Source organism: Pseudomonas sp. EA_65y_Pfl2_P74 (assembly GCF_963970575.1).
Lineage (GTDB): Bacteria > Pseudomonadota > Gammaproteobacteria > Pseudomonadales > Pseudomonadaceae > Aquipseudomonas > Aquipseudomonas baetica_A.
Genome location: NZ_CAXAOQ010000021.1, coordinates 1 through 111,270 on the forward strand (window position 1 = coordinate 1; position 111,270 = coordinate 111,270).

Annotated in this window: 92 protein-coding genes, 10 tRNA genes and 4 pseudogenes; 32 read left to right on the forward strand and 74 right to left on the reverse strand. The window is 59.0% G+C overall.

The annotated features are described in order from the left end of the window. Positions 1 to 701: 701 nt before the first annotated feature. A tRNA-Val gene (locus AACY18_RS17520) sits at positions 702 to 778 on the reverse strand. 183 nt (positions 779 to 961) lie between these two features. On the opposite strand from AACY18_RS17520, the gene AACY18_RS17525 reads away from it, so the two are divergent. Next, positions 962 to 2,245, forward strand: a complete 1,284-nt coding sequence (locus AACY18_RS17525; protein ID WP_339433409.1) for an NAD(P)/FAD-dependent oxidoreductase — start codon at positions 962 to 964, stop codon at positions 2,243 to 2,245. 45 nt (positions 2,246 to 2,290) lie between these two features. Here the strand turns inward: AACY18_RS17525 and AACY18_RS17530 are convergent, their stop codons facing one another. The 25 genes from AACY18_RS17530 to leuC form a co-directional block, all read right to left on the reverse strand. Next, positions 2,291 to 3,262, reverse strand: a complete 972-nt coding sequence (locus AACY18_RS17530) for an XdhC family protein (RefSeq protein ID WP_339433410.1) — start codon at positions 3,260 to 3,262, stop codon at positions 2,291 to 2,293. 1 nt (position 3,263) lies between these two features. Then, positions 3,264 to 4,499: a c-type cytochrome gene (locus tag AACY18_RS17535; protein WP_339465516.1), complete on the reverse strand. Its 1,236-nt coding sequence runs from the start codon at positions 4,497 to 4,499 to the stop codon at positions 3,264 to 3,266. Between the two features lie 2 nt (positions 4,500 to 4,501). After that, positions 4,502 to 5,041, reverse strand: coding sequence for a (2Fe-2S)-binding protein (locus AACY18_RS17540; protein WP_339433412.1), 540 nt, complete (start codon positions 5,039 to 5,041; stop codon positions 4,502 to 4,504). Then, on the reverse strand, positions 5,034 to 7,865 hold the full coding sequence (locus AACY18_RS17545) for a xanthine dehydrogenase family protein molybdopterin-binding subunit (RefSeq protein ID WP_339465517.1): 2,832 nt from the start codon (positions 7,863 to 7,865) through the stop codon (positions 5,034 to 5,036). Before AACY18_RS17545 ends, AACY18_RS17540 begins: the two co-directional genes overlap by 8 nt. Positions 7,866 to 8,199: 334 nt before the next feature. Further along, a complete protein-coding gene (locus tag AACY18_RS17550; protein WP_339465519.1) occupies positions 8,200 to 9,168 on the reverse strand; it encodes a DMT family transporter in 969 nt (322 codons plus the stop codon). Then, positions 9,165 to 9,737, reverse strand: coding sequence for a TetR/AcrR family transcriptional regulator (locus AACY18_RS17555; protein WP_339433415.1), 573 nt, complete (start codon positions 9,735 to 9,737; stop codon positions 9,165 to 9,167). Before AACY18_RS17555 ends, AACY18_RS17550 begins: the two co-directional genes overlap by 4 nt. 521 nt (positions 9,738 to 10,258) lie before the next feature. Beyond that, positions 10,259 to 10,335, reverse strand: a tRNA-Asp gene (locus AACY18_RS17560). Positions 10,336 to 10,429: 94 nt separating this feature from the next. Further along, positions 10,430 to 10,506 (reverse strand) — tRNA-Asp (locus tag AACY18_RS17565). 56 nt (positions 10,507 to 10,562) lie between these two features. Further along, a tRNA-Val gene (locus AACY18_RS17570) sits at positions 10,563 to 10,638 on the reverse strand. Positions 10,639 to 10,814: 176 nt separating this feature from the next. Next, a complete protein-coding gene (locus AACY18_RS17575) occupies positions 10,815 to 11,591 on the reverse strand; it encodes an SDR family oxidoreductase (protein ID WP_339433416.1) in 777 nt (258 codons plus the stop codon). Continuing rightward, positions 11,588 to 12,799, reverse strand: coding sequence for an O-succinylhomoserine sulfhydrylase (locus tag AACY18_RS17580; protein WP_339433417.1), 1,212 nt, complete (start codon positions 12,797 to 12,799; stop codon positions 11,588 to 11,590). The genes AACY18_RS17575 and AACY18_RS17580 overlap by 4 nt, the downstream gene beginning before the upstream one ends. 80 nt (positions 12,800 to 12,879) lie before the next feature. Beyond that, positions 12,880 to 14,385, reverse strand: a complete 1,506-nt coding sequence (gene purF, locus AACY18_RS17585; protein ID WP_339433418.1) for an amidophosphoribosyltransferase — start codon at positions 14,383 to 14,385, stop codon at positions 12,880 to 12,882. Between the two features lie 41 nt (positions 14,386 to 14,426). Then, positions 14,427 to 14,987, reverse strand: a complete 561-nt coding sequence (locus AACY18_RS17590) for a CvpA family protein (RefSeq protein ID WP_039771589.1) — start codon at positions 14,985 to 14,987, stop codon at positions 14,427 to 14,429. 98 nt (positions 14,988 to 15,085) lie between these two features. Then, positions 15,086 to 15,733 (reverse strand): SPOR domain-containing protein, encoded by a 648-nt coding sequence (locus AACY18_RS17595; RefSeq protein ID WP_339465522.1) that lies wholly within the window; start codon positions 15,731 to 15,733, stop codon positions 15,086 to 15,088. Beyond that, entirely contained in the window at positions 15,717 to 17,024 is a 1,308-nt protein-coding gene (folC, locus tag AACY18_RS17600; RefSeq protein WP_339465524.1) for a bifunctional tetrahydrofolate synthase/dihydrofolate synthase, read from the reverse strand. The genes AACY18_RS17595 and folC overlap by 17 nt, the downstream gene beginning before the upstream one ends. Continuing rightward, positions 17,021 to 17,941, reverse strand: coding sequence for an acetyl-CoA carboxylase, carboxyltransferase subunit beta (gene accD / locus AACY18_RS17605; protein ID WP_339433421.1), 921 nt, complete (start codon positions 17,939 to 17,941; stop codon positions 17,021 to 17,023). The genes folC and accD overlap by 4 nt, the downstream gene beginning before the upstream one ends. Positions 17,942 to 18,141: 200 nt before the next feature. After that, positions 18,142 to 18,768, reverse strand: a complete 627-nt coding sequence (locus AACY18_RS17610; RefSeq protein WP_339433422.1) for a phosphoribosylanthranilate isomerase — start codon at positions 18,766 to 18,768, stop codon at positions 18,142 to 18,144. A gap of 64 nt (positions 18,769 to 18,832) precedes the next feature. After that, complete coding sequence (gene truA / locus AACY18_RS17615; protein ID WP_339433468.1) at positions 18,833 to 19,657, reverse strand: tRNA pseudouridine(38-40) synthase TruA; 825 nt, start codon at positions 19,655 to 19,657, stop codon at positions 18,833 to 18,835. Between the two features lie 272 nt (positions 19,658 to 19,929). Beyond that, a complete protein-coding gene (locus AACY18_RS17620) occupies positions 19,930 to 22,569 on the reverse strand; it encodes a FimV/HubP family polar landmark protein (protein WP_339465525.1) in 2,640 nt (879 codons plus the stop codon). Positions 22,570 to 22,777: 208 nt separating this feature from the next. Further along, the gene (locus AACY18_RS17625) at positions 22,778 to 23,788 is read right to left on the reverse strand and encodes an aspartate-semialdehyde dehydrogenase (RefSeq protein WP_339433424.1); all 1,011 of its coding nucleotides are present in this window, start codon (positions 23,786 to 23,788) and stop codon (positions 22,778 to 22,780) included. A 239-nt stretch (positions 23,789 to 24,027) separates the two neighbouring features. After that, on the reverse strand, positions 24,028 to 25,140 hold the full coding sequence (asd, locus tag AACY18_RS17630; RefSeq protein ID WP_339433425.1) for an aspartate-semialdehyde dehydrogenase: 1,113 nt from the start codon (positions 25,138 to 25,140) through the stop codon (positions 24,028 to 24,030). A gap of 66 nt (positions 25,141 to 25,206) precedes the next feature. Then, positions 25,207 to 26,289, reverse strand: a complete 1,083-nt coding sequence (gene leuB / locus AACY18_RS17635; protein ID WP_064588354.1) for a 3-isopropylmalate dehydrogenase — start codon at positions 26,287 to 26,289, stop codon at positions 25,207 to 25,209. A gap of 54 nt (positions 26,290 to 26,343) precedes the next feature. Then, the gene (locus tag AACY18_RS17640; RefSeq protein WP_339465528.1) at positions 26,344 to 27,111 is read right to left on the reverse strand and encodes a class I SAM-dependent methyltransferase; all 768 of its coding nucleotides are present in this window, start codon (positions 27,109 to 27,111) and stop codon (positions 26,344 to 26,346) included. 155 nt (positions 27,112 to 27,266) lie between these two features. Beyond that, positions 27,267 to 27,911, reverse strand: coding sequence for a 3-isopropylmalate dehydratase small subunit (gene leuD / locus AACY18_RS17645; RefSeq protein ID WP_339433427.1), 645 nt, complete (start codon positions 27,909 to 27,911; stop codon positions 27,267 to 27,269). 10 nt (positions 27,912 to 27,921) lie between these two features. Beyond that, positions 27,922 to 29,340: a 3-isopropylmalate dehydratase large subunit gene (gene leuC / locus AACY18_RS17650; RefSeq protein ID WP_339465531.1), complete on the reverse strand. Its 1,419-nt coding sequence runs from the start codon at positions 29,338 to 29,340 to the stop codon at positions 27,922 to 27,924. A gap of 141 nt (positions 29,341 to 29,481) precedes the next feature. On the opposite strand from leuC, the gene AACY18_RS17655 reads away from it, so the two are divergent. The 3 genes and pseudogenes from AACY18_RS17655 to AACY18_RS17665 all read left to right on the forward strand — a co-directional run. Then, positions 29,482 to 30,372, forward strand: coding sequence for a LysR family transcriptional regulator (locus tag AACY18_RS17655; protein WP_339433429.1), 891 nt, complete (start codon positions 29,482 to 29,484; stop codon positions 30,370 to 30,372). A 68-nt stretch (positions 30,373 to 30,440) separates the two neighbouring features. After that, complete coding sequence (locus AACY18_RS17660; protein ID WP_339433430.1) at positions 30,441 to 33,719, forward strand: PAS domain S-box protein; 3,279 nt, start codon at positions 30,441 to 30,443, stop codon at positions 33,717 to 33,719. Between the two features lie 94 nt (positions 33,720 to 33,813). After that, a pseudogene (locus AACY18_RS17665) lies at positions 33,814 to 34,149 on the forward strand (Hsp70 family protein); the annotation flags it as partial. Positions 34,150 to 34,226: 77 nt separating this feature from the next. On the opposite strand, the gene AACY18_RS17670 reads toward AACY18_RS17665, so the two are convergent. The 10 genes from AACY18_RS17670 to gltX all read right to left on the reverse strand — a co-directional run bounded on the left by AACY18_RS17670 (position 34,227) and on the right by gltX (position 40,123). Then, a complete protein-coding gene (locus AACY18_RS17670) occupies positions 34,227 to 34,673 on the reverse strand; it encodes an Hsp20 family protein (RefSeq protein ID WP_339433431.1) in 447 nt (148 codons plus the stop codon). Positions 34,674 to 34,794: 121 nt separating this feature from the next. Next, positions 34,795 to 35,754 carry a tRNA dihydrouridine synthase gene (locus AACY18_RS17675; protein ID WP_339465534.1) on the reverse strand — a complete coding sequence of 320 codons (960 nt, stop codon included), beginning with the start codon at positions 35,752 to 35,754 and terminating at the stop codon, positions 34,795 to 34,797. Positions 35,755 to 35,842: 88 nt separating this feature from the next. After that, the gene (locus tag AACY18_RS17680; protein WP_339465537.1) at positions 35,843 to 36,292 is read right to left on the reverse strand and encodes an acyl-CoA thioesterase; all 450 of its coding nucleotides are present in this window, start codon (positions 36,290 to 36,292) and stop codon (positions 35,843 to 35,845) included. 47 nt (positions 36,293 to 36,339) lie between these two features. Continuing rightward, complete coding sequence (locus AACY18_RS17685) at positions 36,340 to 37,173, reverse strand: alpha/beta fold hydrolase (protein ID WP_339433434.1); 834 nt, start codon at positions 37,171 to 37,173, stop codon at positions 36,340 to 36,342. Positions 37,174 to 37,203: 30 nt separating this feature from the next. Continuing rightward, positions 37,204 to 37,743 (reverse strand): TetR/AcrR family transcriptional regulator, encoded by a 540-nt coding sequence (locus AACY18_RS17690; protein ID WP_077571915.1) that lies wholly within the window; start codon positions 37,741 to 37,743, stop codon positions 37,204 to 37,206. 181 nt (positions 37,744 to 37,924) lie between these two features. Further along, a tRNA-Glu gene (locus AACY18_RS17695) sits at positions 37,925 to 38,000 on the reverse strand. 80 nt (positions 38,001 to 38,080) lie between these two features. Next, positions 38,081 to 38,156, reverse strand: a tRNA-Ala gene (locus AACY18_RS17700). Positions 38,157 to 38,209: 53 nt separating this feature from the next. Then, a tRNA-Glu gene (locus tag AACY18_RS17705) sits at positions 38,210 to 38,285 on the reverse strand. A 79-nt stretch (positions 38,286 to 38,364) separates the two neighbouring features. After that, positions 38,365 to 38,440 (reverse strand) — tRNA-Ala (locus AACY18_RS17710). A 201-nt stretch (positions 38,441 to 38,641) separates the two neighbouring features. Continuing rightward, on the reverse strand, positions 38,642 to 40,123 hold the full coding sequence (gltX, locus tag AACY18_RS17715) for a glutamate--tRNA ligase (protein WP_339465542.1): 1,482 nt from the start codon (positions 40,121 to 40,123) through the stop codon (positions 38,642 to 38,644). Positions 40,124 to 40,353: 230 nt separating this feature from the next. On the opposite strand from gltX, the gene AACY18_RS17720 reads away from it, so the two are divergent. Beyond that, on the forward strand, positions 40,354 to 41,403 hold the full coding sequence (locus tag AACY18_RS17720; protein WP_339433437.1) for an HlyD family secretion protein: 1,050 nt from the start codon (positions 40,354 to 40,356) through the stop codon (positions 41,401 to 41,403). A gap of 49 nt (positions 41,404 to 41,452) precedes the next feature. Continuing rightward, positions 41,453 to 42,943, forward strand: a complete 1,491-nt coding sequence (locus AACY18_RS17725) for an MDR family MFS transporter (RefSeq protein WP_339433469.1) — start codon at positions 41,453 to 41,455, stop codon at positions 42,941 to 42,943. A 115-nt stretch (positions 42,944 to 43,058) separates the two neighbouring features. Here AACY18_RS17725 and uvrB read toward each other — a convergent pair whose 3' ends face one another. Beyond that, positions 43,059 to 45,074 carry an excinuclease ABC subunit UvrB gene (gene uvrB / locus AACY18_RS17730; protein WP_339433438.1) on the reverse strand — a complete coding sequence of 672 codons (2,016 nt, stop codon included), beginning with the start codon at positions 45,072 to 45,074 and terminating at the stop codon, positions 43,059 to 43,061. A gap of 337 nt (positions 45,075 to 45,411) precedes the next feature. Between uvrB and AACY18_RS17735 the strand changes: the two genes are divergently transcribed. Both AACY18_RS17735 and AACY18_RS17740 read left to right on the forward strand, forming a co-directional pair. Next, on the forward strand, positions 45,412 to 46,608 hold the full coding sequence (locus AACY18_RS17735; protein ID WP_339465544.1) for an amino acid aminotransferase: 1,197 nt from the start codon (positions 45,412 to 45,414) through the stop codon (positions 46,606 to 46,608). A gap of 131 nt (positions 46,609 to 46,739) precedes the next feature. Beyond that, positions 46,740 to 46,940, forward strand: coding sequence for a hypothetical protein (locus AACY18_RS17740; RefSeq protein WP_339433440.1), 201 nt, complete (start codon positions 46,740 to 46,742; stop codon positions 46,938 to 46,940). Here AACY18_RS17740 and AACY18_RS17745 read toward each other — a convergent pair. Then, entirely contained in the window at positions 46,937 to 47,167 is a 231-nt protein-coding gene (locus AACY18_RS17745; RefSeq protein WP_339433441.1) for a hypothetical protein, read from the reverse strand. The genes AACY18_RS17740 and AACY18_RS17745 overlap by 4 nt on opposite strands. A 228-nt stretch (positions 47,168 to 47,395) precedes the next feature. Between AACY18_RS17745 and AACY18_RS17750 the strand changes: the two genes are divergently transcribed. Next, positions 47,396 to 47,471, forward strand: a tRNA-Asn gene (locus tag AACY18_RS17750). 123 nt (positions 47,472 to 47,594) lie between these two features. Here the strand turns inward: AACY18_RS17750 and AACY18_RS17755 are convergent. Continuing rightward, positions 47,595 to 49,121, reverse strand: a complete 1,527-nt coding sequence (locus AACY18_RS17755) for a nucleobase:cation symporter-2 family protein (RefSeq protein ID WP_339433442.1) — start codon at positions 49,119 to 49,121, stop codon at positions 47,595 to 47,597. 254 nt (positions 49,122 to 49,375) lie between these two features. Between AACY18_RS17755 and AACY18_RS17760 the strand changes: the two genes are divergently transcribed. Continuing rightward, positions 49,376 to 49,660, forward strand: coding sequence for a BrnT family toxin (locus AACY18_RS17760; protein ID WP_221732919.1), 285 nt, complete (start codon positions 49,376 to 49,378; stop codon positions 49,658 to 49,660). A 3-nt stretch (positions 49,661 to 49,663) separates the two neighbouring features. Next, complete coding sequence (locus AACY18_RS17765; protein WP_221732920.1) at positions 49,664 to 49,996, forward strand: BrnA antitoxin family protein; 333 nt, start codon at positions 49,664 to 49,666, stop codon at positions 49,994 to 49,996. A 3-nt stretch (positions 49,997 to 49,999) separates the two neighbouring features. Here AACY18_RS17765 and AACY18_RS17770 read toward each other — a convergent pair whose 3' ends face one another. The 3 genes from AACY18_RS17770 to AACY18_RS17780 all read right to left on the reverse strand — a co-directional run bounded on the left by AACY18_RS17770 (position 50,000) and on the right by AACY18_RS17780 (position 53,416). Beyond that, complete coding sequence (locus tag AACY18_RS17770; RefSeq protein ID WP_339433443.1) at positions 50,000 to 50,827, reverse strand: arylamine N-acetyltransferase family protein; 828 nt, start codon at positions 50,825 to 50,827, stop codon at positions 50,000 to 50,002. Positions 50,828 to 50,951: 124 nt separating this feature from the next. Then, the gene (locus tag AACY18_RS17775; protein WP_339433444.1) at positions 50,952 to 52,394 is read right to left on the reverse strand and encodes a mechanosensitive ion channel family protein; all 1,443 of its coding nucleotides are present in this window, start codon (positions 52,392 to 52,394) and stop codon (positions 50,952 to 50,954) included. 155 nt (positions 52,395 to 52,549) lie between these two features. Continuing rightward, a complete protein-coding gene (locus tag AACY18_RS17780; protein ID WP_339465546.1) occupies positions 52,550 to 53,416 on the reverse strand; it encodes a pirin family protein in 867 nt (288 codons plus the stop codon). A 250-nt stretch (positions 53,417 to 53,666) separates the two neighbouring features. On the opposite strand from AACY18_RS17780, the gene dkgB reads away from it, so the two are divergent. Beyond that, entirely contained in the window at positions 53,667 to 54,470 is an 804-nt protein-coding gene (gene dkgB, locus AACY18_RS17785; protein ID WP_339465548.1) for a 2,5-didehydrogluconate reductase DkgB, read from the forward strand. 5 nt (positions 54,471 to 54,475) lie between these two features. Here dkgB and AACY18_RS17790 read toward each other — a convergent pair whose 3' ends face one another. The 7 genes from AACY18_RS17790 to AACY18_RS17820 form a co-directional block, all read right to left on the reverse strand. Beyond that, entirely contained in the window at positions 54,476 to 57,694 is a 3,219-nt protein-coding gene (locus AACY18_RS17790) for a transporter substrate-binding domain-containing protein (protein WP_339465551.1), read from the reverse strand. 10 nt (positions 57,695 to 57,704) lie between these two features. Next, on the reverse strand, positions 57,705 to 58,331 hold the full coding sequence (locus AACY18_RS17795) for a response regulator transcription factor (RefSeq protein ID WP_339433448.1): 627 nt from the start codon (positions 58,329 to 58,331) through the stop codon (positions 57,705 to 57,707). A 135-nt stretch (positions 58,332 to 58,466) separates the two neighbouring features. Beyond that, a complete protein-coding gene (locus AACY18_RS17800) occupies positions 58,467 to 58,907 on the reverse strand; it encodes a chemotaxis protein CheY (RefSeq protein ID WP_339465554.1) in 441 nt (146 codons plus the stop codon). A 191-nt stretch (positions 58,908 to 59,098) separates the two neighbouring features. Continuing rightward, the gene (locus tag AACY18_RS17805) at positions 59,099 to 59,815 is read right to left on the reverse strand and encodes an MgtC/SapB family protein (protein WP_123533034.1); all 717 of its coding nucleotides are present in this window, start codon (positions 59,813 to 59,815) and stop codon (positions 59,099 to 59,101) included. Positions 59,816 to 59,882: 67 nt separating this feature from the next. After that, positions 59,883 to 62,582 carry a magnesium-translocating P-type ATPase gene (gene mgtA / locus AACY18_RS17810; RefSeq protein WP_339465555.1) on the reverse strand — a complete coding sequence of 900 codons (2,700 nt, stop codon included), beginning with the start codon at positions 62,580 to 62,582 and terminating at the stop codon, positions 59,883 to 59,885. Between the two features lie 573 nt (positions 62,583 to 63,155). After that, positions 63,156 to 64,490, reverse strand: a complete 1,335-nt coding sequence (locus AACY18_RS17815; RefSeq protein WP_339465557.1) for a lysine N(6)-hydroxylase/L-ornithine N(5)-oxygenase family protein — start codon at positions 64,488 to 64,490, stop codon at positions 63,156 to 63,158. A 135-nt stretch (positions 64,491 to 64,625) separates the two neighbouring features. After that, positions 64,626 to 65,108 carry a sigma-70 family RNA polymerase sigma factor gene (locus tag AACY18_RS17820; protein WP_339433452.1) on the reverse strand — a complete coding sequence of 161 codons (483 nt, stop codon included), beginning with the start codon at positions 65,106 to 65,108 and terminating at the stop codon, positions 64,626 to 64,628. A 323-nt stretch (positions 65,109 to 65,431) separates the two neighbouring features. Between AACY18_RS17820 and AACY18_RS17825 the strand changes: the two genes are divergently transcribed. The 3 genes from AACY18_RS17825 to AACY18_RS17835 are packed head-to-tail and all read left to right on the forward strand — an operon-like array spanning position 65,432 to position 69,974. Further along, positions 65,432 to 66,601 (forward strand): efflux RND transporter periplasmic adaptor subunit, encoded by a 1,170-nt coding sequence (locus tag AACY18_RS17825; protein ID WP_339465559.1) that lies wholly within the window; start codon positions 65,432 to 65,434, stop codon positions 66,599 to 66,601. Continuing rightward, positions 66,602 to 68,575 (forward strand): MacB family efflux pump subunit, encoded by a 1,974-nt coding sequence (locus AACY18_RS17830; RefSeq protein WP_339465561.1) that lies wholly within the window; start codon positions 66,602 to 66,604, stop codon positions 68,573 to 68,575. It begins immediately after the preceding gene. A gap of 7 nt (positions 68,576 to 68,582) precedes the next feature. After that, positions 68,583 to 69,974, forward strand: coding sequence for an efflux transporter outer membrane subunit (locus tag AACY18_RS17835; protein WP_339433455.1), 1,392 nt, complete (start codon positions 68,583 to 68,585; stop codon positions 69,972 to 69,974). Between the two features lie 42 nt (positions 69,975 to 70,016). On the opposite strand, the gene pvdP is transcribed toward AACY18_RS17835, so the two are convergent. Beyond that, on the reverse strand, positions 70,017 to 71,636 hold the full coding sequence (gene pvdP / locus AACY18_RS17840; protein ID WP_339465563.1) for a pyoverdine maturation tyrosinase PvdP: 1,620 nt from the start codon (positions 71,634 to 71,636) through the stop codon (positions 70,017 to 70,019). A 186-nt stretch (positions 71,637 to 71,822) separates the two neighbouring features. Between pvdP and pvdM the strand changes: the two genes are divergently transcribed. From pvdM to AACY18_RS17865, 5 genes are all read left to right on the forward strand, one after another. Continuing rightward, positions 71,823 to 73,193 carry a pyoverdine-tailoring dipeptidase-like protein PvdM gene (gene pvdM, locus AACY18_RS17845; RefSeq protein WP_339465565.1) on the forward strand — a complete coding sequence of 457 codons (1,371 nt, stop codon included), beginning with the start codon at positions 71,823 to 71,825 and terminating at the stop codon, positions 73,191 to 73,193. Beyond that, a complete protein-coding gene (gene pvdN, locus AACY18_RS17850) occupies positions 73,190 to 74,470 on the forward strand; it encodes a pyoverdine-tailoring periplasmic protein PvdN (protein ID WP_339433458.1) in 1,281 nt (426 codons plus the stop codon). Before pvdM ends, pvdN begins: the two co-directional genes overlap by 4 nt. A 42-nt stretch (positions 74,471 to 74,512) precedes the next feature. Further along, on the forward strand, positions 74,513 to 75,421 hold the full coding sequence (gene pvdO, locus AACY18_RS17855; protein WP_339465567.1) for a dihydropyoverdine dehydrogenase: 909 nt from the start codon (positions 74,513 to 74,515) through the stop codon (positions 75,419 to 75,421). 147 nt (positions 75,422 to 75,568) lie between these two features. After that, on the forward strand, positions 75,569 to 77,218 hold the full coding sequence (locus AACY18_RS17860) for a cyclic peptide export ABC transporter (protein WP_339433460.1): 1,650 nt from the start codon (positions 75,569 to 75,571) through the stop codon (positions 77,216 to 77,218). 117 nt (positions 77,219 to 77,335) lie between these two features. Next, on the forward strand, positions 77,336 to 79,798 hold the full coding sequence (locus AACY18_RS17865) for a TonB-dependent siderophore receptor (protein WP_339465569.1): 2,463 nt from the start codon (positions 77,336 to 77,338) through the stop codon (positions 79,796 to 79,798). 568 nt (positions 79,799 to 80,366) lie between these two features. Here AACY18_RS17865 and AACY18_RS17870 read toward each other — a convergent pair. Continuing rightward, positions 80,367 to 81,032 (reverse strand): ribonuclease T2, encoded by a 666-nt coding sequence (locus AACY18_RS17870; protein WP_339433462.1) that lies wholly within the window; start codon positions 81,030 to 81,032, stop codon positions 80,367 to 80,369. Between the two features lie 165 nt (positions 81,033 to 81,197). On the opposite strand from AACY18_RS17870, the gene AACY18_RS17875 reads away from it, so the two are divergent. Continuing rightward, positions 81,198 to 81,680 carry a hypothetical protein gene (locus AACY18_RS17875; protein ID WP_339433463.1) on the forward strand — a complete coding sequence of 161 codons (483 nt, stop codon included), beginning with the start codon at positions 81,198 to 81,200 and terminating at the stop codon, positions 81,678 to 81,680. Between the two features lie 76 nt (positions 81,681 to 81,756). Then, positions 81,757 to 82,548: a transporter substrate-binding domain-containing protein gene (locus tag AACY18_RS17880; RefSeq protein WP_339433464.1), complete on the forward strand. Its 792-nt coding sequence runs from the start codon at positions 81,757 to 81,759 to the stop codon at positions 82,546 to 82,548. A gap of 3 nt (positions 82,549 to 82,551) precedes the next feature. On the opposite strand, the gene AACY18_RS17885 is transcribed toward AACY18_RS17880, so the two are convergent. Further along, positions 82,552 to 82,761 carry a hypothetical protein gene (locus AACY18_RS17885; protein ID WP_339433465.1) on the reverse strand — a complete coding sequence of 70 codons (210 nt, stop codon included), beginning with the start codon at positions 82,759 to 82,761 and terminating at the stop codon, positions 82,552 to 82,554. A 133-nt stretch (positions 82,762 to 82,894) separates the two neighbouring features. On the opposite strand from AACY18_RS17885, the gene pseH reads away from it, so the two are divergent. Then, a complete protein-coding gene (gene pseH, locus AACY18_RS17890; protein WP_339433466.1) occupies positions 82,895 to 83,446 on the forward strand; it encodes a UDP-4-amino-4,6-dideoxy-N-acetyl-beta-L-altrosamine N-acetyltransferase in 552 nt (183 codons plus the stop codon). Between the two features lie 6 nt (positions 83,447 to 83,452). Here the strand turns inward: pseH and rimA are convergent, their stop codons facing one another. The 3 genes and pseudogenes from rimA to AACY18_RS28150 form a co-directional block, all read right to left on the reverse strand. Then, complete coding sequence (gene rimA, locus AACY18_RS17895; RefSeq protein WP_339433467.1) at positions 83,453 to 84,232, reverse strand: S6 modification regulatory phosphodiesterase RimA; 780 nt, start codon at positions 84,230 to 84,232, stop codon at positions 83,453 to 83,455. A 145-nt stretch (positions 84,233 to 84,377) separates the two neighbouring features. Beyond that, positions 84,378 to 85,250, reverse strand: coding sequence for a methyl-accepting chemotaxis protein (locus AACY18_RS28145; protein WP_445261963.1), 873 nt, complete (start codon positions 85,248 to 85,250; stop codon positions 84,378 to 84,380). After that, positions 85,236 to 86,312: pseudogene (locus AACY18_RS28150) on the reverse strand (methyl-accepting chemotaxis protein); the annotation flags it as partial. The gene AACY18_RS28145 and the pseudogene AACY18_RS28150, both read right to left, overlap by 15 nt. 598 nt (positions 86,313 to 86,910) lie before the next feature. Here AACY18_RS28150 and AACY18_RS17905 point away from each other — a divergent pair. Next, a pseudogene (locus tag AACY18_RS17905) lies at positions 86,911 to 87,312 on the forward strand (phage tail protein). Further along, entirely contained in the window at positions 87,309 to 87,608 is a 300-nt protein-coding gene (locus AACY18_RS17910; protein WP_445261962.1) for a hypothetical protein, read from the forward strand. Before AACY18_RS17905 ends, AACY18_RS17910 begins: the two are co-directional and overlap by 4 nt. Here AACY18_RS17910 and AACY18_RS17915 read toward each other — a convergent pair. The 3 genes from AACY18_RS17915 to AACY18_RS17925 all read right to left on the reverse strand — a co-directional run bounded on the left by AACY18_RS17915 (position 87,595) and on the right by AACY18_RS17925 (position 88,681). Continuing rightward, positions 87,595 to 87,870 (reverse strand): hypothetical protein, encoded by a 276-nt coding sequence (locus AACY18_RS17915; RefSeq protein ID WP_339465574.1) that lies wholly within the window; start codon positions 87,868 to 87,870, stop codon positions 87,595 to 87,597. The genes AACY18_RS17910 and AACY18_RS17915 overlap by 14 nt on opposite strands. A gap of 477 nt (positions 87,871 to 88,347) precedes the next feature. Next, positions 88,348 to 88,437, reverse strand: a tRNA-Ser gene (locus tag AACY18_RS17920). Further along, complete coding sequence (locus AACY18_RS17925; protein WP_339433880.1) at positions 88,433 to 88,681, reverse strand: hypothetical protein; 249 nt, start codon at positions 88,679 to 88,681, stop codon at positions 88,433 to 88,435. The genes AACY18_RS17920 and AACY18_RS17925 overlap by 5 nt, the downstream gene beginning before the upstream one ends. Positions 88,682 to 88,745: 64 nt before the next feature. Here AACY18_RS17925 and AACY18_RS17930 point away from each other — a divergent pair, with 64 nt between their 5' ends. The 3 genes from AACY18_RS17930 (at position 88,746) to AACY18_RS17940 (ending at position 91,482) form a co-directional block, all read left to right on the forward strand. Then, complete coding sequence (locus tag AACY18_RS17930) at positions 88,746 to 89,435, forward strand: crotonase/enoyl-CoA hydratase family protein (RefSeq protein WP_221733898.1); 690 nt, start codon at positions 88,746 to 88,748, stop codon at positions 89,433 to 89,435. A gap of 217 nt (positions 89,436 to 89,652) precedes the next feature. Continuing rightward, positions 89,653 to 90,375 carry a 1-acylglycerol-3-phosphate O-acyltransferase gene (locus AACY18_RS17935; RefSeq protein WP_339465576.1) on the forward strand — a complete coding sequence of 241 codons (723 nt, stop codon included), beginning with the start codon at positions 89,653 to 89,655 and terminating at the stop codon, positions 90,373 to 90,375. A gap of 135 nt (positions 90,376 to 90,510) precedes the next feature. After that, positions 90,511 to 91,482 (forward strand): magnesium and cobalt transport protein CorA, encoded by a 972-nt coding sequence (locus AACY18_RS17940; protein WP_339465578.1) that lies wholly within the window; start codon positions 90,511 to 90,513, stop codon positions 91,480 to 91,482. Between the two features lie 47 nt (positions 91,483 to 91,529). Here the strand turns inward: AACY18_RS17940 and AACY18_RS17945 are convergent, their stop codons facing one another. The 3 genes from AACY18_RS17945 to AACY18_RS17955 form a co-directional block, all read right to left on the reverse strand. Then, complete coding sequence (locus AACY18_RS17945) at positions 91,530 to 92,258, reverse strand: amidotransferase (RefSeq protein ID WP_339433877.1); 729 nt, start codon at positions 92,256 to 92,258, stop codon at positions 91,530 to 91,532. Positions 92,259 to 92,352: 94 nt separating this feature from the next. Continuing rightward, positions 92,353 to 94,497: a 3-hydroxyacyl-CoA dehydrogenase NAD-binding domain-containing protein gene (locus AACY18_RS17950; RefSeq protein ID WP_339465580.1), complete on the reverse strand. Its 2,145-nt coding sequence runs from the start codon at positions 94,495 to 94,497 to the stop codon at positions 92,353 to 92,355. 23 nt (positions 94,498 to 94,520) lie between these two features. Beyond that, positions 94,521 to 95,726 (reverse strand): acetyl-CoA C-acetyltransferase, encoded by a 1,206-nt coding sequence (locus AACY18_RS17955; RefSeq protein ID WP_339433875.1) that lies wholly within the window; start codon positions 95,724 to 95,726, stop codon positions 94,521 to 94,523. A gap of 640 nt (positions 95,727 to 96,366) precedes the next feature. Here AACY18_RS17955 and AACY18_RS17960 point away from each other — a divergent pair. After that, a complete protein-coding gene (locus tag AACY18_RS17960; RefSeq protein ID WP_339433882.1) occupies positions 96,367 to 97,134 on the forward strand; it encodes a c-type cytochrome in 768 nt (255 codons plus the stop codon). 122 nt (positions 97,135 to 97,256) lie between these two features. Here AACY18_RS17960 and AACY18_RS17965 read toward each other — a convergent pair whose 3' ends face one another. From AACY18_RS17965 to AACY18_RS18005, 9 genes are all read right to left on the reverse strand, one after another. Next, complete coding sequence (locus AACY18_RS17965) at positions 97,257 to 98,066, reverse strand: transglutaminase family protein (RefSeq protein ID WP_339465582.1); 810 nt, start codon at positions 98,064 to 98,066, stop codon at positions 97,257 to 97,259. Then, the gene (locus AACY18_RS17970; protein ID WP_007914063.1) at positions 98,063 to 99,013 is read right to left on the reverse strand and encodes an alpha-E domain-containing protein; all 951 of its coding nucleotides are present in this window, start codon (positions 99,011 to 99,013) and stop codon (positions 98,063 to 98,065) included. The genes AACY18_RS17965 and AACY18_RS17970 overlap by 4 nt, the downstream gene beginning before the upstream one ends. 12 nt (positions 99,014 to 99,025) lie before the next feature. Next, positions 99,026 to 100,435 carry a circularly permuted type 2 ATP-grasp protein gene (locus tag AACY18_RS17975; protein ID WP_339433874.1) on the reverse strand — a complete coding sequence of 470 codons (1,410 nt, stop codon included), beginning with the start codon at positions 100,433 to 100,435 and terminating at the stop codon, positions 99,026 to 99,028. 465 nt (positions 100,436 to 100,900) lie between these two features. Then, positions 100,901 to 101,248 (reverse strand): ribonuclease E inhibitor RraB, encoded by a 348-nt coding sequence (locus AACY18_RS17980; RefSeq protein ID WP_003223226.1) that lies wholly within the window; start codon positions 101,246 to 101,248, stop codon positions 100,901 to 100,903. A gap of 207 nt (positions 101,249 to 101,455) precedes the next feature. After that, a complete protein-coding gene (locus AACY18_RS17985; protein ID WP_221733906.1) occupies positions 101,456 to 101,689 on the reverse strand; it encodes a hypothetical protein in 234 nt (77 codons plus the stop codon). A gap of 276 nt (positions 101,690 to 101,965) precedes the next feature. Then, complete coding sequence (locus AACY18_RS17990) at positions 101,966 to 102,157, reverse strand: PLDc N-terminal domain-containing protein (protein WP_221733907.1); 192 nt, start codon at positions 102,155 to 102,157, stop codon at positions 101,966 to 101,968. A 71-nt stretch (positions 102,158 to 102,228) separates the two neighbouring features. Continuing rightward, positions 102,229 to 102,759 carry a hypothetical protein gene (locus AACY18_RS17995; RefSeq protein WP_221733908.1) on the reverse strand — a complete coding sequence of 177 codons (531 nt, stop codon included), beginning with the start codon at positions 102,757 to 102,759 and terminating at the stop codon, positions 102,229 to 102,231. Between the two features lie 86 nt (positions 102,760 to 102,845). After that, positions 102,846 to 103,364, reverse strand: a complete 519-nt coding sequence (locus tag AACY18_RS18000) for an ankyrin repeat domain-containing protein (protein ID WP_339465584.1) — start codon at positions 103,362 to 103,364, stop codon at positions 102,846 to 102,848. Between the two features lie 97 nt (positions 103,365 to 103,461). Then, positions 103,462 to 105,300: a long-chain-acyl-CoA synthetase gene (locus AACY18_RS18005; RefSeq protein ID WP_339433872.1), complete on the reverse strand. Its 1,839-nt coding sequence runs from the start codon at positions 105,298 to 105,300 to the stop codon at positions 103,462 to 103,464. A gap of 389 nt (positions 105,301 to 105,689) precedes the next feature. Between AACY18_RS18005 and AACY18_RS18010 the strand changes: the two genes are divergently transcribed. Next, complete coding sequence (locus tag AACY18_RS18010; protein WP_339433871.1) at positions 105,690 to 105,968, forward strand: DUF3509 domain-containing protein; 279 nt, start codon at positions 105,690 to 105,692, stop codon at positions 105,966 to 105,968. A gap of 86 nt (positions 105,969 to 106,054) precedes the next feature. Here the strand turns inward: AACY18_RS18010 and AACY18_RS18015 are convergent, their stop codons facing one another. The 4 genes and pseudogenes from AACY18_RS18015 to aroC form a co-directional block, all read right to left on the reverse strand. After that, entirely contained in the window at positions 106,055 to 106,600 is a 546-nt protein-coding gene (locus AACY18_RS18015) for a 1,2-dihydroxy-3-keto-5-methylthiopentene dioxygenase (RefSeq protein WP_339433870.1), read from the reverse strand. Between the two features lie 162 nt (positions 106,601 to 106,762). Continuing rightward, positions 106,763 to 106,837, reverse strand: a pseudogene (locus AACY18_RS18020) (methylthioribulose 1-phosphate dehydratase); the annotation flags it as partial. Beyond that, entirely contained in the window at positions 106,834 to 107,979 is a 1,146-nt protein-coding gene (locus AACY18_RS18025) for an MFS transporter (protein ID WP_339433869.1), read from the reverse strand. The pseudogene AACY18_RS18020 and the gene AACY18_RS18025, both read right to left, overlap by 4 nt. Positions 107,980 to 108,010: 31 nt before the next feature. After that, on the reverse strand, positions 108,011 to 109,102 hold the full coding sequence (gene aroC, locus AACY18_RS18030) for a chorismate synthase (RefSeq protein ID WP_339465585.1): 1,092 nt from the start codon (positions 109,100 to 109,102) through the stop codon (positions 108,011 to 108,013). A gap of 130 nt (positions 109,103 to 109,232) precedes the next feature. Between aroC and AACY18_RS18035 the strand changes: the two genes are divergently transcribed. Together AACY18_RS18035 and AACY18_RS18040 are read left to right on the forward strand one after the other, a co-directional pair. After that, positions 109,233 to 110,186, forward strand: a complete 954-nt coding sequence (locus tag AACY18_RS18035) for an alpha/beta hydrolase (RefSeq protein WP_339433867.1) — start codon at positions 109,233 to 109,235, stop codon at positions 110,184 to 110,186. 99 nt (positions 110,187 to 110,285) lie between these two features. Continuing rightward, positions 110,286 to 111,077, forward strand: coding sequence for a hypothetical protein (locus AACY18_RS18040; RefSeq protein WP_339433866.1), 792 nt, complete (start codon positions 110,286 to 110,288; stop codon positions 111,075 to 111,077). Positions 111,078 to 111,270 lie beyond the last annotated feature (193 nt).

Consider the following 111,270-nt stretch of genomic DNA (forward strand, 5'->3'; position numbering starts at 1 on the left):
AAGCAGCATCTTAAGTAATGCGGCTCTGCGTTCAGGTGAATAGTACGGCACGACCAGTCTCTTTCCGCCCCCGATATGCTTTTTTTGGAAAAACCGGAGAGGCGACAACTATCCTGACACCGGGGGACAGCCGCTAGAACCCATTGAACCAGCATCGCCAGACTCCTTCTGTAAAGAGATGGAAATCGCCAGTCAGTAGTAGTCGAAAAATAAAGGACATGCTCGCGCAACATCGCCGGTCATGTATCGAGCGATTGAAACAAGGAGAGAGAACCCGAAAAAGCCAAATTACAGGCAAAAAAAATCCCAAGCAGCTGATGGAAGCTCGGGATTTAAAAATGCATAAACCGTGGTGGTGAACGCGGGACAAATGTTACTGAAACTCCCACCCTGCTACAAGGTATTTTTCATAACCGGTTGGTTAAATAAAATCGTAAGCTATTAAATATCCACACATTTTAAAAGACTGCTGGCGACAAAAGGCGATCCACTCAGCCAATCTCAAACTCGACATCACAAAAATCAGCCTGACCGGACACCCCTTCAGCACACTCCCCATGTGCGCCCGAGAAGGATTAAAGCCCCCCCTCTGGATGCGCCGAATTGGCGACTCAAGGCTGGGCCTTGCAAACCCCAGACAACAAAAAAGGGCCCACCTTTCGGTGAGCCCTTCTAGACCGCCCAGCAGAGCGGATTTTGTTTGGTAGGCGCGATTGGACTCGAACCAACGACCCCCACCATGTCAAGGTGGTGCTCTAACCAACTGAGCTACGTGCCTGCTGTGAGGCGGCATTCTACGGAATTCCGAAGGGGTGTCAACACCTTTTTTTCACCTAACCCTATGAATATGCAAAATATTTAATTTGCGGCCAATGAAGAAGATTTTCCGGTGGCTGGCGGAGGTTTTTCAACTCCGGTAGGATCGACGCACTCGTAAAATATATTAAACAGAGGCGACAGAATGGCGAACACCCTTTACCCAGAGTCTTATTACGCTGCGTCGGCCAATGCCGTACCGCCACGTCCAGCCTTGCAGGATGATGTGGAGACGGATGTCTGTGTAATCGGTGCCGGGTATACCGGGCTGTCCTCGGCCCTGTTCCTTCTGGAGAACGGTTTTCGCGTGACAGTGCTGGAGGCCGCCAAAGTCGGCTTCGGCGCTTCAGGACGCAATGGCGGGCAAATCGTTAACAGCTATAGCCGCGACATTGATGTGATCGAGCGTACTGTTGGCCCGAAACAGGCGCAGTTGCTCGGCGAGATGGCCTTCGAAGGCGGCCGGATCATTCGCGAGCGCGTGGCCAGGTACAACATCCAGTGCGACCTGAAGGACGGCGGCGTATTCGCCGCCCTTACGGCCAAGCAGATGGGTCATCTTGAATCGCAGAAGCGTCTATGGGAGCGCTTCGGGCACTCACAACTCGAACTACTCGATCAACGCCGCATCCACGAAGTCGTCGCGTGTGATCAGTACATTGGCGGCATGCTCGACATGAGCGGCGGCCACATTCATCCGTTGAACCTTGCGCTGGGCGAAGCGGCTGCCGTGGAGTCCCTTGGCGGCGTCATCTATGAACAGTCGCCAGCCGTGCGCATCGAACGCGGCGCCAATCCGGTCGTGCACACGCCGCAAGGCAAGGTCAGGGCCAAATTCATCATCGTTGCCGGCAATGCCTACCTCGGCAATCTGGTGCCGGAACTGGCAGCCAAATCGATGCCGTGCGGCACGCAAGTGATCACCACAGAACCGCTGGGTGAAGAACTGGCGAAAGCGCTATTGCCGCAGGACTACTGCGTCGAAGACTGTAACTACCTGCTCGATTACTACCGCCTGACTGGCGACAAACGCCTGATTTTCGGCGGCGGCGTGGTGTACGGCGCGCGGGATCCGTCGAACATCGAAGCAATCATCCGCCCGAAAATGCTCAAGGCTTTCCCGCAGCTCAAGGACGTGAAGATCGACTACGCCTGGACCGGCAACTTTCTGCTGACGCTGTCGCGTTTGCCGCAAGTTGGACGTCTGGGCGACAACATCTATTACTCGCAAGGTTGCAGCGGCCATGGCGTGACCTACACACATCTGGCAGGCAAGGTATTGGCAGAGGCACTGCGTGGTCAGGCTGAGCGTTTTGATGCGTTTGCCGACTTGCCGCACTACCCGTTCCCGGGTGGGCAAATGCTGCGTACGCCGTTTGCTGCGCTGGGTGCCTGGTATTACGGCTTGCGTGACAAATTCGGAATGTAAAAAAGGGCCGCTGAACAGCGGCCCTTTTTATTGAACGCAAGGCGTTTAGAGGTGATCCCGAGCAATCCCGCTACGGATCCGCAAGATATCCGCCAACACCGCCAAGGCGATTTCCGCAGGTGTCTTGCTGCCCAGGTTCAGGCCGATCGGCGCGTGAATCCGCGCCAACTCGCCCTCCCCCAATCCGCCAATCCTGCGAAGGCGCTCAAAGCGTTTCTGCGACGTCTGCTGTGAACCCATCACGCCAATGTAAAAGGCCTCGGTGCGCACCGCCTCCATCATTGCCAGATCATCGATACGCGGATCATGCGTCAGCGCCACCACCGCCGTGTCGCGATGGCAGCCACCGTCGGCAATGAACACCGACGGCAATTGCCGACGAATCTCTACGCCACTGAGTACCACGCCTTCGAGCACCTCATCACGCGGATCGCAGAGAATCACTTCGAAACCCAAGCCAACCGCAAACTCGGCACACGCCTGCGCCACGCTGGAATACCCGGCAAGCAAAAGACGCTGAGCCGCACCAACGCGGATTCGTACCCGATCGATCTCACGCTCGATCCGCGCACCCTGTTCGCGATCTGCAAAAAGGCTGCGCGCACCACTGGCCAGATCGACTTCACGAATCAGCCGACGCTGACCAAGCAGCGCCGATTCCAGTTCACGCAGATGCGCCTGCACGTCACAGCCAGCGTCAAATTTCTCTACCAGCACATCGAGAATACCGCCACAGGGCAGACTGACCCGCGAACGCGGATCGTCGCCTTCGCCGTAACGCACGACGTTGACCGCATCGAAAAACGCACCCTCGGCGAGGCGCTCGAGAAAATCCTCCTCGACACAGCCGCCGGACAGCGACCCGATCCACTGCCCGCCGTCATTCACTGCCAGCAGCGAACCCGGCGCACGCGGCGCCGAGCCGTAGGTGGTCAACACGGTGCAGAGCCAGATGCACTGCCCCGCTACCGACCACTCCAATGCACGCCGCACCACTTGCAGATCGAGATGCTGCATGTCAGTGCGCCTTGTGCTCGATGGGCGGCGCGTCAGCTTGCAGCTTCTGAACTTCGCTTACCGCCAACTCTCCGGACTGGCCGCCCCACCCTTGACGCAGGTAGTTGAGCAGATCGGTCAGTTGCTCAGGACTGAGCTTGTCGGCAAAACCCGGCATCGGTTGCATGTGTTCGAACCCGGAGAATTTCTGCTCGCCGATACCGTCCTCGATGACCCGCAACAGATTGCGTGGATCTTCCAGACGCAGCGTGGTGTTGCCGCGCATGGCAACAGCGATGTGCGGCTTGCCTTCACCACCCGCCGCGTGACAACCGGCGCAGACATTCAAATATTCCTGACGGCCCCGTTGGGCACTCGCGCCAAGCTTGTCGACCGGCACGGCGACGAGCTCTTTGGCTGCCGGCGGTTGATCGCCGAGCAGGAAGGTCGCCATGGCTGCCAGATCGGTATCATTCAAGCCCTGAGTGCTGTTGTGGAACACCGGGAACATCTCGTTGAACATCGTGCCCTGCGCGCTCATGCCATGCTTGAGGAATGTGCTCAGGTCCTGATGATTCCAGCCGCGAGCGGCCAGATCAGTGGCCAGCAGGCTCGGCGCCAGATAGCCATTGAGGATGCCACCAGTGAGACGCTTGTCCATTTGCATTGCGCCCGACAGCCCGCGTGGCGTATGGCACTCGCCGCAGTGGCCGAGGACGTCGACCATGTACTGGCCACGCTTCCAGGCGTCGCTTTTGCCGTCGGCAGATTCCAGCTTCACGTCTTTGCCGTACATCATGTTCCAGCCCATCAGGCCCAGACGCACATTGAACGGAAAGCTCAGGCTGGTGACCGGCGCTGCCCGCTCGATCGGCTCAACGGTTTTGAGGTACGCATGAATCGCATCCGAATCTTCGCGCGGCATCAGGTGATACGAGGTGTACGGCATCGCCGGATACAGGTTTGCGCCGTCACGACGCCTGCCCTCGGTCAACGCAGCGTAGAACTCGTCATCACTGTACAAACCGATGCCATGCTCTTTGCTCGGGGTGATGTTGGTGCCGTAGATCGTGCCGAACGGCGAGACGATTGGCAGCCCGCCGGCAAATGGCGCGCCACCCGGTGCAGTGTGGCAAGCCATGCAGTCGGCGGCGCGGGCGAGGTATTGGCCGCGCTTGACCTGATCATCGGCGTGGACAAACAACACTGGCGCAGCCAGCCCGACCGCCAGGGTCAGGCGGGTCAGTAATAGCTTCATGCTTAACCCTCCTTGACCAGGCCGAGATCGGTCAGCACGTTGCGGGTCGCGTTGTAATAACGCACGTACCCGGTGCAACGGCATATGTGATGACCGAGGCTGTCCTCGATGACTTGTTCGAGTTTGCTTTGGACGATTGGCTGGCGTTGCAGCTTTTCCACCAACACGGTCGCGGCGTTGACGAAGCCCGGCGCGCAGTAGCTGCACTGGAAGGCGAACTCATCAACAAAGCGCTGCTGGATCGGATTCAGCTCGGTGACCTGCCCGCTCTCGTCACGCTTGGCGTGCGATTCGATGGTGCGGACTTTCTTGCCTTCGAAGTAATGCGCGCCGGTAATGCAGGTGCGCACTTCTTCGCTGGTGCCGTCCGGGTTATCGACGATCACCACGCAAGCGTGGCAAATACCCTGGCCGCAGCCCAGACGCGAGCCAGTCAGGTTTTTGTATTCGTGCAGGTAGTCGATCATCGGCAGGTCATCAGGGATGTCCACCGGGCCGACGGATTGACCATTGAGGGTCAGTTGAAGCGGACGGTTAGCCATTGAGGGCCTCCTTGATGCGCGCAGCAGTGATAGGCAGATCGCGAACACGTTTACCGATGGCGTGCGCCACGGCATTACCAATGGCGCCGACCACCGGAATCATCACCACTTCAGCGATACCTTTGGACGGATCGCTGGGTGACAGCGGTGGCAGAATCTCTGCCGTCTGCTTCCACACCGCGACATGCCGGGCCATTGGCAGGCGATAACGGTTGAAGTTCCAGTCACCCTCCCCCGGCCCGCCCTCGTACAGCGGCATCTCTTCCATCAGCGCATGACCAATACCCATGGCGACCCCACCTTCGAGCTGCCCCTTGACCAGTTCTTCAACCAACACCCGACCGCATTCGACCCAAGAATGATGGTTGAGCACTTCGACTTGCGCCGAGCCTTTGTTGACCTTCAACTCGACCAGGGTGGCGACCGGGCTGTAGTAAGTCACCGCCGCGTTGTTCAACTGAACAACCGGGTAGTTGATGTTCTGGCGATCCAACAGGTGGAAACCCGCCGTGCTCATCAGCGCTTTCTTCGCCTTCGGCGCACCATCGCCGTACTTCACCGCCAGACCGTCAAGCGGCAAACACTCGCGCACGCCGTCGATGCTGTATTCGGCCTCGGCCCAACTCCAGCGGTTGAACGCATGAACAGTGGCGCCGGTCACCAGACCGCGCTCATGAGCGTGCTTGGCCAACTCTTCGAAACTCAACGGCTGCATGCCGTTGGCCGTGAGTTTGCCGTCGACCCAATGCGCGTCTTCACGACGCACGACGTAAGGGTTGGCTTGACCGCCGTAAGGCCCCTGACGCCAGATTTCCATGGCCGCCGGCCACAAACCGTTGTTGAACAGCACGCGCGCTGCCTCACGGGTTGCGTGGCTGAAGTAGTAAGCCGAGTTGGTCGCCGAGGAAGCCGAAGCCAGCTTGCCGACCCAACGCGGGTTGCGCAGCAGATTGTCCTGCTCGGCCTGGCTCATGATGTAAGGGTTGCCGCTGGTAATCAGCTGCATTTCCTTCCATTCGGTTTCGCCGGTCTTCACTTCATGGGCAGGGCTACCGAGGAAATCAGCGACGACCAGGGCTTGCGAAGTCGACATGCCGGTGCCGATTTCAATGCCGATATGACGCAGGGTGATGCGCCCCTCGGCAGTGAATTCGATACTGGCCATCGGTGCTTCGGAGCCGGTGCCGAAGTCTTTCTGACAAATGGCGAAACCGACGCCGTACCAGTTGTCCGGATCGGCTGCTTCGCGCTGCTTCTTGATGGCGTCACGGTTTTTCCAGACTTCGTGCACTGCGGCCTTGTCGAGAATCTCGTGCAGGCGCAGAGCACCGGCCGGGATCGCGCCCTGAGTGTTCTTCATACCCGAACGCAACGCGTTCTTGCGGCGCAAATCGATCGCATCGACGCCGAGCCGATTGGCAATTTCATCAACCATCATTTCGGTCGACGCCATGCTTTGCAGCGTGCCGTAACCGCGCATCGAGCCCGCCTCAACAGCGCGTGAGTGATAAGCGGTGACCTGCAGATCGTTCTGCGGCATGTAATAGATCGACTGCGCCGCCGTGGCGCCAACTGCCGCAACCGAGGGGCTGTAGTTGACCCGCCCGCCACCGTCGACACTCATTTCGGCGCGGAAAATCTTGAAGGTGTAATCGTTCTTGTCCACGGCCAATTGGTAGCGGATGTCGAACGGGTGGCGCTTGATGCCGCTCTGGAATTGCTCGTAGCGATCGTTGGCCAGGCGCACCGGCACACCGGCACCGTAAAGCGCAGCGAGTGCTGCGTAGTAAACGAAGATGTTGTGGTCTTTGGAACCGTAACCGACGGTGTAACCGGGGTGCATGTTCAGGTTCGCCAGACCGAAGCGCGAGGGCGCGATCATTTTCGCGGTCTCGGTCGCAGCTTCCAGTGGGCACTGGGTCGCCACCACGAAGTGCAGCGTCTTGGTGGCCGGGTCGTACCAACCGTTCCCGTTGTCCGGCTCCATGGCGGCAGGTTCGATCGATGGGGTCTTGTAACGCTCGTCGAACACCAGCCAGTTATCCGGCGGCGTATCGATCTCTTTCTTCATGCGGTCGGCGTAGAACAAACCGCGTTCGGTCAGGTTGCCGTGCAGGTTCGGCAGGGAATTCCACACCGGACGACGGTTTTTCAGCATCGGGAACAGGATCGAGTCCTTGAGGCTGGCGAATTCATCTTCGTCTGCCGACGTCGGGCCACCCACACGTACGTAGCGGAAACTGCCGTAGGGGTCGCCTTCGTAGTAAGGCACCTTGGCGCCGTAACGAATCGCTTTGTCATTGAATTTGAGCTTGTTCTTGGCCTGACGAAAACGCTCGAAGTCGTTCCAGATCAGGATAGCGACCGGGTGGCCGATGAACATCGGCACCTTGCCCTCAGGCAAAAGTGGATCTGGCGCGTGCTCTTCCGGGAAAACGATACCGTCCTTGTCCAGATCGGCTGCGGTGACGATGCGGTCAGGCTGCAAATCGGCGCCCAGCCACGACAGGTCGTAACCGTTATAGATATGGTCAGCCTTGATGGTTTTGAGCAGCATGGCGTGGCCTTGCTGCTCAGGCCAACCCGGCATGTCCCTGGAGCGGATGTCGCGAGCAAACACCTTGCTGCCGCAGACCTTGGACAGGGCGTCGTTACGCTGGCGCGCCTTGCCGTTGTTGCCGAGCCACTTTTCGGACGGCACGGTGACGCTGTTTTCCATCAAGGCAGCCAGCGCCTGACTGCTGAGCGGCGTGAGCGTAACGCTCACTCCCGCCACCAGCCCACCCTGAAGGAACGAGCGCCGGGATATTTCACGGTTGGACATGGATCATCCTCTGGGCGGTTATGAGTCCACCCTTCTGGTTATCTACTGGGAATCTCGAGTCTTGCAGAAGCCCTTTCTGGCGAGGCCAAGAGCCGTGTTGACAGTGCAAAGCTGACCGAAAGGTTAACTTTAAAGGTTTCTGCGGCTGCGGCAAACAAGCAGTTACAAAAATCTGACTAAAGAATCAGAATTACTGCAACCTTGCGCCGCAGCAAGTCACTGGACAAAACGCTGTCCAGCTTCTGCAGGAGTGAGCCTGCTGTCTGCGTCCGCCCAGTACAAATCAATCCAAAGCAGGTACCTGAAATGCCCCGTACCGACACATTCACATTAGTCAAAGGCCAGTTTTTAAACGATGCATCTCGCTATGTGCTCTTCTGCGATAAAAGGCGTGAATAGCCCACACCACCCCAACGAATAGCAACCCTGTCCCAAGCGCTTCCATAGGAGAGGGCCAGCGCTGGTTGATGAGCAAACCCATCGCAGTTGCATAAATAGTCCCACTGGCGATCAATTGCCCGCTCAGCGCCAGAGGTAGGCGCCGGGTTGCGATTGACCATGCCCAGGCACCTGCAAGGGTGGCTCCCACGCCCTGAATTAATCCACAGACTATTAGCGCCTGAGTACCTGCCAACCCGCCCGAATGGCTAGCGAAGTGGGACAACTTCAAGTAAAGCCCAGCCGGGATGAAAGCCAGCATTTCGACGCTGCACATGAAGATCAGCATGGCGGACCACAACATGGGCGACATACTTGGGCGTCGAGCCAAAGCACTTTCATTTATCAGGCCAAAACCCGTCCAGAATCCGATTGCAAGCAACGATGCCAGGAGCCCAAACATTATCGAGGTTGTCGGTAGCACCACCGTGGCGCTACCAAAATCAAACACGCTCAAGTTGACCAGACTGATGCCTAAAGCCGCCACCAACAACGGCCCGGAAATGGCGCGCCAAGGCACGCTGGAGCTGCGCATGTTGCCGGCAATCGCAAGCACGATAGGCACTGACCCCATCATCACCGGAGGGATCACCGGCCCGGCTGCCAAGACCGCAGTGGTAATCAGAAAGAAGTAACCGATGTATCCCAGGAAGCCCAACAGTGCGGCGCAAGCCCAGTCGCCCAGCCTCAACTGCCGCACTTCGCCACGGTAAACAAACAGCACTAACAGACTACCCAAACCGGCAAAGGCATAGCTCACCACAGCCAGATCAAAAAGACTGTAATCGCCGACAAGCCCCGGAAAGATGTAAAGCAGCGACCAAGAAAAAGTGGCAGCAATGGCCGCTAACAAGCCAAGGGTCATACGCTTTGCTCCTGCCCAGCCTGCTTGCGGATCCAGCAATGAGCCATTTGCCGCGCAGTGTCGAATACCTGCGCGTCCTGGCCCATGGCGCCGGTGACAAAACTACCCTCCAGCAAGATAAACAACCCCTCAGCAACTACGTGAGGGTCGCTCAGACCGGCACTCACGGCCAATGCAGTAAGGTTTTCGCGCACCCCTTGCTTATGCCTGCTTACAGCCAAATGCACTGGGTGGCTAAATTGTGGGAATTCAGCCGCACTGTTGACGAACAGACATCCGCGCCCGCTATCTTTCAAAAGAAAGCGTTGATACAGATCGAAAAAAGCGAGCATTCCACTGACAGGGTCAGGTTGTCTTGCCAAAGTGCGCGCGACCTCTTCGCGCCAGCGCAGATCACGCTTCTCGAGGCAAGCCACGATCAGCGCATCCTTTGAGGGGAAATGGCTGTAGAGCGTCATCTTGGTAACACCCGCCATCGCGGCGATGGCCATCACACCAGTAATGTATATACCTTCCGACAGAAACAGCTTCAGCGCTGAGTCAATCAATCGCTCACGGGTATTGTCCAATTTCAGGCACTCCGGCATCGGGACGGAGTTGACTATACTGACCGGTAAGCTGGAGACACATCCAGATACGACCTTAATCATGGCCGTCACGACACAGACCGCAGCATGCCAACGCAGCAGTAAATCGCAAGATTTGGTCTGTCCTGAATTTCGCTACGCTGTATAAGCGCTCAAAGGCCTCGCGTGGTTATACGGACGCCCGCTTTGCGGCAGCGACTCAGTGATTTCATTTGCACACTGCGAATACTGGAGTTCGGAAGGTGAGCTGGCCGCGCGCTTACAGCCTGCTCACGATGGTGATGTGCATCTTCCAAAGATATTGGCTGCACTGGCGCTATCGCCAGCAGGCTCCCACAGGGATTTGTGCTCAATATCGGTCGACTGAAAGAAGCCAAACGGGAAAGGTCAAATTTCAGACACAAAAAACCCCGGTCTTTCGACCAGGGTTTTTGCTATCGCTTCCGAATCAGCCAACGGCTTTTTCGGTGCTTCAAGGCGTTCAGTGGTCCTTGAAACAGATATGGCGCAGCGGACGGGACTCGAACCCGCGACCCCCGGCGTGACAGGCCGGTATTCTAACCGACTGAACTACCGCTGCGTATCGCTTTGAGCTTGCGCTCAAGTAACTCGTTTTGACTGAAAGCTTCGGTGCTTTGCAATCGCGAACCAGACAATGCCTGACTCGTAAAATATGGCGCAGCGGACGGGACTCGAACCCGCGACCCCCGGCGTGACAGGCCGGTATTCTAACCGACTGAACTACCGCTGCGCGTCGGTGCAGGCACTTTCAGCCTACGCTCTTGCTTACGCAAGTCTCTCGGGGAGTGGTGGGTGATGACGGGATCGAACCGCCGACATTCTGCTTGTAAGGCAGACGCTCTCCCAGCTGAGCTAATCACCCGTTTGCATCTCCGAGGCCGCGAAATTTACGCAGGTAGTGAACCTAAGTCAATAGCAGGATTGAAGTTTTTTTCAAAAACAGCTTTCAGCGATAAGTGTCGAGCAACAAGCAAAAGCAAGAACACATACACCAGGCGCCTCACTGCCGTGCTTTGACTTACAGCTTGAAGCTGGCTTTCACTGCGCGTAAATCATCTTCTTGGTCATACCGCCATCGACCACGAACTCCTGCCCGGTGACAAATCCGGCATTGCGCGACAGCAGCCACGCCACCATCGCCGCCACATCCTCGACCGTCCCTACCCTGCCCGCCGGATGTTGGGCATGATCGGTATCGGCCAGCGGTTCGGCGCGACGCGCGCAAGGATCGCGCGCATCGATCCAGCCCGGACTGACTGCATTGACGCGAATCTCTGGCCCGAGGCTGATAGCCAGCGCATGCGTCAACGCCAACAGACCGCCCTTGCTCGCCGCATATGCCTCGGTATCCGGCTCGGACTGCCCGGCACGGGTCGACGCCAGATTGACGATCGAGCCGTTGTGCGCTCGCAGATAAGGAGCACAATGCTTGGCCAGCAACATCGGCCCACTGAGATTCACCGCCAGCACCCTATTCCAGTAAGCCAGATCCAGGCTTTCCAGGGTGATGTTGTGCGGATCAGCGACCGCCGCATTGCACACCAGCGCATCGAGACGCCCAAACTGCCCCAACACCTCAGCCACGCCCAGCGCGACCTGGCTTTCCTGCGCCACGTCCATGGCGATGAACCAGGCGTTCTCGCCCAGCACTTTCGCCACTTTCGACCCACGCGACCGATCAAGATCCGTCAGCACGACCTGCCAGCCTTCGCTGATCAGCCAGGCAGCGATGCCCAGGCCGATTCCGCGCGCGGCACCCGTGACCAGCGCAACACGGCCATGGGTCCCCGCTTTCAGAGTGGACAACTCGATCACAACGCCGCCAGACCGCGCGCCAGGTCGGCTTGCAGGTCGACCACGTCTTCCAGCCCTACGGCGATGCGGATGAGACTGTCGCGGATGCCTGCTGCTTCACGCTCCTGCGGCGCGAGTCGGCCGTGAGAGGTGGTGCTCGGGTGCGTGATGGTGGTTTTGCTGTCGCCGAGGTTGGCGGTAATCGAGATCAACCGGGTTGCATCAATAAAACGCCAGGCGCCCTCTTTGCCACCCTTGACCTCGAAACTCACCACGGCACCGAACCCCTTCTGCTGGCGCTGGGCCAACTCGTGCTGCGGATGGCTCTTGAGACCGGCGTAATGGACTTTTTCGATGCCCTCCTGCTGCTCCAGCCATTCAGCCAGTTGTTGCGCGTTGGCACAGTGGGCCTTCATCCGCAGGTTCAGGGTTTCCAGACCTTTGAGGAAGATCCACGCGTTGAACGGGCTCAGCGTTGGCCCGGCGGTACGCAGGAAACCGACGACCTCTTTCATCTGCTCGCTACGACCAGCCACCACGCCGCCCATGCAACGGCCCTGGCCGTCGATGAATTTGGTCGCCGAGTGCACGACGATGTCCGCACCGAGCTTCAATGGCTGCTGCAACGCAGGCGTGCAGAAGCAGTTATCGACCACCAGCATAGCGCCCTTGGCGTGAGCGATTTGCGCCAGCGCGGTGATATCCACCAACTCAGCCAGCGGATTGGAGGGCGACTCGACGAACAGTAATTTGGTATTGGGCTTGATCGCCGCCTCCCAAGCCGAAAGTTCGGCCAAGGGTACGTAATCGACTTCAACGCCGAAACGCTTGAAGTACTTCTCGAACAGGCTGATGGTCGAACCGAACACACTGCGCGATACCAGAACATGATCGCCGGCACTGCACAGACTCATCACCACCGCCATGATCGCGGCCATACCCGTGGCGGTCGCAACAGCCTGCTCGGCGCTTTCCAGCGCCGCAATGCGCTCTTCAAACGCGCGCACCGTGGGGTTGGTGTAACGCGAGTAGACGTTGCCCGGCACTTCACCAGCAAACCGCGCAGCCGCGTCGGCAGCGGTGCGGAACACGTAGCTGGACGTAAAAAACATCGGATCACCGTGCTCACCTTCCGGCGTACGGTGCTGACCGGCACGTACGGCCAGGGTATCGAACGCTACGCCTTCGAGGTCGCTATCAAGCCGACCGGCATCCCATTCCTGACTCATGCTGTCACTCCTTGCCCTGCGCTGAATAAATGGAAGTCTTTTGCCAGATACAAAACCGGCCCCTCAGGGCCGGTAGAAACTCAGTTGTTGTACAGATCGATGATCGCACTGACCGCTTGGGTCTTGACCTTCGAGGCATCGTTGCGTGCCTGTTCGATCTTGTCCAGATAAGCCTCGTCGACGTCGCCAGTGACGTACTTGCCGTCGAACACCGCGCAATCGAAGTTTTCGATCTTGATCTTGCCGCCGCCGACCGCTTCGATCAAGTCAGGCAAGTCCTGATAGATCAGCCAGTCAGCACCGATCAGATCAGCCACATCCTGAGTCGAACGGTTGTGAGCGATCAATTCATGAGCACTTGGCATGTCGATGCCGTACACGTTCGGGAATCGCACTGCTGGAGCGGCCGAGCAGAAGTAGACGTTTTTCGCGCCGGCTTCGCGGGCCATCTGGATGATCTGCTTGCAAGTGGTGCCACGAACAATCGAGTCGTCGACCAGCATCACGTTCTTGCCGCGGAATTCCAGCTCAATGGCATTGAGCTTCTGGCGTACCGACTTCTTGCGGGCAGCCTGACCCGGCATGATGAAAGTACGACCGATGTAACGGTTCTTGACGAAACCTTCGCGGAACTTCACGCCCAGATGGTTAGCCAGCTCAAGCGCTGCAGTGCGACTGGTGTCGGGGATCGGGATAACCACATCGATGTCGTGCTCTGGACGCTCGCGCAGGATCTTCTCGGCGAGCTTCTCACCCATGCGCAGACGGGCCTTGTAAACCGACACACCATCAATGATCGAGTCCGGACGCGCCAGGTAGACGTGTTCGAAGATGCACGGAGTCAGGGACGGGTTGGTCGCGCACTGACGGGTGTGCAGCTTGCCGTCTTCAGTGATGTAGACCGCTTCGCCCGGTGCCAGATCGCGAATCAGAGTGAATCCGAGCACGTCCAGGGAAACGCTTTCCGAGGCGATCATGTATTCGACGCCTTCGTCGGTGTGACGCTGGCCGAATACGATCGGGCGAATACCATGCGGGTCACGGAAACCGACAATGCCGTAACCGGTCACCATCGCCACGACGGCGTAACCGCCAACGCAACGGTTGTGCACGTCGGTGACAGCGGCAAACACGTCTTCTTCGGTCGGCTGAAGCTTGCCGCGCTGGGCCAGCTCGTGAGCGAAAACGTTCAACAGCACTTCCGAGTCGGAACTGGTGTTGACGTGACGCAGATCGGATTCGTAGATCTCTTTGGCCAACTGCTCAACGTTGGTCAGGTTGCCGTTATGCGCCAAGGTGATGCCGTAAGGCGAGTTGACGTAAAACGGCTGAGCTTCGGCCGAAGTCGAGCTGCCCGCAGTCGGGTAGCGAACATGACCGATACCCATATGGCCGACCAGGCGCTGCATGTGACGCTGATGAAACACGTCACGCACCAGACCATTATCCTTGCGCAAGAACAACCGGCCATCATGGCTGGTCACGATACCGGCAGCGTCCTGGCCGCGGTGCTGGAGCACGGTTAGCGCGTCATACAGCGCCTGATTGACGTTCGACTTACCGACGATACCGACGATGCCACACATGCGACGCAACCCCTACTTTATGGATCTGAACTGAACAACACTCACTGCGGCGTTTTGGCCGACGGCAAGAGCTGCTCCTTGAACGGAATATCAGCGGGTACGCTGATTCCGCTGGCAAGCCACTGACTGCTCCACCCGAGAATCAGGTTTTTGGACCAGTCGGCGACCAATAGAAACTTTGGCACGAGCTGTGATTCTTTCCACCACCCGTCCTGCTGTACCGGCCCCAGGCTTAACAGCCCGACCGCCACGACCACCAGCAACACGCCACGCGCAGCGCCGAAGGCCATGCCGAGGAATCGATCGGTCCCGGATAACCCGGTGACGCGAACCAACTCGCCGATAAGATAATTGATCATTGCGCCCACGATGAGTGTGGCGACAAACATGATGGCACAGCCCGCGATCACGCGGGCCGATGGGGTTTCGATGTATCCGGCGAGGTACTCGGACAGTGAGCCACCGAACATCCAGGCGACAGCTCCTGCGATGATCCAGGTCACCAGCGATAATGCTTCCTTGACGAAGCCGCGGCTCAAACTGATCAAAGCGGAGATGGCGATGATTGCAACGATCGCCCAGTCAACCCAGGTAAATGGCACAGTGCAGCCTACAGACGGATAAGGCGGCGCATTTTAGCAGAGCGCATGGCTGTCGGTAAGCTGCGATTGTCAGTGCTTTTCAATCAGCGTGATAGTTTTTAACCGCGCTCAGGCTGGAAGCGCACGACAAAACCCTTGAGGTTCTGCTGGCGACTCAACAAATCACGCAGACGATCGGCCTCAGCGCGCTCGATCAGAGGCCCGACGAACACCCGATTCTTGCCATCAGCAGAACGGATGTAGGCGTTGTACCCTTGGCTGCGCAGGGTTTTCTGCAGGCTTTCGGCATTGGCACGGCTCGACAGGCTAGCCAGTTGCACCGACCAGCTCACCGACAGACCATTGGCATCGACACGACTCTGCGTGGTGTCAGGCTTGGTCGGCGCTGCAGCAATAGGCTGAGAAGGCGCAGGAATCGGCTTGGCCACGGGTGCCGGAGTCGGCTTGGTGACTGGCGCCGAAGCCACAGGTGCCGGTGAAATCGGCGCAGAAGGCGCCGATTGCTCGGCGACCTCTTCATCACTTGGCACAGGCTCTTGCGGCAAGTCTTGCGGCTCAGGCACGGCAACCGGCTCCAACTGCACTGGCGTCACGGCAGGCGCTTGCGGAGCAGCCGGCGCATCAACCGTGACCTGGCGCTGCTCATCCTGCCGGGAAAACAGCATCGGCAGGAAAATCACCGCCAGCGCCACCAACACCAGAGCGCCGACCATGCGCTGTTTGTACGCTTTATCCAGCAAAGCCATTTGCCGCTTCCTCCGTGGAGCGCCGGACCAGCCATTCAAGGGCCTCGGCGACACAATAAAATGATCCGAACAACAGAATCTCGTCGTCGCTTGTGGCCACAGCGCACTGCCCTTCCAGAGCGGCGGCGACACTATCGTATGACGTGACGGATGCGCCAAGGTTCTGCAATGCCGCATGTAATTCATTCACCGGGCGAGCACGTGGCGAATCGAGCGGCGCCACAGCCCAGTGCTCGACACTAGCATTCAATTCGCCGACAACACCCTCCAGATCCTTGTCCGCCAGCAAGCCGAATACCGCCAGACGTTTGCCAACCGGAGGCCGCGAAGCCAGGCGACGAGCCAGATACTCGGCCGCATGCGGATTGTGACCGACATCCAGCAACAGGTTCAGGCGCTTGCCGTTCCACTCGAACGGACGGCGATCCAGACGCCCAACCACACGCGTCGCCTGCAAGGCCGCCGCGATCTGCGGCGCATTCCACGGCAAACCGAGCAATAAATAAGCCTGCAACGCCAGCGCGGCGTTTTCCATCGGCAGATCGAGCAGTGGCAGATCGTGCAACTCGACAACACAGCCCTGCGCGTCAGTCCCGCGCCACTGCCAGTACCGATCAGTGATGCCCAGGTCGAAGTCACGCCCACGCAGGAAGAACGGGCACGCCAGTTCGCGAGCCTTGTCGAGTAGCGGTTGCGGAGGATTGAGGTCGCCACACAAGGCCGGTTTGCCCTGGCGGAAGATACCGGCCTTCTCGAAGGCCACAGACTCGCGTGTATCACCCAGATAGTCGGCGTGATCAACACCAATGCTGGTCACCAGTGCAATATCGGCGTCCACCACATTGACCGTATCCAGACGCCCGCCCAGACCGACCTCAAGCACCACAGCGTCAAGCCCGGCCCGCTGAAACAGCCAGAACGCCGCGAGGGTGCCCATTTCGAAGTAAGTCAGGGAAGTGTCGCCGCGCCCAGCCTCTACGGCAGCAAAAGCCTGGCACAACTGCGAATCAGTGGCTTCGACGCCATTGAGTTGCACCCGTTCGTTATAACGCAGCAGGTGCGGAGAATTGTAGACACCAACGCTCAGGCCCTGTGCCCGCAGCAAAGAAGCCACAAAAGCGCAGGTTGAACCCTTGCCGTTAGTGCCGGCAACCGTAATCACCCTGGGCGCCGGCTGGCCCAGCCCCATGCGGGACGCTACCTGTTGCGAACGCTCCAGCCCCATGTCGATGGCCGAGGGATGCAACTGCTCAAGGTAGGCGAGCCACTCGCCAAGGGTGCGCTCGGTCATAGGTTGGCAGGCACCGGCGGAACCACGATTGGCTCGATTGGCGCTGCGACGAACACCGGCGTCGGCTTGCCGGTCATTTGTGCCAGCAGGTTACCCAGACGTGGGCGCAGTTCCTGACGGTGGATGATCATGTCGATTGCACCGTGTTCCAGCAAGAACTCGCTACGCTGGAAGCCTTCCGGCAGTTTTTCGCGCACGGTCTGCTCGATAACGCGCGGGCCGGCGAAACCGATCAGGGCCTTCGGTTCGCCAACGATCACGTCGCCTAGCATGGCCAGACTGGCTGAAACGCCGCCGTAGACCGGATCGGTCAGCACGGAGATGAACGGGATGCCCTCTTCACGCAGACGCGCCAGCACAGCGGAAGTCTTGGCCATCTGCATCAGCGAGATCAGCGCTTCCTGCATACGCGCACCACCGGAGGCGGCGAAGCAGATCATCGGGCAACGATTTTCCAGCGCGTAGTTGGCAGCACGCACGAAACGCTCACCGACGATGGCGCCCATGGAACCGCCCATGAAGCTGAATTCAAACGCCGAAACCACCACCGGCATACCCAGCAGGGTGCCGCTTACGGAAATCAGTGCGTCTTTTTCACCGGTCTGCTTTTGAGCAGCGGTCAGGCGATCCTTGTACTTCTTGCCGTCGCGGAATTTAAGACGGTCAACCGGCTCCAGATCGGCGCCCAGTTCATTGCGACCTTCGGCATCGAGGAAGATGTCGATGCGCGCCCGTGCGCCGATGCGCATGTGGTGGTTGCACTTGGGGCAAACGTCCAGGGTCTTTTCCAGCTCCGGACGGTACAGCACAGCCTCGCAGGACGGGCATTTGTGCCACAGACCTTCAGGCACCGAGCTCTTCTTGACCTCCGAGCGCATGATCGAAGGGATCAGTTTGTCTACTAACCAGTTGCTCATGCTTTCTTTCTCCAGTACCGGCGGCCCGAACGCTCTGGTTCGCAGCCCCGCGTATGCCCTTCAGCTAAATTCATGTGTGTGGCGATGATTGGTGGGGCGCCGGGCCAGCAAAACTGACCTTCGTACAACCCAAAAACCCTCAGCCTCGCCTGCTTTGTGCAAGTGCATTGATGGACGGCGGCAGACTGCCAGCCGTCACATCAATATGGCGCTTTGCGTACAGCGTTGATGAACGCCCGAATCTTTGCATGATCCTTGATGCCTTTGCTCGCTTCTACCCCACCGCTGACATCCACCGCGTAAGGCCGAACCCGCGCCACGGCGTCTGCAATGTTCTCGGGGGTCAGCCCGCCCGCCAGAATCAGCGGCTTGCTCAACCCCCGAGGAATCAATGACCAGTCGAACGCCTCGCCGGTTCCGCCGGGCACCCCCTCGACATAGGTGTCGAGCAGCACGCCGCTGGCGGTCGGATAGGCGTTGCAGGCGCCAGCAATGTCGTCACCGGCCTTGACCCGCAATGCCTTGATGTAAGGACGATGCCAGCTTTCGCACTCATGCGCCGGTTCATCACCATGGAACTGCAACAGATCCAGCGGCACGGCATCGAGGATTTCCCCCAGCTCGCAGCGACTGGCGTTGACGAACAGGCCCACCGTGGTCACAAATGGCGGCAATGACTTGATGATCGCCCGCGCCTGCTGCACGGTCACCGCGCGCGGGCTCTTGGCGTAGAACACGAATCCGATCGCATCCGCCCCGGCCTCAACAGCAGCCAACGCGTCTTCCATGCGGGTAATCCCGCAAATCTTGCTGCGAACGGCTGACATGTCGATAAAAACTCCGAGGCAAATCCGGGAAAGTCCCGGATGGTAACAAAAGCGTTCGAGGGCGTCAGCCGTCAAGTTCCGAGAAACCCGTCAGGAAGTGTGGCCCGATAAAACGCTCGGGCAACGGGAACTCATCGTGGTACTCGACCTGCACCAGATACAGACCATACGGATGCGCCGTCACACCACCGGAACGACGTTCGCGGCTTTCCAGCACTTCCTTCATCCATTCAACCGGGCGCTCGCCCGCGCCGATGGTCATCAGCACGCCAGCGATGTTGCGCACCATGTGGTGCAGGAAAGCATTGGCGCGGATATCGAGCACGATCATCTTGCCGTGACGGGTCACGCGCAGGTGATGCATCTTCTTGATTGGCGACTTGGCCTGGCACTGACCGGCACGAAACGCGCTGAAATCATGGGTGCCGATCAGGTATTGCGCGGCCTCGGCCATGCGTTCGACATCCAGCGGACGGTGATTCCAGGTGATTTCTTCGTTGAGATGCGCCGGACGGATCTGATCGTTGTAGATCACATAGCGATAACGCCGGGCGATGGCTTTGAACCGCGCATGAAAGTGCGCCGGCATCACCTTGGCCCAACTGACACTGATGTCGTGGGGCAGGTTAATGTTGGCGCCCATCACCCAGGCTTTGAGCGAGCGATCGACTTGAGTGTCGAAATGCACCACCTGTCCACAGGCATGTACGCCCGCGTCGGTACGCCCGGCGCACTGTAGCGAAACCGGCGAGTTGGCGACTTTCGACAAAGCTTTTTCGAGGGCTTCCTGCACTGTAGCCACACCGGTGGACTGACGCTGCCAGCCACTGTAGCGCGAGCCTTTGTATTCAACGCCCAGCGCGATGCGGTAAAAGCCGTCGGGCGCCATTTCGGCGACCGGGTTATCTATGTTTGCCAAGGTGGGACAGCCTGCTGTTTTTGCAAAGGCGGGCATTATAAGGCTGTGAACCGGGGATGCCAGTGAGTTCTCTGCCGACCGGCCCAGCCTCTTCGCAAGCAAGCCCGCACACCATTGAAATGCATTCCAACGCTGGGAGCAGGCTCGCTCGCGAAGACGGCCAATCAAGCACCGCCGAATCCAACCCAAACAAAAACGGCAGCCTCAATGGGCTGCCGCTTTGTTTACCGCTAATGGCTGAATCAAACCAGGTTCGACAGCATTTCCCTGGCTTCGCCGCGCTGCTTCTCGTCACCCTCGGTCAACACCTCGTTGAGAATGTCACGGGCGCCGTCGCTGTCGCCCATATCGATGTAGGCCTGGGCCAGATCAAGCTTGGTCGCCGCCTCGTCGGTGCCGGCGAGGAAATCGAAATCGTCTTCGCCCAGATCCCCACCCAGCGCCGCATCAGCTTCGGTGAACGTTGGCTCGGCAATGCTCTGCGACAGACGATCCAGCTCGGCATTGACGTCATCGAGTTCGGCAGCGAACGCATCCGGTTCAGCGGCTGGATTGCTATCCATCTCGTCAGACAGCGACAGATCGAAATCGGCTGGCAGCTCCAGATCATCCTGCGGCACGTCAGCAACGACCGGCGGCTCGACCGGCGGCAGGTCCTTCACTCCTTCATCAAGATCCAGCAGGAAGTCGTCATCGGCCAATGCGGCCGTGGACGGGGCTGGCTCGGCACCAAGATCCAGATCCAGATCGAAATCCGACAGGTCATCCAGGTTCTCTTTGATGTCGGTCTGCTGTTGCAGCACCGATTCAAAACTCAGGTCGTCGTCTGACGGGAATTCGTCGAGTTCAACGGGCGCTTGCGGCTCAACGACGGGTGCAGGCTCCACCGGGGTAATGTTGTCGAGGTCATCCAGACTCAGGTCAAACGTGCTGTCCAGATCATCTTCCACAGATGCCGGTGCGGGCTCTTGCGGCTCATCCAGCAGCAAGTCCTTGACGTATTGTGCATCCAGTTCGGCGGCGACAGCGGCAGCCGCCAGACCAGCCGTAACCGCTACCGCCATGGCCGGGAAGCGACTTTTCAGTTCTTCGACCTTGGCGAAGTTGTCGCCATTGGCCACCAATTGACGCTCCTGCCCCACGAACGCATCGCGGTCGCCCTGCTGACCGTAGACTTCCATCAACTTCAGACGCAGGTCACTGCGCTGCGGCTCGAGGCTGACGCCCTCTTCCAGCAACGCAGCAGCCTGGTTCAGGCGACCGGCACTGATGTGCGACTGCGCCTTGTCCAACACATCGTCAGAACGCTCGGCTGCCGGCGCAACCAGTGGCGCGGCAATAGGTTCGGCCATCACGATAGGCGCCACTACTGGCGCTGGAGTTGGCGCTGGAGCCGGCGTATTGAGTTTGACGCTCGCAGCAGGCACTTCCAGACCTTCGAAGCTGCTTTCCGGCAGATCCTGCTCGGCGGAGAAGTCTTGTTCATCGGCCAGAGCGCGGGCCATGCGCACATGCTTATCAGCTTCTTGCTGGGCTTTGCGGCGACGGGCCAACAACAGCAGCAAGAGCAGCAGAACGACGGCACCACCACCAACCAGGCCCAGCAGGACCGGATTGGTCAGCAGTTCGTTGAATGTCTTCTCGTCATCGACAGCCGGTTTCGGCTCGACAATTGGAGTCTCAGCCGGCGTATCAACCGGCGGCGCAATAGCCGATTCCGGGGTCGGAGAGGCCGATGCAGCTTCTGCAGGCGTAGCAGCCAACTCGGCGGTGATGGCCGGCACCGGTGCAACAGCAGGATTCACGGCTGGCGCAGCGCCAGGCCCTTCGGCCTGCATTTTCGCCAGTTGATTGTTCTTCAGCTCGATCAGGCGTTGCAGCTTGTCCAGTTGGCTTTGCAGATCGGCCATGCGGCTTTTCAGTTCCTCATTGTCACGACGAGTCGTGTCGAGGCTTTCCTGAGTGACCGCAAGCTTATCGCTCAAGGCCTTGGCATCGCCTGCCGGGCCTTTACCGCGCGCCTTCGCGCTTTCGGCCGAAACCAGGCTCAGTTTGTCTTCGGCATTCGGCGCAACACCGGTATTGGCGCGACCACGCTTGGTCGCATCAAGCTGTTGCTGGCCGGTGCCAGGCTTGGCCACATAGCGACGCCCCTGACGCCAGGCTTCGTTCTGCGCTGCAACTTCAGCGATGGCCCTGGACTGCGGCAGCGCAGTGCTTTGCACCGAGTCCGGCAAGCGCAGCACCTGACCGGTTTTCAGCAGGTTGATGTTGCCGCCAATGAACGCGTCCGGGTTAAGCGCCTGAATCGCCAGCATGGTCTGCTGCACCGAACCACCGTTGCGCGCCTTTGCCGCGATTTCCCACAAGGTATCGCGTGGCGTCGTGGTGTACTGGGCAGGATGCGTTGCGCCAGTGGTCGGCGCGGTGATGGTTTGCGACGGCGCCGGTTGCGCGGCGGCGTCAGCGGTCTGCGGCGAGAACTTCGACGGATCGAGCAACACGCTGTAATCGCGCAGCAGACGGCCATTGGGCCACATCACCTGCACGAGGAATTTGACCATCGGCTCCGACAACGGCTTGCTCGACGTCACGCGCAGTACGCTTTTGCCGCTGGCGTTGAGCACCGGGGTGAAGGTCAGATCGTTTAGAAAGGCCTGACGATCGACGCCGGCCTTGGCGAAATCTTCAGGGGAAGCCAGGCTCGGCACCACTTCGGCCGCGGTGAGATCCTTGACGTCGAGCAACTCGATCTCGGCCATCAGCGGCTGGTTCAGGGTCGACTTCAGGGTCAGTTCCCCGAGCCCGAGGGCATGCGCCATACCGGAGGACAGCGCCGAGGCGGCCGCTATTGCTAACACCAGTTTGCGAACTTGAACCATAGCCTCATCCTTTGTTTGAACGTTCCTCGGCCAGCGAGAAGATGTTGATTGCCGCTGCCGTAAGGCATTGCGCGCGACGACGACAGATGCCGCGCGCGATCATTTCATTGATGCCCCGGAAGGTCCCGGAGGGTGACACGTCGTCAAGCGCTTCGGGCAAGCATAGCGCTCACCTAGAATCGGTCGACAAATTGTTGCCAAGTATCTTTTACAGCAGGTCTTTTATCAACAATTCAGCCACCTGCACAGCGTTAAGGGCTGCACCTTTGCGTACGTTATCTGACGTCAGCCACAGATTAAGTTCCGCCGGGTCGTCGACACCACTGCGCACGCGACCGACATAGACAACGTCCTGCCCTACCGCATCACCGACTGCTGTCGGGTAATCACCGGCTTCAACCAGCTCGATTCCCGGCGCATCTTCGAGTGCAGCGTTGATTTTTTCCAGGTCGACAGCCTTTGCTGACTGCAAGGTCACGCTAAGGCTATCGCCAAAAAACACCGGGGCTTGAACGCAAGTTGCGGAAATCTTTAATAAAGGCTGGGCCAGCACCTGACGCAACTCGCGCACCAGACGTTTTTCCAGCAGCGTATGGCCCGCTGCGTCAGGCGTGCCGACCTGAGCCAGCAGATTGAACGCCATCTGCCGGTCAAAGAACGTGGGCTCCAGCGGACGCATGTTCAGCAGTTCGGCAGTCTGTCGCGCCAACTCGCTGACCGCTTCGCGCCCCTGGGCGGAAACGGCCAGATTGGCGGTGACATTCACGTATTGCAGGTCGATCAGATCACGCAGCGGCGCCAGCACCACGGCGAGCGTGGTAGCCGACGGACTCGGGCTGCTGACCTGAAACGGCGCTTTCAAACCGGCAAGCACATCGGCGTTGGCTTCCGGCACCACTTGCGGCGCTTGCTCGGCCGACAAGGCGCCGGACAGGTCGATCAGCGAGCAACCGGCGGCATGGGCGCGAGCGGCGTAGCTCAGGGTGATGGCCGGGCCGGCGGCGAAGAACACCAGTTTGACCTTGCTGAAATCGAACTCATCGACTTCGCGCACGCGCACATTCTTGTTACGGAACAGCACAGAGCTGCCGGCAGACTCGCTGCTGGCCAGCAGGTGCAGGTTGCCGACCGGGAAGTCGCGCTCTTCGAGAATCTGTACGAGGGTTTCGCCGACAGTACCGGTGGCGCCGATCACGGCAATATCTAGGGTCTGGGTCATGGTGCGGCCTCTGGCGAAACGGGGGGAGCGGCACTTTACCGGGTGACCGCCATGCAGGCAATTTCTGCGGGATTTGTGGTGGCCGTCCGGACGCCTTCGCGAGCAAGCCCCCACACACTTGAAATGCATTCCCATGTGGGGCTTGCTCGCGAAAAGGCCGGCACAGTCACCCGAAAAAATTCAGGCATAAAAAACCCGCACCTCTCACAAGGGGCGGGCTCTTTCATGGCTTCAAGCGATCAACGCTCCAGCAGGATCCGCAGCATGCGACGCAGCGGCTCAGCCGCGCCCCACAGCAGTTGGTCGCCGACGGTGAAGGCGCCGAGGAACTGCGAACCCATGTTCAATTTGCGCAGACGACCGACCGGAACATTCAGGGTGCCAGTGACCTTGGTCGGGCTCAGCTCCTGCATGCTGATCTCGCGCTGGTTTGGTACCAGTTTGACCCAAGGGTTGTGCTGACTGATCAACCCTTCGATGTCGGCGATCGGCACATCTTTGTTCAGCTTGATGGTCAGCGCCTGGCTGTGGCAACGCATGGCGCCGATGCGCACGCAGATGCCATCGACCGGAATCGGGCTCTTGAAACGACCCAGAATCTTGTTGGTCTCGGCCTGGGCCTTCCATTCTTCACGGCTCTGGCCGTTCGGCAGTTCCTTGTCGATCCACGGGATCAGGCTGCCGGCCAGCGGTACGCCGAAGTTCTCGGTCGGGTACGCGTCGCTGCGCATGGCTTCGGCCACACGACGGTCGATGTCGAGAATCGCGCTCGCCGGGTCGGCCAGTTGATCGGCGACAGCGGCGTGGGTCGCGCCCATCTGCTTGATCAGCTCACGCATGTTCTGCGCACCGGCACCAGAAGCGGCCTGATAGGTCATGGCGCTCATCCACTCGACCAGACCCGCCTCAAACAGACCGCCCAGCCCCATGAGCATCAGGCTGACGGTGCAGTTGCCGCCGACGTAGTTCTTGGTGCCTGCATCCAGTTGCTGGTCGATGACCTTGCGGTTGACCGGATCGAGAATGATGACCGCGTCATCGTTCATGCGCAGGCTGGAAGCCGCGTCGATCCAGTAGCCCTGCCAGCCGGCTTCGCGCAGCTTCGGGAACACTTCGCTGGTGTAGTCGCCGCCCTGGCAGGTCAGAATCACGTCGAGGGTCTTCAGCTCATCAATGCTGTAAGCATCCTTGAGCGGAGCAATGTCCTTGCCCACAGACGGGCCTTGGCCACCGACATTGGACGTGGTGAAAAACACCGGCTCGATTAGATCGAAATCCTGCTCTTCCAGCATCCGCTGCATGAGCACGGAACCGACCATCCCGCGCCAACCGATCAGACCTACACGTTTCATCGCAACTACACCTTTTTGAAAAGTGGGCCGCTGCTTTGTATTGAATTTCGCAGCGGGCCCGAGAGATTACAGATTCCGCAGCGCGGCGACTACTGCGTCACCCATTTCCTGCGTACCGACTTTGGTGCAACCGGCCGAATAGATGTCACCGGTGCGAAGACCTTGATCCAGCACCACGCTGACGGCTTTTTCGATGGCATCGGCCGCGTCGTGCAGATTGAAGCTGTAACGCAGCATCATCGATACCGACAGAATGGTCGCCAAGGGGTTGGCGATGCCTTTGCCTGCGATGTCCGGCGCCGAGCCGTGGCAAGGCTCGTACATGCCCTTGTTGTTGGAGTCCAGCGAAGCGGACGGCAACATGCCGATGGAGCCGGTGAGCATCGACGCTTCGTCGGACAGAATGTCGCCAAACAGGTTGTCGGTCACGATCACGTCGAACTGCTTCGGTGCGCGCACCAGTTGCATGGCGGCGTTGTCGACGTACATGTGGCTCAGCTCGACCTCTGGGTAATCCTTGGCCACCTGCTCGACCACTTCACGCCACAGTTGGCTGGACGCCAGCACGTTGGCCTTGTCCACCGAGCACAGCTTCTTGCCGCGCACCATGGCCATGTCGAAACCGACACGGGCGATGCGGCGGATTTCGCTTTCGCTGTACGGCAGGGTGTCGTAGGCCTGACGCTCGCCGTTTTCAAGCGTGCGGGTGCCACGAGGCGCGCCGAAGTAGATGCCGCCGGTCAGCTCACGGACGATCAGGATGTCCAGACCGGCAACGATTTCCGGCTTCAGGCTCGACGCGTCGGCCAACTGCGGGTAGAGAATCGCCGGACGCAGGTTGCCGAACAGGCCCAGTTGCGCACGGATTTTCAGCAGGCCGCGCTCAGGGCGGATGTCGCGCTCGATGGTGTCCCATTTCGGGCCGCCCACGGCGCCCAGCAGCACGGCGTCGGCAGCACGGGCACGGTCGAGGGTTTCGTCGGCCAGCGGCACGCCGTGTTTGTCGATGGCGGCGCCACCGATCACGTCATGGCTCAGCTCGAAACCCAGGCTGTACTTGTCGTTGGCAAGCGTAAGAACCTTGACCGCTTCGGCCATGATTTCCGGACCAATACCATCACCTGGGAGAATCAGAATCTGCTTGCTCATGCTTTCCTCGTGTCTTCAATCGGTGCGCCATTACCGGCACGCCCGGATAAATTCTTATCGCTCGGCCATCAGCACGATGACATCTGTACTGAACGAACCATCGGCCGCAATCTCGAAATAGTCGCGCACTTCGTTACCCATCGACTGCTGCAACTGACGGATCGCCGCGCGCATCACTTCGGGTGTACGCATGCGCTCCACCCAACTGCTGTACTCCAGCCGCAAACGCTGCCGCGTGGTGCTGCGGGTATGCAGCCCGGCTTCGCTGACATGCCGCAACCACTGGCCGGCGCAATAATCGCGCACATGACTGGTGTCGCGCAGCACTTCGACGCTTTGCAGGTAAGTGTCGAACAACGGGCTACCCGGCGACAACACATCAACGAACGCCGCCACGCCGCCGGGCTTGAGCACCCGACGCACTTCGCGCAGAGCCACACCCAGATCGCTCCAGTGATGCGCCGAATAACGGCTGAACACAAAGTCGAACTCGCCATCGGCAAACGGCAATCGCTCGGCGGCGCCGTTGACGGTGGCAATGTTACTCAGGCCGCGATCAACGGCAGCGGCTGCGACCACGTCGAGCATTTGCTGCGACAGATCGTAAGCGACCACGTCCTTGACCCGCGGTGCGACGTGAAAACTCACATGACCGGCGCCACACCCCAAGTCCAGTACTCGGGCTTCGCCCTGCCCGACCAGTTCAGCCTGTAGCAGCGCAAATTCGGTGCCTTGCGCGTGAACGGCGCTGCTCAGGTAGGCGGCGGCCTGCTCACCGAATTGCTTTTGTACGACCTGAGTGTGCTGGGCAGTGCTGGTCATGGGGACTTCCTTTTGGTTTTAGCCTTGTATTGCCTGGACTGCCGCCTTCGGGAGCAAGCCCCCTCCCACCCTGGATTTGTGGCCTATACAACAACCCTGTGGGAGGGGGCTTGCTCCCGAAGAGGCTGGCCCTGACTGCATCAATCTCGAATCAATCACGCGTCGCGAAACAACCACGGCTGGCTGACCCGATGCTTGGCCTCAAACGTCGCAATCGCATCGCCGTCCTGCAAGGTCAGACCGATATCGTCCAGACCGTTCAACAGGCAGTGCTTGCGGAACGCATCGATTTCAAAGTTGTAAACCTTTCCATCCGGACGGGTCACGGTTTGCGCGTGCAGATCGACCTGCAATTGATAACCCGGCTCGGCCTCGACCTGTTTGAACAGTTCGTCGACTTCAGCGTCACTCAAGATGATCGGCAGCAAACCGTTCTTGAAGCTGTTGTTGAAGAAGATGTCGGCGTAACTCGGCGCGATGATGCTGCGAAAACCGTATTCTTCCAGCGCCCACGGCGCGTGCTCACGGCTGGAGCCGCAACCGAAGTTCTCGCGGGCCAGCAACACGCTGGCGCCTTGATAACGCTCGGCGTTGAGGACGAATTCCTTGTTCAGAGGGCGCTTGGAGTTGTCCTGATACGGTTGACCCACATCCAGGTAACGCCACTCGTCGAACAGGTTAGGGCCGAAACCGGTGCGTTTGATCGATTTCAAGAACTGCTTCGGAATGATCTGGTCGGTGTCGACGTTGGCACGATCCAAAGGCGCGACAAGACCTGTGTGCTGGGTGAAAGCTTTCATGCTGCGCTCCTTAAATCAATTCACGAACGTCGATGAAACGACCGTTCACCGCCGCCGCTGCGGCCATGGCCGGGCTGACGAGGTGGGTACGGCCACCGGCGCCTTGACGGCCCTCGAAGTTACGGTTGGACGTCGAGGCGCAATGTTCGCCGGACTCCAATCGGTCCGGGTTCATTGCCAGGCACATCGAGCAACCCGGCTCACGCCATTCAAAACCGGCGTCGAGGAAAATCTTGTCCAGACCTTCGGATTCAGCTTGCGCCTTCACCAGACCCGAGCCCGGCACCACAATCGCTTGCTTGATGGTCGAAGCGACTTTACGGCCCTTGGCGATGACTGCCGCAGCGCGCAAATCCTCGATCCGCGAGTTGGTGCAGGAACCAATGAACACGCGATCCAGTTGAATGTCGGTGATCGCCTGATTGGCGGTCAAGCCCATGTATTTCAAGGCGCGGACGATCGAGTCGCGCTTGACCAGATCCATCTCTTTGGCCGGGTCAGGGACGTTCTGATCAACGGCCAGGACCATTTCCGGCGAAGTGCCCCAACTGACTTGCGGCTTGATCTGCGCAGCGTCGAGTTCAACCACAGTGTCGAACCTGGCATCGACGTCGGAAACCAGATCCTTCCAGGCCTCGACGGCCATGTCCCATTCGGCGCCTTTCGGTGCAAAAGGACGGCCCTTCACGTAATCAACGGTCTTCTGGTCCGCTGCCACCAGACCCACGCGGGCGCCGGCTTCGATGGACATGTTGCAGATGGTCATGCGGCCTTCGACGGACAAGTCGCGGATCGCGCTGCCGGCAAATTCGATGGCATGGCCGTTACCGCCGGCGGTGCCGATCTTGCCGATCACGGCAAGGACGATGTCCTTGGCGGTCACGCCGAACGGCAATTGGCCTTCAACGCGCACCAGCATGTTTTTCATTTTCTTGGCGACCAGGCACTGGGTGGCGAGCACGTGCTCGACCTCGGAAGTGCCGATGCCGTGAGCCAATGCGCCAAATGCGCCATGGGTCGAGGTGTGCGAGTCACCGCACACAACCGTCATGCCCGGCAAGGTCGCGCCCTGCTCCGGGCTGATCACATGGACGATGCCCTGGCGGACGTCATTCATCTTGAACTCGACGATGCCGTACTCATCACAGTTGTCATCGAGGGTCTGAACCTGCAAACGCGAGACCTGGTCGGCGATGGCTTCGATGCCGCCCTTGCGCTCCGGAGTCGTCGGTACGTTGTGGTCCGGGGTGGCGATATTGGCATCGATACGCCATGGCTTGCGCCCAGCCAGACGCAGGCCTTCAAAGGCTTGCGGCGAGGTCACTTCGTGAATGATGTGACGATCGATGTAAATCAGCGCCGAGCCATCGTCGCGCTGCTTGACCAAATGCGAATCCCAGAGCTTGTCGTAGAGCGTTTTGCCGGCCATCAGACGGTTCCTCATCAGCTTGTTTCTATGCCTTGGGCTTATCAATAACCCTTTGGCTTGTGAGGCCGATCCTATGGGGTTACATTAAATAACTCAAATTCATATTTTTTATGCTTTGGATAACCAACTGGAATACAACCAATGGATCTGGCCAACCTCAACGCTTTTATCGCGATTGCCGAGACTGGCAGCTTCTCCGGCGCCGGTGAACGCCTGCACCTGACACAACCGGCCATCAGCAAGCGCATTGCCGGGCTGGAACAGCAATTGAAGGTGCGCCTGTTCGATCGACTGGGCCGTGAAGTCGGCCTGACCGAGGCCGGTCGCGCCCTGCTGCCACGGGCTTATCAGATCCTCAACGTGCTGGACGACACCCGCCGCGCCCTGACCAACCTGACCGGCGAAGTCAGCGGCCGCCTGACCCTGGCCACCAGTCACCACATCGGCCTGCACCGCCTGCCCCCCTTATTAAGAGAGTTCACCCGCCGCTACCCACAGGTCGCGCTGGATATTCAGTTCCTCGATTCGGAAGTGGCCTACGAGGAAATTCTCCATGGGCGTGCAGAACTGGCGGTCATCACCCTGGCGCCGGAGCCTCATTCGTTGGTCAAAGCCACACCTGTCTGGGACGATCCGCTGGATTTTGTCGTCGCTCCGGAACACTCGCTGATCAGTAATGGCCCCGTCAGCCTTGAGGACATCGCCCGTCATCCGGCCGTATTCCCCGGCGGAAATACCTTCACACACCATATTGTGCAGCGCTTATTCGAGGCCCAAGGGCTGGCGCCGAACATCGCCATGAGCACCAACTATCTGGAAACCATCAAGATGATGGTTTCCATCGGCCTTGCCTGGAGCGTTTTGCCGCGCACCATGCTCGATGAGCAGGTGGCAAGCATCGCATTGCCGGGCATACAACTCAGCCGCCAGCTAGGCTATATCGTGCACACCGAACGGACGCTATCGAATGCGGCAAGAGCATTTATGGCCTTATTGGACGCACAAATCGATCTGCCAGGGACTCTGGGCTAACTTGTGCTACTCCTATAGAGCCGCTGTCCCTGTGCCTAACGCCACCATCCGCTCAAGGCCTGTTAACGATGCCGAAGTCTGTTGACCGAATTCCGCCGATGCCGCGCATTCAAGCCATTGACCCGCGTTACTCCGAGCAGAGCTGGGAGAGCGCGCCGCAATTACTGGCCGCGCTCAATGGCGCAAGGCTCGGCGCCTGGTACTGGGACATCGAACGAGGGCAGATCAGCTGGTCGCGGGGGACTCAGGCGTTGTTCGGTTTCGATCCGCGCAAGCCACTGCCCGAAGACCTCGAATACCTTGACCTGTTGCCACCGGAAGACCGGGCAAAAACCGTTCGCGCCTTCCACGCAGTGATCGCCGGAGCGCCGCTGGAACAGGCGATGCATCACCGCATCCGCTGGCCCGATGGCAGCCTGCATTGGCTGGAGGTCAGCGGAAGTCTGCTCCCGGACAAAAACGGCCGCCCCCGAATGATCGGGGTGATTCGCGAAATCACCCACCAACGGCAACGCGAACAGGCCCTGAGCAGCTCGGAAAAACGTTTCGCCACGCTGTTTCACCTGTGTCCGAACATGGTTTTACTGACCCGCCAGGAAGACGGCCTGATCAGCGAAGCCAACCAGTATTTCGAAAGCCTGTTCGGCTGGCCGGTGCAGAGCGCGATTGGCCGCACCACGCTGGAACTGGGCCTGTGGGTGCATCCGGAGGAACGGGCCGAACTGGTGAAGAAAACCAAGGCCAAGGGCGAACTGATCAGCATGGAAGTGCAGTTTCGCGCCAGCAATGGTCAGGTTCATGACGGCATTCTCAGCGCGCAGAAAGTCGAACTCGAAGGCCAGCCGTATCTGCTGAGCACCTTCCTCGACACCACCGAACGCAAAGCCGCCGAACACGCGCTGAAGGACAGCCAGGAACGCCTCGACCTGGCGCTGGACTCGGCACAACTCGGCACCTGGGACTGGCACATCCCCAGCGGCATGCTCTACGGCTCGGCACGAGCCGCGCAATTGCACGGCCTGGAGCCGAAACCGTTTCATGAATCGTTCGACGAGTTTTTCGAAGGCGTGCCCGGCGAAGAACGCGACAGCATGCGCGATGCCTACCGCAGCCTGCGCGAAGGCCCGGCGGGCAATTATCAGCTGACTTATCGCGTACAGCTCCCGGACGGGAGTTCACGCTACCTGGAAAGCCGCGCCCGCCTCTATCGCGACGAAAACGGCGCCCCGCTGCGCATGGCCGGCACGTTGCTGGACATCACCGACCAGGTCGAGCGCGAGCAACGACTGGTCGCGTCGGAAGAGAAATTCGCCACGCTGTTTCAGGTCAGCCCCGATCCGATCTGCGTTACGCGCCAGGACAGCGGCGAGTTCATCGAGATCAATTCAAGTTTCAGCCAAACATTCGGCTGGAGCGCCGTTGATATCATTGGCCACACCGCCGAAGAAATCGGCCTGTGGGATGCCTCGGCGAAAAGCCTGCAACGTATCGAACGGGTGATCCGCGAACAAGGCCTGAGCAATGTGGCGATCATCGTCCAGCACAAGGATGGCCAATCGCTGACCTGCGTGATTTCCAGTCGCCAGATCAGCGTTGGCAATCAACCGTGCATCGTCACCACGCTGCGCGACATCACCCAGCAGCAACGTTCGGAAGCGGCGCTCAAAGCCAGCGAAGAGAAGTTTGCCAAGGCATTTCACTCCAGCCCCGACGCGATCACCATTACCGAGCGCGATACCGGGCGCTATCTGGAGGTCAACGACGGTTTCTGTCGCCTCACCGGTTATCGCGCCGATGAAGTCGTGGGCAAAACCGCCTATCAGGTGGGCATCTGGGCCGAAGAAAAACAGCGCTCGGCGTTGCTTGCCGAATTACAGATAAAGGGCCGCGTGCATCACCAGGAAATGCTCGGGCGCAACAAGCGCGGGGAATTGCTGACGGTAGAAGTCTCGGTCGAACCGATCACCCTGAATGAAACAGCGTGCCTGCTGCTCACCGCTCGGGACGTCAGCCTGCTGAAAAACGCTGAAGCACAAATCCGCCACCTGGCTTACCACGATCCGCTGACCAACCTGCCCAATCGTGCCCTGCTGATGGATCGCCTGAGCCAGCAGATCGCCCTGCTCAAACGCCATAATTTGCGTGGCGCATTGCTGTTTCTCGATCTGGATCACTTCAAGCACATCAACGATTCGCTCGGCCACCCGGTCGGCGACACGGTACTGAAAATCATCACCGCCCGCCTTGAAGCGAGCGTACGCATGGAAGACACGGTCGCCCGTCTGGGCGGCGATGAGTTCGTGGTATTGCTCAGCGGTTTGGAAGGCTCGCGCAATGAAGTCAGCACGCAAGTGCGCGAACTGGCCGACACGCTCCGTGAACTGCTATCGGAGCCCATGTTTCTCGACGGTCAGCGCTTGCAGGTCACGCCAAGCATTGGCGTGGCGCTGATTCCGGACCACGGCTCGACCCCGACCGACCTGCTCAAGCGCGCCGACATTGCCCTGTACCGGGCCAAGGATTCCGGGCGCAACACCACGCAGATGTATCACCACACCATGCAGAAAGCCGCCAGCGAACGACTGCGCATGGAGACCGACTTGCGCCTGGCCTTGTCTCGCGGCGAATTCAACGTGCATTTTCAGCCGCAGATCGACGCTCGGGACAACCGCATCATCGGCGCCGAAGCACTGGTACGCTGGAATCACCCGGCTCTCGGCGCACAGTCGCCCGCCGAGTTCATCAAAGTGCTGGAGGATAGCGGCCTGATTCTGGAAGTCGGGACGTGGATCCTCGACGAAGCCTGCGAGGCATTCAAAACGTTGATCGCCCTGAAACTGGTTGATCCGCTTAACTTCAGTCTGTGCGTCAACATCAGCCCCCGGCAGTTCCGGCAGAACGACTTCGTCGAGCGCATTGAACACAGCATGACCAGCCACAGCCTGCCCTGCTCGCTGCTGAAACTGGAAATCACCGAAGGCATCGTCATCCAGAACCTGGAAGACACCATCAACAAAATGCGCCGCTTGAAAAAACTCGGCGTGAGCTTCGCCATGGACGATTTCGGCACCGGTTACTCGTCGCTGACTTACCTCAAGCGTTTACCGGTGGATACGCTGAAAATTGACCAGTCGTTCATCCGCGATGCGACCACCGACCCAAACGACGCCGAGATCATCCGCGCCATCGTCGCCATGGCCCGCAGCCTGCAATTGGAAGTGATTGCCGAAGGCGTGGAAACCCCGGAACAATTGGCCTTTCTGCAAGGCCTGGGCTGTCACTTGTATCAGGGTTATTTACACAGTCGACCATTGCCGCTGGAAGAACTGAAAAAGCTGCTGTCCTGATGTTCGCAGACGCGCAGCTTGCAACAGAACGGCAATTGCCAGTGCTGACAGCAACCTGTAGGGTCGCGGTTTTTGCGCCGTTTCGAGATCTGTCATGCAGGATGCAACCCTCCCCCGCCCGGCCCTGCTGGGCATCGACCTTGGCACCACCAACAGCTTGATCGCCGTCTGGCAGGACGGTCAGGCCCGGTTGATTCCCAACGCTTTGGGTGATGTGCTGACGCCCTCGGTGGTCAGCCTCGATGAAGACGACACGATTCTGGTGGGCAAAGCCGCCCGCGCGCGCCTGACCACGCACCCTGATCGCACCGCCGCAGCATTCAAACGTTTCATGGGCAGCGATAAACAAGTCCAGCTCGGTGCTCGTCAGTTCAGCCCGGAAGAGTTGTCGGCGCTGGTACTCGGCTCACTCAAGCAGGACGCCGAAGCACAAAAAAGGCCCCGACGTATCGGGGCCTTCGTTCAACGGCTCAGCGCCTGTTCAGACAATGTGTGTGCGCAAGTGAATCAGTGCTGCAGAGCCGGCTTTTGCGTCCCGTTGATCGGGATGCGCTTGGCCTTCGCCTCTTCCGGAATCACCCGCAGCAGGTCGATGCTCAGCAGACCGTTACTCAGATCGGCAGCCTTGATCTCGATGTGATCGGCCAGGCGGAAGGACAGTTTGAAAGCACGCTGGGCAATGCCCTGATGCAGAAAGGTCACGCCTTCGTTGGCGTCACGTTTGCCGCCGCTGACGGTCAGCACACCCTTCTCGACTTGCAGTTCCAGGTCTTCTTCCTGGAAACCGGCTGCCGCTACGACGATGCGGTATTGGTCATCACCGTGTTTTTCCACGTTGTAAGGTGGATAGGTGCTGCCTGGCTCGTTGCGCAGGGCGGTTTCGAACAGGTCGTTGAAACGGTCGAAGCCTACCGAGGAACGGAACAGCGGTGCGAGGGAAAATGCAGTGCTCATGGTTCAAATCTCCTGAAAACAATCAGCAAGGTTTTATGTCTGCGCGACCCGAATTCGGCATCGCGTAACCCTTAGATAGGGACCACTGATTTGATTTCAAGAGATTATTTTCAGATTTTTTTCAGGCCACTTCAGCGACCGGCAGACCCAGCAAGCGCGAGACATGATCCGGTTCCGTCTCACGGCGCAGGACGGTGAACAGCTCAGTGGCTTCGGGATAATTGCGTGTCAGCATGGCCAGCCATTGCTTCAGACGGCCCGGGGATTGGCGCGCAGTCATCTGCGCTTTGGCTTGCAGCCAGAAATCCTGAATCAATGGCATCAGCTCGGCCCAGGTCATCTCGACCACTTCCTCACCAGCACGTGCAGCGGCGATCTGCCTGGCCAGATCCGGGCGCGAAACCAGGCCGCGACCGAGCATGATGTCTTCCACGCCGCTGATTTCACGGCAACGGCGCCAGTCTTCGACGCTCCAGATATCGCCGTTGGCGAATACCGGCACCTTGACCACGTCCTGCACGCGAGGAATCCACTCCCAATGCGCCGGCGGTTTGTAGCCATCCATTTTGGTTCGGGCGTGAACCACGATGTGTTCGGCGCCGCCTTCAGCCAACGCCGTGGCGCAGACCAGCGAGCCGTCCGGGCTGTCGAAGCCCAGACGCATTTTTGCGGTGACAGGGATGTGCGCAGGCACGGCGCGACGCACGTGCTCGACGATCTGGTTGAGCAGCTCAGGCTCCTTGAGCAGCACCGCCCCACCACGGGATTTGTTGACAGTCTTGGCCGGACAACCGAAGTTGAGGTCGATCACTTCGGAGCCGAGTTCGCAGGCCAGTACAGCGTTCTCCGCCAGGCACACCGGGTCGGAACCCAACAACTGGACGCGCAAAGGCACTCCGGACGCCGTGCGCGCACCGTTGAGCAGCTCCGGGCCGAACTTGTGGAAATAGGCCGGGGTGAGCAACTGATCGTTGACCCGAATGAATTCGGTCACGCACCAGTCGATGCCGCCAACGCGGGTCAGCACGTCACGAAGGATGTCGTCGACCAACCCCTCCATGGGCGCCAGAGCAATTTGCATGGAAAAAACACTACTCAGAGGAAAAACGTGCGGCAGTTTACTGGATTACGAGAAAAACCGCAGATCCCTTGTGGGAGCAAGCCCACATTTAGATTTTCGCTAACTCTGACGACTGGATCGCCGGGCCATACCCCTCGATGAACTCCGCCGGCATGCGCTTGGGTTTGCCGGTGGACAGTTCGATGCAGACGAACGTGGTTTGGGCGCGCAACAGAGTGGCGTTGTCGCTCGGGCGGATCAGCTGGAAATGCCGGGTCATTTTCAGGCGCTGATCCCAATCGACAATCCAGGTCGCCAATTGCAGTTCGTCGCCCTCATAGGCGGCTGCCAGATAATCGATCTCGTGACGCACCACCGCCATCGCCCGGTCGAGCCGCCGATACTCGACCAGATCCAGCCCCAGACGCTGCGAGTGGCGCCAGGCGCAGCGTTCGAGCCAGGTCACGTAGACCGCGTTGTTTGCGTGGCCCAGCCCGTCGATGTCCTCGGCGCCTACTTGCAGATCAATGGTAAACGGCGTTGCTCGATCCCAGCCCATGCCCCACTCCCGGTCAGATGATTCAACCGGGGCAGTGTAACGGATGCTCAGGCCGATTGCCGTGCCTGAAGGCTGCGGCCGGCCAACAGTGATAACACGCCATCAATCACCCGAGGGTCGGCCAGCACGCGCTGATGACCACCGCTTTCGAGGCGCAGAAGACGACTGTCAAACCAGGCTTCGTGGATCCATTGAGACTCTTTGACCGAGACAAAATTGTCATCTTCGGCATGCACGATCAGACCGGGCATATCCAACTGATAATGGGCGACATCCAGCGTGGCGGCGCGCATACCGACATCCTGCTCGACCTGGCGGATAAATGCCGAACGCGCTCTGGGCGGCATACCGACATAACGGGCGAACCCGCGCAGCACACCCAGGATTCGGGCGGGAGCAGCGATGCTGACAAGGGTTTCGGTGCGCAAGCCCAGTTGCACGGCAAGCATCGCGCTGGCGCCACCCATGGAGTGGCCAATAACGGCTTGCAGTGGCGGCAGTTCGGCAGCCGCTTCGAGCATGGCGCGAGCGAACAGCACGACATTGGCTTCACGCCCTGGCGATCTGCCGTGAGCCGGGCCATCGAGTGCGACGACCGTGTAACCGGCTTCGACCAGCGCGGTGATCAGCGCGGCGAATTGGGTTGGCCGCCCTTCCCAGCCATGCATCAGCAAAACGGTCGGGCCTTGGCCCCAGCGCAGGGCTGACAGACCGAAGCGCAACGTGATGCGTTCGGAATTGGCCAGCAGCGGCAACTCCCAATCCCGCAGGGGCAGCGACCGCGGCGTCATGAACGCCAGGCGCATTTTGCTCGCCACGCGTTTCGGTGCAATCCAGCCCAAGGTGCCATTAACGCCACGAACCCACTTCAACGTGTTCATCGCTCTCTCCTCAGGCGTGTTGCCTTCAGGTCAACGCACCGCCGACTTGGCGGCGCGCAGCAATCGATCGGATAAATCTCCCGGGCCGAGCGCTCTTGCGAGTGCCAGCCCACCCACCATCAAGGCCACGTCGGCCAGGGCTTTGTCGGTGTCCTCAGGGCTGGACGCCAACTGCGCAATCATCAATTCCAGGTGTTCGTTGAGCGCGATGCGGAACGACTCCGGCAAACGCCCCAGCTCACCGATCGAGGCCGGGATCGGACAGGCTGCATCGCTGGAGTCGCGGTGCTTGCGCGACAGGTAAAACGCAGCGACCAGTGCGCGACGTTCTTCACCGGTCAGCTCGGTGTCCATGTCGGCAATCAAGTCGCGGCGGCGACCGAGCAATTGCTTGAACGCCTCCAGCATCATCGCGTCCTTGCTTTCGAAGTGCGCATAGAAGCCGCCGACGGTCAGCCCGGCTGCGCCCATCACTTCGCCTACGCTTGGGTCCGCCGGGCCGCGCTGGATCAGCGCGGCACTGGCAGCCTTGAGGATGCGTTCGCGGGTCTGAGCTTTTTTATCGTTCATCGTTGCCTCCGAATATTACGACCAGAATATTATTCTCATAATAATATTCTGCAAGTCGAGGATATGACCGCTGGTCTGAAGCACAGTGTAAGGAAAAAGGAGAATTGGCCAAACGCCAGACAAACAAAAGGGCCATTCAATAATTGAATGACCCTTATAAATCCCGCAGAGCGGGTAATCGTGGCGTCCCCTAGGGGACTCGAACCCCTGTTACCGCCGTGAAAGGGCGGTGTCCTAGGCCACTAGACGAAGGGGACACAAACCCTTCTATACAACTGATCAGTGCTGAGAGCTGATCGACTCAAGGTCGGTGTGGCCAGACCATGAGCTGTAAAATTGGTGGAGCTAAGCGGGATCGAACCGCTGACCTCCTGCATGCCATGCAGGCGCTCTCCCAGCTGAGCTATAGCCCCGGATTTTTCGCCTCGCGGCGGAGCGATCTTTTGCAACATCGCTTCTGTAAAACTGGCGTCCCCTAGGGGACTCGAACCCCTGTTACCGCCGTGAAAGGGCGGTGTCCTAGGCCACTAGACGAAGGGGACGCAAACCCTTCTATACAACTGATCAACGCTGAGTGTTGATCGCTTCGGAGCCGGTGTGGCCAGGCTTCGAAGTGTAAATTGGTGGAGCTAGACGGGATCGAACCGTCGACCTCTTGCATGCCATGCAAGCGCTCTCCCAGCTGAGCTATAGCCCCTCATCGTTGATGTCATCGCTGAGGACGGGGCGAATCTTAATGGCGCATCGGAGGGCTGTCAAACTTATTTTTAAAATATTTCAAAGTTTTTTGCCGACATAACAACCACTTACCGCCCTCACCCCGTATATCTGGGGAAAACGCCGAAGGCCGGCATCAAACGATCCCGGCCTTCGGCGACTCCAGCAGCGTCAAACGCAATCAGGCGATAGCGCCCAACAGCTTTTCCCACTCTTTGTTTTCTTTCTTAGACACGCCGCCCAGCAGGTCAATCGCCTGACGCAGACGGAAACGGGCCAGGTCCGGCCCGAGGATTTCCATCGCGTCGAGCACCGACACCGAACTCGCTTGCCCGGTGATGGCCGCGAACATCAGCGGCATCGCGTCACGCAGTTTCAGCTCAAGGGATTCGACCACCGCCTGAATCGTCGCGGTGATGTTGTCCTTCTCCCACTGTCGCAGGCTTTCGAGCTTCCACAGGATCAACTGCATCAATTGGCGAACCTGATCGCCCGAGAGCTTTTTCGATTCGAACAGCTTGGCATCCGGATTGACGCCGCCGGCGAAGAAGAACCCGCCCAGCGGTGCAACCTGACTGAAGGTTTCAACACGGCCCTGGACGTGCGGCGCGATCTTCATCATGTATTCGGCGTTGAACGCCCACTTCTGCACGCGCGCGGCGAACTCTTCCACCGGCAGGTCGCGCAACCACTGGCCGTTGAGCCACGACAGTTTCTCGATGTCGAAGATCGGTCCGCCGAGGGACACGCGCTTGAGGTCGAAGTTGTCGACCATTTCCTGCAGCGAGAACTTCTCGCGCTCGTCCGGCATCGACCAGCCCATGCGGCCCAGGTAGTTGAGCATCGCTTCCGGCATGAAGCCCATGCGCTCGTAGAACGTCACCGAGGTCGGATTCTTGCGCTTGGACAGCTTGCTCTTGTCCGGGTTACGCAGCAGCGGCATGTAGCACAGCTCCGGTTGCTCCCAGCCGAAGTACTCGTACAGCAGAATCAGTTTCGGCGCCGATGGCAGCCACTCTTCGCCGCGCAATACGTGAGTGATGCCCATCAGGTGATCGTCGACTACGTTGGCAAGGAAGTACGTCGGCAGGCCGTCGGTCTTCATCAGCACTTGCATGTCCATGCGATCCCACGGGATCTCGACGTCGCCACGCAGCATGTCCGGCACCACGCAAACACCTTCGCTCGGCACTTTCATGCGGATGACATGGGGTTCGCCAGCGGCCAGGCGGGCCGCGACTTCTTCCTTGGACAGCAGCAGTGCGCGGCCGTCGTAGCGTGGGGTTTCGCCGCGAGCCATTTGCTCGGCGCGCATCTGATCCAGCTCTTCAGCGGTACAGAAGCACGGGAACGCATGCCCCATGTCGACCAGTTGCTGGCAGTATTTTTGGTAGATGTCGCCGCGTTCGCTCTGGCGATACGGACCGTGCGGACCGCCGACGTCCGGGCCTTCGCTCCAGTCGATACCCAGCCAGCGCAGGGCGTCGAAGATCTGCTGTTCGGACTCGCGGGTCGAACGCAACTGGTCGGTGTCTTCGATGCGCAGGATGAACTCACCGCCATGCTGCTTGGCAAAGCAGTAGTTGAACAATGCGATGTAAGCGGTACCTACGTGGGGGTCCCCGGTAGGCGATGGCGCGATGCGAGTGCGGACGGTGGTCATGGCATGTCTCGAAAAGAATGAAAAGCAAAGAACAATCAAGCCGCGAATGGTAACAGGCGACACCCGCCCCGCTCCAGCGGGCAGGGCATTTAAGCCAAGTTTGCGTCTGGAATGCTCGTAAGCCGCGGTGAATGGCCGAATATCAGCCGATGGCATTTACCGTTTATCGGCTTCGTGCCAGATTCGCCTCCTGATAACTTTCCTTACAATTCCTCGACTACAGTTTGCCCATGCCTGCCCAACTCAAGCGTCGCCTGCTGATTTTACTGCTGTTGGTCCTATTGATCGCCGGGGGCTTCTTCGCCCACTGGTTTTTCAAGGGGCGCTTTTATGAAAGCACCGATAACGCCTATGTCCAGGGCGAGATAACCCGCGTGTCGAGTCAGTTGAGCGCGCGCATCGATCAAGTGCTGGTGCAGGACAACCAGCATGTGGAAAAAGGCCAATTGCTGGTGCGCCTCGAAAGAGAAGACTTCCGCCTGGCCGTGGATCGGGCCAACGCCGCCCTCGCCACCCGCGAAGCCGAGCGACTGCAAGCCCAGAGCAAGCTGACTCAGCAGGCCAGCCTGATCGCCTCGAGCGATGCACAGGTGGCAGCCTCCCAGGCAACCCTGGGCCGCTCGCAGATCGACCTGTCCCGGGCGCAAACCCTGCGCAAACCCGGCTATGTCTCCGAAGAGCGTGTGACCACCCTTTCCGCCGACACCCACATCGCCCGCTCGCAAGTGGCCAAGGCACAGGCCGATGCACAAAGCCAGCGCCAGCAAGTCAACGCACTGACCGCCGAAATCAAACGCCTCGACGCTCAGATCGCCAACGCCCGCGCCGATCTCGCTCAGGCCGAACTCAATCTGACCCGCAGCGACATTCATGCCCCGATCAGTGGCCTGGTCGGCCAGCGCGCGGCGCGTAACGGCCAGATTGTGCAGGCCGGCGCTTATCTGCTGTCGATCGTCCCGGACGAAGACATCTGGGTGCAGGCCAACTTCAAGGAGACTCAGATCGGCCACATGCAGCCCGGACAAAAAGCCGAGCTGACCTTCGACGCCTACAGCGACACGCCGATCGAGGCGCGGGTCGACAGCCTGTTCGCCGCTTCCGGTGCGCAGTTCAGCCTGCTGCCGCCGGACAATGCCACCGGCAACTTCACCAAAGTCGTGCAACGGATCCCGGTGAAACTGACCTTCAAGGCCGATAATCCGCTGCACGGCAAGATCCGTCCGGGCATGTCCGTCACCGCTACCGTGAACATCAAAGACGCCCCGGACAATGGCCGGTGATTCACTGATCCGTCCGGTCGGCGAACCGACCCGGCGGGACTGGATCGCGGTGATGAGCGTGATGCTCGGCGCCTTTATGGCGGTGCTCGACATCCAGATCACCAACTCCTCGCTCAAGGATATTCAGGGCGCACTGTCGGCGACACTGGAAGAAGGTTCGTGGATTTCCACCTCGTATCTGGTCGCGGAAATCATCATGATCCCGCTGACCGCATGGCTGGTGCAGTTGCTCTCGGCGCGGCGCCTGGCGGTGTGGGTGTCGCTGGGTTTTCTGGCGTCTTCGTTGTTGTGCTCGATGGCCTGGAGCCTGGAGAGCATGATCGTTTTTCGCGCCATGCAAGGCTTCACCGGTGGCGCGCTGATCCCGCTGGCCTTCACCCTGACGCTGATAAAGCTTCCCGAACACCATCGCGCCAAAGGCATGGCCATGTTCGCCATGACCGCCACTTTTGCACCGTCCATCGGCCCCACGCTCGGCGGCTGGCTCACGGAAAATTGGGGTTGGGAATACATCTTCTACATCAACATTCCGCCGGGGCTGATCATGATCGCCGGGCTGATGTACGGGCTGGAGAAGAAAGAAGCGCACTGGGAACTGCTGAAAAGCACCGACTACACCGGCATTCTCACCCTGGGCGTCGGCCTCGGTTGCTTGCAGGTATTTCTTGAAGAAGGCCATCGCAAGGACTGGCTCGAATCAAACCTGATCGTGACCCTGGGCAGCATCGCGCTGCTGAGTCTGATCACCTTCGTCATCGTGCAGATTTCCAAACCCAATCCGCTGATCAACCTGGGCATCCTGCGCAACCGCAACTTTGGCCTGTCGAGCATTTCCAGCCTTGGCATGGGTGTCGGACTGTATGGCTCGATCTATCTGCTGCCCTTGTATCTGGCGCAGATCCAGAATTACAACGCCCTGCAGATCGGCGAAGTGATCATGTGGATGGGCGTGCCACAGTTGTTTCTGATTCCGCTGGTGCCGAAGCTGATGAAGTTTGTCTCGCCGAAGTGGCTGTGCACGTTGGGTTTCGGACTGTTCGGCCTGGCGAGTTTTTCTTCGGGAGTGCTCAACCCGGACTTTGCCGGGCCGCAGTTCAATCAAATCCAGATCATTCGGGCGCTGGGCCAGCCGCTGATCATGGTGACCATTTCGCTGATCGCCACGGCTTATATCCTGCCGCAGGATGCCGGTTCTGCGTCGAGCCTGTTCAACATTCTGCGCAACCTGGGTGGCGCCATTGGCATTGCCCTGCTCGCGACGCTATTGGATGCGCGAACCAAGACCTACTTCGATTACTTGCGCGAAGCGGTGGTGCCGACCAATCCACAGGTAGCGCAGCGGCTGGCATCGATGGCGGATCGGTTTGGCAGTGATACAGCGGCGCTGGGCAAGTTGAGTGAGATTGTCCATCAACAGGCAGCGATCATGGCCTATAACGATGCGTTTCATTTTGTCGGGATTGCGCTGGGGATCAGTATGCTGGCGATTTTACTGACCAAAAAATTGCCGCAAGGCCTGAAGGCTGGGGAGGCTCACTGATTGTCAGGGTGTCTGAAGCGCCCCCCCTTCGCGAGCAAGCCCACAGGACTTATGTGAACAACACAGATCCAGTGTGGGAGCGGGCTTGCTCGCGAAGGGGCCCTAAAACCACCCATCAAACAGCCAAAAGCCGCTCGCGCAGTTTGGCAATCTCATCACGCATCTGCGCCGCCGCTTCAAACTCCAGATCCCGCGCCAACTGATACATCTTCTCTTCCAGCGCACGAATACGTTTGGTGATCTCGCTTGGTGAACGCAATTGGGCTTCGTACTTGGCGTTCTCCTCGGCGGCCTTGGCCATGCCCTTGCGCTTCTTGCTGCGTGAGCCTGGCACGGTGGCGCCTTCCATGATGTCAGCAACATCCTTGAACACACCTTTCGGGGTGATACCGTTTTCCAGGTTGAACGCGATTTGCTTGTCGCGACGTCGCTCGGTTTCGCCAATCGCCCGCTCCATCGAACCGGTCATGCGATCGGCATAGAGAATCGCCCGGCCATTGAGGTTACGCGCGGCGCGGCCGATGGTCTGGATCAGCGAGCGCTCGGAACGCAGGAAGCCTTCCTTGTCGGCATCAAGAATCGCCACCAGCGACACTTCCGGCATGTCCAGGCCTTCACGCAGCAGGTTGATCCCGACCAGCACATCAAAAGTGCCGAGACGCAGATCGCGGATGATCTCGACCCGTTCGACCGTGTCGATATCCGAGTGCAGATAGCGCACGCGCACGCCGTGGTCGGCGAGGTAATCAGTAAGGTCTTCGGCCATGCGCTTGGTCAGCGTGGTCACCAGCACCCGCTCCTCGACCGCCACGCGCTTGGTGATTTCCGAGAGTAGATCATCGACCTGAGTAAGTGCCGGGCGCACCTCCACTTGCGGGTCGACCAACCCGGTCGGACGCACCACTTGCTCCACTACCCGCCCCGCATGTTCGGCTTCGTAGTTACCCGGCGTGGCCGAGACGAAAATCGTCTGCGGACTGACCCCTTCCCACTCGTCGAAACGCATTGGTCGGTTGTCCAGCGCTGATGGCAAACGGAAACCGTATTCCACCAGGGTCTCTTTACGCGAACGGTCGCCCTTATACATCGCGCCGACCTGCGGCACGCTGACGTGTGATTCATCGATCACCAGCAAGGCATCGGCCGGCAAGTAATCGTAGAGGGTCGGCGGCGCCGCACCCGCCGGACGCCCGGACAAATAGCGCGAATAGTTTTCGATGCCATTGCAGTAGCCCAACTCGAGGATCATCTCCAAATCGAAACGGGTACGTTGCTCCAGACGCTGAGCCTCCACCAGTTTGTTGTTGCTGCGCAGGTATTCCAGACGCTCCTGCAACTCAACTTTGATGTGCTCGATGGCGTCGAGCAGAGTCTCGCGCGGCGTTACATAGTGGCTCTTCGGGTAGAAGGTGAAGCGCGGCATCTTGCGGATGACTTCGCCGGTCAGCGGGTCGAACGCGCAAATGCTCTCGACCTCGTCGTCGAACAGTTCGATGCGGATCGCTTCCAGATCCGATTCCGCCGGGTAGATGTCGATCACGTCGCCGCGCACGCGGAAGGTCGCGCGGGCAAAATCCATGTCATTGCGAGTGTATTGCAGGTCAGCCAGACGCCGTAGCAGCGCGCGCTGATCGAGTTTGTCGCCGCGATCGACGTGCAGCACCATCTTCAAATAAGTTTCCGGGCTGCCCAGACCGTAGATGCACGACACCGTGGTGACGATGATCGCGTCCTTGCGCTCCAGCAGCGCTTTGGTCGCGGACAGCCGCATCTGCTCGATGTGGTCGTTGATCGACGCATCCTTCTCGATGAAGGTATCGGACGACGGCACATAGGCTTCGGGCTGGTAGTAGTCGTAGTACGAAACGAAGTATTCGACGGCGTTGTTCGGGAAGAACGCCTTGAACTCACCGTACAACTGCGCTGCGAGGGTTTTGTTCGGCGCCAGCACCAGCGTCGGGCGCTGTATCTGCGAGATGACATTGGCGATGCTGAAGGTCTTGCCCGAGCCGGTCACACCGAGCAGCGTCTGGTGCGCCAGCCCGGCTTCGATGCCCTCCACCAATTGGCGGATGGCTTCTGGCTGATCGCCGGCGGGCTCGAAGCGGGTGACTAGCTGGAATTCGGACATAAACACCTCTGGGATCGCGGCATTCCGAACAAAGCGGAGCACCACGGGGACGAGCGCAAACGACCGATGTCGCGCAAGAAAAAACCTCGATTTTGCTCAATGTGGTGGCGATTGCCTCACCTTTCAAGGCAAACGTCCTACATCGGGTAGAGACTCTGACACGACCATTAGACTAACGGTCGAGAAATAATCGGAAAAACTTACCTCAAAAGCCAATTCGCCTGTCGCCATTGCTCGGTGATGGCCTCTATACTAGCTCCCCGTTTGTGCACCGCTCTAGTGCATTCGGCTGGAGCGCGACACGTCCCTCCACTCTCCATTCAGAGCCGCCGTAATAATGAGCCTGTTCTCTGCTGTCGAAATGGCACCCCGCGATCCAATCCTGGGCCTCAACGAAGCATTCAACGCCGATACCCGAACCACCAAGGTCAACCTGGGCGTTGGTGTTTACTGCAACGAAGAGGGGCGAATTCCACTTCTGCGCGCCGTGATCGAAGCTGAAACCGTTCGCGCAGCTCAACACGCTTCGCGCGGTTACCTGCCGATCGATGGCATCGCTGCCTACGACCAGGCCGTGCAAAAGCTGCTGTTTGGCAACGACTCGCCGCTGATCGGCGCCGGTCGCGTCATCACCACTCAAGCCGTCGGCGGGACTGGCGCACTGAAAATCGGTGCTGACTTCCTCAAGCAACTGCTGCCGAACGCAGTCGTGGCGATCAGTGACCCAAGCTGGGAAAACCACCGCGCGCTGTTCGAAACCGCCGGTTTTGCGGTGCAAAACTACCGTTACTACGACGCTGCCACCCACGATGTGAACCGTGCCGGCATGCTCGAAGACCTCAACGCCCTGCCGAACGGCTCTATCGTTGTGCTGCACGCTTGCTGCCACAACCCGACCGGTGTCGACCTGACTCCGGCGGACTGGAACAACGTGCTGGACGTGGTCAAAGCCAAAGGTCACGTGCCGTTCCTCGACATGGCTTACCAGGGTTTCGGTGACGGTATCGACGAAGACGCCGCTGCCGTGCGTCTGTTCGCTGAATCCGGTCTGACGTTCTTTGTGTCGAGCTCGTTCTCCAAGTCGTTCTCCCTGTACGGCGAGCGCGTTGGCGCCCTGTCGATCATCAGCGAGTCGAAAGAAGAAAGCGCGCGCGTGCTGTCGCAGGTCAAGCGCGTCATCCGCACCAACTACTCCAACCCGCCAACTCACGGTGCAAGCATCGTGGCTGCCGTGCTGAACAGCCCGCAGCTGCGCGCTCAGTGGGAAGCCGAACTGGCTGAAATGCGTCTGCGCATTCGCGGCATGCGTGAGCAAATGGTCGACCTGCTGGCGCAAAAAGCGCCACAGCGTGACTTCAGCTTCGTCGGTCGCCAACGCGGCATGTTCTCCTACTCCGGCCTGACCACCGAACAGGTTCACCGCCTGCGCAACGAGTTTGGCATCTACGCCCTGGACACTGGCCGCATCTGCGTGGCGGCATTGAACCAGAGCAACATCAAGGCTGTAACGGATGCGATTGTTCAGGTCATCTGATTTCGCAGCGTGATGAAAAACGGGAAGCCTTAGGGCTTCCCGTTTTTTATTGCCCCGGAATAATCCCGATACCCTCTAGACTGCACACAATTAAGTTTTGTGTGTATCCGAGTTTTCTGAAGAGAACCCACATGAAAAACGACAACCTGCGCGCTGACCGTGACGATCTGGATGACTTCATTCCACGCCAGCCGGCCAAACGCGGCAATAACCTGGTACTGCAAGTCGCAGCCGGCGTATTCCTCGGTGGCCTGGCGCTATGGCTGGTGCAACTGGCGGCCACTGCGGCTTACACCACACTGATGCTCGGTACCCTGACTTTCGGCAGTTAAGCCAGTTCAGTCGCTCGCTGACTGGCAGCATCGTCATAGGCAACATACAGCGATTCGGCGATTTGGCTTTTGATCGCCTTGGTGCTTTCCAGGCCAAGAACAAAACCTTCAGCCTTACCACCGGCACGGTTCAACGCTTCAGCGTTGCTGGCCTGAGTGATCGCGTCGAAGAGTTTTTCGGCGTGTGGACCGACGCCTTTGGGCAGGCTGATTTGCGCAATGCTCATGCGAACACCTCACTTGTGCGGAATTTGAAACTCGAGTGATTCATGGCGCGTACCTTTTCGGCGAATGACCGGCAGCGCGTGATATCACTTCCGGGCGGCCATGGTAGACCTCCGGCGCTGTTCTGGTAACCGCCAATCGCGGATAAACCACCGTCCGTCCCGGTGAATCACTTATTTTGCTAATCGATGCTTGACTTCTCTTTTTGAATCAGTAACATACGCACCAATTCCGCAATAGCTCAGTTGGTAGAGCAAATGACTGTTAATCATTGGGTCCCTGGTTCGAGTCCAGGTTGTGGAGCCAAATAGCAAAGCCCCTGAATCGAAAGATTCAGGGGCTTTTTTGTGGCCGCTCGAAAATATCTTTTTCCCTTGAAACGAAAAGGCCGATCGGTCTCCAGATCGGCCTTATGCATTCAGTCAGCGGTCAGACATGCTCACTGCTTTTCGCCTGTACCTTCGGCGCACCTTGGCCATGGTCATGCTCCGCATCAGGCTCGATCACTGGCACTTCCTTGCCATCGCAGTCATGCAGTTTGCCGTCGCTGAAGTAATCGCCTTCACGCAGCGCCGCCAGATCACGATAGCGCAGGGTGCGCTCTTCCGCCGCCGCAAACACCGATTGCTGGTCCGAGTTGCCGGTGGTGAAGTGGTTGAACGCCAGGTTGAGCACGATCGCCATGATCGCCGACGAGCTGATGCCCGAGTGGAAAATGGTCGCGAACCAGCTCGGGAAGTGATCGTAGAAGTTCGGCGCGGCAATCGGAATCATGCCGAAACCGATTGAGGTGGCCACAATGATCAGATTGACGTTGTTGCGGTAATCCACCTTCGACAGGGTGCGAATACCGCTCGCCGCGACGGTGCCGAACAGCACGATACCTGCGCCGCCGAGCACCGATGTCGGTACTGCCGCAATCACCCGCCCCATGAACGGCAACAGGCCTAGGATCACCAGGAAGACACCGCCGGTGGCCACCACATAACGGCTTTTGATGCCTGTCACCGCCACCAGCCCGACGTTCTGGGCGAAGGCGCTTTGCGTGAAGGAGCCGAAGATCGGCGCAAACATGCTCGACAACATGTCCGCACGCAGACCATTGCCCAGACGCTTGGAGTCGACCTTGGTGCCGATGATCTCACCGACCGCGAGGATGTCTGCCGACGTCTCTACCAGCGTCACCATGACCACGATGCACATCGACAGGATCGCGGCGAAGTGGAACGTCGGCATACCGAAGTGGAATGGCGTCGGGAAGCCGAACATCGGGCCTTGAGTGACGCTGGAGAAGTCCGCCATGCCAAGCAATACCGCCAGTACCGTGCCAATCACCATGGCCAACAGGATCGACAGACGCGAGATCGTGGAGCTGCCCACCTTGCTCAACAGCAACACCAGCACCAGCGTAACCGCCGCCAGCCCGATGTTTTGCATGCTGCCGAAGTCCGGCGCGTGGCTGTTGCCGCCCATGGCCCAGCGTGCGGCCACCGGCATCAGCGTCAGGCCGATAGTGGTGATCACGATGCCGGTCACCAAGGGAGGAAAGAACTTGGTAATTCGCGAGAACACCGGAGTGATCAGCAGGCCGATCAAGGATGCGGCAATCACAGCGCCAAGTACCGACTGGAAGCCACCCTCCCCGCCACTGCTGACGATCGCGACCATGGTCGCAACGCCGGAGAACGACACACCTTGTACCAGCGGCAACTGACAGCCAAAGAACGGCAGACCCAGGGTTTGCAGCAGTGTTGCCAGCCCCCCCGCAAACAACGAAGCAGCGATCAGCAAACCAATGTCTGCCGGCGAAAGCCCGGCTGCCTGACCGATGATCAGTGGCACCGCAACGATACCGCCGTACATGGTCAGAACATGTTGCAGGCCGTAAGCCATATTCGCGCCGACCCCGAGATTTTCATCCTCGGGCCGTTGGTGTGAAACATGGGGCGTTTTCATGGTGGGGGGTCCCTGGTTTTTGTTATGCGCACACTGTATTCAATAGTCGTGACAAATGTCCATAGAGTTGTATACAACTTACCAGTCACATAATGGATAGGTAGCCACCCAACCTTCTATCCCGCTGCTCGCATCCCCCCACAAATCCGGCAACACATCCCCGTCTGACCTTGCGTCATCACCCACTAGGCTGAAGTGCTCATGGCGAACGACGGTGTGGTCGCGCCCTTTTTTATACATATAAAGTATGCATAATGAAGTCATTCGACATTCAGTACGACAAAAGCAAGAACGCGGCCAACAAACTCAAGCACAAAGGTGTCAGCCTCGCCGAGACCGAACCGGTCTTTCACGACGAATGCGCACTGACGATTGAGGACAACGACCATGCAGAGCCACGCTGGATCACCCTGGGCCTCGACGGTAAGGGACGTTTGCTGGTCGTTGCGTACAGTTACCGCGAAGCCAATGTCATTCGAATTATTTCTGCGCGTGTCGCCACCCCAAGCGAGCGTCGCCAATATTCTTTAGAGGCTTGATCGATGAAAGACGAATTTGACTTCTCTCAAGGCAAACGCGGCGCCGTGGCGTCCACCAAGGGTAAAACCCGCATCACCATCATGCTCGACGACGCGGTCATCGAGGCCGCTCGCACCGTGGCGGAAAACGAGGGGTTTGGGTATCAGACGGTGATCAATAACACCCTGCGCCACGCCTTGCTCAATGGCACAGAGAGTCAGGGCCCGGCCGAGTCAGGCCACTGCGGGCAGTTCAAGAAAGGTATTACCGCCGCCGACCTCAAGAGTCTTGAGAAAAAGCTGTCGGCGGCCGTCGGGGAGATACGCCGGGTACTGGAGCCAGAGGCGAAGCCCTAGGCTTCAGGCGGGGACAATCATCCGCCCCAGCGCGTGGCTCAGGCGCGGTTGTTGAGGCAGGCGAAGATCGAATTCCTGCTGCAACAACTCGATCAACTCATCAACATCCGTCACCTCCCGCCGTTCACTGGCGGAGCCCATGCGATGGATCGCGAAACTACCGTTGTTCAGCGTCTTGCGCCAGCCGTTACCCGTGCGCGCGACCATAAGGCGTTGGCAGAACGGCGATTCCGGGTGGGTCGAGACGTACCAGTTGCCTATGGTGTAATCGATGTCTTCCTGGCGTTGCAGGTCAAACAGGTACATGGGGCGCCATTCACCTGCAACGTTGGCGCGCAGCATGTAGCCATCGGCACGGTTTTCGATGCGATACGGTTCGTGTGGCGTGGTTTGTTCGGCCTCTGTGTCGAGCATCAACGGTGCAGTTGGCACCATGCCACCGAAGCCGACATCGGTGATGTAGCGCACGCCATCCAACGTCACCAGACTCAGACGGTGCGTACGTGCGGTCCAAGTACCTTCAGGCTGATTCATCACCACTCGCCCACTGATGGCCCGGGCATCGAAGCCCAATTCAAGCAACAGGGCAAAAAACAGGTGATTGAGTTCGTAGCAGTAACCGCCACGGCCATCGTGCAGGACTTTCTGCTCTACAGAGGCAAGGTCGATCAACACCGGTTCACCGCCGATCGTCGACAGGTTCTCGAAGACAAACGCGCCCGTGTGGAGCAACTGCAATTGACGCAGGGTCTCAAGCGTCGGTGCGGGTGGAGCATCGAAGCCGAGACGTCTCAGGTAACCTTTCAGATTTGTCAGGCGTGGTTCGCTCATTGCCCAGTCCTTTTGCATATGGCTGCGGATCGCTCCGCCGATGGCTGACTAAAATAACCCAAAAGATGCCGAGGCGATCCTTGAGACACAAATACCGCAGGCAATCGCACCAGTGCCAAGCCACTCAGGCGCGATGACGCAACCATTGCAAAAAGCCTTTTTTCGGCACGATGACCGGCGCGTCCTCGGTCAGGGATTGCGCTTTGTACAGACGGTAATCGAGCAGGGTTTGCATCGCGTCGCTGATGTCGTGGCGGGCATCCAGGCACGGTTTCAGGTAAGTCTTCTCGATGCGGTACAACGCGCAAAAGGTCTTGGCGGTAAATGTGGCGGGCACCGACGAATCGGAAAGAATGCCGGCCTCGCCGATCACTTCGCCCGGCCCCATGCGTGCGGACTCGAACGGTGCGCCATGGCGGGTCAGCGCCACAGTGACCACGCCGGATTCAATGATGTACAGGTGATCGCTGACCTCCCCGGCGCCCAGAATCTGCTCGCCGGCGCGGAAGGATTGCAGGGTCATGTTCTGGCTGAAGGTGTCTTTCTCTTCCTGACGCAACGTCGAGAAAATCGGTGAGCTGTCGAGCAACGCCCGCGGCCGCGAGAGATTGCCCGGCACGACAGGCTCGGCCCTCGACAGCAGATTGACCCCGGATGCCTGCAAGTGCCGATACGCCAGGTCGAACAGTTGATTGCGCACCACACGTTTCTCGCCCATCGACGCGACGAAACCATTGATTTCGTACTCTGCCCCATCGCTGCCAGCATTTTTGAGCGCCACACTCGGCGCTGGGGTGTCCAGAAGCTGACGACAGCCCTGCATCGCGCGCTCCAGCGCATCGATCACCGTGCTCGGTCGCGCGTGCGGGCTGACTTGCACACTGACGGCCACGCCGAACATGTTGCTCGGCCGGCTGAAGTTGATGATCTTGGCCTTGGCCGCCAGCGAGTTGGGAATCACCGCCATGTTGCCCTGGCTGGTTTGCAGGCGGGTGGCACGCCAGTCGATGTCGGTGACCCGACCTTCGGTGCCGTCGATGGAGATCCAGTCATCGAGTTGATACGGCTTGGTGGTGTTGAGGACGATCCCGGAAAACACATCGCTCAACGTGCTCTGCAAGGCCAGACCGACGATGATTGCCAAAGCGCCAGACGTCGCCAGCACACCTTTGACCGGCAGATCCAGCACGTAGGCCAACGCCGCAATGATCGCGATCAGAAAGATCACGGCACCCAACAAGTCCTGTAGCAAACGCCCAGTGTGCCCGACCCTCTGCATCATCACCGCGCCGATCAACACCGTCAGGGTGCGTGCGCCGAACAGCCACCAGGCAATCTGCAACCCGGTCGCCGACAAGTGCAGCGGCACATTGTCCGCCCAGGGTGCAGGCTCCAGCGGGTTGAGACCTTCGTTGAAGAGCAGCGCACTGAACACACTGAAAATCAGCACCCGCACCAGCAATTTCCACTCACTGCCACGGGCGCTGATCAGACGCCACAGCCCGAGGTCGAGCAGGATCAGGATCAACGCGCAAAACAAAGGGTGTTCGGTCAGCAGAGACAGCATCAAACAACTCCGACGGGGGGCCAATCGCGAGAAGATCGCACAGATTGGGGACAGTGTAGGAGTCATTGACTTCAGAAAATGAGCACGACTTCACTGACAACAAGAAAACCTGTGGGAACAAGCTTGCTCCCACAATGTTTTGGGTGATGACGGCGTCAAGCGTGCATTCGACCAAACCGTCCGGACTGGAAATCGGCAAAGGCCTGATGAATTTCCTGCTCGGTGTTCATCACGAACGGGCCATGGCCGACGATCGGTTCGTCGATCGGCTCGCCGCTGAGCAGCAACACCACCGCGCCCTGGCTGGCTTCGAGGGTCAGTTGATGGCCGTGGCGCTCGAACAGCACCAACTGCCCTTCGCACGCAGTTTGCAGACCGTTGACCTGCACCGAACCTTTCAACACCACCAACGCGGTGTTACGGCCCTCGTGCAGATCGAGCGTCAGCAACTTGCCGGCGTTCAGACGCAAGTCCCACACATCGATTGGCGTGAAGGTGCTCGACGGGCCTTGATGGCCTTCGAACTCACCGGCGATCAGGCGCAGGCTGCCGGCGTTGTCCTTGAGCGCGATGTTCGGGATCTCGCTATCGAGAATCGTCTGGTAACCCGGCGCGGCCATTTTGTCTTTGGCCGGCAGGTTGACCCACAACTGGACCATCTCCAGATTGCCGCCGGTTTTGGCGAAATTCTCGGAGTGGAATTCCTCATGCAAAATCCCGGAAGCAGCCGTCATCCATTGCACATCGCCGGGGCCGATGGTGCCGCCGCTGCCGGTTGAGTCGCGGTGCTGCACTTCGCCGTCGTAAACAATGGTCACGGTTTCAAAACCGCGATGAGGATGCTGGCCGACGCCGCGTCGCTCGGTGGTCGGGGTGAATTCGGCGGGACCGGCATGATCGAGCAGCAGGAACGGGCTGATGTGTTTGCCCATGCTGTCGTAGGAAAACAGTGTGCGAACCGGGAAACCATCGCCGACCCAATGGCCCCGAGGGCTGGTGTAGATACCGATGATGTTTTTCATGGAGGGCTCCAATAGGGTGAGTGAGGCGATGGATTAAGCTTAAATCCATGACTATTAATGCACTAGACGGCAAAAATCGGCCTCTGCGTTCTATCTCCTGAACGATGCGCTGGCGAAAGGCCCAGACAACACAAACATCCGAAAAGATTCATGCCCTGAGGTCAAAGGTGCTTTGTCCCATCCACGGTTTTTCCTGTGGATGCAGGCGCGGATACTCCTGTCCATTCCCACTGCAACCCTGGAGTCCTTCATGTCTGTTCCCGCTTTCGGTCTTGGTACGTTTCGCCTGCAAGGCCAGGTGGTCATTGATTCGGTGAGTACCGCCCTTGAACTCGGCTACCGGGTGATCGACACCGCGCAGATCTACGAAAACGAAGCCGACGTCGGCCAAGCCATCGCTGCCAGCGGCATCGCCCGCGAAGACCTGTTCATCACCAGCAAGATCTGGGTCGCCAACTTTGCCAAGGATCGCTTGATCGACAGCCTCAAGGAAAGCCTGCAAAAACTGCAGACCGATTACCTCGACCTGACGCTGATCCACTGGCCTTCGCCGGACGATCAAGTACCGGTCGAGGTGTTCATGGGCGAACTGCTTGAAGCCAGGCGTCTGGGCCTGACCCGGCAGATCGGCATTTCCAACTTCACCATCGACCTGATGAAACAAGCGATTGCTACCGTCGGCGCCGAGAACATCGCAACCAACCAGATCGAGCTGCATCCCTACCTGCAAAACCGCAAAGTGGCCGCGTTCGCCAACAGCCAAGGCATTCACATCACGTCGTACATGACCCTCGCTTACGGCGAAGTGCTCAAGGATCCCGTGATTGAACAAATTGCCGAACGCCTGCACGCCACCCCGGCGCAAGTCACGCTCGCCTGGGCCATGCAATCGGGGTATGCGGTGATCCCGTCATCGACAAAGCGTGCCAACCTGCAAAGCAACCTCGGCGCAACCACGCTGACCTTGAGCGACGCCGACATGGCGCAAATCGCCACGCTGGATCGCGGCCATCGCCTGACCAGCCCCAAAGGCCTTGCGCCCGACTGGGATTAATCGGCTCAGGCCTGAAGACGTTGCGCGAGGCCGTGCATGGCCGCGCGCAACGCATTGATCGCCACGATAATGACGACGGCTTCGGCCTCTCGACAAGCCTGCTCAAGATCAGCGCACGCCGACACTACCCGCTCCGCGCCCACCATCTGTGCTCCGCCCTTGATGTGATGGGCCAGTTCGCGCAGCCCAGCGTGGTCGTCCCTGGCGTTCAAATCGTCCAGTCGTTGCAGGTCGTGATGCAGACTGTTCAACACTTCGTCACGCAGGCGCGCGATCAACGCGAGATCATCGCCGGCCATTTGCTCCAGTGTGCTCAAGTCGATTTCTGTCAGGGCAATATGCTCGGTCGAATCGACATCGCTCGCGCATTGGCTCGCGCCATTCAGGGCCTGCTGCAGATCGTGCAAACGGATCGGTTTGAACAGACATTCGTCCATGCCGGCTTCAAGACAGCGAACCTTCTCCTCGACCTGCGCGTTGGCGGTGAAACCCAGAATCAGGCAAGGGGCACGGCCGCTCGCGGCTTCTTCGTCACGGATTGATCGTGCCAGTTCATAGCCGTTGCGCCGGGGCATGTTGCAGTCGGTGATCACCACATCGAACGGCTGTGCCCGCCAACACTCCAGCGCTTGATGGCCGTCCTTGGTGTCGACCGTGACATGCCCCAGCTCACTCAACTGCCAGCCGAGTAACAATCGGTTCACCGGATGATCGTCCACCACTAGAACGCTCAGGGCGTGTACCGGCGCGCCCAGGATTTGAGCGGTCGCCGGGTTCTGCGCGAGCGCGACCAGCAGCGGCAACTCAAGGCTGACTTCAACTTGCGTTCCGTGGCCGGGTTCGCTGTCCAGCCGTAACGCGCCGCCCATCATTTCGCAGAGGCTGCGACTGATCACCAGGCCCAGCCCGGAACCGCTGCGCACCGATTGCGCGTTATTGCTGGCCTGAACGAACGGACTGAACAGCCGTTGCCGATCCTGTGCGCGGATACCGATTCCGCTGTCTTCGATGACCACTCTCACTGCCAGTCGCTCAGCCGATGTTGCGGTCACCGCAAGCCACAGACGCACCTCGCCCTCCTCGGTGAACTTGATCGCGTTGCTCAGCAGATTCGACAGCACTTGCTTGAAGCGCGTCGGGTCAATCAACACATCGACGTCACTGCCGGCATCTAGCTCGATCTGCCACAGCAAGCGCTTCTGGCGCGCCAGCCCTTCAAAAACCCGGCATACCGACACCACCAGTTCACGCAGATTGGCCCGTTCGGGGGCCAGGGACAAATGCCCGTTTTCAATACGTGCAATGTCGAGAATGTCGCCGATCAGGGCCAGCAATTGTTGCCCGGCGTTGGAGGCCACCTGAATCGCCAAGCGATCAGTCACGCCTTCATCGGCCCTTTTCAGCGCCAGTTCGAGCATGCCGATCAACGCATTCATCGGTGTGCGGATCTCGTGGCTCATGGTCGCCAGAAAAGTGGTCTTGGCCCGATTGGCGTCGTCCGCAACGTCCTTGGCTTCCTGCAATTGCTGCAACCATTGCTGACGCTGGCGGATTTGCCTGCGCTGAAAACCGATCCAGACCAATGCCAGTAACAGCAGGCTCGCCGCCGCGACAAATCCCAGGACAATCATGCGGCGATGACGCAGCCAATAGCTATCCTCCACCACCACATCGTGCCCCCAGCGCTCGACCAGTTCGTCCATCTGCTGCGGGGCGATGCTCAGCAGTGCCTTGTTCAGGATCGAATGCAGTATTGGCGCCTGCGGCGAAGTGGCCAGCGCGATACGGGCGGGTTGATCACCCACGGTACCGGTAATGCGCAGACGCGAGCGGTACTGGCGGGCAATCAGATAACGCGCCACCAGCAACGAGCTGACCGTCGCGTCCACTTGGCCTTTGGCGATCAGCGCCATACCTTCGGCGGGACTTTTGACTTCGACCAGGTGAATCGCGGGTACGCGCCCCAGCAGATAAGCGCGCAATGGGTGACCACGATAAATCGCCATGCGCTTGCCCGCCAAGTCGTCGAGATTGCGAGGGCTCTGCGCAGTGGCCGCACTGACCAGCACAAAGGGATTGTTCAGATAGGCCCGGGTGAACTGCAGTTCGGTTTCACGCTCACTGCTGGGTGTCACCACGGGCAACACGTCAAGCGCCTCGGTCTTCAGTTGCTCGATCTGCCGGTCCAGCGAGCCCCCGCGCACGATCTCGAAATGCAGCCCGCTACGCTGGCTGATCAAGTTCAGCAATTGCGCCGAAAGCCCACTGAAACGGCCATCTGCATCAAAGAACGTCAGCGGGGCGAAATCTTCGATGCCGCCGACTCGCACCACAGGGTGTTGGCCCAGCCATTGCTGCTCTGCGGTACTGAGTTGCACCTGCGTCTGTTCGGCCATCTCGGCGAGACCCGCGCTCCAACGCTGTTCTATGCGCAGACGATGCTCCATGGGAATGCTCGCCAACGCCTTGTCGACGAGGCGTCTGAGGCGCACATCGGTTCGCAACAGCGCAAAGCCGAACGGATTGGCATCAAGCCCCGACGGCCCGGCCAATTGCAAGTCGTTGCGATAATTGGTGTTGATCAAGTAGTTGGCACTGATGAAGTCGCCCAGATAAACGTCATCTGCGCCAAACGCCACTGCGCCGAGGGCATCCATCGCCGAAGGGTAGCGCTGCACGAGCGCTTCGGGATAAAACGCCTGCACGCTCGCCAGCGGCAGATAGTCTTCGACCATGGCGACACGCTTGCCGGCCAGGTTCACCGGCAACGTTTCACCGAGCCGGGTCACCAGCATCGGCTGGTCGTCAGCATAGGCCCGAGACAGCATGATTTGCGGGTCAGCGACCTCAAAACTGTTGGACGTACCCAACAGATCGACATCACCGCGTTTGAGCGCAGCCATCACCGCATTGCGGTTGGCATAGCGCCGGACCTCGATGCCGATGCCGAGCAGTTGCGCCAGCAGATCGGCGTAATCGGCCGTGAGCCCTTCCAGTTCATGCTGATTGCGGGTGATCTCGAACGGCGGATAGTCAGGCCCGGACACGCCCATGCGCAACACCGCGTGCTGACGCAGCCTTTGCCGATCCTGCTCGTCCAGAGCAAGCTGGACGCTTTGCAGATCGGTGCGGGTCAGCACCTCCAGCCGCTGCGGCGGTTCACTCGCCCAACAGGCGGCCACAAGGCTCAGCCACAGCCAGCAAATCCGTAATACCAGCCTCATGACCCGGCGCTCAGAGCAAATGATTGCGCTTGGCGAAATCGCGCAAGTGCACCGCCGAGCTGACCCCAAGCTTCTTCATCAGACGGGTTTTGTAGGTACTGACGGTCTTGTGACTCAGGTGCATGTCCTCGGCAATCGTCTTGTTGGCTCTGCCCTGCCCCAGTTGCACAAAAATGCTCAACTCCCGGTCGGAGAGTTGATCGACCATCTGCTTTTCCGTGGTTTGCACGGCGTTCAGTGCGCTGACATTGTCCGGCAGCGCGGAAAAATAGGTGTAGCCCGACATCACCGCCTGAATGGCTTTATGCAGTTGTTGCAACTGATTGGTCTTGGTCACGTAGGCCATCGCCCCCGCACGCAGACAACGTTCCTGGTAAAACAAGGGATCGTGGGAACTGAAGACCAGAATTCGGCAGTCAAGGTCGCTGGCCTTGATTCGCGCCAGTACATCCAACCCGTCAAGCACCGGCAAACGCAGGTCTAGCACGACCAGTCGGGGTTTGTGCTCACGGATCAATGGCAGCACCTCGTTGCCACTGGACGCCTCGTGGATCTGCTTGAAACCCTCGGTTTGCAGCACGATTCGGATGGCGGCGCGCACCACCGGATGATCGTCGACGATCAGCGCAGACTTCATACCCACTCCCAGTGCAAAATCTGGCGATAGGACCACCGGCATGGGCTCATCCAGACTCAGTGGTTGCGCAGCGACTGTTGCACGGAACGGAAAGCGAATCACCTGTCAGACCTGACAGTTGCGGCAAACGTATTTTTATGCGTGGGCTCGACTTCGCACAAACTGATCCTGGTTCCAGGCTGACGATTGATGCTCGGTGGATGCCTCGACCCGCGACATCAAGTGCCTGATCGCTTGCGCATTGGGTAACGCCGCGTGACTGACTTGCACGTTTTCCTGGGCGAACCCCGAAGCCAACTGCAGCGGCGCCGAAGGATCGTTGTATATCAACGCGTGACGGACCTGCGGGTTTTCCAGCAAAAAACCCGGCAGGTCCAGTGAGCCGGCCGTCAGCTCGGCATTGATGACGACCACATCAAACGGTTCACAGCCGTACTCCACAAGGGTCAGCAACTCGACAAGGCTCTGCACAGGGGCAACACGGTAGTAATCGAGGCCATTGAACAGACGTTCGACGTTCATCCGGTGAAAATGCTGCGAGTCGGCGATCAGGATGCGCAGGGTTTTATTGATCATGCTTGATCTCCTGGTGGTGACGGTTTCTGAAGGCGGCAAGCCTACGCAAGCCCTGAGACGCTATCTGTAAGAATTTTCCTAAAAAACCGCTCATTTTTCCGAGCTCTGCACCACGCTGCGCTGTTGCAGCCACCTCAAGAAATCGGCCCCGGCCATCGGCCGTGGATGCCTAGGTAGGATATTTCCCAGCGCTAATCGGTTGTACTCGGACTCCAGAACGCCTGCACCACCAGCGTCGACGTCGAGATCCGCGCCACCAGTGCGTCCAGCTCGTCACCATCGACCGAGGTGGTTGCCAGCGTCGCCTCGATCTCGATTTCATCGGCGCCAAAGGCATGCACGTCGACATCGCTGGCCGGGTAGTTACTGCGTTCAAGCTCCGCTTCGAGCAAGGCAAATACGGCTTTTTGCTGCGAGCGTCGGGCGATGACGTAGACGATGTTGGTGACTTCGGCCGAGACCACATCCAGCGGCTGACGGTTGATGTTGTTGACGATCGGCCGCAGCAAGGTGTTGGCCGCAAGGATGAACAGCGTGCCGAGCACCGCTTCGGCGAGCAGGTCGGCACCCGCGCAGGCGCCGACCGCAGCCGATGTCCACAGGGTCGCGGCGGTGTTCAGGCCACGCACGTTGCCTTCTTCGCGCATGATCACCCCGGCACCGAGAAAACCGATGCCGGAGACCACGTAGGCAACCACGCGCACCGCGCCTTCAGCGCCGGCAAGACGGTTGGCCATGTCGACGAAAATTGCCGCGCCAACGGCGACCAGCACATTGGTGCGCAGGCCGGCGGTGCGTTGCCGGTACTGGCGCTCGAAGCCGATCAGGCCTCCGAGAATGAAAGCCGCGCTGAGGCTGACGAGAGTGTCGAGCAGCGAGGTGAGATTGAGGTTGTTGATGGCTTGCATGATGAAGTCCTCCTTGAGAACGCATCCCTCCTGTGGGAGCAAGCCCGCTCCCACAGGTACGGTGGTGTTACTGCCAGCCGAACCGGCGGATGTAGAAGCCTTTGACCGCTTGGGTCAGGGCCATGTACGCCAGCAAAATCACCGGCAGGAACACGAAGTACAGCGATGGCAGCGCCTGCAGTTTGAAGTAATGCGCCAACGGCCCCATCGGCAGGAAGATGCCGACCGCCATGATGATCCCGGTCATCACCAGCAGCGGCATGGCGGCACGGCTTTGCAGGAACGGAATCTTCGGCGTGCGGATCATGTGCACGATCAGCGTCTGGGTCAGCAGCCCGACCACGAACCAGCCGGACTGGAACAGCGTCTGGTGATCGGGGGTGTTGGCATCGAACACGTACCACATCAAGGCGAACGTGGTGATGTCAAAGATCGAACTGATCGGGCCGAAGAACAGCATGAAACGCCCGACGTCGCCCGGCTGCCAGCGTTGTGGTTTTTTCAGCATTTCGTCATCGACGTTGTCGAACGGGATGGCGATCTGCGAAATGTCGTAGAGCAGGTTCTGCACCAGCAGATGCATCGGCAGCATCGGCAGAAACGGAATGAATGCACTGGCGACCAACACCGAGAAGACGTTGCCGAAGTTCGAACTGGCGGTCATTTTGATGTACTTGAGCATGTTGGCGAAGGTTCGGCGCCCTTCAAGCACGCCCTCCTCCAGCACCATCAGACTCTTTTCCAGGAGGATGATGTCCGCCGCTTCTTTGGCGATGTCCACCGCGCTGTCCACCGAGATACCGATATCAGCGGTGCGCAGTGCCGGCGCATCGTTGATGCCATCGCCCATGAACCCGACCACATGCCCATTGCCTTTGAGGGTGCGCACGATGCGCTCCTTGTGCGATGGCGTCAGCTTGGCGAAGACATTGGTGGTTTCCACGGCCACCGACAGTTCGGCATCGCTCATGCGCTCGACGTCGTTGCCCAGCAACAGGCCCTGTTGCGCCAGGCCGACTTCGCGGCAGATTTTTGCGGTCACCAACTCGTTGTCGCCGGTCAGCACCTTCACGGCGATGCCATGTTCGGCCAAGGCTTTGAGCGCTGGCGCGGTGCTTTCTTTCGGTGGATCGAGGAACGCCACGTAGCCGATCAGCGTCAGCTGCGCCTCATCGGCCAGGCTGTAAGTGTCGCGACCTTCAGGCATCGATCGGGCTGCCACCGCTACCACGCGCATGCCCTCAGCGTTGAATGCGGCGGTGACCTGACGAATCCGGGTCAGCAATTCATCGCTCAAGGCTTCATCGACGTCGGCGTGGCGCACACGAGTGCACACCGCCAGCACTTCTTCCACCGCGCCTTTGCAGATCAATTGATGCGCCTGACCACGCCCTTCGACCACCACAGACATGCGCCGACGGTCGAAGTCGAAAGGGATCTCATCGACCTTGCGAAACGCCGTGCCGACCTTGAGTTCACGGTGGACTTCGACGTGTTCCAGCACCGCCACATCCAACAGGTTTTTCAGGCCGGTCTGGTAATAGCTGTTGAGATAAGCCATTTCCAGCACGTCGTCCGAGTCTTCACCCCAGACGTCGACGTGGCGCGCCAGAAAGATCTTGTCTTGGGTCAGGGTGCCGGTCTTGTCGGTGCACAGCACGTCCATGGCGCCGAAGTTCTGGATCGCATCGAGGCGTTTGACGATGACTTTTTTGCGCGACAGGAATACCGCGCCTTTGGCCAACGTCGAGGTGACGATCATTGGCAGCATTTCCGGGGTCAGGCCCACGGCAATCGATAGCGCGAACAGCAGCGCTTGCGTCCAGTCACCCTTGGTGAAACCGTTGATGAACAACACCAGCGGCGCCATCACGAACATGAAGCGGATCAACAGCCAACTGACTTTGTTGACGCCTTGCTGGAACGAGGTAACGGCCCGATCCGTCGCGCCCACGCGTTGCGCCAGCGCACCGAAATACGTGCTGTTACCCGTGGTGAGAATCACCGCCACCGCCGTGCCCGAGACCACGTTGGTGCCCATGAACAAAATGTTGTCCAGCTCCAGCGGGTTGCGCGTGTCGCGATCCGCCTGACGTGGGAATTTCTCCACTGGCATCGACTCGCCGGTCATCGCCGCCTGACTGACAAACAGGTCTTTGGCGCTGAGCACGCGGCAATCGGCAGGAATCATGTCACCGGCCGACAACACGATCAGATCGCCGGGCACCAGTTGTTTGATCGGCACTTCAGTGCGTGGCTCATCACGGCGCATGACGGTGGCGGTGTTGCTGACCATCGCCTTGAGCGCATCAGCCGCCTGGTTGGATTTGCTTTCCTGCCAGAAGCGCAACAGCGTCGACAGCACCACCATGGAGAAAATCACCACGGCGGCTTGCAGATCTTCGGTCAGCCACGAGATCAACGCCAGCAGTGTCAGCAGCAGGTTGAACGGGTTTTTGTAGCAGTGCCACAGGTGGGTCCACCATGGCAGCGGTTGCTCGTGTTCGACTTCGTTGAAACCGTACTGCGCACGCAGCGCATCGACTTCCAAGTCGGTGAGGCCGTCGCAATGGGTGCCCAGTGAAGACAGCAATGCACCACTGTCGCAATGGGCAGCATCGACCAGCGTGTTGGCCAGAGTGGGGGGGACTTCACGGCTGACCGTGGTGTCGGTGATCGATTCCAGCAACGCCAGACGACGGAAGTGCCGGGCGAAGTGACGGGTCCGCAGAAAGCCTGCGAAAAATTCCTTGAGCGTAAGTTTCATGGCTGTTGCCCCTATGGTCAGCCGGGAAACCGTCAAGCAGGTACGGCCGCGCCTGTGCCGCCGGAAAAACCGGCACGGCAAGGCTTGGCGCGCCGGTCAGAAAAGACAGGCGTGTCGATAGGGCTGCGATGACGACGATGAGTCGAAATCACGCTCTTTCAGTGTCGATGAGAAGGAACGTCCAGACATGACCCAGGACGGGCCATGCACGGGATGCCGCTGCTCGCTTTTACGGCGAGACAACGGCACAAAAGAGGCGCGTTATCTTGCCGAGAATCTGCCGGTTATCGAGACCGGCCGACAACTGTCACTCGAACAAGTACCCACTGTGGGTCTCCGCTATTGATGAAAACGCGCGAAGCTTACGCCCCGATATCTGGAGAGTAAACCGGCAAAAGGAGGTGTGTCGGGGAATTACAGGGCTCTTCAGGAAGGGTTCAGGATTCAGAATTTGTGTTGCTTCAAATGGCCCCTTCGCGAGCAAGCCTGCTTCCACATTTTCTCCTGCCTACACAGAAAAACAGTGTGGGAGCGGGCTTGCTCGCGAAGGCGATGAATCAGTCGCAGCAGAATCTAGCTGGCAGTCGCCAACAACAGATCCGCCATCGAACGATGCCCACGATGCTTGCCATGCTCATACAACGAGCCGGCAATTTCATCGGCACGAATCGGCAGCACCGACAGCAGTGTGTCGCTCAAACCATGGCTGGCCTGGCAAAAACCCTGCATGTAGATGCCTGCCTTGCAGCGCTCATCGGTGATCACTTTGTAGTGGCGATCGACCTCGAACTCGCCCAGGTATTCTTCCAGCGGCGCCAGCAGTTTGCGGTGCATCTGCCGCTCGTAACCGGTGGCCAGCACCACGGCGTCGTAAAGGCGAACGGTTACCTCGCCGGTGGCGTTGTTGCGCACGGTCAGCTCGATACCGTTTTCGGTGGCGGTGGCGTTTTCGACGGTGGTCAGGGTGCGGAAGGCATGGCGGGCAATCCCGGACACCTTCTGACGATAGAAGATGCCGTAGATGCGCTCGATCAAATCGATGTCGACCACCGAGTAGTTGGTGTTGTGGTACTCGTTGACCAGACGCTCACGCTCGGCGTTGTTTTGCTGGAACACCAGGTCAGTGAACTCCGGCGCGAACACTTCGTTGACGAACGGGCTGTCGTCGGCTGGCTTGAGGGCCGAGCCGCGCAGGATCATGTCGACCTGCACCGACGGGAACGAATCGTTCAGATCAATGAAGGCTTCCGCCGCGCTCTGCCCGCCACCGATGATCGCAATGCTCATCGGCTGATTGTTCACGCACGGCTGCCTGGCCATCTGTGACAAGTATTGCGAATGGTGGAACACGCGGCTGTCGCCCTTGAGCGCCTTGAACGCCTCGGGAATACGCGGCGTGCCGCCGGCACTGACCACCACCGAACGGGTGGTCCGCGCATGTTGCTGACCTTGACTGTCGCGGGAAATCACGCGCAGCGCTTCGACCTGATGGTTGTGCAGCACAGGCTCAATGGTCAGCACTTCTTCGCCATAACGGCTCTGCTCGGTGAACTGCCCGGCGACCCAGCGCAGGTAGTCGTTGTACTCCATGCGGCACGGGTAGAAGGTGCCGAGGTTGATGAAGTCCACAAGGCGGCCGTGATACTTGAGGTAATTGACGAACGAGTACGGGCTGGTCGGATTGCGCAGGGTCACCAGATCCTTGAGGAAGGAAATCTGCAGCTCGCTCTGAGTCGACAGGGTATTGCCGTGCCAGCTGTAGTTGGCCTGCTTGTCGAGGAACAGCACATCCAGCTCGCCCTGGCTCGGGCCGCGCTCTTGCAGAGCGATGGCCAGCGCCAGGTTCGAAGGGCCGAAACCGACGCCGATCAGGTCGTGAACGATGGGCGATGCAATTGCCTGTGTCATTTCCAGTGTCCTCTGGATGAACCCCTCAACAGTGGGGAAAGGAAAGCCTAAGTGACCTGACCGGCCTTGAGCAGGACGGCAGGTCGTCTGTTGAGTAGGAACGAGAACAGTGAAATAAAATTTAACGACGACGGCTCAATGGGCATCCCATTGTTTGATCCGCAGACGGCAATGTTTCATCGCATTGACGATGTGCTTTTCCACCAGGGCCTTGGAAAGGCCGAGCTGTGCGGCGATTTCCGGGTGCGACAGGCCGTCGATCTTGCGCAATAGAAAACTGTCGCGGCAGGCGGGCGACAGTTCAGCCAGCGCACGCTGGAGCATTTCCAGACGCTGGCCGTGATCGAGGGTGCCATGGGGGGAAGGCGTGAAATAGCGCTCTTCGTTGTCGAGCACTTCCAGCGGCTCGACCTGGCGCAGCGCGTTGCGTCGATGATCATCAATGACCAGATTCAACGCCGTACGATAAAGGAAGGCCCGGGGTTGCTCGATGGGTGTGTCGCTGGAACGCTCCAGCACCCGCAGATAAGCGTCATGCACCACATCCTCGGCAACCTGACGGTTGCCCAGCTTGGCGTTCAGGAAACACACCAGCTCGCGATAGTAGTTTTCCAACATGACTCCCGGCCGCAAAAGGTGCGGTTTGTGTCCATGAGCACACTGATCGATCACCCCGCGATGAGCGGTAGCAAGATAGTGGCAACGTAAGGTGCGTAATTTATAGTAATTCTCATATAGATTTAAAGTAGCGTTTGTCTTTGCCCGATAAATAGTCCTGTTCTATAGCTGTTACTGGGTGTGTCCGCGCTTAAATTCCCCTGCACTTTCCTCGTTTACAGGACAGCTCCCCGTGTCTGTCGCGCCCTGCGACGGCGTTCAGCGCTGCCCGAATCCGTGTGCCAGCCGAACGACGGGCCGATTTCCACTGGCCGGAACCCTGCATGAAACGTCCCCGCCCCGCCCGACGCGCCCTGCTTGTAGTCCTTTGTCTGATCCCCGTTGTCGCTTACGCCGCGTGGCAGATCATGCCGCCAGGGCGGGATAGATTTGCCACCGTGCAAGTCACACGCGGCGACATCGAAAGCAGCGTCACCGCACTCGGCACCCTGCAACCACGCCGCTATGTGGATGTGGGCGCGCAGGCTTCGGGCCAGATACAGAAGATCCACGTAGAAGTCGGCGACGTGGTCAAGGAAGGCCAGTTGCTGGTGGAAATCGACCCGTCGACGCAGAAGGCCAAGCTCGATGCCGGGCGCTTCTCCGTCGAGAATCTAAAGGCGCAATTGCAGGAACAACGCGCCCAGCATGAACTGGCGCAACAGAAGTACCAGCGCCAGCAAAATCTTGCCGCCGGCGGTGCGACCCGCGAAGAAGACGTGCAGACCGCCCGCGCCGAGCTGAAAGCCACGCAGGCCCGCATCGACATGTTCCAGGCGCAGATCCGTCAGGCCCAAGCCAGCCTGCGCAGCGATCAGGCCGAACTTGGCTACACCCGCATTTATGCGCCAATGGCCGGTACCGTGGTCGCTCTCGATGCGCGCGAAGGCCAGACCCTCAATGCCCAGCAACAGACACCATTGATCCTGCGCATCGCCAAGCTCTCGCCAATGACGGTGTGGGCCGAGGTGTCCGAAGCCGACATCGGTCATGTCAAACCGGGCATGAGCGCGTACTTCACCACCCTCAGCGGCGGCCACCGGCGCTGGAGCAGCACTGTGCGGCAGATTCTGCCAGTGCCACCCAAACCGCTGGATCAGACCAGCCAGGGCGGCGGCAGCCCGGCCAGCAGCAAAAGCGGCAGCGCCCGCGTCGTGCTGTACACCGTGCTGCTCGACGTCGACAACACCGACAACGCCTTGATGGCCGAGATGACCACCCAAGTATTCTTCGTCGCCAATCAAGCCAAAGATGTCCTCACTGCACCGGTCGCAGCATTGCAAGGCAGCGACACGGCCAACCTGCAGACCGCTCAGGTAGTCGCCGCCAACGGCAACATTGAATCTCGCGAGGTGCGCACTGGCATCAGCGACCGGCTCAAGGTGCAGATTCTCGATGGTTTGAGCGAAGGTGATCACTTGCTGATCGGCCCCGCTGTCGGCAGCGGAGACTGAATGCAAACGCCTCTGATTGACCTGAAGGACATCCGCAAATCCTACGGCGGCGGCGACGCGCCTGAAGTCCATGTGTTGCGCGGCATCAACCTGTCGATCCAGGCCGGCGAGTTCGTGGCGATCATCGGCGCTTCCGGCTCCGGCAAATCGACGCTGATGAACATCCTCGGCTGTCTGGACAGGCCAACGTCAGGTGAGTATCGCTTCGCCTCAGAACATGTTGCCGGCCTGAACAGCGATGAGTTGGCCTGGCTGCGCCGCGAGGCCTTCGGATTCGTGTTTCAGGGCTACCATTTGATTCCGTCCGGCTCGGCTCAGGAAAACGTCGAGATGCCGGCCATCTACGCCGGCACGCCGGCCGCCGAACGCCATGCCCGCGCCGCCGCCCTGCTTGATCGTCTCGGCCTCGCTTCACACCTGGGCAACCGCCCCCATCAACTCTCCGGCGGCCAACAGCAGCGGGTCTCGATCGCCCGCGCCTTGATGAACGGCGGCCACATCATTCTCGCCGACGAACCCACCGGGGCCCTCGACAGCCACAGCGGCAAAGAGGTCATGGCGCTGCTCGACGAGTTGGCGAGCCTGGGTCATGTGGTGATCCTCATCACTCACGATCGCGAAGTGGCGGCGCGGGCCAAACGCATCATCGAAATCCGCGACGGTCTGATCATCAGCGACAGCGCCCGAGACAATCCCGAGGCACAGACCACGGCCAACCCCGGCGCCTTGCAGGCGGTGGATTTGCGCAAGCGTCTGGCCGAGGGTGCCGAGGCCACCGGCGCCTGGAAAGGTGAGCTGGTGGACGCCTTGCACGCGGCATGGCGGGTGATGTGGATCAACCGCTTCCGCACCGCCCTGACCCTGCTCGGGATCATCATTGGCGTGGCGTCAGTGGTGGTAATGCTGGCGGTAGGCGAAGGCAGCAAGCGCCAGGTCATGGCGCAAATGGGCGCATTCGGCTCTAACATCATTTATCTGAGCGGCTCCGCGCCCAATCCGCGCACGCCGCCGGGAATCGTCACCCTCGACGACGTCCATGCACTGGCGAGCCTGCCGCAAGTGCAGCGAATCATGCCCGTCAATGGCGCCGAGGCCGGCGTACGTTACGGCAACGTCGACCATATGAGTTATGTCGGCGGTAACGACACAAACTTCCCGGCAATCTTCAACTGGCCCGTGGTGCAAGGCAGTTATTTCACCGACGCCGACGAAGCGAGCGCAGCGGCCGTTGCAGTGATTGGCCACAAGGTCCGCAGTAAATTGCTCAAGGGTGTGAGCAACCCCATCGGCCAATACATCCTGATCGAGAACGTGCCCTTCCAGGTGGTCGGCGTGCTGGCGGAAAAAGGTGCCAGCTCCGGCGACTCCGACAGCGACGACCGCATCGCCGTGCCCTATTCGGCGGCCAGCGTGCGCCTGTTCGGCACCCGCGATCCCGAATACGTGGCCATCGCTGCCACCGACGCCCGCCGGGTCAAGGAAGCCGAACAGGCCATCGAACAACTGATGCTGCGCCTGCACAACGGCAAGAAAGATTTCGAACTGACCAACAACGCCGCGATGATCCAGGCCGAGGCGCGCACGCAGAACACACTGTCACTGATGCTCGGTTCGATTGCCGCGATCTCGCTGCTGGTGGGCGGTATCGGCGTGATGAACATCATGCTCATGACTGTGCGCGAACGCACTCGCGAGATCGGTATCCGCATGGCCACCGGCGCCAGGCAGCGCGACATCCTGCGCCAGTTCCTCACCGAGGCGGTGATGCTCTCGGTGGTCGGCGGCATCGCCGGCATCGCCTTGGCGCTGATCGTCGGCGGCGTGCTGGTGCTCAGCGAAGTCGCCGTGGCGTTTTCCTTGACCGCGGTGCTTGGCGCCTTCGCTTGCGCCCTGATCACCGGTGTTGTCTTCGGCTTCATGCCGGCCCGCAAAGCTGCCCGGCTCGACCCGGTCACAGCCCTTACCAGTGAATGATCGATCTATGAAACCGCGCCTCAGTTTGTTGACCGTGTGCCTGATCCTCTGCGCCTGCGCCAATCCCGTCCAGCGCCCGGACAGCGGCCTGCTGCCACCGGCGACGTGGCAATCGCCACAAGCCGCCAGCGCCGCCCGCAACAATGCACAGTGGTGGACGCAGTTCGGCAGCCCGGAACTCGACAGCCTGATCGAACAGGCACGCGCCGGCAGCTTCGACCTCGCGGCGGCCGTTGCCCGGGTGCGTCAGGCGCAGGCCGACACGGTGATCGCCGGCGGCTCATTGCTGCCAGAAGTCAAAGCCGGGCTCAACGCCAATCGGCAAACACTGCTGCGCGGTAACGGCTATAGCCAACTGGACGCCAACAGCAGCAACAAGGCCGTGGATTACTTCGATACAAATCTGAGCGCCACTTACGAAATCGACTTCTGGGGCGGCAAACGCGCGTCCCGCGACAGTGCGCAATTCACCCTGCAGGCCAGTGAATTCGATCGTGCGACCGTGGAGCTGACACTGCTCAGCGGCGTTGCCAATACCTATGCAAAAACCCTGTCGCTGCGCGAGCAAAGCCGCATCGCCGAGCTGAATCTGGCCAACGCGCAAAGCGTGCTGAAACGGGTGCAGACGCGCTTTGACTCAGGCTCGGCCACCGCGCTGGAACTGGCGCAGCAGAAGAGCCAGGTCGCCGCGCAACAATGGCAACTGCCGCGCGTGCAACAGGAGGCCCAGGAAGCACTGATCAGCCTGGCCGCCCTGCTCGGCCAACCGGTGCAGCAACTGTCGCCGAAAGAATCCTTCGATCACCTGCACTGGCCGGACATTGCTGCTGGGGTTCCCAGCGAGCTGCTCAGCCGTCGTCCGGACATCGCTCGCGCCGAAGCGCAACTGGCTGGCGCCGAGGCCGACGTCAAAGTCGCCCGCGCGGCCATGCTGCCGGCGCTGACCCTGACGGCTCAGCTCGGCTCAGGCGCCAACCAGTTCGACGACCTGTTCCGCAGCCCGTTCTATAACCTCACCGCCGGATTGGTCGCGCCCGTTTTCAATAACGGCCGTCTCGGCGCTGAACGCGACAAGGCCACGGCACGCCAGCAAGAACTGCTGGAGAACTATCGTGGCGCGATCATCAATGGCTTCGCTGATGTGGAGAAAGCCCTCAACAGCATTCGGCGCCTTGATGAGCAGCGGTTGTGGCAGAACGAAGAATTAAGCCAGGCGCAGACCGCCTTCAACATCGCCCAAAGCCGCTATCAGGCCGGCGCCGAAGACTTGCTGACGGTACTGGAAACCCAGCGCACGTTGTATGCGGCGCAGGATCAGAACGTACAACTGCGGCTGTCGCGGGTGCAGGCGAGCATTGCGTTATACAAGGCACTTGGGGGTGGGTGGCAGGCGCTGTAATTTCGCTGCCTGCCTGCTCGCGAAATAACCATGACGCAGCCCTCAAGCCGGGCTGGTTTTAGGCTTCAGATTGCGCGCATACCATGGTCGTTGCGGCACGCGACGGAACAGGCCGGCGAGCTTGTCCTCGTCGGTGATGAAGGTGATGCGCAGCGCCAGTTTCATGGTTTCCGGGTCCATTTCGACGGTTTTTCCCCTCTGCAATCCCGGCGTGGTGCTGCAACCATGGGTGATCGGCCCCAGCCACGGATCATCGACCTCGACCCAGCGCCCCGGTGCGAACCAATGCACGCCGTTGACTTGCAGGCGCGTGACTTCACCCGGATGGAAACGCTCGTGAGCGCGGAACCAGTCTTCGATCCGGTCATCGATCCAGCCATGAAAATGCCAAAACACCGGATTGACGTGGGACGAGAACGGATCGCCAAGAAAGTCGTTTTCGGCGTTGTACCAGCGTGCGTCGAAGTCCGCAGGATCGCGGGCAAACGGCACCGGTTGACCATTGGACGGATCGCGCGGCACCGAAGCCCAACGCATGTGCAGCCAGTCATGCAGGCCCAACTCGACTTCCGAGCCAAACTGCCCCAGCGTGAGTTTTGCCAGATACGCCGGATCACGGTACTGCGACTCCCAGACCTGGAAATTGCTTTCGTAAGTTTCGGCGGTCTTGATGTCGCTAACCCATTGACTGAACTCGTCATCGCCTGTGGCCGTCCACGTCGGTGGCAAAGCCGTGCCGTCATGATTATCGAAGTAACGGGCAAAACCGATGCGGTCGCGGATCAACTCCGGCTGCGGCAGCGGGAAGTATTCCCAGGAGGGCAGATCCTGCATCGATCGCGCCGTCCCGAGCATGTGCCGGTGCATGAAGAAAAAGTCCACGCCCGAACCGTTGCGATCCTTGCGCGGGCCACGGGCATCACGCTCCTTGTCACGCGGGCCGGGTTGCCAGCCAATGCCGCGCAACGCCTCGCGCTTGTCTTCGGGAAGCTTGTGCCACTTGTCCCGGGTTGCATGCCACAACTGGTGGAACAGGCGATGTTCAGGAGAGATCAGCCAGGCCAGCAACGTCGCGTTCAACGGTGTGCGCTCGCGCGATTCGGGAAACAGGCGCTTGACCGCCACGAAGCGGTTGTCCTGCGCTGGCAGGCTCAACGCCCGATCAAGTCGCAGCGCTTTGCCGCTGAGGGTGCCACTGCCGGCATTGCCGAAGTCGGCCCAGACTTCATCGAGGATCATTTCCAGCTCATAGCTGATCTGGCCATCAGCGCCGATCAGCCGCCAACTCAACTTCGCGGCATCGGCCCCGGCGAGATCGCCAAGAATTCGGTAACAAGGCCTGTCGCCAGAGCGCAAGCGTTCGGGCGCATCGAGAAAGCCGCACACGCCTCGGCCCTTCTGGCCAATGTCCAGAAACACTTGCAGCCCCTTCAGCGGCAAGCCTTCAAGACCTGCGTCACAGCCTTCGAAACGGATGTCCCAAACCCCGCGCAACGCATTCGCCAAGCGTTGCCCGGCCCTGTCGGCGACGTCGAATGATGCTTCGCCAGGCGTGATCGTCGGGTCCGGCTTCGTCCATTCACGATGCCCAAAATAAACCGCCGGCACGGCAGCGCCCGTCAGCGCCAGGCCCGCCATGAACCATCGTCGAGAAATCTTCATTGCCCTACCTGTGTCAGCCATGAAGCAGGCTTTATCCAAGCTAGAACGTTTGTTGCTGCGGCAAATTTAAGGCGCCGCTTTTGCCAGAGGTTCACGCGCCTAAATTTCCCTGCCGACTACTCGTTCTTCCCAGATAGCAAAGGCCCCCGCGCCTGCACCTCGATGGCGAACCTGACTGAGATGGCAATGACAAAACCACGTTCGAAAAAGGCTCTATTGATCGGCCTGCCACTGGCCCTGGCAATCAGCGCCGGCGCAGGCTTTGCCGTTTGGCAACTCGGGTTCAAGGACGACCTCGGCTACCCGGTCAAAGTCATGAAACAGGCCGATGAGCTGCACGAACGCATGCTCTCCTTCGACAGCCATGTCAGCCTGACGCAAAATTTCGGCACCGACGGCCACGAAGCCGACAAGGACGGTGACGGCCAGTTCGATCTGGCCAAGGCCAACCGTGGACGTCTGTCGGGCGCTGCGCTGACCATCTTCGGCTGGCCGGAAATGTGGAACGGTCCGAATGCGCCTCACAAACCGACGCCCGGCTTCGTCGAAGAGGCGCGCAACCAGCAGGAGATCCGCTTCAAGATCATTTCCGGCATGGTCCGTGACTATCCCAATCAGGTCGCCATCGCCTACACCCCGGACGATTTCCGGCGCCTGCACGGCGAAGGCAAGTTCGTGATTTTCATCAGCATGCTCAACGCCTATCCACTGGGCCACGACCTGAGCCTGCTGGACATGTGGACGGCACGCGGCATGCGCATGTTCGGCTTCAGCTACATCGGCAACAACGACTGGGCCGATTCGTCGCGTCCGCTGCCGTTCCTCAATGATTCGCCGGACGCCCTCGATGGCCTCTCGGATCTGGGCAGGCAAGCGGTCAAGCGCCTGAACGATCTGGGTGTGATCATCGACGTATCGCAGATGTCGACCAAGGCCCTTGAGCAAGTCGCGCAACTGAGCCGCACGCCACTGGTGGCTTCGCATTCGGCGCCGCGAGCGATGGTCGATATTCCGCGCAACCTCAGCGACAAGGAAATGCAGTTGATCAAGAACAGCGGCGGCGTCGTCCAGATCGTCGCGTTCTCGCAGTACCTGCGTCCGCTGACTCTGGAAACCCAGAACAAACTCAACGAAATGCGCAAGGCGTTCGACCTGCCGCCATTGCCGAATCTGGCCATGGCGCTGATGCCCGGCGATCCGATCATTGCCGCGTGGTCCGAGCAGAAGTTCGGCCAGTACGCCGGCCGCCTCTACGGGATCCTCGAACAAGAGCCGAAAGCCAGCCTCAAGGATCTGGGGGACGCCATTGATTACGCGGTGCGCAAGATTGGCATCGATCACGTCGGCATCAGCTCCGACTTCAATGAAGGCGGCGGCGTCAAAGGTTTCGAGAACGTGGCAGAGATCCGCAACGTCACCGCCGAGCTGATCTCGCGCGGTTATTCCGAAGCCGACATCGCCAAGCTCTGGGGAGGCAATTTCCTGCGGGTCTGGGATCAGGTCGAAAAAGCCGCGAAACCTTCGCTGGCCACCGCGCAGGAAACCGCCAAGCCATGAGCAATCGCCGTGACTTTCTGAAGCAGGCGGGGATTCTCGCGGCGGCGCTGCCACTGGGGGCGAGCCTGCCGAGTGTCGCCAGCGCCTCAGCAGCCGCGCCGTTGCCACGCAACAAGTGGGCGCAGTTGCAGCAACTGTTCGATCAGGATCCGGATTACCTGCACTTCTCCAATTTTTTGGTCACCTCGCACCCCAAACCCGTGCGCGACGCCATCGAAATGCACCGCTCCGCCCTCGACAAGAACCCTGGCCTGGCGATGGACTGGGATCTGGGTGTGATCGAACAGCGCGAAGAAAACGTGCGGATCTGGGCGGGTCGTTACCTGCAAGTCAACGCGAAGCAGATCGCGCTGACGGGCAGCACCACCGAAGGCTTGGCGACGATTTACGGCGGCGTACATGTGCGCGCCGATCAGGAAATCCTCACCACCGTCCACGAGCATTACGCGACTCACACCATCCTCGCTTTGCGCACCGAACGCGACGGCACGCGGGTGCGCAAAATCCCTCTGTTCAAAGATGTGCACCGCACCAGCAAAGCTGAAATCCTGGCCGCCATCGACAGCGCCATTCGCCCCGAAACCCGCGTGCTGGGGATGTGCTGGGTGCATTCGGGCAGCGGCCTGAAACTGCCGATCGGCGAGATCGGCGCCCTCGTCGACAAACACAACCGTGGGCGCAGTGACGCTAACCGAATCATTTATGTGGTGGATGGCGTTCACGGTTTTGGCGTGGACGACCTGAGTTTCACGCAGATGAACTGCGATTTTTTTATCGCCGGCACCCACAAATGGATGTTCGGCCCGCGCGGCACCGGCCTCATTTGCAGCCGCTTCGAAGAGGTCAGGTACATCACACCGATCATTCCAACGTTCTCCGAAGCGACAACGTTTTCCACCACCATGACCCCCGGTGGCTATCACGCGTTCGAACACCGTTGGGCGCTGGACGAAGCGTTCAAGTTGCACCTGCAATTGGGCAAGGCAGAGGTCGAGGCGCGCATTCACGCGCTTAACAGCTACCTGAAAAAACGCCTGCAACAACGCCCGTCAATTGAACTCGTCACGCCATTGAGCCCTGAGCTGTCCGCCGGCTTCACGTTCTTCCGGGTCAAGGACGAGGACAGCGACAAGATCGCTGCGCACCTGATGAGCAATCGTGTGGTGGCCGATGCCGTCAACCGCGATGTCGGCCCGGTCATCCGCACCGCTCCGGGGCTGCTCAACGACGAAGCCCAGATCGACCGACTGCTGGCCGTGCTCGACCAAGCTCTTTGATCCCGCGCGATCCCTTTTTTTCCTTTTAGCGAGCCCCCTCCAATGAACAGTGAACTGCGTCGTTTTTCCTTGAAGGCCCTGCCGGCACTGATGCTCACCGCCCTCGCCATCAGCCTGCTGCCAGGCGCCGCCCACGCCGCCACGCCACCTGCGCCGGGCAAGGTGTTCAAGGACTGCAAGGACTGCCCGGAAATGGTCGTACTGCCCACCGGCACGTTCACCATGGGCACTCCGGATGACGAAGTCGGCCGCGAACCTGACGAAGGCCCGATGCACCCGGTGACGTTTGCCAACCCGCTGGCGATCAGCCGCTTTCAGATTTTGAAGAGCCAGTGGGACGCCTACCTCACCGACACCGGTTACAACATGCCCGACGGTGACACCCGCCCCGGTCGCGCCTGCAAGGCCGGCATTCCCGACTATCAGGGCAGCGACCCGAAAAAGCAGTACACCGACAAGCATCCGGCGGTGTGCATGGACTTCCCTGAAGTCGAGGCGTACGTGGCGTGGCTGTCGAAGAAAACCGGCAAGCCATATCGACTGGTCAGCGAATCCCTGCGTGAATACGCCGCCCGCGCCGGCAGCAGCGGCCCCTTCCCCTTCCCGTTCGATGAGGGCAAGGAATACAGCATCGCCAAACACGCCAACACCTACGGCGCCGCCGATGGCTACAACTTCACTGCGCCGGCCGGCAGCTTCCCGGCCAACGCCTTCGGCGTCTACGACATGCACGGCAACATCTATGAATGGACAGCCGATTGCTACAACGAAAACTACGTCGGTGCGCCCAGCGATGGCAGTGCCTGGTCGAGCGGCAAATGCGAAGTGCGCCGCATACGCGGCAACGACTGGGGTGAGGCGCCAGTGTTCTCGCGCTCCGGCAATCGCAACGCGACCTACACCGACACGCGCGGCGACTGGATCGGCTTTCGCGTCGCCCGCGATCTGTAGCGCTATCGCCCGGCTAAATTAGCCGTCCTGCCAGTCGTTTTACAGGTGGGCGCCAACCGACACGGCGCGCCACCGCCCTCTACGTCATCCAGGCGAAGCCCGCGAGTCAATGCCGGCCTTCGCCGCTCTCTCAAGCAGGGAACCTCCATGAGCAATCCAACACGCGGGGTGATCAATGAATTGTTCGCCCTGCTCAAACCCTTTCGGCTGATCGTCACCGGCGCGATCCTGCTCGGCATGGTCGGTGGTCTGAGCGTCACCGCGTTACTGGCAACCATCAACAGCGTGCTGCACAGCGAAGGCGACCTGAGCAACACCATGGTCGCGGTCTTCGCCGGCCTGTGTCTGCTAGCCCTGACCACCTCGATTTTTTCCGACATTGGCACCAACTATGTCGGCCAACACATCATCGCCAAACTGCGCAAGGAACTGGGCGAGAAAGTCCTCTCGGCGCCGATCGAGCAGATCGAGCGCTACCGCAGCCATCGCCTGATTCCGGTGTTGACCCACGACGTCGACACCATCAGCGACTTCGCGTTCGCATTCGCCCCGCTGGCGATTTCGATGACCGTGACCCTCGGGTGCATGGGTTATCTGGCGATGCTGTCGTGGCCGATGTTTCTGCTGACGGTGGTCGCCATTCTGATCGGCACGGTCGTTCAGTACATTGCTCGCGGGCGTGGCATGCAGGGTTTCATGAAGGCCCGCGACTACGAAGACGAACTGCAGAAGCACTACCACGCGCTCGCCGAGGGCGCCAAGGAACTGCGCATCCACCGTCCGCGCCGGCACCGCATGTTTGTCTCGGGCATTGAAGGCACGGCGGACAAGATCTGCGACATTCAGGTGCGATCGGTGAACATATTCGTGATCGCCAAGACGCTCGGTTCGATGCTGTTCTTCGTCGTGATCGGTCTTGCGCTGGGCCTGCAATCGCTGTGGCCGAGCGCCGACAAAGCGGTCATGAGCGGCTTTGTACTGGTGCTGCTGTATATGAAAGGCCCGCTCGAACACATCATTGCCGCGCTGCCGATTGTCAGTCGCGCGCAGATCGCGTTCCGCCGTATCGCCGAGTTGTCCGAGCAGTTTTCCTCACCCGAACCGCACCTGCTGCTCAACGATCAAGGCCATAAAAAGACAACGGTGCAGAGCCTGGAGCTGACCGACGTCTCGTACAGTTTTCCGACCGTACAAGGCACGATCCCATTCCGTCTCGGGCCGGTGAACCTGAAGATCGAACAGGGTGACATCCTCTTCATCGTGGGCGAGAACGGCTGCGGCAAAACCACCCTGATCAAACTGCTGCTGGGCCTGTACGCGCCGCAGCAAGGTGAAATCCGCCTCAACGAGCAGATCATCGACGCCACCACCCGTGACGATTACCGTCAACTGTTCACCACGATTTTCGCCGACTACTACCTGTTCGACGACGTGGTGCAGGGCGACACGCACATTCCGCAAGATGCCAACAAATATCTGGAGCGTCTGGAAATCGCGCACAAGGTCAGCGTGCGCGACGGTTCGTTCACGACCACCGACCTCTCGACCGGCCAACGCAAGCGTCTGGCCCTGATCAACGCGTGGCTGGAAGAACGGCCGGTACTGGTGTTCGACGAGTGGGCCGCCGACCAGGACCCGACCTTCCGCCGCATCTTCTATACCGAACTGCTGCCTGACCTCAAGCGTCTGGGCAAAACCATCATCGTCATTTCCCACGACGATCGTTACTTCGATGTCGCCGATCAACTGGTGCGCATGAACGCCGGCAAAGTGGTCACCGAGCTTCAACCCGCCTGATTGTGAAAAATTTGTAAAAAAAGTGCGTTGAGTCTTTCCGGTTTTCGGAAGGCTCAACGTCTTACTTACAGTTAATAGAAATAGTTCTCAGTCAACACTTTGAAGAGTAGAAGAACAATGCCCGCACCGCACGGACTCCACCCGCTCGCCAAGGCTCTGCTGATCCGCCGCTCCTTAGGTTCCACGTTGCCAGCGCTGTGCGCCATGGCTCTGACCCTGCCATTGGCAGGCCAGGCCCAGGCCGCCGCCGTGGCGATCAATATTCCTGCTCAGTCGCTGGGGAGCGCTTTGCAGGAATTCGGCCGCCAGACCAACCTCCAGGTGCTGTACAGCCCGGATGAAGTGAGTGGCCTGCGCAGCACCGCCGTCAACGGCAACCTGGAACCAACGGCCGCGATCGCCCAGTTGCTCAATGGCACCGACATCGCCTACAGCGTGCAGGGCAACAACGTCGCATTGCGCGCCCGCAACGCCAACGGCGCCAGCCTGGATCTGGCACCGACCAACATTTCCGCCTCCGCGGAATCAGCCTGGGGTCCGGTTGCCGGGATCGTCGCCAAGCGCAGCGCCTCGGGTTCGAAAACCGATACGGCGATCAAGGAAATTCCGCAGACCATCAACGTCGTGACTCAAGACGAAATCAAGATGCGCGGTTCGAAGTCGGTGACCGAAGCCCTGCTCTACACACCAGGCATGACCGGCGGCGGTTTTGCAGACCGGGTGAAGATTTTCGACGAGCCAACCTCCCGTGGCTTTTCCCCTACCCCGCTGTACCTCGATGGCCTGCACATGCCTTATGGCGGCGGCAGCACCGGCGGTTCGCTGCAGATCGACCCGTACACCCTGGAGCGCGTCGAAGTGCTCAAGGGCCCTGCGTCGGTGCTTTACGGCCAGAACCAGCCTGGCGGTATCGTCAACATGGTCAGCAAGCGTCCGACCGCCACTGCGCTGCACGAAGTGAAGATCGGTGGCGGCAGCTATGACCGTAAATACGGTGCCTTCGACTTCGGCGGCCCGATTGACGATCAGGGCGAGTTCCTCTATCGCCTGACCGGCGTGTTCAACGACAGCAACTCGGCCATCGACTATGCCAGCCAGAACCGCATGTTGCTGGCGCCAAGCCTGACCTGGCTACCGAACGACCGCACCACCATCACTGTCTTCGGCCAGTACCAGAAAGACCACGACGTACCGGAAGCCCAGGGTTTACCTGCGTTCGGCACGGTCAAGAGCACCTCGAACGGGCGTATCAGCCGCAGCCGGTTCATTGGCGAGCCGGACGTGAACAAGTACCACCGCGAGCAGTTCGTCCTCGGTTACGAAATCGCCCACGAACTCAACGACGTCTGGACCCTGAAACAGAACGCTCGTTACGCCGACGTCAACGACCAGTACGTGGCGCCGCTGCACGGTTATTCATTCCCGACCAACCCGGTCACCGGCCTTAACGACAATAGCTACCAGAACCGTTACGCGGTGGACTGGTCGCAGCACAACAAGGTTTACGGCATCGATAACATCGCCCAGGCCAAGTTCAAGACTGCCGATATCGACCACACCGTGCTGTTGGGCGTGGACTACTACCACTTCAACTCGCAGTTCCTTGGCCTCTATGACCGCACCGCCCCGGGTATCGACCTGTACAACCCGGTATATGGCAGCCAGATCAATTTCCGCCAGCCGTACAAATGGGACAACACCATCACGCAGACCGGCCTGTACGCGCAGGATCAACTGCGCTGGAACCAGTGGTTCCTGACACTCGGCGGTCGTTATGACTTCGCTGAAACGGATAACAAGCAACCACTGACTCGCGGCCACACCAACCAGAAGGACGAGAAGTTCACCGGTCGTGCCGGCCTTGGTTATGAGTTTGAGAACGGCATCACGCCATACGTGAGCTACGCCGAATCGTTCCTGCCGCAAACCGGTACCGACATGAACGGCGGCGCATTCGAACCCACCACCGGCAAGCAGTACGAAGTCGGTATCAAGTACGAGCCGACGTCCATCGATGGCTTCATCCAGGTTTCGGCCTACCAGATCGACCAGGACAACATGCTCACCTCGGACCTCAACAATCCGGGTTTCAGCACCCAGAGCGGGACCGTGCGCTCGCGTGGTGTCGAGTTGGAAGGCAAGGTCAATGTCACCCGCAACCTGCGCGTAATGGCTGCGGTGTCACGTAACCAGACCAAGTGGGAGAAAGACAACGACGGTCGTGAAGGTCGCACCCTGGCGATGCGTCCACCACTGACCGCGTCCGCTTGGGTCAACTACGACTTCGACAACTCCACTGCCCTGGCCGGTTTCGGTATGGGTCTGGGTGCACGCTACGTGCGCAGCAGCTACGGTTCGGACTACGAGTCGGACTCGTTCCAGATCCCGTCCTACACCGTGTATGACGCCATGGTCTCCTATGACCTGGAAAAATCGCCGCTGCACATCAAAGGCGTGAAGCTGCAAGCCAACCTGCAGAACCTCACCGACGAGAAGTACGTTGCCGCGTGCAACAGCACCCTCGACTGCTACTACGGCGAAGGCCGTACCATGACCGCCGACGTGACCTACAACTGGTAATACGTTCAGCACTCACTAAAGCGCCGACATCTGTCGGCGTTTTTCTTGCTTGATTGAGCGAGGCGGCCGTTGGGCCGACCATGCTCTTGTAGCCTTTGTGAATATCCGTTTTTTGGGTGTTGCGGCTGGCGGTTCCGCTCTTACAGCGGGTCACTTTTTCCGGACGTACTTCATCTCGCCAAGACTCAGTGTTCCCTCGCTACGGTGGGCTCCAAGTCAAAGGCCAACGCAGATCAAAAGATCGCACCCTTCGGCAGCCTCTACAGGGAATGGGGGCACCCGCCAGAGACTGGTCGGCTGGCAGGCCACCATCGCCAACAGGCTGGCGCCTACAGTTTTAATTTGCGTACACACAACGAGCGTTAGCTCGCGTACAGCGCTTGACCTCAAAGGCCCGTCGGCAGGCTTCGTTCCGGGATTGATCCGGGGGTGGGAGCGCAGCGGCCGTTCGACGAAGTCGAACACATCGAGAGCAGGTGCAGCGAAGGGCTGCCCCCTAAGAAGCCATTACCTTCAAGCAAAAAAGGCGCCCATTCAGGCGCCGTTCCTTGAACAATTGCCGATCACATCACCGCGACGGCGGAACCCGAATATCCCCTGCCCGGCACTGAGTTTTCACACCCTTGCCACAGGCGCCAGGCTGCAGGTCTTTACCCATGCACACGCGTACCTCCGACAATTCCGGGCCGCTGCAAATCACCGCGATGCCATCCGCCGCAATCCCCGGGTTAGCCTTGCGGAACAAGTCGGAAATCTCCTGCGCCTCAAAGTAATAGGACGTACTGAACGGTTGCAGCTCTTGCGGGATTTTCACCGCGCCCACCGCTTTATCCGCCGCATCCAGATAGCCCATCGCGCCGAGACCACTGCACGTGCCATGTTTCGACCATTCGTGATCAAGCAATTTGCGGGTCGGGAACAGCGTCATGCCCTTGCTGCTCTGCTCTGCCGACAGCGTAGCCATCGGCGGGCAGAATTCTGGCCAGCCGCCCTTGGCGTATTGCGGCCACAGACCATGCAGCACGAAACCGTAACCTTTGCCGGAACACTGCACGTCGTCCTTGTGTGTAAGGCAAAACGTCGGCGACCAGGACAACGACAGCAGGTAGTAATCAAACACCCCCGCCACTGATTCCGCCTGCACCTTGCTGGCCTGGGATTGGCGCGCCGAACTCAGGCCGATACTACCGGCCGTCAGCGCAATCACCGCCAAAATTGTAAACAGCTTTTTCATACACCCGCTCCTTGGGACGCTTGCGTCCGTGGTTTTCGATCCTGACCCGACTGGGTCAGCCATGATTTCGACACGCTTGTGTTGCAAGCGCATGACGCAAGGCAACGCTGTACTCCGTTGAAAGGTCTACGATTAATAAGCAGACATCAAACACAGGGATCCGAAATGAGTAAAGCAGACGAACTCGCCGCGAAGCTCAAGCAAACCCGGCACACCCCCGCGGACGACATTACCTGCGCGGAACTGGAGATCGATTGCTGGCCGGCGCAGGTCTATGACCTGTACCACCGCATCGAGGCGTGGTTGCAGCCAGTGACCGAAGTCGGCCTGAAGATTCGACGCAACCCTACCCACGTTTGCGAAAGTTCGCCCGACGGTCAAACCCATGATTACGCCATCGACCAATTGATGATCGAGGCCAACCACCACAGCCTCACGTTTGATCCCATCGCACGCTTTACCGGGGATGGTTGCGGTCGTGTGCAGATTACCCTGCCAGGCAAAGACACTTCCCTGCTGCGCACCGTCGATGAGCACCACGAAAGCCATTGGTGGTTGCAGTCGATGGAAACCGGGCAGCAACTGGATGCGATTGCACTGACGGAAAACAACCTGTTGCAGGTGGTGCAGGAGGGATTAGGCTTGTAAGTGCATCGTACCGATAGGGATCAGCGCCAAGAACGTGGTTAACTTCTCGCTCCGATCCCTTGGAAGCTCGACAGCCATGAGAACAACCACAATCCTGCTCGGTACCCTGCTGGCCCTGCCCCTGACCTTCAGCGCTCAGGCTTCAGAACAATCGTCACATCTGGACACCCTCCAGCAACAAGGCCAACTGCGCGTCTGCACCACCGGCGACTACAAGCCCTACACTTTCAAGCGCGACGACGGCGAATTCGAAGGCATCGACATCAGCATGGCGCGCTCGCTGGCCGAAAGCCTCGGCGTCAAAGTCCAATGGGTGCAGACCACTTGGAAAACCCTGATGCCCGACATGCAGGCCGGTAAGTGCGACATCGGCATGGGCGGGATTTCGGTGACCCTGGAACGGCAGAAAAAGGCCTATTTCAGCAACACCCTTGACGTCGACGGCAAGATCCCGCTGGTGCGTTGCGCCGATCAAGCCAAGTACCAGACCCTCGAACAGATCAACCAGCCCAACGTAAGACTGGTCGAGCCTGCCGGCGGCACCAACGAAGCCTTCGTTCATGCCTTCCTGCCCAAGGCACAACTGGCCCTGCACGACAACGTGACGATCTTTGAGCAACTGCTCGACAACAAGGCCGACGTAATGATCACCGACGCCTCGGAAGCGCGTTATCAGCAGAAGCTCAAACCCGGCTTGTGTGCGGTCAACCCGCACCAATTCATGCAGTACGGGGAAAAAGCCTACCTGCTGCCGCGCGATGACATCAGCTGGAAACTGTACGTCGATCAGTGGCTGCATCTGAGCAAGGTCACTGGCCAATATCAGAAAGTGCTGAGTGAATGGATTGCCGTAACACCTGAGCAGTAATCCTCAGTCGTCATGCAACAGGCCGGAGCTGTATTGGTTGAAGCTGTTAGCCATATTGCTCCCGCCAAACTTCAAGGTGTTGGCATTGCGCCCCTGCGGCGACTGACAGTCGCTGGAGAAACAACTTGTCGTGGTCAACCCTCCCGCCCCCGAACACGCACTCAACACCGACACAGTCGCAATCAACAACACTTTGACGACGTTCAGACTCATGGCACGATTCCCCTCGGGATGGAAAGCAACGATCTTGTGTCAGCATCCTAGGCCCGCGCCGTACCCGGCAACATGAAACTTTCGTGATCGACAGCGCCAGTTCAGAATCACAGCGCCAGACAAGGACATCTGCATGCAATTTCTTCCCTTGACCGAAGCCAGCCCCGACCTCCAGGCCCACGTCCGCCACCTGCGCAATCAGCAAGACGTGCGCAAGTACATGTACACCTCCCACGAAATCACCGAACAGGAACATGCCAACTGGCTGGCCTCCTTGCAGGCCAACCCACGGCAGCAGGTTTTTGTAGTGATCAAGGATCAACAAGCGGCCGGGGTTGTTTCGTTGAATGCGATCAATGCAATGCACAAAACCGCCGATTGGGCGTTTTATCTGGATGTCAGATTGCAGGGTAAAGGACTGGGCAGTGTTGTTGAGTTCTGGATGCTGGATTACGCCTTTGACGTCGCGGGGCTGGAAAAGCTGAATTGCGAAGTGCTGGCGATGAATTCGGCGGTGGTCAAAATGCACCAGAAGTTCGGGTTCGAAGTGGAAGGCGTACGGCGACAGAACGTGGTGAAAGATGGAGTGCGGGTTGACGTCGTGCTATTGGGGATTACCAAGGCTGAGTGGCTACACAAACGCTCGGCGCTGGCCCCCGTTATCGAGCGGATCAGTGCGAGCTGAAGACGCTCAGCGCTTGAGCCACGCCCCCTTTGGAATCTGCGCCAGTGACTTGAAAGCAGGTTTGGCGAACCAGAAACCCTGCATCAGATAAATGCCGCAATCAGCGAGAAAGTCTCTTTCCTGCGCCTCTTCTATGCCCTCGGCGATCACCTCGACGCCCAACTCTCTACACATGTTCACAACGTTACGCACGATGGTCTGGCGAACTCGGTCAAGGTGGATATCCCGGATCAACGCCATATCCAGCTTGATCAAGTCCGGCTGAAAGTCCGCCAATAAGTTAAGACCGGAATAGCCTGCGCCAAAGTCGTCGATCGCCGTCTTGAAACCAAACTCACGGTACTCACGCAAGATGTTCGTCAGATGGCTGTTCTTTTCAACGTGCTCGCCCTCAACCGCCTCGAAGATCAAGCGATCCAGCGGGAACCCGTGAGCGCGCGCCGCTTCAAGCGTGCTGCGAATGCACAATTCCGGACGGTAAACGGCATTCGGCAAAAAGTTGATCGACAGGTACTCGGTCATACCTAACTGAGCCGCCGTGGAAATAGCCCGAACACGACACAGTTGATCGAATCGATAACGATTTTGATCGTCTACCTGCTCCAGAACTGACAACGCCCCCTCACCATTCACGCCGCGAACCAAGGCTTCATGGGCAAAGGTTGTTTGATCGCGCAGATCCACAATGGGCTGAAACGCAAAGGCGAAATCCAGATCCGGCGCGCCTTGGTTTTTGCAGCCCTGGCAGCCTCCGGGTGAGGCGGATGTTTTTGGAAAGTCGGTCATGACGCCCCCTGATAATGGGTTGCAACCGTCCGTGGTGATAAATAAAGAAACAGCGCTTGAGCCGGGTTATCTGCCAACCCAAGCATCACTTTAGCCCAACGGCGCCTGAATATTTGAAGGTGCCGTGGACTGATCGTTCGCATAATCAGGTGCGGAAATGCGCAGTCATTCGCTGCAAGTCCTGCCCCAGCGACGCCAGCTCAATCGTCGCTGCCGCACTCTCTTCGCTGGCAACCGCCGACTGGTCGGCCACATCACGCACGCTGACGATGCTGCGATTAATCTCGTCGGCCACGGCACTTTGCTGCTCGGCAGCGGCCGAGATCTGCAGGCTCATTTCCTGAATCGTACCGATGGACTGATTGATCTCGGTAATCGCCAACTCGGCTTTTTGCGCCAACACCACCGTATCGAGGGTGCGCTCGCGGCTGGAGGCCATCAGCGTAGAGGCCGCTTGCGTGCCTTGTTGCAGGGTAATGATCAGTGCCTCGATTTCCTTGGTCGAGTCCTGTGTGCGCTGGGCCAGCGAGCGTACTTCGTCTGCTACCACGGCGAATCCACGTCCTTGCTCACCCGCCCGCGCTGCTTCGATAGCGGCATTCAACGCCAGCAAATTGGTCTGTTCGGCGACGGCCTTGATCACATCGATCACTTTACCGATCTGCTCACTGTCCTGAGACAGCACGTTCATCGCACCGCCCAACGCTTCAATGGCCACAGCGAGCTCACTGATCTGCACCGTCGCCTGTTTCACCACCGTACTGCCGTGGCGCGCCTGTTGATCGGCCAACGTCGCGGCCGCGGACGCATCGGTGGTGTTGCGCGCGACCTCCTGCACCGTCGAGGCCATTTCGTGCATCGCCGTGGCGACTTGATCGACTTCACTTTTTTGCTGACGAACACCCGCGCTGGTCTGCTCGCTCATCGCCGAAAGTTTTTCCGCCGAGGTCAAAATATGCGTGACACCATTGCCGATGCCTTGCACCAACGTGTTCAGGTTCTGCGCCATGTCTTGCATCGCGTTTTGCAGATCGCCCAACTCATCCTTGCGATTTGATTTGGCCTGTACCGTCAGATCGCCCTTGGCAATTCGTCGAGCCAGATCAACCGTCAATGCCAGCGGCGCAGTGATCTGGCGCGAGATAACCACCGAAGCGAACAACCCGACCAACAGCGCCAACAGGGTCAACACCGCCATCTGAATAAACGCTGAGCGCTGATCTTCAAGCGCCAGGCGCTGCTGGGTATCCATCAGACCGTTCATGATGCTGTCCATCGCCTTGCTTTCCTGATCGACCTGCTGACGCATGCTCTGCTTCTGCGCAAACAGCCCGGCCACTTCCACCAAGACGTCGCGATAACGACGCATCCCGGCGTACGCTTCTTCAACCTGGCTCGACAGGGTCGCCGGCAAACGGGTACGCGCTTCAGTGATATCGCTCAGGAACGTGTCGGTCGTCGCCATAAGCACATTTTTGTTCACCTCATTCGGCACCGCGATGTAGCGACGCAACATCAGGCGAAACAGGGTCATGCCGTTGCGCAAGTCAGCCACCGTACGTAACTCCCGAACGCGCTCGCTATCGGCTGACGCCAGAGCGCTGGTTGTGGTGCTTTCAAGCATCCCGGCAAACGTGTCTGCGTACTTGTCGGACAGCGCACTCAGCGGTTTCAAGGCATCCGTCGTCGACTTGTCGGCATCGATCAGCCGCTTCACCTTTTCATCATAGGCAAGGATAGACGCTTGCAAAGCCTTCAAGGCTTGTTGGTTTTCGGCACGCGTCAACGTTTCCAGTGCCCTGCCCACCAAGCCCTGCAAGACATTGAGCTGAGCGTGATAAGAATCAACGAAAGCAGCGTCAGCCGCAGCTTCGTACTGTTTTTCGGACAATCGCATATTTTGCGTAGCGTCATTCAACGTGCCAATCAGGCGCGTCGTACTCAAGCGATCAACCAGCACGTTGTTGCTGTTATAGCCAATGAAAGCAACGGCCAAAACAGCCAGCAAAAGAATGCCGAAACCGGTTCCCAGCTTGCGGGAAACCTTGATGTCACCCAGGAAATTCGATGCTACTGCCATATTCAGCCTCAAACGCCCTGACGCGAAACGTCAGGCACAAAAAATAGATCTTCGGCAACTGCAGTCACCGTCCAGATATTCGGGGGTCGTCATCCAAGGCGTGTTACGGAACACTCCAGCTGTCCCGGAAATGCAAAATGCGATGCTGTTGATGCATCAAAGAGAAACCCGACGCGAGCATCGGCAGACAAACCAACACGTCGCAAACAGGGTGCCTGCACGCAAGGTTGATCGATTCAGCAAAGATATCTGGAAGGGATGCTATAAACTTTAGGAAAACTTGTACAACTTTTTATTTTTGTATAATCATTGAACTTTTAGAAGCGCGTGATGACGCATTGCCATCACACAATATGGCACATCGCTACTGGCACAAAACGATGCTGAAAATGTCGACTACCGCTCCCATGACAGCACCAACAGCGGTAACCAGAACGCCGACGACCTGATCCCAAGCATCGACGAACTGTGCTGGCGTCACTAAGGCCGCACCGCCGGCGTGACCTAAGCAGTACTCGAAGCCAACCCCGAGCAGCCAAGACGTTTTTCACCCGCAAGGTAGAGCGGACATGAATTACCAACATCATCAGGCCAAGCCATGAACAACCCCGACCGACTGTTGATTTTCATCGACAATGGCAAGGTTCGTTACATCGCCGCGCAGACGCTCTCTTTCGAATACAGTTTCGATCTGCAAGTCATCTTCATCGACTTCGCCGGTCATCCCGACAGCGTCATGTTGCACTTGATTGGTTGGTTGAGCGTCCACCAATCCGAGTTGCTGGAGAACCTCAGCAAAGCCGCGGATGGCATTCAGTTCAAGGCAGACATTCTCGAGCCTGACTTTGCCCCTGATCGAGCGCGTAGTGTTGGGCAAAGACGATTGGGGCAACACCACTATCCGTTATTCAGGGGAACTCCAACGAACTGCCAAATTCCTCATCCGAACTGAATACCTGGCGCTCAGGGCACCGGTAGCGAATGGGGGCTACCGAAATGACCAACCAACGCTGGAGGATTGGGCAGCAGGATTGCTTGGACAGCTTGAACCGGCATCACGCAACAAACTGGCCCGCAATCTCGGTCAAACGTTGCGACGCAGCCAGCGGCAACGAATCATTCAAATACGCGCGGCGGAAAAAGCATAAGCTGCGCGGAAAGGATTGCGCCGAGCGCATGACGACAGAGGTGCGTTATGAACAGCGTGAGGTGCTGGGTTTTACAGATGCCAACCTTGATTTAATCAAAAATGGATTGCTCAGACACCTCATGCAGACTTCCTTTACAAACGTGTAATTACTGGTTCTTTCCGAGCAAGAAAGTATTTAACCTGCAGCCCGGCATCAACATCAATATTTACCCCTAGCGCATAGTCCCCGCTAGAAGTTGTAAAATAATCCGTCACACTACCTGTATAAACCGCGCCCTCATATTCAACTTTGACACGTTGCCCCGTTGATAAACGCTCATCTTCAATCGATAACGATCGCAGAGAACCCTTAGTCCCTTCTCTTGAGATTAAATAGTTGAATTCATTTACGCTAATTATTTTTTCCATAAACTTTTACCTCCAAGATAATTAACATGATCAAGCCGCTAAATAATCACTGAAAGCATGGAGAGTGGCACCTGTCAAACCTGACAGTAGGCAATACTTATTCGGCATCAAAATGCTGCTATGAATAACCAAATTTTTATTGTGTAACGGTTGGTTCTACAAACCGACAAGACTGAAATTCCCCACACATGGCGCCACCATTGGCGCGGATAGTAAGCAGGCTAATCGGCTTTTAGCCGCCGCCACCGGATCAGTCGATTGGCCTCTCTAGGCCGTTTTTAATCTGTGAACGATTCGCCCTCTCGCCATTCTCGGGGCAGTCACCAAGCGGCACCAAGCGGCACCAAGGCACAACAATGAGAGGCCAAAAATAGGCGTCCAGTCCCATATCGTTCCCATATCGCCCTTTTCCAGACGCCAAAAACCACAAACCCCCGACTTTCTCTAGGAAAATCAGGGGTTTGTGTTTACTGAATGTGGCGGTGAAGGAGAGATTCGAACTCTCGATACAGTTTCCTGTATACACACTTTCCAGGCGTGCTCCTTAAGCCACTCGGACACTTCACCGTATCTCTTCAAACATGTTCTGTCTGTCGAGGCGCGCTAATGTAGTCGAAAGCTTTTCCGATGGCAAACTTTTTTTCAGAATTTTCATGCGGTTAAGAGAAGAAGTCGTTTCCACGCTCCGACAGGCCATGGCAAACCGGCCAATCTTCGGTGGGCGCGGCCTTTCTATATAGAAGGCGAAGCGCCAGCCATGTGGCGCGCTACGCTGGGCAAGCCGGGAAACGGTGACTGGCGGGTCAGTCACGGCGCTTTACCTGGCTTGCGTCGGTGAGTAACGTCTGCCCATCTTTCTTACAAGGAATAGCGTCATGAGTGAGTTGATTTCCTACCACCTCGAAGACGGTATCGCGACCCTGACCTTGAGCAACGGCAAGGTCAATGCCATTTCCCCGGACGTGATTGCGGCGTTCAATGCGGCGCTGGATCAGGCTGTGACTGATCGTGCCATCGTGATCATTACCGGTCAGCCGGGCATTCTGTCGGGTGGTTATGACCTGAAGGTGATGACCGCTGGCCCTAAAGAAGCCGTGTCGCTGGTGACCGCAGGTTCGACGTTGGCTCGCCGTCTGCTCTCTCACCCGTTCCCGGTGATCGTCGCTTGCCCGGGTCATGCCGTGGCCAAGGGTGCCTTCATTCTGTTGTCCGCCGACTACCGCATCGGCGTCGATGGCCCATTCAGCATTGGTCTGAACGAAGTGCAGATCGGCATGACCATGCACCACGCCGGTATCGAACTGGCGCGTGATCGACTGCGTCGTTCGGCATTCCACCGTTCGGTGATCAACGGTGAGATGTTTGATCCGAAAAGCGCTGTGGATGCCGGTTTCCTCGACAAGGTGGTTTGCGCCGAGGAGTTGCAAGGTGCCGCACTCGCTGCCGCGCGTCAGTTGAAGAAGATCAACATGACTGCGCACAAAAACACCAAGCTGAAGGTGCGTAAGGCTCTGCTGGAAACCCTGGATAACGCCATCATCCAGGATCAGGAGCATCTGGGTTAATCACCCGGTTCCAGCATTGAAGAAAAGCCCGGCCGTCGTGTCGGGCTTTTTCCTGCAAGCTCCGTTGAAAGCGCCACGGCTGCTCTAGGACGCGTCTGACAAACAAATCCGAAACATGCGCTTAAACATCGCCTATCTCCTGCCTCTATAGCGGCAATTGCCGAAAACAGTGCACATCCGTACACTGCGCCACCTTTTGTGCCGGTGGGGCCTTAAAATGCTGTTCGTGTTTCGTATGTTATTGATGAGCCTGCACTTTATTTTAGCCGGCGTGCTGGGGGTGATCCTCGGGTTGTGCCGCCCATTCAATCCGGACAACAGCCGTTTATGCGCCCGCCTCTACGCCTTGCCGGCGATGTGCATTTTGCGTCTGCGAGTGAAGTCCGACGTCAGCGGCTTGATGAGCAAGCCTGACAGTTGCGTGATCATCGCCAATCATCAATCCAACTATGATTTGTTCGTGTTCGGCAATGTCGTGCCGCGCCGCACCGTCTGCATCGGCAAGAAGAGCCTGAAGTGGGTGCCGCTGTTCGGGCAATTGTTCTGGCTGGCCGGCAACGTTTTGATTGACCGTGGCAATGCGCACAAAGCGCGCCAGTCAATGCTCACCACCACGCATACCTTGCAGAACGAAGACACGTCGATCTGGGTGTTCCCGGAGGGCACGCGTAACCTCGGTGAAGAACTGTTGCCGTTCAAGAAAGGCGCGTTCCAGATGGCGATTGCCGCGGGCGTACCGATCGTTCCAGTGTGTGTCAGCAGCTACATCAGGCACATGCGTTTGAATCGCTGGCGCAGCGGGAAAGTTCTCATACGCTCGTTGCCGGCAATTCCTACCGCTGGACTGACCATGGACGACATGCCCATGCTCATCAGCCAGTGCCGCGAGCAAATGCGCGAATGCATCGAATCGATGGATCGGCAACTGCAAGCCGCCTGACCAAATAAACCCGCCCCGTGCGGGTTTTCTTTTATGCGGTGAACTGTGCTGATTTCACTGACTCTCAAGCAGCGACACGGCTAAGCTGAAGCCGTGCAATCCCTGTCATCTGCCAAGAAGAAGTGAACCACCACCATGGGTCGAGTTGTTGCTGCTGCGGTGTACAGCGCGGGTAAGAAAGTCACCAGTATTTCCCTTGATGAAGGCGCCGCCTGGGCCGCCAAAACCGGCCACTTTGTCTGGATCGGCCTCGAAGAGCCGAACGCACAGGAATTGTCCAACCTGCAACGCCAGTTCAACCTGCACGAACTGGCCATCGAAGATGCCCTGGAAAAACACAGCCGGCCAAAACTGGAAACCTTTGGCGACGCATTGTTTATCGTTACGTACTCGCCAATCCGCGAACACGGGATTTTGCAATTCATCGAAACCCACATCTTCGCCGGCAAGGGCTACATCATTACCGCGCGCAACGGCCACTCGGCGTCGTACGCCCATGTCCGTCAACGGTGTGAAGCACGCCCACTGTTGCTGGAGCATGGAGAAGACTTCGTCCTCTATGCGCTACTCGACTTTGTGATCGAGAACTACCAGCCCGTAGGCGAGGCGATCCATGCCGAAATTGATGAACTTGAGCGCAATGTGCTGTGCAGTGCGCTGAACGAACACGACATTCAAAGGCTTCATGGATTGCGCCGCGACGTAGTGCGCCTGCGCCGGTACGCGGCGCCGATGGTGGAAATCGGCGAAGAACTGCAACGACTGAGCTTTCCGTTTATCGACAAGAACATGCGCCCGTACTTCCGCGATGTGCAAATCCACGTCACAAGACAGATGGAAGACCTGACTACACTGGCGGAAATCGCCAGCCAGACCATCGAAGTCGGTGTATTGCTTGAAGCGTCAAGACAAAGCGTGGTGCAGCGTAAATTTGCGGCGTGGGCCGCGATTCTGGCGTTCCCGACGGCAGTGGCGGGGATCTACGGGATGAATTTTCAGAACATGCCCGAGTTGAGCTGGCACTACGGTTACTTCGGTGTTCTGGGGTTTATTACGGTGGGATGTGTGAGTTTGTGGGCAAGTTTCAAGAAATCAGGCTGGTTGTAGTGCTGTGGTAAGGGAATGCTCCCTTACCACAGATGCCGCGTCAGATTTTAAACAGCTTTAGCTTCTGGCTTGTGCGCCACAAAGCGCATCATCCACTCCGCGACCGTAGCGCCATGATGCTCCTGCTCAAGGCTGGCCACGCCTTTGCTGTAAATCTGCGTACCCAACGCGTCCTGACGCAGTTCGAGCAGCGCACGCGAATAATCGTGAATGAATTCCGGATGGCCCTGGAAGCACAGCACCTGATCATTGATGTGGTACGCCGCAAACGGGCAGAAGTCGCTGGAAGCGATGACCGTGGCGTTTTCCGGTAGCGCCGTCACCTGATCCTGGTGGCTGATCAGCAGTGTGAGTTCCTCACGCACCGGGTTCATCCACGGCGCCCTGGCCGCGAGTTTGTAGTTGTGGGTACCAACGCCCCACCCCTGAGCCGCGCGTTCGCTCTTGCCACCCAGCAGCAGTGCCAGCAGTTGGTGGCCAAAGCACACACCGAGCAGTTTGTCGCCACGTTCGTAGCGGCTCAGCAGGTATTGCTTGAGGGTTTGAATCCACGGGTCGGTACCGAAGGAATCAGCCTTGCTGCCAGTGACCAGGTACGCATCGAACGTCAGGTCGTCGCTCGGGTATTCGCCCTGCATCACGTTGTAGACGGCGAACTCGGCGGCGATCGGTTGCTGCGAGAACAGGCGCTGAAACATCTGCCCGTAACCCTGATATTGATCGACCAGTTCCGGACGCAGGATGTCGGTTTCCAGAATGCAGATGCGTAGCGACATAAAAAATACCTGACACATGATGGGAATAATGAACACCCAGAGCCTGCCCTGAAACACCCAGACAAGGCAAGCCCCGCAGCCTTCTCCCCATCACTTAAAACAGCTCGCCTTTCGCAGCCTTCTCCAACAACAACGCCGGTGGTGCAAAACGCTCGCCATATTGCTCCGCCAGATACTGCGCACGGGCAACGAAGTCTTTCACCCCGTATTGATTGATGAATTGCAACGCACCACCGGTCCACGCCGCAAAACCAATGCCAAAGATCGAACCAATATTGGCGTCCGCCGTTGAGGTCAGCACACCCTCCTCCACACAGCGCACTGTTTCGATGGCCTGCACGAACAACAGACGGTCACGTACATCCTTCGGCGAGATCTGCCCATCAGCCTTCTCGAAACGGGTCTTGAGTTGCGGCCACAAATGCTTCTGTCCACCGGCCGGATAATCATAAAAACCGCCGCCAGCCGCTTTGCCGGGGCGCTTGTATTCGTTGAGCAGCAAATCAATCACGGCGAAGGCCGGGTGCTCAATCAGCGGTTTCCCTTCAGCTTGCAGGTCTTTGGCCGTTTGTTGGCGGATATGGCTCATCAGGCTGAGGGAAACTTCGTCAGATATCGCCAGAGGCCCGACCGGCATACCGGCCTTGCGCGCTTCAGTCTCGATCATCGCTGCGCTTACGCCTTCACCGAGCATGGCGATGCCTTCATTGGTGAAGGTGCCGAACACGCGCGACGTGAAGAAGCCGCGACTGTCGTTGACCACAATCGGCGTTTTCTTGATTTGCAGTACGAAATCAAAACCACGGGCGAGGGTTTCGTCGCTGGTCTGCGCGCCTCTGATGATTTCCACCAGCGGCATTTTCTCCACAGGGCTGAAGAAGTGCAGGCCGATGAATTTGCTCTGATCGGGGACGGCACTCGCCAGACCGGTGATCGGCAAGGTTGAAGTATTGGAAGCGATCACGACATCAGCGCCAACAACCTTCTGAGCTGCCGAAGACACCTGCGCTTTGAGTTCGCGATCCTCGAATACCGCTTCGATGATCAGATCACAACCCGCCAGGTCGACATCGGTTTCAGTGGTATGAATCCGCGTCAGCACCGCTTCGCGCTGTTCAGCACTCATTTGCCCGCGGGCGACTTTTTTGTCCAGCAGCGCCGCCGAATGCGCTTTGCCCTTCTCGGCCGCGGTCAGGTTGATGTCCTTGAGCACCACGTCAATGCCCGCCGAGGCGCTGACAAAAGCGATCCCGGCGCCCATCATCCCCGCACCGAGTACGCCGACTTTCTGCGTTTTATACGGCGCAAGCCCCTGCGGCCGCGACCCACCGGCATTGATCTCATTGAGTTGAAACCAGAACGTGCCGATCAGGTTTTTCGAAATCTGCCCCGTGGTCAGCTCGGTGAAATAGCGGGTTTCGATCAGATGCGCGGTATCGAAATCCACCTGAGCGCCTTCAACCGCCGCACACAGAATCTTTTCCGGCGCTGGCAGCGTGCCTTGGGTTTTCGTCCGCAGTATTGACGGCGCAATTGCCAGCATCTGCGCCACTTTCGGGTTCGACGGCGTACCGCCGGGAATCTGGTACCCCTTGACGTCCCAGCGCTGTACCGCCTCCGGATTGGCGACAATCCAGGCGCGTGCCTTGGCCAGCAGTTCATCGCGATTCGCCGCCAGCTCATCAATCAAACCGGCTTGCAACGCTTGCTGCGGACGCACTTTTTTACCCTCCAGCAGATAAGGCAGCGCCTTCTCGATACCAAGCATTCGCACCATGCGCACGACCCCGCCGCCACCCGGCAGCAGGCCGAGGGTGACTTCCGGCAAACCGAGTTGCACCGACGCGTCATCCAAAGCGACGCGATGATGACAAGCCAGGCAGATTTCCCAGCCGCCACCGAGCGCCGCACCGTTGATCGCCGCAACCACCGGTTTGCCCAAGGTTTCCAGAGTGCGCAATTGCCCCTTGAGGGACAGCACCATGTCGTAGAACGCTTTGGCTTCTGGCTTACCGACCTTGATCAGCTCATTGAGGTCGCCACCTGCAAAGAAGGTTTTCTTCGCCGAGGTGATGATGACGCCAGCAATGCGGTCTTTTTCAGTGACAAGCCGGGCGACGCAAGCGGCCATAGCCTCGCGATAGAGGGCGTTCATGGTGTTGGCGCTCTGGCCCGGCATGTCGATGGTCAGCACGACGATCCCGTCCTGGCCTTTTTCGTAACGAATGGCTTCGCTCATAACAAGTTCCTTGAATTCGGGGCTCAGAGTCGTTCGATGATGGTGGCAATGCCCATGCCGCCGCCGACGCACAGCGTCGCCAGGCCATAGCGCAGGCGTCGGGCTTCCAGTTCATCGAGCAAGGTGCCGAGGATCGCGCAACCGGTGGCGCCCAGTGGGTGGCCCATGGCGATGGAGCCGCCGTTGACGTTGACCTTGTCCGGATCGACGGCCATGTCCTTGATGAATTTCAGAACCACCGACGCAAACGCTTCGTTGACCTCGAACAGATCGATTTCCTCTACACGCAATCGCGCTTTGGCCAACGCCTTGCGGGTGGCCGGCGCGGGGCCGGTGAGCATGATGGTCGGATCAGTGCTGGTAACCGCCGTGGCGACAATTCGCGCCCGAGGCTGCAGGCCCAGCGCCCGGCCCTTGGCTTCGGAGCCGATCAGCATCAGCGCCGCGCCGTCGACAATGCCGGAACTGTTGCCGGGTGTGTGTACATGGTTGATCCGCTCGACATGGCTGTAGACCCGCAGCGCCGTGGCGTCGAAGCCCATCAGGCCCATCATTTCGAAACTCGGCTTGAGTTTGCCCAGCCCTTCGAGAGTCGATTCGGCACGAATGAACTCATCGTGATCAAGCAGGATGATGCCGTTCTGATCCTGAACGGGCACCAGCGACTTATTGAACGAACCATCAGCTCTGGCCCGCGCCGCTTTCTGTTGCGAGTGCAACGCGTAGGCATCGACGTCCTGGCGACTGAAGCCTTCGAGGGTGGCGATCAGATCGGCACCAACGCCCTGCGGCGTGAAGTGGCTGTGCAGGTTGGTCTGCGGATCCAGCGCCCAGGCACCGCCATCGCTGCCCATCGGCACACGCGACATCGATTCAACGCCCCCGACCACCACCAGGTCTTCAAAACCCGAGCGCACTTTCATGGCGCCGAGGTTCACCGCTTCCAGCCCCGAAGCGCAGAAGCGGTTGATCTGCACGCCCGCCACGCTCACGTCCCAATCGGCCACCTGCACGGCCGTTTTAGCAATGTCAGCGCCTTGATCACCCATCGGCGTGACGCAGCCGAGTACGACATCATCGACCTGGCGGGTGTCCAGCGAGGTTCGCTCTTGCAAAGCACTCAGCAGGCCGGCCACCAGATTCACCGGTTTGACGCTGTGCAGTGCGCCATCGGCCTTGCCTTTGCCGCGGGGCGTGCGTAACGCATCGAAAATCAAAGCTTGGGTCATGACGTCCTCGAACCTGTGCGGTGAGTGATTTCTTGTGCCTTCACTCTTGACCCGAGCGCCTACGGATTCAATGACCCCAGCGCTCAATACGCTTGACGCACACGCTCAGACGGACGGTCATCAGCCGCCGGGTGAACCGGTTCAGGTCGGCGAGTTGTCTAGCAAGCGGGCGGCAAAGAAGCTGGCAATAAGCCTCATGCCTTTTTAATCGCTACCGACATGAACTACATATGAAATGGGTCTAAGCCAAGCGTGACGCGGGCCCTAATGTAAGACAAGTACGTCATGGTCGTCGGGTTTTGCCGGGGCAGGCGTGCTTCAACAGGATGTGCAGCGCTTGCCGTCATGGATATGCAGGCAAGCATCAGGAAATAACAATAAAGGCGGTCAAGCCATGTTCAAACAACCGAAAGTTCGTCAAGCAGGACTCATTCTTTTCGCCACGACGCTGTTGTTGATTTTGCCGAACCTGACCAGGGTCATCGGCTGAACTCAAGCGTCAGGCGCGGCTTATCGCCACTAAACATGTGACTGGCCCGCTACCCGGGCCGGCGTGTTTGTGCCAACCTTTGCGCACTCCCACAACAATGATGACGATCATTTGAAAGCGCTTATTGTGTTCTTGGCATTGCTGTTGAGCATGCCTTTGGCTGCGGCACAACTGGATCTGCGGCTTGGCCAAATCAGCCGCACCTGGCAGACCGAGGAGTTGCTCAAACATCCTCAAGTACAAACCCTCACGATCAAAAATGATGTGTCCTACAAGAAGGACATGACCTATCGCGCCGTGCCCATGGCTAGTTTGCTCACGGGGATCAAACCCGACGATCACTTGCAAGCAGTGGCACTCGATGGGTTTGCCGCCGAACTGGCTGCTGCGCCCTTGCTCGGCACCAAAGGCGCGCGCGCATGGCTGGCGATCGAAGATCCGGCCCAACCATGGCCACCTCTGTCCGAGGGCAAGCACAGCGCCGGGCCGTTCTATCTGGTGTGGACCGATCCACAAGCGGGAAATATCAGCCCGGAGCAATGGCCGTTCGAAGTGGCAAGCATCAAGCGCATGGCGCCGGTGGCCGAACGCTTCCCTGCCCTGCTGCCTGACCCTGCGCTGAAAGCCGATGATCCGGTGAATCAGGGTTTTGCGCTGTTTCAGAAAAATTGTCTGGCGTGCCACCGATTGAATGGTGCGGGAGATGCGCAGTTCGGGCCGGATCTGAATATTCCGTTTAACCCGACCGAGTATTTCGGCGCGGACTTCCTCAAACGCTACATTCGTGACCCGCAAAGTTTGCGTCAGTGGCCGCAGGCGAAGATGCCGGGGTTTTCAGTTGAGGTGTTGCCCGACCAGGATTTGCAAATGCTGATCGGGTATCTGCAGCACATGGCTGGGCGCAAGGTTAAGCCCTGAGCCTTGTGTTGTCGGTACTGATCTCTTCGCGAGCAAGCCTGCTCCCGCAGGATCAATGCTGATTCAAAATCAGCGCATAACCTGTGGAAGCTGGGTTGCCAGCGTTTGCGGCATCCCGAATCCTATTGCTGTTGCACGGAGACAACCGGCGCCGGCGTCGGCGACACGAACACCTTCGCATGCATCTGCTCACACCCGCCACCACGGCGCATCCCGCGCACCGGGCAGGCGTCCAGATAATCCAGCCCCACCGCCAGCTTAAGATGTCGCTCAGGGCGCGCCAGTTGATTGGTCACGTCAAAGCTGTACCAGGCGTCATCCAGCCACGCCTCAGCCCAGGCATGGCTGGCCAGATGTTCACAATCCTCGCTGTACAAATAACCCGACACATACCGCGACGGGATTCCCAGGCTACGCGCGCAGGCCAGGAACGCGTGGGCGTGATCCTGACAAACGCCTGAGCGGCCAGCGAACGCCTCGGCGGCGCTGGTATCCACTTCAGTGGAACCCGGCGTGTACGTCATGTGCTGGTTCAAGCCATGCATCAAATCGATCAACGCCGTGCGGTCGCGACGTTGCTTGCAGTTTTTTTCGGCGAACGCACGCAGCGCCTCGTCGGCCTCGGTCAGTCGAGTAAAACGCAGAAACGGTAACGCGGACTGGCTCTCGTGCTCTGCCTCGCGCAACTCATCGATATCCACCTGACCACGGGCGCCGATGATGATCGCTTCGTGCGGCTCGTCCATGGTCAGTACATGCAGGATGTTGCCGAACGGATCGAGTTGCGCACGCACCGGGCGCGGCAGGTCGAGTTGCCAGCTCAATACGTGCTGACGCTCGCTGTCGTGGGGTGTCAGCCGCAGGTACTGGATGCTCGCCCGCACCTGATCTTCGTAGTGATAGGTGGTCTCGTGGCTAATGGAAAGTCTCATGCAGCCTCCAGGTAGGAACTGTGAATGGCGTTACCCAACTGGCGCACCAGCGGGATGAATTCGGTCAGCCAGGCGTGCAGGCCTTCCTCGAGGATTTCGTTGATGCCGGTGTAACGCAGGCGTGCGTCCATTTCTGCGGCCAGGCGTTGTGCCGGCCGACCGTTGGCCCCGGGCAACTGCGCGAGAATCTGATCGATCTCTTCGGTGCAGGCACGCAGTGAACGCGGCACATCTGCGCGCAACAGCAGCAACTCGGCAACATGTCGCGCCCCCGGCGCATCGCGATAGATTTCGGTGTAGGCCTCAAACGACGACAAAGCCCTGAGCAAAGCACTCCACTGATAGTAGGCGTGAGCAGTGCCGTCACTGACCGCTTCGGCCTGATCACCCGCCATTTCGTAGCGGGCATCGAGCAGGCGCAAGGTGTTGTCCGCGCGCTCGATAAAGGTCCCCAAGCGAATGAAGCGAAACGCATCGTTGCGCATGATCGTGCCGTAGGACGCCCCACGGAACAGGTGTGAACGCTCCTTGATCCATTCGCAGAAACGGCTCATGCCATAGCGGCTCAGCCCCTGTTCGGCGATCCCGCGAATCTCCAGCCAAGTGGCGTTGATGTTTTCCCACATGTCAGCCGTTATTCGTCCACGTACCGCGTGAGCGCTGGCCCGCGCCGCGCCCAGACAGCTGTAGATGCTCGCCGGATTGGCGGCATCGAGGGCGAAGAAGTGCAGCAATCGTTCGGCATGCAGCGCGCCGTGACGCTCCAGATAATCGTCGAGTGTGCCGGTGATCAACAGCGGCATGGCCAGTTCGTGCAGACCATCGCCGCGGCCGTCTTGCGGCATCAGCGACAGCGAATAACTGATATCGAGCATCCGTGCGAGGTTTTCCGCTCGCTCCAGGTAACGCGACATCCAATACAGATCCGAGGCAGTTCTACTTAACATGGCAAACTTCCTTCAATCCTCGACCACCCAGGTGTCCTTGGTTCCGCCGCCCTGGGAGGAATTCACCACCAGAGAGCCTTCGCGCAGGGCGACACGGGTCAAACCGCCTGGCACAACCCGCGTTTCGCGACCGGACAGGACAAACGGGCGCAGGTCGATGTGGCGTGGCGCAATACCGTTTTCGACAAAGGTCGGACAGGTCGACAGCGACAATGTCGGTTGCGCGATGTACGCGTGGGGCTTGGCTTTGATCCGCTCGCGGAATGCATCGATTTCCGCCGTCGTCGCTGCCGGCCCCACCAGCATCCCGTAACCGCCCGAACCTTGGGTTTCCTTGACCACCAGATCCGCAAGATTGGCCAGCACATGGGAAAGTTCAGACGGATTGCGGCATTGCCAGGTCGGCACGTTCTTCAGGATCGGTTCTTCATCGAGGTAGAAACGGATCATGTCGGTCACGAACGGATACACCGACTTGTCGTCGGCCACACCGGTGCCAATGGCGTTGGCCAGCACTACGTTGCCGGAACGATAGGACGACAGCAGCCCCGGCACACCCAGCATCGAATCCGGATTGAACGCCAGCGGATCAAGGAACGCGTCGTCGAGACGGCGGTAGATCACGTCGACCGCTTTTGGCCCGTCGGTGGTGCGCATGAAGACTTTGTCGTCACGCACGAACAGATCGGCGCCCTCCACCAGCTCCACGCCCATTTCCCGCGCCAGAAAAGCATGCTCGAAGAATGCACTGTTGAAGCGCCCCGGCGTCAACACCACCACACTCGGGTCATCAATCGGGCTTGAGCTTTTCAGGGTGTCGAGCAACAGGTTCGGGTAGTGGTCGATCGGCGCGATGCGCTGCGCGGCGAACAGCTCCGGGAACAATCGCATCATCATCTTGCGGTCTTCGAGCATGTAGCTCACGCCGCTCGGTGTGCGCAGGTTGTCTTCGAGCACGTAATAGGTGCCGTCGCCGTCACGCACCAGATCGACACCAGAGATGTGCGAATAAATATCGCGGTGCAGATCCAGCCCTTGCATCGCCAACTGATATTGCTCGTTGGCCAGCACCTGCTCGGCGGGAATGATCCCGGCCTTGATGATGCGCTGCTCGTGGTAAAGGTCGGCGAGGAACATGTTCAACGCCTTGACCCGCTGGATGCAGCCGCGCTCGACGATCCGCCATTCGCTGGCGGGGATGCTGCGCGGAATGGTATCGAAAGGAATCAGGCGCTCTGTGCCTTGCTCGTCCCCGTAGAGCGTGAAGGTAATCCCGGCACGATGGAACAGCAGATCGGCCTCGCGTCGCCGTTGGGCCAGCAGCTCGTCAGGCGTGTCGGCCAACCACCGGGCAAACTCCCGGTAATGCGGGCGAATCTGGCCGCCGGCATCGTACATTTCATCAAAATAAGTGCGGATCATGCCGTACTCCTTGTCACCCGGACATACAGGCCTTCGCAAGGCCCGTGCCATCGGCATAAACGCTTTGATTTCAATCAGTTGGATATTCACGCCGCAGGTGCCGCACCATTCCTGTGCAACAAATGCCCCAACCTGATTGCCCCCGCCTCATTGCGACGCAGTGTTGTCGTCTATCACCAGCATAGTCAGAGTTGATTTCACTGCTCGGCATGAGCGGCGGATAATCCGCGCATCCGCTGAAAGAGCTGCCACGCGCAGGTCTTCAGCTCAATTGATCCGGCCTGCCAGTGCAGCCCTTAAAGCCTTGGCCCTGAACGGTTTCATCGATTTATCGGTCTTCCCTTTTCGCCACCCTCTCCGGTGGCTTTTTTTTGCGTGCGTGAAACGTTTTGAAAGCAAAAGAGATCCATAAATGAAAACGGCCAACCCGAAGGTCAGCCGTTGCTCAACAAAAAACACCAGAGATCAGTTCAAACGGTAGCGGTTGCGTACCTCCTGCTTGACGCCCCAGCCCTCGATGATGCCACCCAACGGTTCGACCACGGCGGAGAAGCCCTGCTCGAAATCGCCAATATCGTCATAAGTCGCGTACATCACTTTGCTTAATTCCAGAGACCAGGCGCCGTCGTCGCGCGCACTGACCTGGGCATTGATGGATTCACCGCGAAACTTGCCTGCCGCCCTGCGCGCCCGCTCCTCGTCCGGGAAAATGGCGTAGAACTCGATGGGATGGAATCGGGAAAAATCGAAACCGCCTTCTTTCATGCGGCGCAGCACGTTGCTGCTGATGTCTTCTTGATAGGCTGTGCTCATGAATCGTCCCCCTCGGATGATGGATAGACTTTCCGTATTCCCGCCCCGGGCCTTGGGCCTAAGTACTTCGGCAAACTGGTTGCACGCGGGAAACAAGCATGTAGCTGACAAGACCAGACCTTAGCGATCCGTTCGCTGATCTCGCTTGCAGAGTAGCCCCAAGATAGAGCTGCTGCCAAGGCCTGGCGTGATAATGATGGAAGAATTTCAGATGGGGGTGATGCTGCGGATTTCGATGCTGTTCTGGGTTTTCAGACTTTTGACACCCGCATCGGCGGTGCGGCCTTCCAGATCGTTCAAATCCAGTGCGGCGGCAACAGGCAGGAGCCGTTGCTTGATCAGTCGAGCGGCCTCATCGTCGCTGGGACATTCGGCGCGCTCGAAGACCTCAACAACAGTTTCACCATGATCGTCCACGAAAGTGATTTTCCACTTTTGCATCGGTGCCTCCTCGATCAAACCCGCAAATGGGCTTACCTCTATCTCGACTTTTGGCCGGATTGATCGTTCAAAAGGATTGCATCGGGCGAACATGAAAAAAAAGACACCCAATGCGCAAGCAGGCTTTTGTGGCAAGGGGATTTATTCCCGATCGACTTAGAAGCAGTCGTAGATCACGGGTTTTCTGTCAGACCGCACCCACCGGTTCAAGGGACGCTTCGCGCGCCCATCGGCTTAACACAACCTCACAGGTTTTGCGTTGTTCGCGAGAATGGCTCAGATCCGCACATTCCCCCGTGGCCCGGCAATCGCCCAGATGATCAGGCCCAGCACCGGCAGAAGGACGATCAGCAGCACCCAGAGGACTTTCATCCCGGTCTCGGCGCCGCTTTTCAGTACGTTGATGATGGCCCAGATATCGAGGGCAAGAATGATCAGACCGATCAGACCGTTAAACGTCGAACCCATGGTGTCGCTCCAGAATAGTGGCATGCACTTTTAGGATAGACGGTCGCGCGAAGGGTTCCCTTTTATTGCCCTCAGACGTGAACAGCGACCTTCAAGGCCTCCAGCGATGGCGCAGCGGCGATGCCAACTTCGGCGCACAACGCCAGCACCCGTGGCACGTCGTTGCCGTAGACCAGTACGACTTGCAGCTCGTCGTCGAGCAACTGACTGAAGTTCATCAGCGTGTAACCGCCGTTTTCCTTGTTCAGGCTGCTCATCTGCACCTGAATGCGATTGAGCGCAGTCAATGCTTCGGTTTTGGCCAGTTGCTTGGGCTTGAGGTTGAAATCGACCCCCGGACCGAACGAGGCAACGATCTGCGCGAACAGATCGACGTAGGTGTCGGCCTGGAACAGCACGGTTTCCGGCAGGCTGCCGACCACCACCCACTCGCCCAACGTGATCGGAAAAGTGTCGTCGTAGTTGATGTCCGGGTTGGCCGTCAGAAAAGCGCCGGCATCGGCGTAGGCCTGTGCGGCTTCGTCGGCCACTTTCAGGATCTCGTCCTCGCCCATGCAGCCGGAGCTGATTTTGCTGATGAGTTCGACGAGTGCGGCTTTCATGAGGGCAGATCCTGTGGCGAAGGTGAATTTCGAGGGCGCGAAGGATAGCGCATTCTCTCCCTCACCACAGTTCAACAGAGCTGATTTCAGCTCAACAGTTTTTCCAGCTGCGCGGTGGTGTCGACCGCACCCATGGTGCGAGCCGCGTCCAGTGCTGTCACGCCGTTGGCGTCCTTGGCTTGCGGATCGGCACCTTTGCTGATCAGGTAATCGACGATTTCAACGCGGTTGAACATTGCCGCCATCATCAACGCGGTACGACCGTCGAACGACGAACCTTCGATCTCGGCGCCCGCTTCCACCAGTGTCTTGACCACGGCCAGATCACCTTTGAACGCTGCGCCGGCAATCGGGCTCTGGCCGTTGCCATTGCGCATCTCCGGGTCAGCCTTGTGTTTAAGCAGCACCTGCACCGCCTCCACATGGCCGTAGTAACTGGCCAACATCAGCAACGTGTCGCCTTTGGCGTTTTTCAGGTTCACCGGCAGGCCGGCGCTGATCAGTCGATCCAGCATCACTGCATCACCGTCGCGCGCCTTGTTGAAAACCTGCTCGGTGAATTCGGCAGCCTCTTCAGGGGTCATCTGGCGGCTTTGGTCGGACATGGGGCAACTCCACTTTCGGTTAATCGCAAAGCCGACAGTTTCCCGAGCGCGGCGATAGCTGTCACCCCCTTTTTCTCAAGAAAGGCTATAGCCAGAATCAATAGCGGTATTTGCCCTGGTGAATGTCGGCCAGCACTTGATCGGTCACCTGCACATACGTCTGCGTGCCAGGCAGCCAGGCGAAGATCGGGTCATCACCCGTCAGGCCCGGGTCGAAGCCTTCGTTTTTCAACCGCGTTTTCTGGTATTTGAAGGTGCCGGTGGTTTCCATTTTCACTTTCACCCGCAGGAACAGAGGGACGGCGTAGGCCGGCATGCGTTGCCGGGCGAACGTCAGCAGTTCGGCGAAGTCCAGGGTGGCGAGGGATTCGGCAGGTGTGATCGCCGCCATCCCGGCGCGTCCGTTGGTGTTGCGGATTTCCACGCCGTAGGCCACGGCCTCGGAGATGTGCGGATGTTGCAGCAACAGGTTTTCAACTTCGGTGGTGGAGACGTTTTCACCTTTCCAGCGATAGGTGTCGCCGAGGCGATCAACAAACTGGGCATGACCAAAACCGATGTTGCGCAACAGATCACCGGTGTTGAAGAAGCGGTCGCCCTTGGTGAACACATCGTGTACCACGACTTTGGCGGTCTTCTGCGGATCGGTGTAGCCGTCCAGCGGCGCCTTCTCGTCGATTCGCGCCAGCAGCAAACCTTGCTCGCCCTTACCGACCTTGCGCATGAAACCGTCGTCGCTGCGAATCGGCTCGCCGCTGTCATGATCGTAGGCCACCAATTCCCAGGCCATCAGCGAAAACCCGATGGTGTTGTCGAAGTTGAGGATGTTGGTAAAACCGATATTGCCGTCGCTCGCGGCATACAGTTCACAGATATGATCGACCGCGAACCGCGTCTTGAACTCGGCCCACGCGCCTGGACGCAAGCCGTTGCCGATCATCTTGCGCACATCGTGGCGATTGTCATCGACGCTGGCCGGTTGATCGACCAGATAACGGCATAACTCGCCGACGTAACCGATAGTGGTGGCGCGATAGCGGCGCACGTCATTCCAGAACTGACTGGCGCTGAATTTGCGGCGGATGGCGAAACCCGATGCGCCATTGATCGCCGAGCCCCAGCACACGCAGAGGCCGGTCGCGTGATAGAGCGGCAAGGTGCAATAGAGGACATCGTCGGGGCCCATGTCGAGGGCGATCATGCCGAAGCTGGCCGAACTGCGCATCCAGCGACCGTGCTTGAACACACCAGCCTTGGGCAGGCCAGTCGTGCCAGAGGTGTAGATGTAGAAACACGGATCGTCGAAAAACACCTGCTGGCTGCTCGGGGGATTATCGCTGCGAGCGTCGACACTGGCGCTGATCAGGTTGACGTAACCCTGGGGGGCAATGCCCGGATGGCTGTAAGTGTCGTGGTCCGCCACGAACCAGGTGCGCTCTGGCGTAATCGTCACTTGATCACGTACCGCGGCAAACGCCGACACCAACTCTTCACCGACCACAATCGCCACCGGCGCCACCAGATTCACACTGTGGATCAGCGTATCGCGGGTCTGCGAGGTATTGAGCAGTGCGCTGACGGCGCCGACCTTGGCCAATGCCAGAATCGTCACCAGTAGTTCCGGACGGTTTTCAATGAACACCGCCACCACATCACCCTTGCCGATCCCCTGCCCGTTCAGATAGTGGGCGATGCGATTGGCCCACTGGTTGACCTGCGAATAGGTCAGCAAGACATCGCCCTGCAATAACGCCAGGCCATCGGGATTACGCAGAGCAGCTTGTTCGAACGTCCAGCCAAGGCCACAGCTTTGGGTCGGATCCTTGACGTTGGCCACCTTCATGCCTTTGACCACTCGCGGAATGGCTTTGGCAATCATCGGCAGTTTGCGGAGCATCATGCCCCAGGTAATCGTGTCGCTTGGCGCGTGACTCATGGAAGCTCCCGTTCGGCCCTGGTTTGCTGGCCGGCATTCTTATTTTTCGGGCAATCGATGGCTGCGACCGACACTTTCAGGCGAAGGTCGAGAGCGAAAGTACGCCAGCGCTTCTCAAGCTGTACACGCGGTTTTTGCAATGTTTTGTATCCGCAGGACCTTGGCCGGCAGCCGCGATCCTGTGGGGGCGATTTGGTTCCGTTTATTCGCAAGCGATCCCGCAAAATGCAGGATGCACGATGGCCGTTCATGCAGATTGCACGACGCGTTTAAATTCACGATTTTATAAACTATTGATTTATAAGTATTTTTAAAAAAAACCATGCTGGCACAATCACTGCAACCTCCTCTGCATGCTTGCCATTCAAGTGCATACGGAGCTGAAAAACATGAGCCTGATCCAAGAAAAATTTACCTCCCTGTTCTCCAACTTCGAAGTCACCACTACGCCACGTCCCGATGGCGGGATCCTGCTGACTCTGCGCAGCAGCGACGGCAAAGTGTTCAAGCGTGCGCTGACGTATCAGCAACTGCATGCCGGCGACCAATTGTCGTGGGCGATCAGTGCAATTCGTCGTGATCTGGCTGAACAGGCCAGCGAACTGCCACAAATCGCAATGCTGCAGAGCCAGCAGCGTTTTGCCCTGCCGACGTATCACTCGCTGTAATTGATTCGACCCTGTAAAACAAAGCAGGCCGTGAAGGATGCGCTTCACGGCCTGTTTTTTTATGGATGACGTTTATCGTCTTCGGCTCAGTCCTCAAGACGCGGGAAGCGGCCGGCGATGTCTTCGCCAGTGAAGGTGGCGACCCAGCCTTCGGGGTTGTTGAACAGACGGATCGCCACGAAGTGCGGATGTTCACCCATGTCGAACCAGTGTTTAGTGCCGGCCGGCACCGAGATCAGGTCGTTTTTTTCGCAGAGTACGGCGTAGACGTAATCGTCGATGTGCAGGGTAAACAGTCCACGACCGGCGACGAAAAAACGGACTTCGTCTTCGCCATGGCAGTGTTCTTCAAGGCACTTGGCGCGCAGTTCGGCTTTCTGCGGGTGATCGCTATTGAGGCTGATCACATCGACCGTGATGTAACCGCGCTCGGTCATCAGTTTGTCGATCTGCTCTTGGTACGCGCTGATGACTTCTTCCTGGCTTGCACCGGGCTGGATCTTCGTGGCGGCTTGCCAGCGGTCGAAACGCACGCCCTGCTCGGCCAGAGTCGCGGCGATGTCTTCAAGATGGGTCAGCACCTTGTTCGGGATGTCGGGGCTTGAGACGTGATAAACGGACAGGCTGCTCATTGGGACAATTCCTCGGTATCGGCCTTGCCGTCCGGTTTTTTTCAGACCGGTCGGGCACAGCAATTCATCAGGTAAATGGGCGACTTCTGGCGAAGTCAGCCTTGGTGGTTCATGACGCTGCGGGTCTTCAACTCGCATTCAAACAAAATTCAGATACCACTGAGACCAGCCTCGACCATAAAGAAAACACCCGGCGTCGACGATTGGCCGGGCGAGTTGTTCACGCGCAAGGCTCACAGGCTGTCCTCTTGCATGCGTGTGGCAATGATAACGGCAGCCGCGAGCGCCGCGAGACTGGCAATACTAAAGGTCAATGTCGGGCCGAGGGTATTCCAGCTGTAACCGGCATACAGTGCGCCGAGCGCGCCTCCGGTGCCGGCCAGCGCGGCGTACAACGCTTGGCCCTGTCCTTGCTGGCGCGCGCCGAAGCTACGTTGCACGAACGCGATGGCAGCGGCGTGAAAACTGCCGAAGGTCGCCGCGTGCAGCACCTGCGCCAACAACAGCACCCAGAGAAACTCGGCGAACGAACCCAGCAGCACCCAGCGCAGCGCCGCCAGCAGAAAACTTGCCATCAAGACTCGGCGCAGGGAGAAGCGTGAAAGAATCCGGCTCATGGCCATGAACATCAGCACTTCAGCGACCACACCGACGGCCCAGAGCATGCCGATCACGCCGCGACTGTAGCCGAGTCGTTCAAGGTGCAACGTCAAAAACGTGTAATACGGGCCGTGACTCATCTGCATCAGTGCCACGCTGGCGTAAAACGCCAGCACGCCAGGACGGCGCAGTTGCTTGAGAAAACCTTCCCCGGTCGGCCGGTTGCCCTGCGCCGGTTGCGCGTTCGGTACCCACAAACTGCTGAGCACGATCCCCGCCATGATCAGCACCAGCGCTGCCGGGTAGATGTCCAGACTAAGCCACTCGAACAGGCGCCCCAACACAACCACGGTGATGATGAAGCCGATTGAGCCCCACAGGCGAATCTGGCTGTAACGGGAGGTCTGCCCCTGCAAATGCGCCAGCGTGATGACTTCGAACTGCGGCAACACCGCGTGCCAGAAGAACGCATGCAACGCCATGACCATCGCCAGCCAGGCGTAGGTTTTGCTGACGAATATCAACGAGAAGGTCAGCAGCGTACACACCGCGCCGAAGCGCACGATGGCCAGGCGTCTGCCGGTGTAATCGCCAAGCCAGCCCCAGATGTTAGGCGCCACGCAGCGCATCAACATCGGGATGGCGACCAGTTCGCCAATGCGCGCGGCGCTGAATCCGAGGTGATCGAAGTACAGCGCCAGAAACGGCGCCGTCGAGCCGAGCAAGGCGAAATAGAACAGATAGAAACTGGACAGCCGCCAGTAAGGGAGCGCCGCCACGGTCAGGCCGCGACGGCTTTGTGGTCTGCCATTAAAGCTGACCCAGCACCGGGGTGCTCACGCGCACATCGGCGTTCTGCCCACGGTGACGCAGCAGGTGGTCCATCAGCACGATGGCCATCATCGCTTCGGCAATCGGTGTGGCGCGGATGCCCACGCAGGGGTCGTGTCGACCTTTGGTGATCACGTCGACCGCGTTGCCTTCGACGTCAATCGAACGGCCCGGGGTGGTGATGCTCGACGTTGGTTTGAGCGCCAGATGGGCAACGATCGGCTGACCGGACGAGATGCCGCCGAGAATGCCACCGGCGTTATTGCTGAGGAAACCTTGCGCAGTCATTTCATCGCGATGCTCGGTGCCACGCTGGGCAACGCAGGCGAAACCGGCGCCGATTTCCACGCCCTTCACCGCGTTGATGCTCATCAGCGCGTGCGCCAGTTCGGCGTCGAGACGGTCGAAAATCGGCTCGCCCAGACCCGGCATGACGCCTTCGGCGACCACGGTGATCTTCGCCCCGACCGAATCCTGATCACGGCGTAATTGATCCATATAGGCTTCCAGCTCCGAGACTTTGTCCGGATCCGGGCAGAAGAACGCGTTTTCTTCAACCGAATCCCAGGTCTTGAACGGAATTTCGATCGGGCCGAGCTGGCTCATATAGCCGCGAATGACAATGCCCTGGGTGGCCAGAAACTTCTTGGCAATTGCACCTGCCGCCACGCGCATGGCGGTTTCGCGGGCCGAGCTACGGCCGCCGCCACGATAATCGCGCTCGCCGTATTTGTGGTGGTAGGTGTAGTCGGCGTGGGCCGGGCGGAACAGGTCCTTGATTGCCGAGTAGTCCTTGGACTTCTGGTCAGTGTTGCGGATCAGCAGACCGATGGAGCAGCCGGTCGTGCGGCCTTCGAACACGCCGGAGAGGATTTCGACTTCATCGGCTTCCTGGCGCTGGGTGGTATGTCGACTGGTGCCGGGCTTGCGGCGGTCGAGGTCGCGCTGCAAGTCCTCGAGGGAAATTTCCAGGCCCGGCGGGCAGCCGTCGACAATGGCGACCAACGCCGGACCATGGCTTTCGCCAGCGGTGGTGACAGTGAACAACTTGCCGTAGGTATTGCCGGACATGCAGGACGCTCCGTGAAATCAAACCCAAATTCGTAATGCGCGCCAGTATACGCAGGCTAACCGACTAGTTCATCCTCGAACCTTAGCGGTGTTGGTGAGTCCAACCGGCACCTTGGCGAATGATGGCGTGATGATGCTGCGAGTTTTGATTTTGAGTCTTACCCTGTTTACGGGCTTTGCCCAAGCGACGGTCCTACAACGCCCGGTAACTTTGGATACGGGGAGCGGCGAGCTTTTCGGTTCGCTGTTGCTGCCAAAATCCGACAACCCTGTACCGGTTGTCCTGATCATTTCCGGCTCGGGGCCTACGGATCGTGACGGAAACAACCCCGACGGCGGGCGCAATGACAGCCTTAAACGGCTGGCCTGGGTGCTGGCTAAACACCACATTGCCAGTGTGCGCTACGACAAGCGCGGCGTGGCCGCCAGCCTTGCGGCCACGCCGGACGAGCGCAACCTGTCGGTGGAGGCCTACGCGGCAGACGCCGTGGCGTGGGGGCAGAAGCTCAAGGCCGACCCGCGTTTTGGCAAGCTCATCCTGCTTGGCCACAGTGAAGGCGCACTGATTGCCAGCCTTGCCGCGCCGAAGCTGGATGCCGCGGCGGTGATTTCCCTGTCTGGCAGCGCGCGGCCGGTCGATCAGGTGATCCGCCAGCAACTGGCGCGCAGCCTGCCACCACCGCTGATGTTGCGCAGCAACGAGTTGCTCGACAACCTCAAGGCCGGCCGCACCGACGACAATGTACCGGGGCCGTTGCAGGTGATTTTCCGGCCAAGCGTGCAGCCGTATCTGATCTCGCTATTCCGACAGGATCCGGCCGCAGCGTTCGCGCAACTGAAGATGCCGGCACTGATCGTTCAGGGCAGCAACGACATTCAGGTCGGTGTCCATGATGCAAAGTTGCTCAAAGCCGCCAAACCGGACGCCGAACTGGCGGTGATCGAAGGCATGAACCACGTCATGCGCATCGTGCCTAACGACGTGAAGCGGCAATTGGCCTCCTACAAAGACCCGAATTTGCCTCTGGCAGCGGAACTCGGCTCGAAAATCATCGAATTTATTGACGGACTTCGCACCCGATAAGCGCTGTTTGCCCTCCAGTCTTGCAAGAAACGGCCGATAAGCCTTTGTCGCCAGCGTACTGGCTGGCGGCAAGCAGGGCTTGGACAGGATCTCGCCGTTATGACTGATACCCAGACTTCACCCGACACCACCGCTGAAAAAGACGCACCGCCAGCGGTCGAGCTGCCGTGGGCGGATGTCCACGTCGAGCACCACAAGATGCTCCGCCTGGCCCCGTTGAAGACCGACCGCCACACCGGTGGCCGGCCATTGCGTTTTGTCGAATTCGGCTATGCCGAGCGCAATAGCAAAGAACACAGCCTGATGCGCATGGCGATCAAGCTGCCGAGCCAGCGTGTTCGCAAAGAGCAAAATCATCTCGACGTGTGGGTCAATCACACCACCAAACGTGTGAGTTTCGGCCCGGACAGCGGCTTGCAGATTGAACCGTTAAACCGTGGCATCGGCCGCTTCATGGCCGCGCATGGCATTACCTGGGCGAAAAAACACTGGCCCGCCTACACCGTCGACGGCATGGACTTGAACAACAAGGACGCGCTGAACGAAGACACTCGACTGCGCCGCGATCATTTTCTGCGGGTGCACGGATTTGATGTGGTCTACGCCGACGCCCAGCATTTGAAGGGCAGCATCAAGGATGCTCAGGTCGGTGATCTGATTGGCGACTGGAACAGCGAAAAGCTGCAGATCGTCGAGATTCTTGAAGCCGCGCAAATGCTTCAGCAGGCCGAACAGAATCTGGCCGAGCAGGAAGTGAAGCTCCAGAAGCAGGAAGAAAAGGTCAGCAAGTTCAAGCGCGAAGACGCCGGGTTGCGCTTCACTATTACCTGTCTGGTGGCGTTTGCGGTGTTTCAGGCGGGGTTGTTGATCTGGATTGCTACGCACCGCTGATAACTTCAAACTGCGGCGCTGCCATTGGCGAACAGGCTCGCTCTCACAGGAACATGCATTCCAAAGGTGGGAGATTCTATGGTTCATGCCTAGCCCCTAAACCGCTTTAGGTGAGTATTCGCTCTGGTTTTTCAACAGAGCAAATACCACCCGGGCAAGCTTGCGGGCTAGTGCGACCAGTGCTTGGGTAGTG

Coding starts and splice junctions, on each gene's coding strand:
- AACY18_RS17780 (WP_339465546.1), bottom strand. CDS start 53,416: ATGAAAAACATCATCGGTATCTACACCAGCCCTCGGGGCCATTGGGTC.
- AACY18_RS17550 (WP_339465519.1), bottom strand. CDS start 9,168: ATGACCCTTGGCTTGTTAGCGGCCATTGCTGCCACTTTTTCTTGGTCG.
- AACY18_RS17965 (WP_339465582.1), bottom strand. CDS start 98,066: ATGAGACTTTCCATTAGCCACGAGACCACCTATCACTACGAAGATCAG.
- AACY18_RS17820 (WP_339433452.1), bottom strand. CDS start 65,108: ATGTTGGAAAACTACTATCGCGAGCTGGTGTGTTTCCTGAACGCCAAG.
- AACY18_RS17545 (WP_339465517.1), bottom strand. CDS start 7,865: ATGTCCAACCGTGAAATATCCCGGCGCTCGTTCCTTCAGGGTGGGCTG.
- dkgB (WP_339465548.1), top strand. CDS start 53,667: ATGTCTGTTCCCGCTTTCGGTCTTGGTACGTTTCGCCTGCAAGGCCAG.
- truA (WP_339433468.1), bottom strand. CDS start 19,657: ATGGCGCCCGACGGCTTTTACCGCATCGCGCTGGGCGTTGAATACAAA.
- leuC (WP_339465531.1), bottom strand. CDS start 29,340: ATGGCCGGCAAAACGCTCTACGACAAGCTCTGGGATTCGCATTTGGTC.
- AACY18_RS17720 (WP_339433437.1), top strand. CDS start 40,354: ATGCCTGCCCAACTCAAGCGTCGCCTGCTGATTTTACTGCTGTTGGTC.
- AACY18_RS17975 (WP_339433874.1), bottom strand. CDS start 100,435: ATGATCCGCACTTATTTTGATGAAATGTACGATGCCGGCGGCCAGATT.
- folC (WP_339465524.1), bottom strand. CDS start 17,024: ATGACCGAGCGCACCCTTGGCGAGTGGCTCGCCTACCTTGAGCAGTTG.
- AACY18_RS17580 (WP_339433417.1), bottom strand. CDS start 12,799: ATGAGTCAGGAATGGGATGCCGGTCGGCTTGATAGCGACCTCGAAGGC.
- AACY18_RS17950 (WP_339465580.1), bottom strand. CDS start 94,497: ATGAGCGAAGCCATTCGTTACGAAAAAGGCCAGGACGGGATCGTCGTG.
- AACY18_RS17795 (WP_339433448.1), bottom strand. CDS start 58,331: ATGAAGTCTGCGCTGATCGTCGACGATCATCCGGTGGTGCGCGCCGCC.
- AACY18_RS17530 (WP_339433410.1), bottom strand. CDS start 3,262: ATGCAGCATCTCGATCTGCAAGTGGTGCGGCGTGCATTGGAGTGGTCG.
- AACY18_RS17595 (WP_339465522.1), bottom strand. CDS start 15,733: ATGGCTTTGCTGGATAAAGCGTACAAACAGCGCATGGTCGGCGCTCTG.
- AACY18_RS18000 (WP_339465584.1), bottom strand. CDS start 103,364: ATGTCCGACCAAAGCCGCCAGATGACCCCTGAAGAGGCTGCCGAATTC.
- AACY18_RS17970 (WP_007914063.1), bottom strand. CDS start 99,013: ATGTTAAGTAGAACTGCCTCGGATCTGTATTGGATGTCGCGTTACCTG.
- pvdO (WP_339465567.1), top strand. CDS start 74,513: ATGAACAGTGAACTGCGTCGTTTTTCCTTGAAGGCCCTGCCGGCACTG.
- AACY18_RS17860 (WP_339433460.1), top strand. CDS start 75,569: ATGAGCAATCCAACACGCGGGGTGATCAATGAATTGTTCGCCCTGCTC.
- AACY18_RS17790 (WP_339465551.1), bottom strand. CDS start 57,694: ATGAGGCTGGTATTACGGATTTGCTGGCTGTGGCTGAGCCTTGTGGCC.
- AACY18_RS17885 (WP_339433465.1), bottom strand. CDS start 82,761: ATGAGTCTGAACGTCGTCAAAGTGTTGTTGATTGCGACTGTGTCGGTG.
- AACY18_RS18005 (WP_339433872.1), bottom strand. CDS start 105,300: ATGAGTCACGCGCCAAGCGACACGATTACCTGGGGCATGATGCTCCGC.
- mgtA (WP_339465555.1), bottom strand. CDS start 62,582: ATGAAACTTACGCTCAAGGAATTTTTCGCAGGCTTTCTGCGGACCCGT.
- AACY18_RS17865 (WP_339465569.1), top strand. CDS start 77,336: ATGCCCGCACCGCACGGACTCCACCCGCTCGCCAAGGCTCTGCTGATC.
- AACY18_RS17755 (WP_339433442.1), bottom strand. CDS start 49,121: ATGAAAACGCCCCATGTTTCACACCAACGGCCCGAGGATGAAAATCTC.
- pvdM (WP_339465565.1), top strand. CDS start 71,823: ATGACAAAACCACGTTCGAAAAAGGCTCTATTGATCGGCCTGCCACTG.
- AACY18_RS17675 (WP_339465534.1), bottom strand. CDS start 35,754: ATGCAAATTGCTCTGGCGCCCATGGAGGGGTTGGTCGACGACATCCTT.
- aroC (WP_339465585.1), bottom strand. CDS start 109,102: ATGTCCGGCAATACCTACGGCAAGTTGTTCACTGTCACCACCGCTGGC.
- AACY18_RS17625 (WP_339433424.1), bottom strand. CDS start 23,788: ATGACCCAGACCCTAGATATTGCCGTGATCGGCGCCACCGGTACTGTC.
- AACY18_RS17655 (WP_339433429.1), top strand. CDS start 29,482: ATGGATCTGGCCAACCTCAACGCTTTTATCGCGATTGCCGAGACTGGC.
- AACY18_RS18040 (WP_339433866.1), top strand. CDS start 110,286: ATGACTGATACCCAGACTTCACCCGACACCACCGCTGAAAAAGACGCA.
- AACY18_RS17915 (WP_339465574.1), bottom strand. CDS start 87,870: ATGGAAAAAATAATTAGCGTAAATGAATTCAACTATTTAATCTCAAGA.
- asd (WP_339433425.1), bottom strand. CDS start 25,140: ATGAAACGTGTAGGTCTGATCGGTTGGCGCGGGATGGTCGGTTCCGTG.
- AACY18_RS28145 (WP_445261963.1), bottom strand. CDS start 85,250: ATGCAAGACATGGCGCAGAACCTGAACACGTTGGTGCAAGGCATCGGC.
- leuB (WP_064588354.1), bottom strand. CDS start 26,289: ATGAGCAAGCAGATTCTGATTCTCCCAGGTGATGGTATTGGTCCGGAA.
- AACY18_RS17540 (WP_339433412.1), bottom strand. CDS start 5,041: ATGGCTAACCGTCCGCTTCAACTGACCCTCAATGGTCAATCCGTCGGC.
- AACY18_RS17610 (WP_339433422.1), bottom strand. CDS start 18,768: ATGTCAGCCGTTCGCAGCAAGATTTGCGGGATTACCCGCATGGAAGAC.
- AACY18_RS17825 (WP_339465559.1), top strand. CDS start 65,432: ATGAAACGTCCCCGCCCCGCCCGACGCGCCCTGCTTGTAGTCCTTTGT.
- AACY18_RS17935 (WP_339465576.1), top strand. CDS start 89,653: ATGCTGTTCGTGTTTCGTATGTTATTGATGAGCCTGCACTTTATTTTA.
- AACY18_RS17985 (WP_221733906.1), bottom strand. CDS start 101,689: ATGCAAAAGTGGAAAATCACTTTCGTGGACGATCATGGTGAAACTGTT.
- AACY18_RS17685 (WP_339433434.1), bottom strand. CDS start 37,173: ATGAACACGTTGAAGTGGGTTCGTGGCGTTAATGGCACCTTGGGCTGG.
- gltX (WP_339465542.1), bottom strand. CDS start 40,123: ATGACCACCGTCCGCACTCGCATCGCGCCATCGCCTACCGGGGACCCC.
- AACY18_RS17670 (WP_339433431.1), bottom strand. CDS start 34,673: ATGAGCACTGCATTTTCCCTCGCACCGCTGTTCCGTTCCTCGGTAGGC.
- accD (WP_339433421.1), bottom strand. CDS start 17,941: ATGAGCAACTGGTTAGTAGACAAACTGATCCCTTCGATCATGCGCTCG.
- AACY18_RS17525 (WP_339433409.1), top strand. CDS start 962: ATGGCGAACACCCTTTACCCAGAGTCTTATTACGCTGCGTCGGCCAAT.
- leuD (WP_339433427.1), bottom strand. CDS start 27,911: ATGAAAGCTTTCACCCAGCACACAGGTCTTGTCGCGCCTTTGGATCGT.
- purF (WP_339433418.1), bottom strand. CDS start 14,385: ATGTGTGGCATCGTCGGTATCGTCGGTAAGTCGAACGTCAATCAGGCG.
- AACY18_RS17910 (WP_445261962.1), top strand. CDS start 87,309: ATGACCAACCAACGCTGGAGGATTGGGCAGCAGGATTGCTTGGACAGC.
- AACY18_RS17770 (WP_339433443.1), bottom strand. CDS start 50,827: ATGAGCGAACCACGCCTGACAAATCTGAAAGGTTACCTGAGACGTCTC.
- AACY18_RS17945 (WP_339433877.1), bottom strand. CDS start 92,258: ATGTCGCTACGCATCTGCATTCTGGAAACCGACATCCTGCGTCCGGAA.
- AACY18_RS17805 (WP_123533034.1), bottom strand. CDS start 59,815: ATGCAAGCCATCAACAACCTCAATCTCACCTCGCTGCTCGACACTCTC.
- AACY18_RS17765 (WP_221732920.1), top strand. CDS start 49,664: ATGAAAGACGAATTTGACTTCTCTCAAGGCAAACGCGGCGCCGTGGCG.
- AACY18_RS17990 (WP_221733907.1), bottom strand. CDS start 102,157: ATGGGTTCGACGTTTAACGGTCTGATCGGTCTGATCATTCTTGCCCTC.
- AACY18_RS17535 (WP_339465516.1), bottom strand. CDS start 4,499: ATGAAGCTATTACTGACCCGCCTGACCCTGGCGGTCGGGCTGGCTGCG.
- AACY18_RS17690 (WP_077571915.1), bottom strand. CDS start 37,743: ATGAACGATAAAAAAGCTCAGACCCGCGAACGCATCCTCAAGGCTGCC.
- AACY18_RS17955 (WP_339433875.1), bottom strand. CDS start 95,726: ATGACCCAAGCTTTGATTTTCGATGCGTTACGCACGCCCCGCGGCAAA.
- AACY18_RS17995 (WP_221733908.1), bottom strand. CDS start 102,759: ATGAAAGCCGCACTCGTCGAACTCATCAGCAAAATCAGCTCCGGCTGC.
- AACY18_RS17680 (WP_339465537.1), bottom strand. CDS start 36,292: ATGGGCTGGGATCGAGCAACGCCGTTTACCATTGATCTGCAAGTAGGC.
- AACY18_RS18010 (WP_339433871.1), top strand. CDS start 105,690: ATGAGCCTGATCCAAGAAAAATTTACCTCCCTGTTCTCCAACTTCGAA.
- AACY18_RS17835 (WP_339433455.1), top strand. CDS start 68,583: ATGAAACCGCGCCTCAGTTTGTTGACCGTGTGCCTGATCCTCTGCGCC.
- AACY18_RS18035 (WP_339433867.1), top strand. CDS start 109,233: ATGATGCTGCGAGTTTTGATTTTGAGTCTTACCCTGTTTACGGGCTTT.
- AACY18_RS17745 (WP_339433441.1), bottom strand. CDS start 47,167: ATGAGCATTGCGCAAATCAGCCTGCCCAAAGGCGTCGGTCCACACGCC.
- AACY18_RS17830 (WP_339465561.1), top strand. CDS start 66,602: ATGCAAACGCCTCTGATTGACCTGAAGGACATCCGCAAATCCTACGGC.
- rimA (WP_339433467.1), bottom strand. CDS start 84,232: ATGACCGACTTTCCAAAAACATCCGCCTCACCCGGAGGCTGCCAGGGC.
- pseH (WP_339433466.1), top strand. CDS start 82,895: ATGCAATTTCTTCCCTTGACCGAAGCCAGCCCCGACCTCCAGGCCCAC.
- AACY18_RS17815 (WP_339465557.1), bottom strand. CDS start 64,490: ATGACACAGGCAATTGCATCGCCCATCGTTCACGACCTGATCGGCGTC.
- AACY18_RS17660 (WP_339433430.1), top strand. CDS start 30,441: ATGCCGAAGTCTGTTGACCGAATTCCGCCGATGCCGCGCATTCAAGCC.
- AACY18_RS17940 (WP_339465578.1), top strand. CDS start 90,511: ATGGGTCGAGTTGTTGCTGCTGCGGTGTACAGCGCGGGTAAGAAAGTC.
- AACY18_RS17775 (WP_339433444.1), bottom strand. CDS start 52,394: ATGCTGTCTCTGCTGACCGAACACCCTTTGTTTTGCGCGTTGATCCTG.
- AACY18_RS17800 (WP_339465554.1), bottom strand. CDS start 58,907: ATGATCAATAAAACCCTGCGCATCCTGATCGCCGACTCGCAGCATTTT.
- AACY18_RS17980 (WP_003223226.1), bottom strand. CDS start 101,248: ATGAGCACAGCCTATCAAGAAGACATCAGCAGCAACGTGCTGCGCCGC.
- AACY18_RS17930 (WP_221733898.1), top strand. CDS start 88,746: ATGAGTGAGTTGATTTCCTACCACCTCGAAGACGGTATCGCGACCCTG.
- AACY18_RS18015 (WP_339433870.1), bottom strand. CDS start 106,600: ATGAGCAGCCTGTCCGTTTATCACGTCTCAAGCCCCGACATCCCGAAC.
- AACY18_RS17870 (WP_339433462.1), bottom strand. CDS start 81,032: ATGAAAAAGCTGTTTACAATTTTGGCGGTGATTGCGCTGACGGCCGGT.
- AACY18_RS17880 (WP_339433464.1), top strand. CDS start 81,757: ATGAGAACAACCACAATCCTGCTCGGTACCCTGCTGGCCCTGCCCCTG.
- pvdN (WP_339433458.1), top strand. CDS start 73,190: ATGAGCAATCGCCGTGACTTTCTGAAGCAGGCGGGGATTCTCGCGGCG.
- AACY18_RS17740 (WP_339433440.1), top strand. CDS start 46,740: ATGAAAAACGACAACCTGCGCGCTGACCGTGACGATCTGGATGACTTC.
- AACY18_RS17875 (WP_339433463.1), top strand. CDS start 81,198: ATGAGTAAAGCAGACGAACTCGCCGCGAAGCTCAAGCAAACCCGGCAC.
- AACY18_RS17620 (WP_339465525.1), bottom strand. CDS start 22,569: ATGGTTCAAGTTCGCAAACTGGTGTTAGCAATAGCGGCCGCCTCGGCG.
- AACY18_RS17640 (WP_339465528.1), bottom strand. CDS start 27,111: ATGACCAGCACTGCCCAGCACACTCAGGTCGTACAAAAGCAATTCGGT.
- AACY18_RS17760 (WP_221732919.1), top strand. CDS start 49,376: ATGAAGTCATTCGACATTCAGTACGACAAAAGCAAGAACGCGGCCAAC.
- pvdP (WP_339465563.1), bottom strand. CDS start 71,636: ATGAAGATTTCTCGACGATGGTTCATGGCGGGCCTGGCGCTGACGGGC.
- uvrB (WP_339433438.1), bottom strand. CDS start 45,074: ATGTCCGAATTCCAGCTAGTCACCCGCTTCGAGCCCGCCGGCGATCAG.
- AACY18_RS17960 (WP_339433882.1), top strand. CDS start 96,367: ATGCCTTTGGCTGCGGCACAACTGGATCTGCGGCTTGGCCAAATCAGC.
- AACY18_RS17735 (WP_339465544.1), top strand. CDS start 45,412: ATGAGCCTGTTCTCTGCTGTCGAAATGGCACCCCGCGATCCAATCCTG.